The sequence below is a fragment of the Peribacillus sp. V2I11 genome (assembly GCF_030817135.1).
Lineage (GTDB): Bacteria > Bacillota > Bacilli > Bacillales > DSM-1321 > Peribacillus > Peribacillus simplex.
Genome location: NZ_JAUSYW010000001.1, coordinates 4,619,108 through 4,734,450, shown reverse-complemented (window position 1 = coordinate 4,734,450; position 115,343 = coordinate 4,619,108). Strand labels below are relative to the sequence as shown.

100 protein-coding genes, 17 pseudogenes and 3 riboswitches (2 of these 120 running past the window's edge) are annotated in these 115,343 nt (G+C 39.3%); of the genes and pseudogenes, 31 read left to right on the top strand and 86 right to left on the bottom strand.

Features of this window, described 5'->3' with window-relative positions; genetic code table 11:
* A protein-coding gene (locus QFZ73_RS23170) for an ABC-F family ATP-binding cassette domain-containing protein (protein ID WP_251437680.1) crosses the window boundary here: on the top strand, nt 1-1,180 show its 3' portion. Its footprint begins 440 nt before the window's first position; 1,180 of the gene's 1,620 nt are visible here — the last part of the coding sequence; its start codon lies off the left edge, out of view; the stop codon is at nt 1,178-1,180.
* Nucleotides 1,181-2,074: 894 nt separating this feature from the next.
* Nucleotides 2,075-3,229 (top strand): annotated as a pseudogene (locus tag QFZ73_RS23165) (IS1182 family transposase); the annotation flags it as partial.
* A gap of 160 nt (nt 3,230-3,389) precedes the next feature.
* Here QFZ73_RS23165 and QFZ73_RS23160 read toward each other — a convergent pair.
* From QFZ73_RS23160 to QFZ73_RS23140, 6 genes and pseudogenes are all read right to left on the bottom strand, one after another.
* A pseudogene (locus QFZ73_RS23160) lies at nt 3,390-3,824 on the bottom strand (flotillin domain-containing protein); the annotation flags it as partial.
* Entirely contained in the window at nt 3,817-3,966 is a 150-nt protein-coding gene (locus QFZ73_RS29020; RefSeq protein ID WP_373459028.1) for a DEAD/DEAH box helicase family protein, read from the bottom strand. The pseudogene QFZ73_RS23160 and the gene QFZ73_RS29020, both read right to left, overlap by 8 nt.
* 205 nt (nt 3,967-4,171) lie before the next feature.
* Nucleotides 4,172-4,624: a PhzF family phenazine biosynthesis protein gene (locus tag QFZ73_RS23155; RefSeq protein ID WP_307271160.1), complete on the bottom strand. Its 453-nt coding sequence runs from the start codon at nt 4,622-4,624 to the stop codon at nt 4,172-4,174.
* A 16-nt stretch (nt 4,625-4,640) separates the two neighbouring features.
* Nucleotides 4,641-5,366, bottom strand: a pseudogene (locus tag QFZ73_RS23150) (B3/B4 domain-containing protein).
* An 87-nt stretch (nt 5,367-5,453) separates the two neighbouring features.
* Nucleotides 5,454-6,087 (bottom strand): annotated as a pseudogene (locus tag QFZ73_RS23145) (LysE family translocator).
* Nucleotides 6,088-6,353: 266 nt separating this feature from the next.
* Nucleotides 6,354-6,986, bottom strand: coding sequence for an FMN-binding negative transcriptional regulator (locus tag QFZ73_RS23140; RefSeq protein ID WP_373458967.1), 633 nt, complete (start codon nt 6,984-6,986; stop codon nt 6,354-6,356).
* A 134-nt stretch (nt 6,987-7,120) separates the two neighbouring features.
* On the opposite strand from QFZ73_RS23140, the gene pdxR reads away from it, so the two are divergent.
* Both pdxR and QFZ73_RS23130 read left to right on the top strand, forming a co-directional pair.
* Nucleotides 7,121-8,506 carry a MocR-like pyridoxine biosynthesis transcription factor PdxR gene (pdxR, locus tag QFZ73_RS23135; protein WP_307271154.1) on the top strand — a complete coding sequence of 462 codons (1,386 nt, stop codon included), beginning with the start codon at nt 7,121-7,123 and terminating at the stop codon, nt 8,504-8,506.
* 44 nt (nt 8,507-8,550) lie between these two features.
* Complete coding sequence (locus tag QFZ73_RS23130; protein WP_307271151.1) at nt 8,551-8,751, top strand: DMT family transporter; 201 nt, start codon at nt 8,551-8,553, stop codon at nt 8,749-8,751.
* Nucleotides 8,752-8,915: 164 nt separating this feature from the next.
* Here the strand turns inward: QFZ73_RS23130 and QFZ73_RS23125 are convergent, their stop codons facing one another.
* On the bottom strand, nt 8,916-9,527 hold the full coding sequence (locus QFZ73_RS23125) for an FMN-binding negative transcriptional regulator (protein WP_307271148.1): 612 nt from the start codon (nt 9,525-9,527) through the stop codon (nt 8,916-8,918).
* Nucleotides 9,528-10,118: 591 nt separating this feature from the next.
* Here QFZ73_RS23125 and QFZ73_RS23120 point away from each other — a divergent pair.
* The 3 genes and pseudogenes from QFZ73_RS23120 to QFZ73_RS23110 form a co-directional block, all read left to right on the top strand.
* Nucleotides 10,119-11,042 (top strand): LysR family transcriptional regulator, encoded by a 924-nt coding sequence (locus QFZ73_RS23120; protein ID WP_307272999.1) that lies wholly within the window; start codon nt 10,119-10,121, stop codon nt 11,040-11,042.
* Nucleotides 11,043-11,158: 116 nt separating this feature from the next.
* A pseudogene (locus QFZ73_RS23115) lies at nt 11,159-11,793 on the top strand (HD domain-containing protein).
* 100 nt (nt 11,794-11,893) lie between these two features.
* A pseudogene (locus QFZ73_RS23110) lies at nt 11,894-12,079 on the top strand (hypothetical protein); the annotation flags it as partial.
* Between the two features lie 592 nt (nt 12,080-12,671).
* Here QFZ73_RS23110 and QFZ73_RS23105 read toward each other — a convergent pair.
* The 5 genes and pseudogenes from QFZ73_RS23105 to QFZ73_RS23085 all read right to left on the bottom strand — a co-directional run bounded on the left by QFZ73_RS23105 (nt 12,672) and on the right by QFZ73_RS23085 (nt 19,518).
* Nucleotides 12,672-13,715 (bottom strand): aldose epimerase family protein, encoded by a 1,044-nt coding sequence (locus QFZ73_RS23105; RefSeq protein ID WP_307271145.1) that lies wholly within the window; start codon nt 13,713-13,715, stop codon nt 12,672-12,674.
* Nucleotides 13,716-14,001: 286 nt separating this feature from the next.
* On the bottom strand, nt 14,002-15,396 hold the full coding sequence (locus QFZ73_RS23100; RefSeq protein WP_307271143.1) for a sugar porter family MFS transporter: 1,395 nt from the start codon (nt 15,394-15,396) through the stop codon (nt 14,002-14,004).
* A gap of 316 nt (nt 15,397-15,712) precedes the next feature.
* On the bottom strand, nt 15,713-17,137 hold the full coding sequence (gene araA, locus QFZ73_RS23095; protein WP_307271139.1) for an L-arabinose isomerase: 1,425 nt from the start codon (nt 17,135-17,137) through the stop codon (nt 15,713-15,715).
* Between the two features lie 52 nt (nt 17,138-17,189).
* Entirely contained in the window at nt 17,190-17,885 is a 696-nt protein-coding gene (locus tag QFZ73_RS23090) for an L-ribulose-5-phosphate 4-epimerase (RefSeq protein ID WP_307271136.1), read from the bottom strand.
* A gap of 21 nt (nt 17,886-17,906) precedes the next feature.
* Nucleotides 17,907-19,518, bottom strand: a pseudogene (locus QFZ73_RS23085) (xylulokinase).
* A gap of 348 nt (nt 19,519-19,866) precedes the next feature.
* Between QFZ73_RS23085 and QFZ73_RS23080 the strand changes: the two are divergent.
* Together QFZ73_RS23080 and QFZ73_RS23075 are read left to right on the top strand one after the other, a co-directional pair.
* Complete coding sequence (locus QFZ73_RS23080; protein ID WP_251428682.1) at nt 19,867-20,958, top strand: GntR family transcriptional regulator; 1,092 nt, start codon at nt 19,867-19,869, stop codon at nt 20,956-20,958.
* 514 nt (nt 20,959-21,472) lie between these two features.
* A pseudogene (locus QFZ73_RS23075) lies at nt 21,473-21,648 on the top strand (small acid-soluble spore protein H).
* Between the two features lie 116 nt (nt 21,649-21,764).
* On the opposite strand, the gene QFZ73_RS23070 reads toward QFZ73_RS23075, so the two are convergent.
* Nucleotides 21,765-22,025 (bottom strand): hypothetical protein, encoded by a 261-nt coding sequence (locus QFZ73_RS23070; RefSeq protein ID WP_307271134.1) that lies wholly within the window; start codon nt 22,023-22,025, stop codon nt 21,765-21,767.
* Nucleotides 22,026-22,114: 89 nt separating this feature from the next.
* A complete protein-coding gene (locus tag QFZ73_RS23065; RefSeq protein WP_307271131.1) occupies nt 22,115-22,558 on the bottom strand; it encodes an Lrp/AsnC family transcriptional regulator in 444 nt (147 codons plus the stop codon).
* Nucleotides 22,559-22,678: 120 nt separating this feature from the next.
* Here QFZ73_RS23065 and QFZ73_RS23060 point away from each other — a divergent pair, with 120 nt between their 5' ends.
* The gene (locus QFZ73_RS23060) at nt 22,679-23,245 is read left to right on the top strand and encodes a cysteine hydrolase family protein (protein WP_251428674.1); all 567 of its coding nucleotides are present in this window, start codon (nt 22,679-22,681) and stop codon (nt 23,243-23,245) included.
* A 356-nt stretch (nt 23,246-23,601) separates the two neighbouring features.
* Here the strand turns inward: QFZ73_RS23060 and QFZ73_RS29015 are convergent, their stop codons facing one another.
* From QFZ73_RS29015 to QFZ73_RS23030, 8 genes and pseudogenes are all read right to left on the bottom strand, one after another.
* Nucleotides 23,602-23,883, bottom strand: a complete 282-nt coding sequence (locus QFZ73_RS29015; RefSeq protein WP_373459027.1) for a hypothetical protein — start codon at nt 23,881-23,883, stop codon at nt 23,602-23,604.
* Between the two features lie 343 nt (nt 23,884-24,226).
* Nucleotides 24,227-24,673, bottom strand: a complete 447-nt coding sequence (locus QFZ73_RS29010) for a flotillin domain-containing protein (protein WP_373458966.1) — start codon at nt 24,671-24,673, stop codon at nt 24,227-24,229.
* A 158-nt stretch (nt 24,674-24,831) separates the two neighbouring features.
* Complete coding sequence (locus QFZ73_RS29005; protein ID WP_373458965.1) at nt 24,832-25,029, bottom strand: hypothetical protein; 198 nt, start codon at nt 25,027-25,029, stop codon at nt 24,832-24,834.
* A 27-nt stretch (nt 25,030-25,056) separates the two neighbouring features.
* Nucleotides 25,057-26,100, bottom strand: coding sequence for a glycosyltransferase (locus tag QFZ73_RS23050; protein WP_307271126.1), 1,044 nt, complete (start codon nt 26,098-26,100; stop codon nt 25,057-25,059).
* Between the two features lie 3 nt (nt 26,101-26,103).
* The gene (locus QFZ73_RS23045; RefSeq protein WP_307271123.1) at nt 26,104-26,730 is read right to left on the bottom strand and encodes a class I SAM-dependent methyltransferase; all 627 of its coding nucleotides are present in this window, start codon (nt 26,728-26,730) and stop codon (nt 26,104-26,106) included.
* Between the two features lie 154 nt (nt 26,731-26,884).
* Nucleotides 26,885-27,595, bottom strand: coding sequence for a hypothetical protein (locus tag QFZ73_RS23040; RefSeq protein WP_251428665.1), 711 nt, complete (start codon nt 27,593-27,595; stop codon nt 26,885-26,887).
* Between the two features lie 770 nt (nt 27,596-28,365).
* Nucleotides 28,366-29,088 carry a sulfotransferase family 2 domain-containing protein gene (locus tag QFZ73_RS23035; protein ID WP_251428662.1) on the bottom strand — a complete coding sequence of 241 codons (723 nt, stop codon included), beginning with the start codon at nt 29,086-29,088 and terminating at the stop codon, nt 28,366-28,368.
* Between the two features lie 844 nt (nt 29,089-29,932).
* A pseudogene (locus QFZ73_RS23030) lies at nt 29,933-30,142 on the bottom strand (IS110 family RNA-guided transposase); the annotation flags it as partial.
* On the opposite strand from QFZ73_RS23030, the pseudogene QFZ73_RS23025 reads away from it, so the two are divergent.
* Nucleotides 30,128-30,274, top strand: a pseudogene (locus QFZ73_RS23025) (IS110 family transposase); the annotation flags it as partial. The pseudogenes QFZ73_RS23030 and QFZ73_RS23025 overlap by 15 nt on opposite strands.
* A gap of 5 nt (nt 30,275-30,279) precedes the next feature.
* Here QFZ73_RS23025 and QFZ73_RS23020 read toward each other — a convergent pair.
* The 3 genes and pseudogenes from QFZ73_RS23020 to QFZ73_RS23010 form a co-directional block, all read right to left on the bottom strand.
* A pseudogene (locus QFZ73_RS23020) lies at nt 30,280-30,492 on the bottom strand (IS110 family transposase); the annotation flags it as partial.
* 218 nt (nt 30,493-30,710) lie between these two features.
* Nucleotides 30,711-32,009 carry an MFS transporter gene (locus QFZ73_RS23015; protein ID WP_251429105.1) on the bottom strand — a complete coding sequence of 433 codons (1,299 nt, stop codon included), beginning with the start codon at nt 32,007-32,009 and terminating at the stop codon, nt 30,711-30,713.
* Between the two features lie 115 nt (nt 32,010-32,124).
* A complete protein-coding gene (locus QFZ73_RS23010) occupies nt 32,125-33,513 on the bottom strand; it encodes an aminotransferase-like domain-containing protein (protein ID WP_251428659.1) in 1,389 nt (462 codons plus the stop codon).
* Nucleotides 33,514-33,847: 334 nt separating this feature from the next.
* Here QFZ73_RS23010 and QFZ73_RS23005 point away from each other — a divergent pair.
* A pseudogene (locus tag QFZ73_RS23005) lies at nt 33,848-34,184 on the top strand (hypothetical protein); the annotation flags it as partial.
* 347 nt (nt 34,185-34,531) lie between these two features.
* On the opposite strand, the gene QFZ73_RS23000 reads toward QFZ73_RS23005, so the two are convergent.
* Both QFZ73_RS23000 and QFZ73_RS22995 read right to left on the bottom strand, forming a co-directional pair.
* Nucleotides 34,532-35,344, bottom strand: a complete 813-nt coding sequence (locus tag QFZ73_RS23000) for an FkbM family methyltransferase (RefSeq protein ID WP_307271112.1) — start codon at nt 35,342-35,344, stop codon at nt 34,532-34,534.
* Nucleotides 35,345-35,833: 489 nt separating this feature from the next.
* On the bottom strand, nt 35,834-36,142 hold the full coding sequence (locus tag QFZ73_RS22995) for a hypothetical protein (protein WP_307271108.1): 309 nt from the start codon (nt 36,140-36,142) through the stop codon (nt 35,834-35,836).
* 373 nt (nt 36,143-36,515) lie between these two features.
* Between QFZ73_RS22995 and QFZ73_RS22990 the strand changes: the two genes are divergently transcribed.
* Entirely contained in the window at nt 36,516-37,436 is a 921-nt protein-coding gene (locus QFZ73_RS22990) for an IS110 family RNA-guided transposase (protein WP_307271105.1), read from the top strand.
* Nucleotides 37,414-37,746, top strand: a complete 333-nt coding sequence (locus QFZ73_RS22985; protein WP_307271101.1) for a hypothetical protein — start codon at nt 37,414-37,416, stop codon at nt 37,744-37,746. Before QFZ73_RS22990 ends, QFZ73_RS22985 begins: the two co-directional genes overlap by 23 nt.
* Before the next feature lie 230 nt (nt 37,747-37,976).
* Here QFZ73_RS22985 and QFZ73_RS22980 read toward each other — a convergent pair whose 3' ends face one another.
* On the bottom strand, nt 37,977-38,426 hold the full coding sequence (locus QFZ73_RS22980) for a CBO0543 family protein (RefSeq protein ID WP_307271099.1): 450 nt from the start codon (nt 38,424-38,426) through the stop codon (nt 37,977-37,979).
* A gap of 595 nt (nt 38,427-39,021) precedes the next feature.
* On the opposite strand from QFZ73_RS22980, the pseudogene QFZ73_RS22975 reads away from it, so the two are divergent.
* A pseudogene (locus tag QFZ73_RS22975) lies at nt 39,022-39,233 on the top strand (site-specific integrase); the annotation flags it as partial.
* Between the two features lie 13 nt (nt 39,234-39,246).
* On the opposite strand, the gene QFZ73_RS22970 reads toward QFZ73_RS22975, so the two are convergent.
* Complete coding sequence (locus QFZ73_RS22970; protein WP_307271096.1) at nt 39,247-39,579, bottom strand: hypothetical protein; 333 nt, start codon at nt 39,577-39,579, stop codon at nt 39,247-39,249.
* Nucleotides 39,580-39,931: 352 nt separating this feature from the next.
* On the opposite strand from QFZ73_RS22970, the gene QFZ73_RS22965 reads away from it, so the two are divergent.
* Nucleotides 39,932-40,504, top strand: coding sequence for a biotin transporter BioY (locus QFZ73_RS22965; RefSeq protein ID WP_251428637.1), 573 nt, complete (start codon nt 39,932-39,934; stop codon nt 40,502-40,504).
* A gap of 302 nt (nt 40,505-40,806) precedes the next feature.
* On the opposite strand, the gene QFZ73_RS22960 is transcribed toward QFZ73_RS22965, so the two are convergent.
* On the bottom strand, nt 40,807-41,292 hold the full coding sequence (locus QFZ73_RS22960; protein ID WP_251428634.1) for a YusW family protein: 486 nt from the start codon (nt 41,290-41,292) through the stop codon (nt 40,807-40,809).
* Nucleotides 41,293-41,390: 98 nt separating this feature from the next.
* Entirely contained in the window at nt 41,391-42,035 is a 645-nt protein-coding gene (gene trhA, locus QFZ73_RS22955; RefSeq protein ID WP_307271088.1) for a PAQR family membrane homeostasis protein TrhA, read from the bottom strand.
* Nucleotides 42,036-42,191: 156 nt separating this feature from the next.
* Between trhA and QFZ73_RS22950 the strand changes: the two are divergent.
* Nucleotides 42,192-42,779 (top strand): annotated as a pseudogene (locus QFZ73_RS22950) (DUF2087 domain-containing protein).
* Nucleotides 42,780-42,842: 63 nt separating this feature from the next.
* Here the strand turns inward: QFZ73_RS22950 and QFZ73_RS22945 are convergent.
* From QFZ73_RS22945 to ku, 14 genes are all read right to left on the bottom strand, one after another.
* Nucleotides 42,843-43,442 carry a cell wall hydrolase gene (locus QFZ73_RS22945; RefSeq protein WP_307271085.1) on the bottom strand — a complete coding sequence of 200 codons (600 nt, stop codon included), beginning with the start codon at nt 43,440-43,442 and terminating at the stop codon, nt 42,843-42,845.
* Between the two features lie 105 nt (nt 43,443-43,547).
* Nucleotides 43,548-44,123: a GNAT family N-acetyltransferase gene (locus QFZ73_RS22940; RefSeq protein ID WP_307271082.1), complete on the bottom strand. Its 576-nt coding sequence runs from the start codon at nt 44,121-44,123 to the stop codon at nt 43,548-43,550.
* 39 nt (nt 44,124-44,162) lie between these two features.
* The gene (locus QFZ73_RS22935) at nt 44,163-44,567 is read right to left on the bottom strand and encodes a secondary thiamine-phosphate synthase enzyme YjbQ (RefSeq protein WP_307271079.1); all 405 of its coding nucleotides are present in this window, start codon (nt 44,565-44,567) and stop codon (nt 44,163-44,165) included.
* A 595-nt stretch (nt 44,568-45,162) separates the two neighbouring features.
* The gene (locus QFZ73_RS22930; protein ID WP_307271076.1) at nt 45,163-47,064 is read right to left on the bottom strand and encodes a PTS fructose transporter subunit IIABC; all 1,902 of its coding nucleotides are present in this window, start codon (nt 47,062-47,064) and stop codon (nt 45,163-45,165) included.
* Nucleotides 47,065-47,068: 4 nt separating this feature from the next.
* Nucleotides 47,069-47,989 (bottom strand): 1-phosphofructokinase, encoded by a 921-nt coding sequence (gene pfkB / locus QFZ73_RS22925; RefSeq protein WP_251428617.1) that lies wholly within the window; start codon nt 47,987-47,989, stop codon nt 47,069-47,071.
* Nucleotides 47,989-48,741: a DeoR/GlpR family DNA-binding transcription regulator gene (locus QFZ73_RS22920; protein ID WP_251428614.1), complete on the bottom strand. Its 753-nt coding sequence runs from the start codon at nt 48,739-48,741 to the stop codon at nt 47,989-47,991. The genes pfkB and QFZ73_RS22920 overlap by 1 nt, the downstream gene beginning before the upstream one ends.
* A gap of 198 nt (nt 48,742-48,939) precedes the next feature.
* Nucleotides 48,940-50,208, bottom strand: a complete 1,269-nt coding sequence (odhB, locus tag QFZ73_RS22915) for a 2-oxoglutarate dehydrogenase complex dihydrolipoyllysine-residue succinyltransferase (RefSeq protein ID WP_307271072.1) — start codon at nt 50,206-50,208, stop codon at nt 48,940-48,942.
* A gap of 1 nt (nt 50,209) precedes the next feature.
* Complete coding sequence (locus tag QFZ73_RS22910; RefSeq protein ID WP_307271069.1) at nt 50,210-53,062, bottom strand: 2-oxoglutarate dehydrogenase E1 component; 2,853 nt, start codon at nt 53,060-53,062, stop codon at nt 50,210-50,212.
* A 376-nt stretch (nt 53,063-53,438) separates the two neighbouring features.
* Nucleotides 53,439-54,209, bottom strand: coding sequence for a dioxygenase family protein (locus QFZ73_RS22905; RefSeq protein ID WP_307271066.1), 771 nt, complete (start codon nt 54,207-54,209; stop codon nt 53,439-53,441).
* A gap of 75 nt (nt 54,210-54,284) precedes the next feature.
* Complete coding sequence (locus tag QFZ73_RS22900; RefSeq protein ID WP_307271062.1) at nt 54,285-55,052, bottom strand: polysaccharide deacetylase family protein; 768 nt, start codon at nt 55,050-55,052, stop codon at nt 54,285-54,287.
* A gap of 104 nt (nt 55,053-55,156) precedes the next feature.
* A complete protein-coding gene (gene metH, locus QFZ73_RS22895; RefSeq protein ID WP_307271059.1) occupies nt 55,157-58,606 on the bottom strand; it encodes a methionine synthase in 3,450 nt (1,149 codons plus the stop codon).
* Entirely contained in the window at nt 58,603-60,447 is a 1,845-nt protein-coding gene (locus QFZ73_RS22890; protein ID WP_251428597.1) for a bifunctional homocysteine S-methyltransferase/methylenetetrahydrofolate reductase, read from the bottom strand. The genes metH and QFZ73_RS22890 overlap by 4 nt, the downstream gene beginning before the upstream one ends.
* Before the next feature lie 106 nt (nt 60,448-60,553).
* Nucleotides 60,554-60,652, bottom strand: a riboswitch (SAM riboswitch).
* A gap of 110 nt (nt 60,653-60,762) precedes the next feature.
* The gene (locus tag QFZ73_RS22885) at nt 60,763-61,413 is read right to left on the bottom strand and encodes an MOSC domain-containing protein (RefSeq protein WP_307271055.1); all 651 of its coding nucleotides are present in this window, start codon (nt 61,411-61,413) and stop codon (nt 60,763-60,765) included.
* A 517-nt stretch (nt 61,414-61,930) separates the two neighbouring features.
* Entirely contained in the window at nt 61,931-62,773 is an 843-nt protein-coding gene (gene ku / locus QFZ73_RS22880; protein ID WP_251428591.1) for a non-homologous end joining protein Ku, read from the bottom strand.
* A 151-nt stretch (nt 62,774-62,924) separates the two neighbouring features.
* Between ku and ligD the strand changes: the two genes are divergently transcribed.
* Nucleotides 62,925-64,772, top strand: coding sequence for a DNA ligase D (gene ligD / locus QFZ73_RS22875; RefSeq protein WP_307271050.1), 1,848 nt, complete (start codon nt 62,925-62,927; stop codon nt 64,770-64,772).
* A gap of 503 nt (nt 64,773-65,275) precedes the next feature.
* On the opposite strand, the gene dapF is transcribed toward ligD, so the two are convergent.
* The 5 genes from dapF to QFZ73_RS22850 all read right to left on the bottom strand — a co-directional run bounded on the left by dapF (nt 65,276) and on the right by QFZ73_RS22850 (nt 69,905).
* Nucleotides 65,276-66,262 (bottom strand): diaminopimelate epimerase, encoded by a 987-nt coding sequence (gene dapF, locus QFZ73_RS22870; RefSeq protein WP_307271047.1) that lies wholly within the window; start codon nt 66,260-66,262, stop codon nt 65,276-65,278.
* A gap of 181 nt (nt 66,263-66,443) precedes the next feature.
* Complete coding sequence (locus tag QFZ73_RS22865; RefSeq protein WP_251428582.1) at nt 66,444-67,745, bottom strand: NCS2 family permease; 1,302 nt, start codon at nt 67,743-67,745, stop codon at nt 66,444-66,446.
* 156 nt (nt 67,746-67,901) lie between these two features.
* A complete protein-coding gene (locus QFZ73_RS22860) occupies nt 67,902-68,474 on the bottom strand; it encodes a beta-class carbonic anhydrase (protein WP_307271043.1) in 573 nt (190 codons plus the stop codon).
* 89 nt (nt 68,475-68,563) lie between these two features.
* Nucleotides 68,564-69,358 carry a hypothetical protein gene (locus QFZ73_RS22855; RefSeq protein ID WP_307271040.1) on the bottom strand — a complete coding sequence of 265 codons (795 nt, stop codon included), beginning with the start codon at nt 69,356-69,358 and terminating at the stop codon, nt 68,564-68,566.
* 226 nt (nt 69,359-69,584) lie between these two features.
* Entirely contained in the window at nt 69,585-69,905 is a 321-nt protein-coding gene (locus QFZ73_RS22850) for a DUF4870 domain-containing protein (RefSeq protein ID WP_034311189.1), read from the bottom strand.
* 225 nt (nt 69,906-70,130) lie between these two features.
* Here QFZ73_RS22850 and QFZ73_RS22845 point away from each other — a divergent pair, with 225 nt between their 5' ends.
* The 4 genes from QFZ73_RS22845 to QFZ73_RS22830 all read left to right on the top strand — a co-directional run bounded on the left by QFZ73_RS22845 (nt 70,131) and on the right by QFZ73_RS22830 (nt 73,053).
* Nucleotides 70,131-70,910, top strand: coding sequence for an undecaprenyl-diphosphate phosphatase (locus QFZ73_RS22845; protein WP_307272995.1), 780 nt, complete (start codon nt 70,131-70,133; stop codon nt 70,908-70,910).
* A 332-nt stretch (nt 70,911-71,242) separates the two neighbouring features.
* The gene (locus QFZ73_RS22840; protein WP_034307447.1) at nt 71,243-71,797 is read left to right on the top strand and encodes a GNAT family N-acetyltransferase; all 555 of its coding nucleotides are present in this window, start codon (nt 71,243-71,245) and stop codon (nt 71,795-71,797) included.
* A 205-nt stretch (nt 71,798-72,002) separates the two neighbouring features.
* Entirely contained in the window at nt 72,003-72,395 is a 393-nt protein-coding gene (locus tag QFZ73_RS22835) for a CidA/LrgA family protein (RefSeq protein WP_251428574.1), read from the top strand.
* A complete protein-coding gene (locus tag QFZ73_RS22830; RefSeq protein ID WP_307271031.1) occupies nt 72,370-73,053 on the top strand; it encodes an LrgB family protein in 684 nt (227 codons plus the stop codon). The genes QFZ73_RS22835 and QFZ73_RS22830 overlap by 26 nt, the downstream gene beginning before the upstream one ends.
* Nucleotides 73,054-73,108: 55 nt before the next feature.
* Here the strand turns inward: QFZ73_RS22830 and QFZ73_RS22825 are convergent.
* The 3 genes and pseudogenes from QFZ73_RS22825 to QFZ73_RS22815 all read right to left on the bottom strand — a co-directional run bounded on the left by QFZ73_RS22825 (nt 73,109) and on the right by QFZ73_RS22815 (nt 75,817).
* Nucleotides 73,109-74,446 (bottom strand): annotated as a pseudogene (locus QFZ73_RS22825) (IS3 family transposase).
* A gap of 77 nt (nt 74,447-74,523) precedes the next feature.
* The gene (locus QFZ73_RS22820) at nt 74,524-74,676 is read right to left on the bottom strand and encodes a DUF2639 domain-containing protein (protein ID WP_307271028.1); all 153 of its coding nucleotides are present in this window, start codon (nt 74,674-74,676) and stop codon (nt 74,524-74,526) included.
* A 52-nt stretch (nt 74,677-74,728) separates the two neighbouring features.
* Entirely contained in the window at nt 74,729-75,817 is a 1,089-nt protein-coding gene (locus QFZ73_RS22815) for an undecaprenyldiphospho-muramoylpentapeptide beta-N-acetylglucosaminyltransferase (RefSeq protein WP_307271025.1), read from the bottom strand.
* A 193-nt stretch (nt 75,818-76,010) separates the two neighbouring features.
* On the opposite strand from QFZ73_RS22815, the gene QFZ73_RS22810 reads away from it, so the two are divergent.
* The 3 genes from QFZ73_RS22810 (at nt 76,011) to QFZ73_RS22800 (ending at nt 79,444) form a co-directional block, all read left to right on the top strand.
* Nucleotides 76,011-77,123: a mechanosensitive ion channel family protein gene (locus QFZ73_RS22810; protein ID WP_307271022.1), complete on the top strand. Its 1,113-nt coding sequence runs from the start codon at nt 76,011-76,013 to the stop codon at nt 77,121-77,123.
* A 311-nt stretch (nt 77,124-77,434) separates the two neighbouring features.
* On the top strand, nt 77,435-77,557 hold the full coding sequence (locus QFZ73_RS22805; protein WP_307271019.1) for a hypothetical protein: 123 nt from the start codon (nt 77,435-77,437) through the stop codon (nt 77,555-77,557).
* Nucleotides 77,558-78,088: 531 nt separating this feature from the next.
* Nucleotides 78,089-79,444 (top strand): MATE family efflux transporter, encoded by a 1,356-nt coding sequence (locus tag QFZ73_RS22800; protein ID WP_307271016.1) that lies wholly within the window; start codon nt 78,089-78,091, stop codon nt 79,442-79,444.
* A 59-nt stretch (nt 79,445-79,503) separates the two neighbouring features.
* On the opposite strand, the gene QFZ73_RS22795 is transcribed toward QFZ73_RS22800, so the two are convergent.
* Nucleotides 79,504-80,277, bottom strand: a complete 774-nt coding sequence (locus tag QFZ73_RS22795) for an SDR family oxidoreductase (protein WP_307271013.1) — start codon at nt 80,275-80,277, stop codon at nt 79,504-79,506.
* A gap of 159 nt (nt 80,278-80,436) precedes the next feature.
* Between QFZ73_RS22795 and QFZ73_RS22790 the strand changes: the two genes are divergently transcribed.
* A complete protein-coding gene (locus QFZ73_RS22790; protein WP_307271010.1) occupies nt 80,437-80,904 on the top strand; it encodes an Hsp20/alpha crystallin family protein in 468 nt (155 codons plus the stop codon).
* A gap of 188 nt (nt 80,905-81,092) precedes the next feature.
* Here QFZ73_RS22790 and QFZ73_RS22785 read toward each other — a convergent pair whose 3' ends face one another.
* From QFZ73_RS22785 to QFZ73_RS22755, 7 genes are all read right to left on the bottom strand, one after another.
* On the bottom strand, nt 81,093-81,842 hold the full coding sequence (locus tag QFZ73_RS22785) for a CAP domain-containing protein (RefSeq protein ID WP_307271007.1): 750 nt from the start codon (nt 81,840-81,842) through the stop codon (nt 81,093-81,095).
* Nucleotides 81,843-82,297: 455 nt separating this feature from the next.
* On the bottom strand, nt 82,298-82,735 hold the full coding sequence (locus QFZ73_RS22780) for a FixH family protein (protein ID WP_307271005.1): 438 nt from the start codon (nt 82,733-82,735) through the stop codon (nt 82,298-82,300).
* Between the two features lie 19 nt (nt 82,736-82,754).
* A complete protein-coding gene (locus tag QFZ73_RS22775) occupies nt 82,755-84,170 on the bottom strand; it encodes a sensor histidine kinase (RefSeq protein ID WP_307271003.1) in 1,416 nt (471 codons plus the stop codon).
* Complete coding sequence (locus QFZ73_RS22770; protein ID WP_251428532.1) at nt 84,167-84,853, bottom strand: response regulator transcription factor; 687 nt, start codon at nt 84,851-84,853, stop codon at nt 84,167-84,169. Before QFZ73_RS22770 ends, QFZ73_RS22775 begins: the two co-directional genes overlap by 4 nt.
* A gap of 5 nt (nt 84,854-84,858) precedes the next feature.
* Complete coding sequence (locus tag QFZ73_RS22765; protein ID WP_307270998.1) at nt 84,859-85,125, bottom strand: hypothetical protein; 267 nt, start codon at nt 85,123-85,125, stop codon at nt 84,859-84,861.
* Entirely contained in the window at nt 85,097-85,822 is a 726-nt protein-coding gene (locus QFZ73_RS22760) for a YncE family protein (protein WP_307270995.1), read from the bottom strand. The genes QFZ73_RS22765 and QFZ73_RS22760 overlap by 29 nt, the downstream gene beginning before the upstream one ends.
* A 118-nt stretch (nt 85,823-85,940) precedes the next feature.
* Complete coding sequence (locus tag QFZ73_RS22755; RefSeq protein ID WP_251428526.1) at nt 85,941-86,207, bottom strand: hypothetical protein; 267 nt, start codon at nt 86,205-86,207, stop codon at nt 85,941-85,943.
* Between the two features lie 98 nt (nt 86,208-86,305).
* Between QFZ73_RS22755 and QFZ73_RS22750 the strand changes: the two genes are divergently transcribed.
* Nucleotides 86,306-86,548 carry a DNA alkylation repair protein gene (locus QFZ73_RS22750; protein WP_307270990.1) on the top strand — a complete coding sequence of 81 codons (243 nt, stop codon included), beginning with the start codon at nt 86,306-86,308 and terminating at the stop codon, nt 86,546-86,548.
* Between the two features lie 439 nt (nt 86,549-86,987).
* On the opposite strand, the pseudogene QFZ73_RS22745 reads toward QFZ73_RS22750, so the two are convergent.
* From QFZ73_RS22745 to QFZ73_RS22715, 7 genes and pseudogenes are all read right to left on the bottom strand, one after another.
* Nucleotides 86,988-87,134 (bottom strand): annotated as a pseudogene (locus QFZ73_RS22745) (DUF2188 domain-containing protein); the annotation flags it as partial.
* Nucleotides 87,135-87,199: 65 nt separating this feature from the next.
* Nucleotides 87,200-88,126, bottom strand: coding sequence for a CobW family GTP-binding protein (locus QFZ73_RS22740; protein WP_307270988.1), 927 nt, complete (start codon nt 88,124-88,126; stop codon nt 87,200-87,202).
* Nucleotides 88,127-88,251: 125 nt separating this feature from the next.
* Nucleotides 88,252-88,785: a cupin domain-containing protein gene (locus tag QFZ73_RS22735; protein WP_307270986.1), complete on the bottom strand. Its 534-nt coding sequence runs from the start codon at nt 88,783-88,785 to the stop codon at nt 88,252-88,254.
* Between the two features lie 29 nt (nt 88,786-88,814).
* On the bottom strand, nt 88,815-89,438 hold the full coding sequence (locus QFZ73_RS22730) for a methylthioribulose 1-phosphate dehydratase (RefSeq protein ID WP_307270983.1): 624 nt from the start codon (nt 89,436-89,438) through the stop codon (nt 88,815-88,817).
* On the bottom strand, nt 89,435-90,097 hold the full coding sequence (locus tag QFZ73_RS22725) for a 2-hydroxy-3-keto-5-methylthiopentenyl-1-phosphate phosphatase (protein WP_307270980.1): 663 nt from the start codon (nt 90,095-90,097) through the stop codon (nt 89,435-89,437). The genes QFZ73_RS22730 and QFZ73_RS22725 overlap by 4 nt, the downstream gene beginning before the upstream one ends.
* Before the next feature lie 3 nt (nt 90,098-90,100).
* Nucleotides 90,101-91,333, bottom strand: a complete 1,233-nt coding sequence (gene mtnW / locus QFZ73_RS22720) for a 2,3-diketo-5-methylthiopentyl-1-phosphate enolase (protein WP_307270978.1) — start codon at nt 91,331-91,333, stop codon at nt 90,101-90,103.
* Nucleotides 91,334-91,437: 104 nt separating this feature from the next.
* A riboswitch (SAM riboswitch) is annotated at nt 91,438-91,590 on the bottom strand.
* Between the two features lie 132 nt (nt 91,591-91,722).
* Nucleotides 91,723-92,895, bottom strand: a complete 1,173-nt coding sequence (locus QFZ73_RS22715; RefSeq protein WP_307270975.1) for a pyridoxal phosphate-dependent aminotransferase — start codon at nt 92,893-92,895, stop codon at nt 91,723-91,725.
* A gap of 99 nt (nt 92,896-92,994) precedes the next feature.
* On the opposite strand from QFZ73_RS22715, the pseudogene QFZ73_RS22710 reads away from it, so the two are divergent.
* The 3 genes and pseudogenes from QFZ73_RS22710 (at nt 92,995) to mtnA (ending at nt 96,343) form a co-directional block, all read left to right on the top strand.
* A pseudogene (locus QFZ73_RS22710) lies at nt 92,995-93,776 on the top strand (carbon-nitrogen family hydrolase).
* Nucleotides 93,777-93,847: 71 nt separating this feature from the next.
* Nucleotides 93,848-94,001, top strand: a riboswitch (SAM riboswitch).
* Nucleotides 94,002-94,079: 78 nt separating this feature from the next.
* Nucleotides 94,080-95,282, top strand: coding sequence for an S-methyl-5-thioribose kinase (mtnK, locus tag QFZ73_RS22705; protein WP_307270974.1), 1,203 nt, complete (start codon nt 94,080-94,082; stop codon nt 95,280-95,282).
* 14 nt (nt 95,283-95,296) lie between these two features.
* Nucleotides 95,297-96,343 (top strand): S-methyl-5-thioribose-1-phosphate isomerase, encoded by a 1,047-nt coding sequence (mtnA, locus tag QFZ73_RS22700; RefSeq protein ID WP_251428504.1) that lies wholly within the window; start codon nt 95,297-95,299, stop codon nt 96,341-96,343.
* Nucleotides 96,344-96,521: 178 nt separating this feature from the next.
* Here the strand turns inward: mtnA and QFZ73_RS22695 are convergent, their stop codons facing one another.
* From QFZ73_RS22695 to QFZ73_RS22610, 18 genes are all read right to left on the bottom strand, one after another.
* Complete coding sequence (locus QFZ73_RS22695; protein WP_307270973.1) at nt 96,522-97,409, bottom strand: LCP family protein; 888 nt, start codon at nt 97,407-97,409, stop codon at nt 96,522-96,524.
* 117 nt (nt 97,410-97,526) lie between these two features.
* Complete coding sequence (locus tag QFZ73_RS22690) at nt 97,527-98,984, bottom strand: lmo1851 family serine protease (protein ID WP_446030818.1); 1,458 nt, start codon at nt 98,982-98,984, stop codon at nt 97,527-97,529.
* Nucleotides 98,985-99,275: 291 nt separating this feature from the next.
* Nucleotides 99,276-99,980, bottom strand: coding sequence for a purine-nucleoside phosphorylase (deoD, locus tag QFZ73_RS22685; RefSeq protein ID WP_207440173.1), 705 nt, complete (start codon nt 99,978-99,980; stop codon nt 99,276-99,278).
* Between the two features lie 234 nt (nt 99,981-100,214).
* The gene (locus tag QFZ73_RS22680; RefSeq protein ID WP_064505166.1) at nt 100,215-100,385 is read right to left on the bottom strand and encodes a YozD family protein; all 171 of its coding nucleotides are present in this window, start codon (nt 100,383-100,385) and stop codon (nt 100,215-100,217) included.
* Between the two features lie 179 nt (nt 100,386-100,564).
* Nucleotides 100,565-101,272 (bottom strand): hypothetical protein, encoded by a 708-nt coding sequence (locus QFZ73_RS22675; protein WP_307270965.1) that lies wholly within the window; start codon nt 101,270-101,272, stop codon nt 100,565-100,567.
* Between the two features lie 150 nt (nt 101,273-101,422).
* Nucleotides 101,423-103,189: an ATP-binding protein gene (locus tag QFZ73_RS22670; RefSeq protein ID WP_307270962.1), complete on the bottom strand. Its 1,767-nt coding sequence runs from the start codon at nt 103,187-103,189 to the stop codon at nt 101,423-101,425.
* A gap of 14 nt (nt 103,190-103,203) precedes the next feature.
* Nucleotides 103,204-103,446 (bottom strand): YozE family protein, encoded by a 243-nt coding sequence (locus QFZ73_RS22665; protein ID WP_307270959.1) that lies wholly within the window; start codon nt 103,444-103,446, stop codon nt 103,204-103,206.
* A gap of 502 nt (nt 103,447-103,948) precedes the next feature.
* The gene (locus QFZ73_RS22660) at nt 103,949-104,224 is read right to left on the bottom strand and encodes a YokU family protein (protein WP_307270956.1); all 276 of its coding nucleotides are present in this window, start codon (nt 104,222-104,224) and stop codon (nt 103,949-103,951) included.
* Between the two features lies 1 nt (nt 104,225).
* On the bottom strand, nt 104,226-105,629 hold the full coding sequence (kamA, locus tag QFZ73_RS22655) for a lysine 2,3-aminomutase (RefSeq protein ID WP_251428432.1): 1,404 nt from the start codon (nt 105,627-105,629) through the stop codon (nt 104,226-104,228).
* A gap of 119 nt (nt 105,630-105,748) precedes the next feature.
* Nucleotides 105,749-107,134, bottom strand: a complete 1,386-nt coding sequence (locus tag QFZ73_RS22650; protein ID WP_307270953.1) for a sigma-54 interaction domain-containing protein — start codon at nt 107,132-107,134, stop codon at nt 105,749-105,751.
* A gap of 82 nt (nt 107,135-107,216) precedes the next feature.
* Nucleotides 107,217-108,065, bottom strand: coding sequence for a putative beta-lysine N-acetyltransferase (ablB, locus tag QFZ73_RS22645; RefSeq protein WP_307270950.1), 849 nt, complete (start codon nt 108,063-108,065; stop codon nt 107,217-107,219).
* A gap of 79 nt (nt 108,066-108,144) precedes the next feature.
* Nucleotides 108,145-109,416, bottom strand: a complete 1,272-nt coding sequence (locus tag QFZ73_RS22640) for a peptidase (RefSeq protein WP_307270948.1) — start codon at nt 109,414-109,416, stop codon at nt 108,145-108,147.
* Nucleotides 109,417-109,425: 9 nt separating this feature from the next.
* Nucleotides 109,426-110,091, bottom strand: a complete 666-nt coding sequence (locus QFZ73_RS22635; protein WP_251428419.1) for a 3-oxoacid CoA-transferase subunit B — start codon at nt 110,089-110,091, stop codon at nt 109,426-109,428.
* Nucleotides 110,058-110,747 carry a 3-oxoacid CoA-transferase subunit A gene (locus QFZ73_RS22630; protein ID WP_251429096.1) on the bottom strand — a complete coding sequence of 230 codons (690 nt, stop codon included), beginning with the start codon at nt 110,745-110,747 and terminating at the stop codon, nt 110,058-110,060. Before QFZ73_RS22630 ends, QFZ73_RS22635 begins: the two co-directional genes overlap by 34 nt.
* A gap of 23 nt (nt 110,748-110,770) precedes the next feature.
* A complete protein-coding gene (locus tag QFZ73_RS22625) occupies nt 110,771-112,135 on the bottom strand; it encodes an aspartate aminotransferase family protein (protein ID WP_251428416.1) in 1,365 nt (454 codons plus the stop codon).
* Between the two features lie 181 nt (nt 112,136-112,316).
* Nucleotides 112,317-112,646: a hypothetical protein gene (locus QFZ73_RS22620; protein ID WP_076366028.1), complete on the bottom strand. Its 330-nt coding sequence runs from the start codon at nt 112,644-112,646 to the stop codon at nt 112,317-112,319.
* 229 nt (nt 112,647-112,875) lie between these two features.
* Nucleotides 112,876-113,850: a S66 peptidase family protein gene (locus QFZ73_RS22615; RefSeq protein WP_251428413.1), complete on the bottom strand. Its 975-nt coding sequence runs from the start codon at nt 113,848-113,850 to the stop codon at nt 112,876-112,878.
* Between the two features lie 336 nt (nt 113,851-114,186).
* Nucleotides 114,187-114,339 (bottom strand): YjcZ family sporulation protein, encoded by a 153-nt coding sequence (locus QFZ73_RS22610; RefSeq protein WP_307270936.1) that lies wholly within the window; start codon nt 114,337-114,339, stop codon nt 114,187-114,189.
* Between the two features lie 305 nt (nt 114,340-114,644).
* Here QFZ73_RS22610 and QFZ73_RS22605 point away from each other — a divergent pair, with 305 nt between their 5' ends.
* Nucleotides 114,645-115,343: the 5' portion of an SGNH/GDSL hydrolase family protein gene (locus tag QFZ73_RS22605; protein WP_307270933.1), read on the top strand. The gene runs 390 nt beyond the window's last position; 699 of the gene's 1,089 nt are visible here — the first part of the coding sequence; the start codon lies at nt 114,645-114,647; the stop codon falls past the right edge of the window.

Genomic DNA, 115,343 nt, shown 5'->3' with positions numbered 1-115,343 from the left:
CCTGCATACAAAGAAAATGGCTGAATTGAACGGTGGCGACAAAGTTAAAGTATTGCTTGCCCAGGCACTATTCGGTAAACCGGATGTTCTATTACTGGATGAGCCTACCAACCACTTGGACTTAAAAGCGATCAAATGGCTGGAAGAATTCTTGATCAACTTTGAAAACACAGTTATCGTAGTTTCCCATGACCGTTACTTCCTTAACAAAGTTTGTACACATATTGCGGATCTCGATTTCGGTAAAATCAAAGTTTATATCGGTAACTATGACTTCTGGTATGAATCAAGCCAGCTTGCCCTTAAATTGACTCAAGATGCCAACAAGAAAAAAGAAGAAAAAATCAAAGAGCTTCAAAATTTCATCGCTCGATTCAGTGCCAATGCATCCAAATCAAGCCAGGCGACATCCCGTAAGAAATTATTGGACAAAATCAGCTTGGATGACATACAGCCTTCTTCTCGGCGCTATCCATATGTCGGCTTTTCACCTGAGCGTGAAATCGGGAACGACCTGCTTCGTGTAGATGGAATCTCGAAAACGATCGATGGCATAAAAATATTGGATAATGTCAGCTTCACGATGAATAAGGGTGACAAGATTGCTTTTGTCGGTAAAGATGAGATTGCCAAAACAACAATGTTCAAAATCTTGGCAGGTGAAATTGAACCGGATAGCGGCTCATTCAAATGGGGCGTTACGACCTCTCAGGCATACTTCCCTAAAGATAATGCCGAGTTCTTTGAAGGTGTCGATTTAAGTCTTGTCGATTGGCTCCGTCAATATTCTCCTAATGACCAGAGCGAAAGCTTCCTGCGCGGTTTCTTGGGCAGAATGTTATTCTCTGGCGATGAAGTCACGAAAAAGGCAAGTGTTCTTTCAGGGGGCGAAAAAGTCCGCTGTATGCTTTCTAAAATGATGTTAAGCGGTTCGAACGTGCTAATGCTTGATGAACCTACTAACCATCTAGACTTAGAGTCAATTACGGCATTGAACAACGGTTTGATCAGCTTTAAAGGATCAATGATCTTCTCTTCTCATGATCATCAGTTCATCCAAACTATAGCGAACCGAATCATTGAACTTACACCAAAAGGTACAGTCGATAAGCAAATTAGCTATGATGAATACCTTGAAAATAGCCAATTACAAAAACAAGTGGCTGAAATGTACAAATAATACTTTTATGAAAGCACATCCTGATTGGATGTGCTTTCTTTCGTTCCCGATACTTGCTACCTGCATTTATTTCATACCTTTAATGCATGGAAGGAATAAATAACACGTTGCAGTAAATATAATAATATTCCCCGAAAGATGAGCGCTGAATAATTTCATCGATAAAAAGGTATATTGGTAAGGAAGGAGTGAGTTAGAATTGGATGGTCATACAGTGAAAAATATTTTTGATGATGCAGGATACCTTTTTTTATATGATAAATTCAGTTATCATTTTTATGTATCCGGATTGTTCGACTTAGTGGATCAAGAAAAAATAATCTCGGATTTTTTAAATTCTTATGGATTCGATGATAAAAATCCTCTCTTTTTTGACGACTTTTCCTTTTATTTTAATTGCTTTCATTATTCCCACCAAAAACAAAAGATGATAAATTACTTGAAAACCGAGTATGACGAACATATATGTTAAATACAAAAGGCCAGATAAACTGATCCGGCCTTTTTAAACGAGCACGATTCAAAAAAAGGTAAGAGCAAATAAGTGCTCTTACCTCAGACTGTAGACAAACTCGATGAAAATCGAGTTTGTCTATTTTTATGGCTTGTACAATTTGGACGTTGATTTCCACTCCAGGCACTCGCTTTCCGCGGGCGGTCGGGGAGCCTCCTCGGCCTTCGCCTGCGGGGTCTCCCCTAGACGCGCTTTTCCCGCAGGAGTCTCGTACCTTCCGTTCCAATCAACTTTGTCTTACCTTTTAGATAGAACACTTTTGCCTGGAGTCATTTTTGTTTTAAAATAGAAGTATTAAAACTTGAGGTGATGAGGATGCTTTCTAAACATGATTTATTCAGCGAGATCAACTTGAAATGATTACTTTAGATCAACTGGTATATACCTTCGGTATTCGTTCCATGCGTAAAACGATTGAAGAAGTTGAAACCAATATGGCTTACCGTTGGTTCTTAGGCTATGGTTTCCATGATAAAGTACCTCATTTCTCTACGTTCGGGAAAAATTATGAGCGACGCTTTAAAGATACAGACCTATTTGAACAGATTTTCTATCGCATTTTAATGACAGCTGCTAATAAAAAGTTAATAAGTGCTGAACACGTTTTCGTGGATTCCACACATGTGAAAGCCAGTGCGAATAAACGGAAATTTGAAAAGAAAATCGTTCGTAAAGAAACACGAGCGTATCAAGGACGTCTTCAAGAAGAAATCAATCAAGATCGTGAAAACCATGGAAAAAAGCCTTTTCCACCAGATAAATTTGATAAAGAAGAGACCAAAGAGATTAAAGAAAGTACAACGGATTCTGAGAGTGGCTACTATGTGAAAGATGAACGAACAAAACAGTTTGCCTATTCATTCCACGCGGCCGCAGACCGCAACGGTTTTGTATTGGGAACGATTGTAACACCTGGAAATACACATGACAGTCAGATCTTAGAGCCACTAGTTGAACAAGTGATTGAGAAAGTTGGAAAACCGGAAGCCGTTGCCGCAGATGCAGCTTATAAAACACCAGCGATTACAAGCTACCTATTTAACAAAGAAATCATACCGGCTTTAGCTTATACACGTCCTCGCACCAAAGAAGGATTTTTCCGCAAACAGGACTATGTATACGATGAACATTTTGATTGTTACCTTTGCCCTTCGGGCGAAACTTTAAAGTACTCAACAACAAATAAAGAGGGATATCGCGAGTACAAATCGCCAAAACAAATTTGTACAACATGCTCATTTTTATCTCGGTGTACAGAAAGCAAAGACTGTCAAAAAGTGGTGACACGGCATATCTGGCAAACACATGTGGAAGAAGCAGATCATCTGCGTCATCATCAAGATGTAAAACCTATATATGCAAAACGTAAAGAAACGATTGAGCGTGCATTCGCAGATGCAAAAGAAAAGCATGGTATGCGTTGGACTACTTTAAGGGGACTTAAAAAATTGTCGATGCAGGCGATGCTTACTTTCGCTGCCATTAATTTAAAGAAGATGGCCAATTGGACATGGCGAGGTCCAAAAATGGCCTAACATAGTGGGCTCGTAGAGCCCCAATCTCTTAACTTTAGGCGAAAATTCAAAGGGAATTTCAAAAGGGGTTCAGAATTTTTTAATTCCGAACCCCTTTTGTCTACAAACTGAGGTAAGAGCAAATAAGTGCTCTTACCTTTCTTCATTATATTTTTCACTGTTACTCTTCCTTGCCTGTTGCCATATTCATGTTCGCTTCGACATTTTCCTGGTTGATGGTGGAAAATGGTAAATTCCGCTTTCCTGGGAAATTCTCAAGCAAGTCTTTGACATCAATTCCCGAAGATGCCTTTAATGACTCCTTCAATGTTGCCATTAAATCCGTTGCATATCCAGTCACTTTATTAGCCCCGCCATTCACACCGCTTCCACTTGTATCCACTACAGTAATCTTGTCGATATTACTAAGTGGGCTTGCCACTTGTTTTGCATACTCCGGCAGCATTTTCAAAATCATGTCCAATACAGCCGCTTGTCCAGACTGTTCAAAAGCTTCACCGATCTTCTGCTTGGCTTCTGCCTCTGCTACCCCTTTTAACCGGATAATTTCCGCTTCTGTCGTACCTTATGCCCTTTGTGCGTCCGCTTTAGCAAGATTCTAAGGCCGGCTCTCTATGTCCCTCATCAAACATAATGAAATTAATCTGATTCTTTAATTTTTCAAAGTGCTCAGGATTTTTCTTTTTTATACTAACAAGTTTTTGAATTGTAATTATCAAGACTTTGTTATTTTTAATTATTTAATACATTATCTAAATAATCCGAACGTATCTCCATATTTTCATTAGGTAGTTCTCCATTATATTTTAAATTAATCCACGTCTTTTTAGAAATAACTTCTTTTATTGAGAAGAGCCCTGCAGAAATCCCTCACCACAGGCAAAATCAAATCTTTCAAATGTAAATATACGGTAGAACGAGAGACCCGTCCCCTTGTCCCTCTCAGTCACTCGATAACCAGTCTCCCTTTGCGACCAGTTGCACCTTCCCGCCAATCCGGATATCATATATTCCATCTTTTAATTTGGCGGCCATATTCACATTTGAGGGACGCCCCATCTCGTAACCCTGATTGACACGAACATCGATCTTTTCTTTATCGAAGAACCGATATTTCAGAAGGTAGCCCGCCAAATTGCCATTTGCGCTACCTGTCGCAGGATCCTCATAAAAGCCTGTGTCGCTCATGAATACCCGTACACGAAGGCAGTTTGGGTCCCTGCTTTCCTCCTCAGAAAAAACAAGCAGGTTACATTTATAATAAGTTTCCAGAAAGCGTTTGAACTGTACAGGGTCGATGCTGCATCGTTGTATCACGTCGACCGATTTCAGTGGGACAATGATGCAGGGCAGCCCTGTGGAGACCAGCTGGATTGGAAAATCTGTCCGTATCATTTTTTACGCTATTTGACTAATCAAAGATTGTAATTTCCCTATTATTAATATCTAATACTTCAATCTTCACAATACCACCAAGTTTATGTGACACTAAATCAGACAATTCTTTTAGCGCCATATGAAACTCATCACTTCTTGTTTCATCTATTAATTCAATACAGAGGAATGCATTTTTCGTATTTTCTGTTAGTATCGTCCTCAGAGTTTCACGCCAATTCCAGCATCTGCATATTGCTCCGTCATCATCTTTATAAACGATTTCACCTTCATATGGTGAAGCATTTTCATCATTTCCCAATAAGGTAAACGGTTCGTTTCCATTTGCCTGCGTTAGCCGAATATCGCCTACGAAAGTGTCGATATTCGGCTAACGCATGGAAGCCCATAACGCATGGAAGCCCATAACGCAATGAAATTGAATTGTAGATGTCAACAAGCGGATTTATTGTTCCGATATGATTGCCATTTTTCACTCTTTTTAATAAAGCTTCAATGGAACACCTTGCCCCTTTCTTTGTTTTGAATTTCTGAAAAGCTTCCCGCCAAACGAATATGACTGGATTACTACTGAATTCCTCCAGACGGAGAAATTTATGTGCTTCTTTCTCTGCCTCCTGCAGTAGCTTCTCGTAGAATTCAACGTCCTTTATAGAATTATCAATCCCCTGGCAAATAACGGTGCCTATTTTTGCATGAGGAATAACGACCAAAAATCATCTTCAATGATGAAGCTAGACATAAAATATCTCTCCATTTCATTTTACTTATTGTCTTAGTGGAATCGATATTTGTTATGTAACAACTCGATGAATTTCATCAAACACTCTTATGTTTTGGAGGGGCTCGCAATGGCAGAGAATACCCCTAGAACAATATATAAATAACCAGTTATCCGATTCTGTAACTTAGAATTCACTTCACTGCCCAGAATCCGCTTTCTAATACTTGCTGCAAGAACTGCATACAGACCATCACTAATAAAAGCTAGGATAATAAATATAATTCCGAAAAGTAAAAATGTATTGTGACCGATCCAGCAGAAGGTGATATGAATTGCGGAAAGAAGGCTAAAAAAAGAGTGCTGTCTTAGGATTCATTACTTCTACGAGCGCTGATTCGTAACATATCTTTAATAACTTTTTGCGAGGGGCTTTTGGAATTTCTGAAGTCGTTCCATCGGATGTAGAAAATAAAGTCTTACACCCCAGATGGATAAGATAAGCTGCACCCAAGTATTTAACGATATTAAAGGCTGTTGCTGATGTCATAAGGATCGCAGAAACTCCAATTGCTCCAGCTAAAACGTGAATAGAACCACCAAGAGATACACCTACTGATTCTATGCCCGCTTTCTTCCCTTGATCTATACTTCTTGCCATAATATACAACACAGCTGGTCCAGGTATTATTAACAATGTAGCAGCAGTAATTACAAATATCCAAATATTTGAAAACTCCATAAAAAGCAACTCCTTGTTGTATTTTGCACATGATTTATTAGGCTCCTCCTTGAATGGTGAACGCCAGGTTACACTTTTTTTAAGGTTCGCTTTCATCAAGGAGGCGATTTGTTGCTCATTTAGAAAAGGAATCTGTTCCAACTGTTTTATAATGAGCTCTTGTCTGTGTAAGGAATGGTTTTGACTTACCTTTGCTTTCCCTTAAAAAGTGATAAACACCATTTTTACTTTTAGGGGTGCCACCACAAACCCTAGTAATATGCCAATCATTCAATTAACCCTTTCCGTTGCCCACGCATCCATTGCGCAACCTGAATTTCCCCTTGTTCATTTGATTTTTCAAGCTCTGTAATAATCGCTTTGTAATCAGTGTCATTACGATTTTGACTCATTTTGGCTGCAGCTTGAATAGATGTGATTTCAATTTCAAAGCCAACTATTCCTTTCATTTCACTCTTAAGCAACTCTGGATCAAACGTTTCCCAGGTCCGACCATTTTCTCGGTGAGACTCATAGTGATTAAGCATAGTATCCAAGGAGGAAATCAGCTCGTCTTCAGTAATTACACGTGCTGATCCATACGCATGTACAGCTAGATAGTCCCATGTAGGAACCTCTTCGCACTGATACCAACTTGATGAAATGTAAGCGTGCTGCCCTTGAAAAATCAGTAACACATCACTATTATTGTCTAAAGTTTTTTTCTGCATGTTTCCGTATGCAATGTGCCCAGTCGTATAGATTTTCCCTCCATCTTCCCGAATTTCCAAAGGAATATGCGTAGCCAAGGGACGATGTTCATCAACAGTAATCAATAAGGCAAACGGGTTAGACTTCATAATTTGAACTGCCTCTTCATTTTTCATACGATATTGCTTAGGAATGTACACAATAATCATCCTTTCAACTTGTATTTGAGTTTTTAAAAATATAAGGGATTAAAAATAAATATCCGATAGAAAAATAATATGATACAAGTTGACATGAAAAAAGGTACAATAATAAAAAAATATACATGTCAGAGGGAATGCAAATGAATAATACCATTTTTACTTTTAATGATAACTCCCCAAAATACAAACAAATTTACAAGAAATTTAAATCATATATTGAACAAGGAGACATTTTGGCGAATGAGCAATTACCGTCCATTCGTCAACTTGCAGATTCCTTACATGTAAGCCGTAATACAACTTTACTGGCATATGAACAACTTGTTGCTGAAGGGTATATTCGTGGAGAGGGCAGAAAAGGTTATTTTGCAAATGAGTTAGAACCCCTCATATTTCAGGAGCCATTAACCTCTTATAATAAAAAGCAGACTGAGTCCAAGAAACCTCCGGTTGTTAATTTCAGGGCAGATGCCGTTGATCAAACACATTTCCCACTGAAAATTTGGAGGAGAATTGCTAATCAAGTATTAACATTACAGGATAGCTTTCGATACGGGGAACCATTTGGGGAAGAATGCCTGCGCGATCAAATCTCCACATATTTATTCCAATCACGCGGAGTGAAAACAAATGCAAATGCAATTATTATCGGAAGCAGTACCCAACAAATGCTTGTATACCTTGGACATATACTGAAGGATGAATTCCAGAGTATTATAGTTGAAGACCCTGGTTACGACGGTGCTAGGGAAGCTTTTCAATTCCATCGTTTTATGATTGAAACTTTGCCGGTTTATGAAACAGGTGCAGAGCTTTCACAATTAGAACAAATGAAATCACAATTAATCTATGTAACCCCTTCCCATCAAAGTCCAATTGGAGTAAGCATGTCTATTCAACAACGGCAAATGCTTATTCATTGGGTTAACAAGATGCGTGGATATATTATCGAAGACGATTATGATAGTGAATTTCGCTATACACAAAAACCATTTCCTGCTCTTGCCTCCATTGATTCAGCAAGAGTCATTTATTTAGGGAATTTCTCGAAGTCCTTTCTTCCAGGAATTCGTTTAAGTTATATGGTCTTGCCACAGCCATTATTAAATCGTTTTAAAAATCAGTTTCTTAATTTTGAAGCTACCACCTCCCTGCTTAGTCAGCTTACAATGGCTAAACTTATGGAAGAGGGAGAATGGAGTCGACATATTAAACGAATGCGCCTTGTTTATAAAAGAAAAATGCAGCACTTAGTATCCGCATTAAAAGAGCAATTCGCTCAAAATATATCCATTATTGGTGAACAATCTGGTTTGTACGTATTAGTCAAAGTACATCTGAAGCATTCAGAAGAATGGTTAATTCAACAAGCTTCCTTTCATGGCGTTACGGTGTATCCTACGTCCATCTACTTCATTAAAAATAACACCGATGGACCAATGGTTAAACTAGGTTTCAGTAATCTTTCTGCCGATGAAATTGATGTGGGTGTGAAACTCTTAAAGAAGGCATGGTTAAAAGAATAACTCCACAATTATTTGGACAAACGAATTGTAGCTCTTTTATTTGAATGTTTAGTGTTGCAATGATGAATAATCTTCATAGGGCCCTTAATTGGAAATCTCTAGCCTTATTTGTTATTGGATTTGGAACGAGCTTCACATTTTTATCCTATGCAATGGAAACACTTCCTATGGGGACAGCTTATGGAATATGGACGGGAACTGGTGCGTCAGGTGGAGCATTATTTGGAATGATCTTATACGAATAATCCAAAGATTGGAAGAGGTAGTTTTTATTTGAGCTGTAGGTCTAAAACTTGTTTCTTAATAAATAAATTGAAGGATAATTTTAAGCCTAATTTCCATCTGAAATTAGGCTTAATTATTTAACAAATCTACCACATCAGTTGAACAAGCCAAGGTCGGATAACTTTTATTTTTGTAGATTTTTCTTCATAAGAGATGCTACTTGTATATTATCTTGTTGAGAAGTGTTTTCTAGATGCTTAATAATTAATTCTTGACGTTCCACAGGGTGATTTTGACTTAATTTAGCTTTTGCTTCAATTTTTGTGATTTTTATTTTAAATGCTACAATCCCTTTACTCATTCCTTCGATAAATCTGGAATCTACATCCTTTAAATTGTATGGGCTATCTGGACTTTCATATTTGTTTACCATATCATTTAGAGAATCGAATATGACTTTTTGATCTTCGACAATCTCCATCTTTCCATATAAATGGATAGACACATAATTCCAAGTAGGAACTGCCATGGTTGTTTCATACCAGGACGGAGATATATAACAGTGAGGACCTTGGAAGATTGCAAGAACTTGTTGGTATTCCATATCCTTCCATTGTTCGTTTGGGCGGGCAAAATGACCATATAAAGCACTTTCACCTTTATTTAATGTGAATGGAAGGTGGGTAGCGTACGGTTCTCCATTGTGTTGAGAAAATAAAGTGGCAAAGCTGTACTTTTCGATAAAATCATAAATTATTTCTTCATCCTTGAGTTGAAAATGTTTAGGTATATACATAATTTAGCTCCTCCTTGATAAAGCCTTCGTAATTTTCGGCTTTCTCCAATTTTTAAAAACTAAGTATTATATGAGATATTTTATTATGTGAATTGACATCTAAAAAGGTACAATTATTAATAATTGAACATGTCAACGATGATTACAATTTTTTGAATTTTATTTTTGGATTTAAAGACCCTTTTGGATCTTCTCCGCGGATATAGCCTGTATAAGAAAGTAATAATGAAAGTTCATTGATTGCACCTTTTATTTTGACGTATATAAACCTACATTTTAGTGAATTAATTACGTTTAATAAAATAACTTCAAACCGTATAAAATAAGGTATTTATGAGGAGCTCTACTTCAATTTGAAGCAGTAATTAGACGTGATTTCTGTTTAACCGGGCCAGACAGGTCATCCAACATCATAGTGAGTTATTTATGAACCAAAATAACAGATAGCTAATGGTGTTTTATAATTTTATCCAGCAATCAGGCCAAATTATGGAATAATTCCTTCAAATAAAGTAATTTAATAGCTAGATTATTATATTGGAAGCATACAGATAGCCAATAATTATTTTCATTAGAAAGGATTGAAATAGTATCGAATTAAGACATTTAGAATATTTTTTAATGGTCAGTAAAGAACTACATTTTACAAAAGCAGCTGAGAAATTAGGAATTTCACAACCAACTTTAAGCCATCAAATTAAAATGCTTGAACAAGATGTAGGCTATGCACTTTTTAATCGTATTGGTAAGAAGATTGAACTTACTAAGGTGGGAGAAATCGTACAACAAGAAGCATTGAATATTCAAAATTCCTTACAAAGTATATCTTCTCAAATTAGAGCACTTACAAAAGTAGAAATCGGGGAATTGAAAATTGCTGTGTTACCAGGAGAAATAACTGATTTGGTAACTACTTTGTGTATTAAATTCAACCAATTATATCCGAACATAAGAGTGTTTGTTCAAAGTACGGATCAAGTGGAAAAGGCTGTTTTAGAGAATCAAGCTGATTTTGGTATTGCTTTTGAATTCAATCGTTATGATATGTTGCTGGTGACGAAGTTGTATGATGAAGAATTTTACCTGATTAGTAATCAAAGTAATGGAGAGCAGAAGGTTTCATTTTCCGATGTTTTAGACAGTTCTCTTATTTTATTTCCAAATATCCATCAATGCAGAAAAATACTTGATAAAACAAGTCTTGAGGTTGGCAGGCAGATAGAACCTATTGTCGAAACGTCTAGCATTGAATCTATCTTGAAGCTCGTTCGAAATGGGGTTGGCCGCAGTTTTGTTTCGCGTACATTATATGAATTTTATGATACAGAGGATTTATATTTCCAACGTATTGAAAAACCAACTTTGACTAGATCTGTTTATCTCGTGATGAAAAAGAACCGTTTTATCAATTATGCAGCACGTAAGTATATTAAGTTATTATTATGTGAAATCGAAAGGTTGCGTTTTCATACAGAAAAAGATGAGATAGCTTCTTTGAAAAGTTCTATATTATAGTTTTTATCTATTATTATCATAGAAATGAATGAATAGATAAATAATAAATTACTCTTTACAATGAATACAAGTTCATGAGGATGAGAACTATCAAATTGTAAAGGGGATTTTCAATTATGTTTCAAGAAGTAGCAGGTATTAAAATTCCAGATTCTCGATTGGCTAAAGAAGCAGCAGATCTTTTACGCGAGCATGGGGACGACTTGTTGTGGAATCATTCAAATCGTGTGTTTTTATTTGGTGCAGTCAACGGAAAAAAAACGAAGCATAATTATGATTTAGAGTTGCTATATGTTAGTGCATTATTCCATGATTTAGGCTTAACAAAAAAATTCAGTAGTCCAGATTTACGATTTGAAGTAGACGGTGCAAATGCAGCGAGAAGCTTTTTCAGTATCAAATTCCAGATGAGTCGATTCGTCTTGTATGGGATGCTATTGCGTTACATACGACACCTGGAGTTGCAGAACATAAAGAGTCTGAAGTGGCACTACTCTTTTCAGGTGTTGGTTTAGATGTGATGGGAGATGGCTTTGAACAATTCCCTGACGACTTGCGTCAAGAAATTATAAAAGCCTTCCCACGTAACAATTTCAAAAAGGACATTATTCCAGCGTTTTATGAGGGCTTTAAGCATAAGCCAGAAACTACTTTTGGCAATATGAAAGAAGATATTATTGAATATTTTAGACCTGAATATAAAAATAAAAATTTCTGTGATTGTATTTTGCATTCACCATGGACAGAATAGGGAACAAAAATGACAACGGAACAACGAATCGTGGTAGAAAGTTTCTAACTTGATTAAAGATGGTGTGTACTTTAAAAAAAGATTGATTATTTTGCTTAATCCAAATCCTGGCTGCCTATTACAGATGAAACTTGGTATTGAACGTGAAGGACTCACACAATCAATGCGTGCCCTTCATCTAATTGAACTTTTAGCTGAAGCTGCCCGGATTGGGTTATTAAATTCCTTCATATATTTGTTTTCTATTGGGCAAGGACTCCAGCCCAATAGAATTTTTAGTAAATAAGGTCTTATCATTTTTAAAACGCATTCTACACTTTTTTTTTGAACATTGTATAACCGTATTTCACAGATGTTTCAACTCCCTCATAATGTTTTGAATAGCGCGCTCATCTACACCGCCATGGAAGGATATTTCAGCGTTTGCCGTTTTGATTTTGCAAATGCTAGTTAAAGGATCTTCTGAAGAGTAGATCGTAAAGATTTTTTATTTTCGGCATGTAATGTAACGGGGACAATCGTTAATTTTTGTTGCGGCATAGGAAAAGCACCTCCTTTGATTGATACAAGTATCGTACCAGGAGGTGCTACGTATTTAATATGAGCTGTTTAAATGGGGGCTTACCTTTAGACGTAGTTTACGACCCGCTATCTAACTGTTTACGCTTAAAGATATAAGTTATCCTCTATCCTCCAAAACTCAGTTCGAGTGAGTGGCTAACTCTTATTCGGCGGGAATCCCACCCGATATATGTCACGACCTATGCTCGATCGCTCTGACAGGCACCGGATGCTGATTCTAACTAGCAGCCGAATCTATGTGAAATTATCGAAACCAAATCCACCTATTCAACACTTTAACACACTAACTGGAAACTTCAGCTGATTGGGGCTCTGACCTCAATTTTGTATTTTGTTTGGGAAGTATAATTTTCTCCTGCTAAAAGAAGAATATCTCCAAAATCTTCAAACTCAATCGCTCCTGGAGCAGCTTGGGTTTCAAACGTTATTCCGCCGTGTTGAATTAATTTCTCTCCGTGCATATGTGGCACACCTTTCACAAAGTTTGCAGTGTAAATGACAACCGCAGGCTCTTCTGTGTATACCTCGACTGTTATTTTCTGGTCAGGACTAATTAATTTGGCTGCAGTTTGATGAAGTCCTGAGCACGCAAGGAAGAATGGATGATCGATTCCTTGAACCTTTTTAACTTCTGCGTCAATTGCTTCAAAGGTTGATTTTAATTTCTTTTGGGTCCGAAAATCATAAGGCGTGCCAATTGTGCTTCGCTTTTCCCCAGTTACCGTGGTATCGTCATTTACTGGTGCAAATTCTTCAGAAAAGACTTGTAAGAAATGATCATCGATTGGATTGCTGGGATGTCCTGTTAAGTTAAAATAGACGTGATTGGTCGGATTAAAAATTGTATCTTTATCACTATTTGCTTGATAGCTGACTGACCAAATATTTAAGTTGTCTAATGTATAAGTCACACTTACTTTCAAATTCCCCGGAAAACCATTCTCGCCATCAGGTGAGTGGGTTGAAAAGATGATCGATGCACTTTCATCCGTCTCCTTCACTTCATAATCCCAGATTTTTTCATCGAATCCAGGGTTGCCACCGTGTAATGTATTCCCTAATTGATTTACAGATGTTTTGTAACGTGATTCACCAATTGAAAATTGGCCATTTTTTATTCTTCCAGCGACTCTTCCTATTGTTGCTCCATAATATGTTTCTTTTTTGTAATCCTCAATCGAGTCAAATCCCAATACGATATTATTACGACCCGTTTCCGTTAGGACGAACAGATTGACGATTCTTGCACCAAAGTTTGTAACTTCTATTCTTACTCCATGATCATTTTCAATAGTAAACAGCAAGGCTTCATTTCCAAACGAGCTTTGTGATGCTTTCATTTTTTTCGGCTCCTTCCCTATTAAATTCCTTCATATAAATAAAAGCTAAAACACCATGAATTGCACAAAAAGTTCAGCAACATTTTAATAGTTGAAAAGCTGAAGTAGCAACTTCGGCCTTAAGAAAGGGAATCATATGAGTAAATCAACATGTTCATAATGTGTATGTGTAGATCATAATTACAGAAGTATTTTCCCTTATGACCCCCTGATTTAAAATGCATGCTTAGCTCTCCAATTTGCGTATAGCTTCTTTGAATTCCGCTCCAAATCTCAAAGGTCTAATTTAAGCACTTTTTCCCTTAGCTTGTCTGCTTTCTCCAATTTTTTCAATTTCCTCCAAAGTATGACCTCGAGTTTCAGGAACGCATGTCCGGATAAATAAAACACCAAGTAAACAAATAGCACCAAAGATTGCAAAAACAGCTTCTTGAGACATCGAAGCGGTCATGATTGGAAATAGCAATCCAACCAAGAAAGAACCAATCCAGTTAAATGATGAAGCTAATCCTGACGCACGCCCGCGAATTACCAGCGGGAAAATTTCTCCAACTATGACCCAAGTTAAAGGAGCCCACGTGAATGAATAAAGTGCTACATAGATACTTAAAAAAACAACCATCATCATCGGATTTGCATTAGGAATTAATAAATTCAATATTGCCGGCAAAATAAAGGATAGCCCCATAATAGTTCCGCCTATTGTTAATAAAGTACGGCGATTAAATTTATCAGCAATCATAAGGAATATTAATGAACCTAGTACGAGAATAACCCCTTGAATAATTGGCCACATCAATACTGAGCTGGCTTCATGCCCTGTTGCTTTTTCCACAATCATAGGAATATAATAAAAAATTGCGTTTGCGCCCTGGAATTGTTGAAACGCAGCAACACCCACACCAGCAATTACTAAATAACGGTATTTGTTACTTAAAAGTGTACCCCATGATGCTTTTTGATTTACCTTTGCTTCCTCTTTAACAGTTTCTTGAATTTGTTTAATTTCAGAATCAATTTGTTCTTTGTTAGAACGAATATAGCCCAACACCTTACGAGCTTCATCAATTTTATTGTTCTTAATTAAAAAACGTGGTGATTCGGGTAACCTTGACACTCCAATAAATAAGATCAAAGCAGGTACGGCAGCCAAACTAAGCATCAACCGCCATGCCATTGTTCCTGGTAAGTCTTTCAATAAATAAGCGACAATGTACGAAAGCAACATTCCAGAGACAATCATTGTTTGATTAATTCCTGACAGACGTCCACGTAAACGTGCAGGCGCCATTTCCGACATATAGGCTGGGACCAATGCAGAAGCAGCACCAACTGCCAACCCTAATAAAATCCGGGCAACAATCATAAAAAGGATTCCATTATGAGGGGATATTCCTGCCAAAATGGATCCAACAGCAAAAATGATAGAAGATATTAAAATCATTTTGCGCCGTCCTAAACGATCAGAAAGTTGTCCGGCCAGGGCACCTCCAAAAATAGCTCCAAACATCAACGATGAGGTAATCCAGCCAATAGCACCGGGGTTGTTTTGAAGGTTCCAATCATGTTGCAGAAAAGGCAAAGCACCCGTCATAACGCCGATATCATAACCGAAGAGAATGCCTCCAAAAGCCCCAAAAAAATAAATGAATCCACTTGAGATTTTCTTTTCATTAACCATTAAAATTCCCTCCTCAAGGTTTTAAAATTATATTTTTAAAATCCCACTACTAAAAATATTGATTGCTTTTTAAGAAAATAATAATAGTGTTTTCAAACTACAAATATATGCTAGTAGATTCATCCTAAAAATTATTTATTAGGATGAATTCTGTGTCGTTATTGTGCTATTAAAACGCTTTCATCTTTTTCCTGAAAACCACGAACACGCTTACGAATTAAGGGATTATACTAATGGTTACTATTCCATTCTTCAACTTCTGGAGTACCTATTTCTTCCCTCCTAGGAAGCACAGCCTCCTTGGAGGGGAGAGACATTACTTAATAACTACGTATTCCAAGCCAACAAGTTTTGCATAGGTTATGATTTGGTCTGTTGTTAAGTTCAATGAAACAACTGTATGGTGACCGCCACCATTCTCAAGCCAAGCTTTCACTCCATCTTGGAAGTTTGGCTTCACTTCCCAAAGTACACGGGCCACTGGAAGGTTTGGTGCTGGAACAGTTGGCTCAAATGCAGAAACTTCATTAATCAAAAGTTTATAGTTTGTACCAAAGTCAGCCATGGAAACAACGACACCGTCTCCTGCTTTGCCGTCGAATACTAAACGTGCTGGATCTTCACGATCACCTATACCTAATGGAGATACGACAATTTTTGGTTTGTTACTTGCTAAAGATGGGTCCACTTCAAGCATATGTGATTGAAGGATTGATTCCTGTCCAGCAGCTAATTCATATGTGTAATCTTCCATAAAGCCAGTTGATTGGTTATGGCTCATCACTTTCAGTAAGCGATCAAGTGCTGCCGTCTTCCAATCTCCTTCACCCGCAAAGCCATATCCTTGTGCCATCAATCGTTGGACGGCAAGACCAGGAAGTTGTTTCATCCCATATAAATCTTCGAAGTTCGTTGTGAAGGCCGTGTAACCACCATCATCAAGGAAACGTTTAATCGCAATTTCATAGCTTACCTGTACCTTTACGCTTTTCTCCCAATCTTCCCTACTATATGTACCATAATCAAATTCATAAAGGCCTTCGTATTCTGCAAATAAAGCATCAATTTCTTCATCAGTAACCGCATTTACATATTGAACAAGGTCTCCGATTCCAAAATAGTCAACTGTCCACCCAAATTGGATTTGCGCTTCAACCTTATCCCCTTCGGTTACTCCAACGTTACGCATGTTGTCTCCAAAGCGAGCGACCTTAATGTTGAAGCTTTCGTTATAAGCAACCGCTACGTCCATCCATTGTGCAATATGCTGTCGCACTTCAGGGCGCTCCCAATAACCTACAACAACTTTATTATGTTTTTTCAAACGGGCATTGATAAAACCATATTCACGGTCACCATGAGCGGATTGGTTTAGGTTCATAAAGTCCATATCAATCGTTGCCCAAGGAATGCTTTCATTGAATTGTGTAGCTAAATGAAGCAATGGTTTTTGTAATAATTTTGTTCCACGAATCCACATTTTTGCAGGTGAGAAAGTATGCATCCAAGTGATGACACCGGCAACTTCGTTACGATAGTTGACTTCTTTCATGATGCTTGTGATTTTATCTGCACTAACAGCTAAATCTTGCAATACAACTGGATAAGGTAAAATACCGCTTTCATTTAATGCATCGGTTATCGTTTGTGCATGCGCCTTGACCTCTGCTAACGCTTCTTCCCCATATAGATGTTGTGATCCAACGACAAACCAAAATTCCCTTTTTTCTGTTGTTAACATAATAATCCTCTTTTCTTAATTCTAATGGTTTGATAATTTGATAGAGTTGATCTTACTTTTGTCCGTAATAAGCATATTTTCCATGTTTTCGTAAATAGTGTTTATCCAAAATATTTTGTGGTAATTCTTTTGAAAAATGATTTAATTCCCGTGTAAATAAATTCATTTTCGAAACTTCATCCAACACCACACTATTCATTACGGCGGATTTTGCATCTTTGCCCCAAGTAAACGGACCATGACCATGAAGTAAGACACCAGGAACGGCTAAAATGCCTAACCCACGCTCTTCAAATGTTTCGATGATTAACTTCCCAGTCTCCACTTCGTACCCACGATCAATCTCCTCTTGTGTTAGGTAGCGGGCACATGGGACGGATCCGTAAAATGTGTCTGCATGAGTGGTCCCCATCGCTGGAACATCAAGGCCTGCTTGAGCCCAGATTGTCGCCCAAGTTGAATGAGTATGCACAATGCCCCCGATTTCTTGGTAATACTTATAAAGTATTGCGTGAGTCGCTGTATCTGATGAAGGCCTCAACTCTCCTTCAACAATATTGCCATCTAAATCAACAACAACCATATCACTGGCTTTCATCGTTTCGTAATCAACACCACTAGGTTTGATAACAAATAAACCACTTTCACGATCAATGGCACTTGCATTTCCCCATGTATATTTCACGAGTCCATATTTAGGCAAGTCCAAATTTGCTTGAAATACCTCTTCTTTCAGTTGTTCTAACACGTCAATCCCTCCAGTTTCCACTCATAACATCAAATTGTCTACAGCGGCCTGCTCAATCACTAAACCCTTCATGTATCTTTCAATAAATGCTTCAAATCCTTTAACATCTACTTGATCAGGATAAATTTCTTGCCCATCAACCTCTTTGAATACTTTTTTGTCGAGGAAGTCTTCTAAACTTTCTTTTTGATCTTTATTCATCATGTAAGATGCAAGAATCGCCATTCCCCATGCGCCGCCTTCTCCTGCTGTTGACATAACTGATACTGGAGTATTCATTGCAGCGGCAACAATTTTTTGTCCAACAAGAGGGGTTTTAAATAAACCACCGTGAGCCAAAATACGATCAATTGCAACATTTTCTTCCTTTGTCAAAATACCCATTCCGATTTTCAAAGCACCGAAAGCAGTAAAAAGGTGAGTCCGCATGAAGTTTGCTAAATTGAAATGACTTTCAGGCGAGCGAACAAATAATGGTCGCCCTTTTTCTAATCCTGTGATATTTTCACCTGAGAAATAACCGTAGCTAAGCAAACCGCCACCATCTGGATCCGCTTCCAAAGCCTTATTCAACATTACTTCAAATAATTTATTTGTATCAATTTTTTGTCCCATTGCCTCAGAAAATTCACGGAACAATCCCAGCCAAGCATTGAGATCACTTGAACAGTTATTCGCGTGAACCATTCCAACTGGACTTCCGTTTGGTGTAGTTACCAAATCAATTTCTGGATATACTTTTGAAAGTTCTTTCTCTAGTACAATCATGGCAAAAAACGGAAGTTCCTACTGAGATGTTTCCGGTACGTTTCCTCACACTATTCGTAGCAACCATTCCAGTTCCAGCATCGCCTTCCGGTGGGCAAATTGGAGTGCCTGGTTGTAAATTTCTTGATCTATCCAGGATTTTAGCTCCAATTTCGGTTAATTCACCCGCTTGCTCGCCTGAAATGTTGACTTTAGGAAGAATCTCCTTTAGCTTCCAAGGATAACCTTTCGTCGAAATTAAATCGTCAAACTGCTTGACCATTGATTCATTGTAATCTTGCGTTGATTCATCAATGGGGAACATGCCTGAAGCATCTCCAATGCCAATTGCTTTATTACCAGTCAATAACCAGTGAATGTATCCAGCCAAAGTAGTAATACAATCAATGCGATGCAAATGTTTCTCTTCATTTAATATTGCTTGATAAAGGTGAGCAATACTCCATCGTTCAGGGATATTGAATTGAAATTGATTAGTTAATTCTTTTGCTGCAACACCAGTTGTTGAGTTACGCCAAGTTCGAAACGGAACCAGCAGCTCCCCTGTACTGTCAAAAGCCATATATCCGTGCATCATTGCAGAAAATCCAATAGAACCTATTTTTCGAATGGTAATTCCGTAATTCCGTTCAACTTCTTGCTTCATTTCACTATAAGCTGTTTGCAGGCCAGTGATAATATCCACTAAGTTGTACGTCCAAATTCCATCTTCCAAGAGGTTTTCCCACTCATAACTTCCAGAAGCGATAGTTTCATAACGATTATCAATCAACACCGCTTTAATACGTGTCGATCCAAATTCGATTCCAAGTGAAGTTTCTCCCTCGGTAATCGCATGTTTAATTTTCACTCGATTCGTTTGCACGTTAATCCCCTCCTGACAGCGCTTTCAATAAAAGGAGGCGCTTAAATATATGAACAACCATATTATATTTTCTGTACGTACATTTGTCAACGATATATATTATTTATACTTACAACTTCCAAGCGCAATACTCCATCCTCACCTTAAAGTTAGTAAATTGGTACTAAAGGAATTTATATGACATGAAACCAAAAGGTAAATAGGGGGAATTTATAACTTTTCTATAATTTATACAAAAAACTAAGGTGATTTGTTTTAATTTATTCAAAATTATGTTAAAATATGTCCGCACAAATATTTTAAGCAAATAAATTAGAATGCAAACAACTATGAAAGAAGTGAGGTTTAATGAAACCAAAGTATCAGGTAATCATTGATGATTTAAAAAATAAAATCCTTACAGGTGAATATAGTGTAGGGGAACAAATTCCTACTGAATCCGTCATGCAAGAAATGTACAACGTTAGCCGACACACTGTACGAAAGTCCATTTTAGAATTATCAAACGAGGGATTCTTAAGAAGTGAAAAAGGATCTGGCACATATGTTAGTAACCAATATCAATCAAAATCTGGTGGCAATTCCAAAAATAAAACGATAGGTGTAATCACCACCTACATTTCTGATTACATTTTCCCTTCTATTATCCGCGGAATTGAAAGAAGATTGAATGAAGATAATTATTCGTTACTATTAGCCAGTACAAATAATGATGTCGAACAAGAAAAAAAAGCCTTGGAAATGATGTTGTCATTTGGCGTGGATGGTTTAATCATTGAACCTACAAAAAGCAATCTATACAATCCCAACATCGGTTACTACCTATCGTTTAAGGAACAAGAGGTTCCATTCATCATGATCAACGCTTTTTATGAAGAATTAGAGGTTCCTTTCTTTTGCCTAGATGATGTGCAGTCAAGCTATCTCGCAACAAAAGAATTGATTTCGAAAGGACACACCCAAATTGGACTCATTTCGAAAATGGATGATTTACAAGGAAAGTATCGAATGAAGGGATATATAAAAGCACTTGGAGAAGCCAAATTACGCTTTCAACCAGAGCAATTGCTTTCGTATACTACAGAAACGAAGCTAGACCTATACACGAACTTGAAAGGGTTCCTAAATGAAAATAGAGACGTGTTGACTGCCATTGTTTGCTATAACGACGAGGTAGGGTTGGAAGTAGCAAATGTATGCAGACAACTTGATATTTCTATTCCCGAACAATTATCAATTATTGGCCAGGATAATTCTTATATTGCGAAAAATGCTAATATCAAACTAACGACATTGACACACCCACAAGAACAAATGGGACATGATGCAGCTGATTGGGTCATTAAGAAATTACAAGGAAAGAAGGATTTACCAAACGAAACCTATTATCAACCAGCGTTAATTGAAGGCGAAACTGTCAAAGAGTTAGAAATACAATAATCTTAGTGTGTGATCAATCACTATATAAATGGAATTAAAGGTTTTTCGAAATGTTTGTGTTTGTCTAATTCTTATAGGTAACCAATCATACCTATGTGGAGGTAGTCAAATGATGAAAACCTTTCAAAAGGAAACCCTTAACCCAGAAATCCAAGAAATGAAAAAATGCTTGCACGGTTTAAAAGATTTACGGATGTTTTAACGCTACCAATTTATCTTGATGTAATTTAAAGGGTCGAAACTATGCGGAAATCGCCGATATGATAGGATGTACCAAGCAAACGCTGTACAATTAAATACTGGCTATCGAGCTAACCGATTAAATGGCCTAGTTCCCGTACAATCTTTGCCCCGTTTTGTTCCATGAGAAAAAGGCTGCCTCAGCAACCTCCCTTTTTGAAGTATGCACCTATTAGTTCAGTAAGGGTGTAAGGGTTCTTGGAAGTATTTTAATAAAACAAGTATCATCTAAGGAAATTGGAACAAATATTATAACTGTTCCAAACCAAATGAGGTGGCTAAACGAACAGAAGAAATTGCTTCTTCGCCAATTATGGCTAATGTAACCTACAACGAGGAAAGTATCTGCATTGAGCACGTAGATGAACAAAATGAACAGCTACAATCCATTCCCTTGATGAACCAAATAAAAAACAAAGCGTTTCTGTAACCAGCTTAAAAGAACAGTAATTTGTCAATATTTCCTCGATACATTAATAAACTTCCACCTTCGGGTGGTGGTTTCATGTTAGATTAAGTTCATTGACCATCTTCTTAAACAATCTATCCCCTTGTTTAAGTCTACACTATATCTCTTTGCCACCTCTTTGATGGCGGATTCCTGGTTTTACCCACATTCCTCGCGATTTTGTGAATAATAAGATAGCAGATCCTGCTACTACGGTAACTAACGTAAACAACCAATGTTGGCCCGTCATCATCAATACAGGAGCTAGACTAACAATTACTATATCAACCATTGCAACACCAACATAAGCAAGCGCATAATCATCTAGTGTTTTACTTTTCCCTTCTGGATCTACGATACGTAAAAAGACTATTCCCATTGCTACTGTTCCAGTCGCCCATCCCCATACTTGGAACGATTCAAGACGATTGGGAATACATTATCCTCCTAAGAATAAAAATATATTTATTATATTGTGGCAGTCAACGGATTATGTTGCTTAATCTCTTGTATTGATAGATATAAAGAATAGTTCCCATAATCAAGAATTTTATTAAGAAAAAGATTCAATAGTTCTTGAGAGTTAACTTTTATTTTTAAATGGTAACAGCCTTCTCCCGATACTCGGTGAGCTTCAACTATCTCATTTCTATCATTAATAAAACGTATAAACGAATCATGGTTTGCTGTTTTCATATAAATAATGACAAATGCTGTATAAGAAAGTCCTAATTTCATTTCATCGACTAATAGAGAGTAGGTTTTAATTACACCATTTTCCTCAAGTTTTTTAATACGATTTCCTACTGCTTGTCCCGTCATATGAATTTGTTCACCTAAGTCTTTCCATTGAATACGTGAATTTTCGGATAATAACCGAAGGATCTGAAAATCAATGTTATCAAGTTCCATAATTAATTCCTTTCACCATGAAATGCTTTGATATAAAAGTGTTTCATCAAAGTATCGATGGAAATCAATATATCATTTATCATTATATTGCACTAAAATTTTTTTAAAGAGGTGGAAAAAATGAGTACAGCTTTAATCATTGTCGATATTCAAAATGACTATTTTCCAAATGGAAAGATGGAATTAAGCAACCCTGAAAAAGCAGCCGCTAATGCCGCTAAAGTTCTTGAATGGTTTAGACAGAATAACAAAGATAATATTTTTCATGTCCAGCATATCGCAAGTGATCCAGGGTTAGGCTTCTTTCTTACGAATACGGAGGGAGTTAAACTAAATGAGGCTGTTCTACCATTAGAACACGAAAGCATTATCATAAAACATTTCCCTAACAGTTTTTTAAAGACTGAATTAGAAATCAAATTAAAAGAAAAAGGAGTAACAAAGCTAGTGATTTTAGGGATGATGACGCATATGTGTATTGATGCCACAGTCAGAGCTGCAGTGGATCTAGGCTTTGAAACTACACTTATTGAAGATGCATGTGCGACAAGAGACTTATCTTATCAAGATAAGGTCGTTCCAGCTGAACAGGTTCATTATGCGTTTGTCAGTGCACTTAACGGTATGTATGCCAATGTAATTTCGACCGAGGATTTCCTGCAAAAAAAAACTAACACAACCTTGTAGAACCAATAATTTATTATAAGTGGGAGTTTGTTTTAAAACAAGCTCCCTTTTTTACTGATGTTAGACTTGTTATCCAAGTTATATCTTGCAGTTTCCTGCAAATGTGCAACTACCGGTCGCACAAAAAAACTCATACCAAAAAAAGAGAAATGATGGTAAAGGTATACCGTCACATGCCCATCAAGCTAGGGCATGTAACAGTACCTCAATACTAAAATACCTGTATCAAATAAACACTCTTCTCACGACCAGAATAAGAATAGACAATCAACTTTTGAAAGCTTTATGCAAAGCACTAGAAGCTTTGGTGAAGTAGGTATTATCAAATCCGAACCCAATAAAGTTCCGATTTACATTTATAGCAGGCTGTTCTGTTGATCCCGCACCCATAAACAATCCAATTTAGTTTCACCTTTATTAGTATGGGTTGCAATGATTTTTTCAAGAACAATAACTGGCTTTTGACAAGGGTGAACTCTCACTTTTCCACTAACTATACGTGCATCATAAGAAGCCCTATCATAATAAGAATTAAACGTTCTTTTTGTTCCTTTAGTATAGGAAATAAAATATTCTCTTGAGTTTGACAAATAATTTACTTTGGCATTAATTGGGACCGGATTGGTTTTTTCCCAAATTCAACTTCAGATTTTCCGCAGCTATTGATATATCATTCATTTTAAAAATATCGTAAAAAATAACCATTGTTCCACCTGGAATTAGTACTCTTTTAAATTCTTATGGCTTCGATGAAAAAAATCCACTCTTTTTTTAAAACTTTTCTTTTTACTTTAATTGCTTCATTAATCCCATCTAAAAACAATGGATGATGAATTACTTGAAAACTGAGTATGACGAACATATTTATTAAGTATAAAAGGCTAGATAAGCGAAAACTATTCAAAAAAAGGTAAGAGCATACAAGTAGCTCTTACCTCCCTTAAGTTTTTCACTGTTACTCTTCCTTGCCTGCTGGCATATTCATGTTCGCTTCGACATTCCCCTGGTTGATGGTGGAAAATGGTAAATTTCGCTTTCCTGAGAAATTCTCAAGCAAACTTTGACATCAATTCCCAAAGATGCCTTTAATGACTCCTGCAATGTTGCCATTAAATCCGTTGCATATCCAGTCACTTTATTAGCCCCGCCATTCACACCGCTTCCACCTGTATCCACTACAGTAATCTTTTCGATATTACTGAGTGGGCTTGCCACTTGTTTTGCATACTCCGGCAGCATGTTCAAAGTCATGTCCATTGCAGCCGCTTGTCCAAACTGTTCAAAAGCTTCAGCGATCTTCTGCTTGGCCTCTGCCTCTGATACCCCTTTCAACCGGATAATTTCCGCTTCTGTCGTACCTTGTGCCCTTTGTGCGTCCGCTTTAGCAAGACCGTCCATACGAACACGTTCCGCTTCCGCCTTCGCCATGGCTTCAATTTTATACTTATCGGCATCCGCTTCTGTAATCTGGTTTCATCTTGTTGGCAGAGGCTACCTGCTCTACCGCATAACGGTTGGCATCAGCCTTTTTCTTCACTTCTGAATCATATTGCTTTTCACGGCGAAGGATTTCTTTTTCCTCCAGCTCAATTCTGCCGTTCGATTATCCTGATTTGCATTTCCTGTTCTGTTACATCCTGCTTAGATCTGGCCGTTTCAAGATCCGTAAGCTTGGTAGCTCGTGCTTTGGCAATATCCTGCTCACGCCGGAATTCCGCCACCTTTAGCTTGACCGATAATGAAAAAAAAAAGCATCTTTGCTCGACTTTTCGGAAAGCGAACACAGAAGCTATATCCTATAAATTTGAGCCCTAAAGTTCATTATTCAAAAAGTCATTCCAAGCCCTCAAAGCTACATTTTTTCCAAATATAGAGATCGCTTTTTTTCTTGCTTCACTACTAATTTGTTGAGACAAAGCTGTTGATTGGAATAGATTACGAATATACTCTTGTAACTCTAATGGATTATCTGAAAAAAATCCTGTCCTTCCATGTTCAATCAATGATGGAATTTCATAGAGATTATAATTACTACCGTGGTGTTTAAGATTACCTAAAGATGGACCGATAGCGACAATTGGAATGCCAGTCATCCAAGCTTCTATAAAGTTGAGAGTATAGCTAGCTGGCCATGTTCCTGTGTAGAAATAAACACGGTTATCACACAGTTCTTGTTTAAGCTGCTCAAAAGGAACCATTCCTTTTCCCCATGAACCTACTTTTTCACTGTCTAGTCCGAACAAGGCACGTTGAAACGGTCTCGTCGTTTCCTCGAAAAAAGTATAATGACGATATTTATCCGCATACATCATAATCCTCGAAAATGTAATAACCTGAGATTTTTGACCATTCCAATTACCATATTGATTTTCGTCTTTATAAAATCGAATCAGTCCATCTTCTCCAATGAAACCTGGAATATCACGTTCTTTTGGTGAATAACGAATAATTTTCATTCCTTGAGCTCTATACGGTGCCATAAAATTTTCTGTCGTTTCTAAGCTCTGTCCAATTGTCCTCCAAATAACTGTTTTATGCTTCATTACATCCCAATTTGTTTCAATAAATGTGGGACTATGCATGACTATAATAACATCAAAATTATCAACAAAATCTTTAGTTAATTTCACATAATGATAAAAGCCCGGACTATATGAAGCAGGATTAATCTGCAATTCTTCCCATTTTTTAGATATATTCGAATCATTTTGATGATTAAATAAATTGGGTCTATATGCTCGACCCTCTTCAGTTGAACTAAAACCAAGAGAGAAAACTTCATGTCCTAATTCTTTTAAAAGAAGTATCTCTTCATCTTCAAGGACTTCATGCATAGATACATATAAAATTTTCAATTATTATATCTCCTTTATCCAAATACTCTGGTGAAAATCTAACAAACAGATATATCCTTTTTGTTCAAGATAATCTTTTGTTAGTGTAGGCTTTCCACCTCCTGGAAGGAAATTATCATCTAATAAAATAATAGTTGAGGGACTTAATTGTTTTTCAATAGCCTTAAACTCTTTAAGGTTGTGCTCTTGACTTTCTAATCTTCTTTCTTGGAGATTAGGGCCATCATCCATGGAATAGTGAAAGCTATCAAGGTAGATAAGATCAACTGGCCCCTGATATTTTTCTAGATAAGCGACAGAATCCGAGGCAATGAACTCTTTGTCAGCCTGATAACCAGATGTCCATTCTTTAACGGTTTTAATAGTATTAGGATTAATATCAATTGAAATTAGTTTACCGCCGTATCTCGAAATATACTCACAGAAGATAGTAGTAGAACTCCCATCACCTTTTTCAAGCCATTGACTTCCAGTTTCTATAATAACTGGATTTTCTTTTCTTTGGCTGAGTAAATTAAACACAATTTGAAAAGTGAAGTAACGAGGATTGGTACCATTTTCATAATATTGATTAAAGAACCAGTTAAAGGGCCAGTCAGGTCGTGTGTAGATAAGCCACCTATTCATCATTAAGATACACCTCTTTTTCATAATAAATAATATTTCACGATATAACACTGTTAATTAAAATCTTGCTTTACAAGAATGTTACTCTTTGCTTTATAAGGTACAATATATATTTATATTATAATGTTCATCTTTATACTTAATGTCTAAATCATTTTTATATCTCTAGAAATGGACCAGATCCTGGTGGATGTCCATTGTTCCCATGTTTTAATGAATTGTATGCGTCTTCAGGTGTTTTTTCCGCAAATCCTGATTGTTGAATAAGGTCTTTTCTTAAAAAAAAGGCATTCACACCTTTTGAATCTGTACCAAGAAGCCCATACCCCATTTGTTTTCCTAATGCGGTTAAAGAGGTAAGACTTGCTCCATAATAATCTGTTCCATTCCAATAATGTGTAGGGTTATATTGCATCACCCACTTTTTTGGTGGTGGAAAAGCAGCATTATACTCTATTACAACAACTCGCGGTTTATAATCACCAAGTTCTTTCCATACCCAATAATCGTTTCCATCTATATCAATGGACAATAGATCTAATTCAGTTGGTACATTATTTGTTTTAAACAACGTATCTATGTTTTCTTTTGTAATAAAATCTTGGACTAAAACAACTTGATGTAGTCCTTTACTTTTATAGTTGTTTACTAATCTAGTATAAGATTCAGTACTTCCTTCAATTAATAATCCACTCCACTGTTTATACATGGAAAGATAAGAAGTGTTACATTCAATTCCCTCTTCTACTCCAAATTCCACAAAAAATTTATTTGTAGTACCTATCCGATTAAATAGTTCCTCAAGTACTCCGTCTTCTCCATTTTGAGATTGGATTTTTTTTTCATATGCATTTATATTATCCACCACTTATTTTCTTCACACCCTTTTCATGTTTTGTTATAGCTTTAATTCCGTCTATTCGGTTAATCTTTTCTACACATGTTTATATACATTATTATGCTTCCTTATAAAAAGTTCTTATTTTCCACATAATTAGTCAATAGTCTACTCTAGCTAAGTAGTGTTATTGTGGAGATAGTGATCATCTTTATTGAGCCGTTACATCCCCTGTCTTTGCAATGGGATGTATATGTATAATAGGCGAACTGTGTACTAATAATTCTAAATGACTACGAACATCGAACTATTTTAAGTGTAAATATGCCAATATGGAGTTAGTATAGTTTCATGGACACATGATACCTTTAATGTGTACATAAAAGAACAAAAGAAGGAAGACATAAATAAACAGGCTGAATTAGAGGAAAAAAGAAGTTAATTGAGGCTCAACTGAGCAGTCAAAAGAATGAGAAAAAAGGATTTCTATCAAGGATTTCCGAATAAACTAGACCATTATTCTTTAAAAGGATCTTGGTGTTGCTAGAGGGTTTAAAACGCGCGAACCATAAATGTAATGTGCAGATAAAACCCATTATGTGAACTAGAATTTGAAATGCTTGTCTTATTGTCTATAAAGAAAAAAATTGCTATATCCTCACTAGTTAATGTGTTGACTATTGATAATCCCATAAAGAAATTTCTCCATAAAAAAAACGAACTTTTTACAAATTCAGCTTTAACAAATGAAACGTTCAACCAAATCTAGGGGAATACATTAGGAGTGTTATAACTCAAGCTTAATGTTGTCTTACTTGATTTATAAACTTATTAAATTCTATTGTTTGGTCAGAATTTAATTGTTGAATTTTTGTTTCTAATAGATTCTTTGCAAACTGATACAATTCTAAATCCAACTCATTTTTACTTTTTACAAGTTCGAGCACACCTTTTGAAAATGGTATTTCCGCGGGACGAGTCTTCCCCTTATTAGCCAATTGGTAATGATTAATATTCCAGCCACATTCATTTTTTATGAAAAAGAGAGATTCGTTAAACATTTCCATAATCCCTGGAACTGCAAAATGATTGATAAGGTTTTCTTTCGCCTTCTCCAAATCTGGTGTCAGACCTCCCGCCAAATATAAAGTTTGCCCATTTGAAACATTAGCATCATAAATGGGAGAATCGATAAATTCTTCAAAACTTACATTTTGAACATTCCCAAAAGCCTGTTCGGACCAAAAATAATAAAGTGAAATGAGACGTTCAACCGGATCGCGAAGCATGGTTAAATAAGTGTATGGCCTTTTAATATGCTGATGAACTCCAAAAGGAAAATGTCCGATTACACATTTCATCTTGTTAGCTTTTTCTATTAGTACTTGATAATCATAGCTATATTTCCAAAACTCATTACCTTTATATTGATCTTCTATTATACGTGATAGGGTTGTCCCCGCTGTTTTGGGGATATGAACGAAAATAAACAATTTATCTACAGGATCATTTGATAGACTCATAATTGTACTTCCTCCATTCATTAATCAAAATTTTTGTTTTTCTCTATATCTTATTAAAATTACAAATGGAGTGCTTGTACATGCAACTAAGAACGATGAGTGTCACTGAAAAAAAAAGGTAACATAAAAAAACTGCTAAACATATCTCTTTCCGTAATAGTGTCCCAAAAATACAGGAACGAACGAACGTAAAGTAAAAGATTTTTATTGTATATTTAAAGCATTTAGTGAAGGGATATAATTTAAAGAAATCCAAAAGAAAAACCTGTTAGTGCAACAACACTTTTTTCTAATGCATATAATGTTCGTACTGCGTAATAAAATAAATAGTCTTACGCCCCATTATTTTAAAAAACTAAAAACTATTGTTGATCAAAATGGATTCTTTTCTAGTAATTAAGTTTACAATTTTCAAAAAATAGTTTGATTATTTTTTAGTGATCCTTAATGAACTCCCTCAGTTTAATAGATAATGCTCACGAATACTCGCTTATTCGCAGGATTTCAAAACACATGGTATAGTTTGCTTTAGATAAACGAAAGAGATAGGACCGTTTTGATAAGATGAGGGCAGATTGAAATAGGGGATCTATTTAAAATCCCATATTATTACATATGCTGCACGCATTTACCACGCTGCCCCTGGAGGCTTTCCCTCCCATGTCTCAACGGGTCATAATCCTATGCCCTTTCATTCCTTCGTCATGCCTATCCAAGGGGTGGAGGCCGGTTTTGCTAACGGAACGGGTCATTGCCCTTTTGTTCATTACATCCAGTACTTCGTGCTTTCTTTGAAATCCTATGAATAAGCCAACTTTCGTTAAATAACAATGTAAATGTAAATTTACGCTACTAGTTGTTCAAGAGGGAAGACCATTTCCGGTTTATAGGCAGAGCCATTACGAGCAATCCCCACTAGGACACGGGCAAGTTTTCCACAAAGGTTCATATTGGATTTCATTTTCTTTATCTTCTTCACTTTAACATTATTCGAGTGTAGGGCTTTAAACTCGGGGTTATTCATCACCAAACTCATGGTCGCAAGGAAGAGGTAAAAACATTCTATGATAAGAAAAAATCAGATGGAAAACCTGCCAAAGTGTCAATCGTTGCCTGTATGAATAAGTTGCTTCATTGGATTTATGCTTTATTAAAGAGAAAAGAAACGTTCCTAGATTTAGCCTAAATTAGCTTTTTGTTCCTTGAACTCCTTATGCCGCATAGTACGGCAAGATACAGAGAATGACGCAGTCTGCTCGAACCCCTTTTGGTCATACGATTAATGGTTGCCGTAAACTTACCCGATGAGTGAACACTTGGATCCACTCCAGCGAAGGCAATCAGTTTTTTCGGATGATTAAACCGATCGATTTCACCAATTTCAGAGATAATCGTGGCTGCAATTCATCTAAACCAGAGGCAACTTTTATCAATTTAATGTCCCCACCCCTAATAATTTTCAAACTCTTTTTTTATTTCTATGTTCCTTACCAGTTATTGATGTCTTACTGTGTTTTACCTGCCCAGTTAGTAAAAAAGCGACTGCTCATATTGAACAATCGCCCCCATTTAGTTCCACAAATATTTCCCCAAAAAATACTGTTTTCGTAAAACAATCTTACTTATTTTTTGCCTCCACGAGACCATATCACCACTGGAACTAGTAATAAAGATAAAATTCCTCCAGTAAATGATAATGTTAGATAACTTGAACCTGCCACAATCATTCCAGACAATGCTCCCCCAGCAGCCCCTGACAACGCAATCAAAACATCCACTGTACCTTGAGTTTTAGCCCTTGTGGAAGTTTTAGTTGAATCAACAATAAGTGCAGTCCCACTTATCAAACCAAAATTCCATCCTAATCCAAGTAAAGAAAGAGCAATTACTAGAAGAACCATAGAATCTCCTGGTGCAAATGCTGATATTAAACCTGCCAGAAGCAACGTAGTTCCTGAAGCAATAGCCATCGCAGTACGCCCCAACTTATCAACAAGGAAACCTGTAACCAGTGAAGGGAGATACATGGCACCTATATGAAAACCAATAACAAGACCTACTGCACCCAAGCTATGTCCATGATGTCTCATATGAACTGGTGTCATTGTCATAATAGCCACCATTACAATTTGAGTAAGAACCATAATCGTTGCACCAACGATTATGCCCCTTTTGTTTTCTGTATGTTCAGCTGTTGCCAAATGTCCTTTATCACTAGGTTCTTGGTTGGTCGCTTCTATCATTCTTGCTATAACTAATGGATCTGGACGAAGCATTATGAAAAGGACAACACCTGCTAAGATATATGCTGCTGCTGCTAAAATAAAAGGACCAGCAAGAGATGGAACACCAATAGAAAGAGCGAAATTCCCCATCACATTGACTAAATTTGGACCTGCAACTGCACCAAATGTTGTAAAAACCATAGTAATACTAATAGCAGTGGCTCGCTGTTTACTATTCGCTAAGTCCGTACCTGCATAACGAGCTTGTAAATTTGTTGCTGTCCCTGCACCATAAACAAGCAAGGAAGGAAATAAAAGGTAAACACTATTTATTATTGCTGCAATTATGACTCCTATTGCTCCAAGTCCACCGATGATAAAACCCGCTGTCAGACCTGTACGACGCCCATAACGTTGAGAAAGTCTCCCAACAAATAAAGCTGCTCCTGCTGACCCTAAAGTAAGTATAGCTGAAGGAAGTCCAGCAAACGCATCTGTACCGAGCATTTGCTGTGCAAGTAGTGCCCCCACAGTTACTCCTGCGGCTAACCCTGCACCACCAAAAATTTGTGAAATACTTACAACAAATAATGTACGCTTGTATAACGATTTTTGTTTTTCTGAAGAACGAATGTAGCTTTGTAACGAAGCTGTTTGGACGTCTAACGCTTTTACACTTTCTTTCTGTAACATTATCTAACCTACCTTTCTAGAAACCCAATTCTGTTTCTTATTAACCTCCAACTAGATTTGAATCATCATAACACGCACAAAAAAACCATACAATATTATAATTGTATGGCAAACAATATTAGCTAAGATCGTTTAGCAAACGTTTAAGGATAATCAATCCTTGCTCAAGCTCTTCGAGCGTTTTTGGTGCACATACAGAAACCCTTACAGCCCTTTCTGGACAACTATTTCCAACTACGAAACGTTCAGCCGCATACACTTGTACTCCCTGTTGTGCAGCTAACGTTTCAAACTCAGCACCTGTAATCTTACCTGGTAATAGCAACCAGCGAAAGATGCCTGTTTCAACACCTAAACATGTATAGTCTGCAAAATATCGATTTACGATTTGGTTTCTGCGAATGGTTTGTTCCAGATGACCCTCAATTAAGACTTCAAATTGATTCGAGACAATCGTACGTGCTGTAAGTTCTGCTAATAGCGGGGAAACTGTTATATTTAAATTATAAAGTGCCTTTGAAATTGGCTCCTTAAATTGACTCGGCACTGCAACATAGGCTAGTCGTAACCCTGGTGCTAATGATTTAGATAAACTTGCAATATAGATGACCTGTTCTGGGGCAAATGATGCGACTGCTGGAAGAGGTTTTTTGTTGAGAAGATGGTACGATGCATCTTCAATAACGAACTGTTTATTCTTTTTGGCAATTGCTGCAATCATTTTTCGATTCTCAACAGACATAAAGGAAGCTGTCGGATTATGATAATCTGGGATCAAGTAAATGCCCTTAATATTATCATTTTTACACGCATATTCAAAGGACGTTGGACTCATTTCATAGTTCTCTGATTTTATTGGTACTATTTGCACACTAAGCATTGCTGCAACAGTTTTTAAGCCAGGGTATGTATGATGGTCAACACCAATGCGATCTCCAGGCTTACAAAGACTTGCCAATGTAGCAGCAATCGCATTTTGACCCCCATTTGCAAATAAAATGTGATCAACGGTTGTTTCAAACCCACCTCTCCGGATTAGCTTTATAGCTGCATCCTTTTGCCAAAGGCTTTCGCCTGCCCGACCATAACCAAACCACTTTTCATAATCTGTCTCTTGCAGCATACTTTTTAGTTGGAGTAGCAGTGGCTCGTAAGAAGCATTATCTGGTAGTGTTGCCCCCATTTCAATTAAATGCTTCGGCTTTGTATCTTCAAGTAAATACGCATTCGATAACGCGTCATACGATACAAATGTGCCGCTTCCAACAGATGCACTTAGCAAGCCCTTTAACTCACAAACTTTAAAAGCTTTTGAAATGGTACTTAGATTCAAATCCAAATAATCAGCCAGTTCTCTCTGTGGAGGAAGTTTTGTTCCAGGTAATAAAACTCCGTTTAATATATTCTGTTCCAATTGCCGTGCCAGTGCTTGATAAATAGGCTTTTCAGTTTTATCAATCGATGGCTTCCAGCTCATCGGATAGTTTTCAAAAGAATTAATCGGCATGATACGCATCCTTTTTCTCACAATTATATGATTGTGCCATTTATAAAACAATTATAATTTTCTTTAATATTATGCCTTTTAGTGAATATCCGAGTAGCGATTCTTTTTACTTAATTTTTGGGAATAACAAAAGCAGAATAAGGCTGAATCCTTAATTATAACGCTTGGACCCTTTATTAGACTAACCTGCCCTTTACTTCAATAACATGGTATTATTTCTTCTTTAAAAGGAGTTCGTTTATAACTTTTGTAATTTCTTCATACCCAACTATATGGGATACCTCTTGTATTAAGATTCTTTTTCCAATCCATAAGCAATTGGGGTACGCCTCTGGTGAGTGGGTTCGCTCACGGGAATGCGCACCTTCGTCATGCAGGATTACACCTCGCCGAGGCAAGCTCTGGGAAATGGAAAAGCCAAATTGTTCTTTCCAAACGTGGAAGATCATGAGTCTGATAATGAATAACCCTGAGTTAAAGCCCTACACTCGAACAATGTTAAAGTGAAGAAGATTAAGAAAATGAAATCCATCATCGAAACTATGTGGAAAACCGCCCATGTCCTATTAGGGATTACTCGTAATGCCTCTGCCTATAAACCGGAAATGTACTATGGCTCTTTTTCTTTCAAGACCTCGAACATCCTTCTAACAGGAATGCTGCCCCTTTAGTTCCATTAAAAAGAGTTTCCGCAGCAACTCCCTTATTGAGGTAAAGCATCCGTAAAAAGCTGCCTTAAAAACAGCTCTGATCTTCAACTAAACCAGCTAATAGGATGTCAATATCTTTCTCTAAAATTTTCATTTCCCTTATGATATACTATTTTTGGCCATGCCAAATAATCCTCCAAAACCCTTTTGGAAGGATTTTTCTCTGTTACACAAAAACGTTAATTAGGCTAAATCTGGGAACGTTTCTTTTCTCTTTAATAAAGCATAAATCCAATGAAGCAACTTATTCATACAGGCAATAAGCATTATTTATTTAAATAAAAAAATCTAGTAAGCTTTTGTTCAACTCATTTCTTACCTTGAAGTGAAATATCATAGAAATCTATCTTTGGCGAGAGGATATCAAAATCAGCCATAATTTTTCCTTTATCTTCAAATGTAACTTCTCCTTGCTGATTTAGATTGGAAATCCCAATAGTTGTAAAATAATCTAGTATTCTGCTTATTTGTTCTTTTGTCGTTCCATTTCTTAATAAGAGATACGGACAATATTCCATTAAGACTGTTGAATGTCCATTAATCAATGGAATACAGGAATCAAGAATATCAATATCTGCCCCTTGTGTATCTATTTTTAGTACATCGAAATAATTAGGTGCTTGATCTCCTAAACATTGTTTCAAAAAGTCAACGATATTTACCATTTGAACATGAATTGGCAAAGAATTAAAATAACCCGAATCTACATCGCCATATAATGGTATCGAAGTACGATGATCCCCATAATTTGTGCTATTTTTATAGAAAGTTACAAATTTATGTTCTTTACCCAAAGCATAATTAAAAGCATGAATATTTGTTATTCCATTTATTACAATATTGAGATTGAGGAGTGCAAAATTTAATGGATCAGGTTCAAAACAATATATAGTGGCTGATGGTTCCAATTTTGCCAGAGGAATTGACATGACACCTATATTGGCACCTGCATCAAGGACTTTACTTCCAGGCATAACAAGAGATTTCAGAAATTTTAATTCTTTTTCCTGAAAAACGATTCCTTGTCTTAAACATCCACCAATGATAAAATCATCTTTATGTGTGTAAAACTGAAATGGGGTATCATTAAATACAACATTTGTTAATAAAAAAGGATTCACTTAATTACATCTCCTTATATTTATAATGATGAACCTACTGATGAATGATAATAACTTTCAAGTTCAGAGGTGTAATATAGCAGGAAAATAATTCTTTATATTGGGGAATAAGAGGAGGTAAGTTAAATATTTATTGGCCTTTTGATATTTGCAAATAAAACTAGTTAAAGCTATTGCTGTTTGTCCACCTAGTCCAACCTTTCTAAATTATCTTACTCAGAAATTAATATTTTGTTCCTTTTTAAATAGTGATTGGTGGTAAAATCCACTTTATTACTATAAAAGAAGTGCTTTGTGGAGGAATAATAATGTAATAGATACAGGAAAAACATAATTTTAAAAAGTCTCTTCACCAAATTCTGTGGTTTCCACCCAATTCCAGAAATAAGTTAGCTTGATTGGTGCCTAATCTAGAGTAGCTCCTTCATCAGCTACAGAAAAATCCATCAAAAGCACTTCTTACTTCATATTCCCCTTCTCTATATGCCTTTATATATCGACCATCAAATTCTTCAATAGTATTGCTTCATCTGTACTAATCCCTTTGATTGAATAATACTTAGTACCTTTTTTAAAGGTATTGGAGAAATTACCAGAATAAGATTCCATATCTGAGTATTTAGTGACTTGACCAATCTCGCTATCAATTTCGGTTACATACTCATTGCTAACTACATAAATATATCCTTGCCATACTACAAATTGAAAAGCCCAAGAAGTTGCAAGTGCCTTACTTGGAAAAAAAGAAGTGAATAAAACAAATAATACTGCAATCGAAAGTAAATGCTTATTTCTCATACAAATCCCCCTTTTTTGATTTGACGTTTATATTTTATATAAGTTTCAATAGCTGTCTTGTTAAACTATTCTGCCCCGATAGTTCCATAAGAAACTTCTATGGCGGCGATCCTCGCCGCCCACCATCTACCACGAAACCCTGCTCATTACCCCAAAATAAAGTCTAACCCATTAAACCGTTTACAATAATGGTGATAACAATACAACCAGGCTGAACCTTTTTTGGTGGATCTTAAGGAAGATACCCTGTATAAGAAACTGGTTGTGACAGTATGGAAGAACCATTTAGTGTACTGCTAGTACGTATACAAAAATTTTTGCAACGAAACTCCTGTCATATGTATGGTTAATCTTTTTTTGAGGTGATTCTCCTATGGAAGCAATGATTGAACGGTGTGCTGGCCTAGATGTACACCAAGAAACAGTAGTAGCCTGTGTATTATTTGGTCCATTAGATAAAAAGCCAAAAACCTCTATTAAAACGTTTTCGACTACAACAACGGGACTCTTGGCTTTAAGTGATTGGCTCGCTACCCTTCAGGTATCCGATGTTGTGATGGAGAGTACCGGAGTTTACTGGAAACCAATATGGAATATACTTGAAGGTTCTTTTCACCTTGTGCTGGCCAATGCCAGACATGTCAAAAATGTTCCAGGGCGTAAGACTGATGTGAAAGATGCCGAATGGCTTGCCAAGCTTCTAAGATGCGGACTTATTGAAAGCAATTTTGTCCCACCAGATGATATTCGTGATTTACGGGATCTTACTCGATATCGAAAAAAATTGATTCATCACAGCACCTCAGAACAGAATCGCATTCACAAAATTCTTCAAGATGCTAATATCCAGCTAACATCCGTTCTATCAGACATTTTTGGTGTATCGGGACGCCGTATCCTAGAAGCGATTCTAAACGGTGAAAAAATAGAGACCGATGGTCTTCGAAAAATGGTGGATGGGCGAACAAAAGCAAGTATTACTGACATTGCCAATGCAATTAATGGCCGTATTCGCCGTCATCATCGTGATAGGTTGCGTTACCATTGGGAGCATATGGTTTATTTAGAACAAACCATAGAAGAATTGGAAAAACAAATCGATCAACTCCTGTCCCCTTATCGTAAGGAAGTAGAATTATTGGATGGTATACCTGGTGTGAACAAAGCTGTGGCAGCCACTTTTATTGCGGAGATGGGTGTTGATATGTCCGTATTTAAGTCAGCTAAACATCTTGCCTCTTGGGCTGGTGTGAGTCCTGGAAATTACGAAAGTGCTGATAAAAAAAACGAGTAAAACCACACAAGGAAATAAAGCTTTAAAAACGATGGCCGTAGAATGTGTATTAGCGACATCAAGGCAAAATAATCGAATGGCTTCACATCGAAAAAGGATTACCAAACGGCAAGGAAAAATGAAGGGACGAATTGCTTCTGCCCATTTACTATTAACGATTACTTACAACATCTTAAAAACAGGAGAACCTTATCATGAACTAGGCTCAAATTACCTTGAAGAAAAACAAAATAACAAAGAATTAAAAATGATCGAATACCTAAAAAAGAAGGGCTATACAATCGCTCCATCTGAACAAAAAACTGCATAACCAGTTAAATAACGGCATAGTACATTTACCCCCATCAAAAAAAAGCGAATATGGAGGGTTTATTTTAGCATGGACTTTTACTATTGTGTTTTCATAGAAAACTTCCTTAAAGACAGCTCCGATCCTCGGCTAACGCACCCGTTCGTAATATTAGGTTAGCCAGATTTAGCTGAACAAGGGTATTTTTTTCTAAAGTATGATAATGCTTTTCTGTAGAATTAAAGGACCCTTTATTTAAATAAAATAAATTTACGGACTAATTTATAATAACCATAAATTATTAAATATACCATCAGATAACTGACCGCCGACCAATATATATTCCATTCATTCCGGTATTCTAATTTACCTAATAATACAATTAAACTTTCAAAAAAGCTTGTAACTAAGGAAAAGACTAAAAAAGTAATTAGAGTAGACATTTTTTTATAATGAATACTACAAATAAATAAACAGCACAGTATTGGATAAAGACCTAGATTATAGGGAATTGAGGGTAATGATAAATCTTTAAAATTTTTATCCATCTCCCAAAAATAGTTAAATCCAATATCATTTATTAAAGTGGCTACAGCCACACCAATCGGAAAAAAAGTAATAAAAAGCCTTGTCTGATTTCTAAACAAATAAATCCCTAGGATCCAAGGAAGTATAAAACCTACAATAATATGAAAAAGCATATTTTACCCCTTTTTTGGTTTTTAAAACTTTATATAATTATCCTGTCCATTTAGTTGAAGAAGAAAACAACACAATCTCACGATTGCTATAGAATTCTTAGGATTTCATAGTCATATCATTAACCGTTATCTATGTAAGCTCGGCATTACTCCTCTAGGATAGGGATTTATCGAAAAAAGTGTATGCTAAACTAGCCAATAATAGGAAAAAATTAGTTTAAGCACTGTTATGATCGCACTTTAGGATATCCACATGTCTCATGGAGGTCAACCCTCCCCATGTCTCACAGAGTCGATGCTCCTACATTCCTTCGTTCAACCTTTCCATGAGGTGGATGTCGGTCATGCTGCCCCACAGGATCTAAGTCCTCCGACTAATCCGTGCTTCACTTTTAAATAAGTGTTAATTAAATGACCGTATAACCTTAAAATTCAATGATCTATGCGACTTTTTGATGCACTACAAATGTTATTATCGTACATTCAAACCCTTGATTTCATTGACTTTTTTCTTTTTTTCTCTTTATACTAATAAAAGAGAAAAAATCGCACATTCAAATCGTTGGTACATAAGGGTTTAAATAGGGAAAGGCCGATGAAGTTGACGCAACCAAAAGATGTGCAGCCGATCCTAAACAGCAGCCGTTAGAAGATATGAAATGGGCGTTAAAGCGCCATTGTTCGGAGCGTGATTACATCCTGTTTGTTGTAGGCTGCGAGACCGGCCTACGTGTCGGGGACCTACTTAAGTTCACCACGAAGCAGGTCCTAGACCTTAAAGGCAAACAAAACAAGATTCTTCGGGTACTCTAACAGCTTCTTAAAAACCAAAAGCAAAAACAGTAATAAATAATTGATTAAAATGAAAACTGGAAGGAGGGGCAAACTCCCCTCCTTCCAGTTTTTTTAGATTTTTAACCATCGCCATAGCCTTGGCAATACTATCTTCACTAAAAGATTTATTGCCGTTGCCGTTACCTTCACTAAAAATGAGGAAGATAATGACAAACGGAATATCAAGATCGACATTGACATTAACTGATTGGATAGCATTATTTTTAACCTTGTTATTTACTGTGTCAGTATCAGTCACTGACTGAGCTTGAGCTTGTGCTTGAGCCTGCTCTTGTTGCTGTTCTTGGAGAAAAATCAAAAGCTCAGCTGCCTTTTTTTACATTTTTTTATTATCATCCTTGTCATAATAACCACTCATCTGGTTCCCTCCTTTCATCAAAGACTACTTTGTATAGCATGCATGTCCACTGATGATTGAGAGGGTCCTTGTCCTATTTAAGTAGCCCCATTATTCAAGTGAGATTAGCAATTCGGCCACGAATTAGTAACCCTCGTTTTGAATTGATCCTTGTTTTTTTACAAAGCTTGTCATCTATAAAACCATTATTGAAATAAGATTCATAATATCATTGACAGTGTTTAGTTAACATATTAAAATTCATTATATGTTAACTCGTTATATAACTAGGTTTACATTAGGAGGAACCACAATGAAGGAACGTCATGAGAAGTTAAGAATGATGATGGTTACAGCTTTATTTGCAGCACTTATAGGAATATTTGCCCAAATTACAATTCCACTGCCCTTAGTACCGATTACCGGACAGACACTAGCTGTTGGACTGGCAGCAACGATACTAGGTTCACGCTATGGAACCTCCTCCGTTTTATTATACTTGTTCATAGGAGCAGCGGGAGTACCAGTATTCGCTGAAATGTCTGGAGGACTAGCTAAGATATTCGGTCCGACTGGCGGTTATTTATTATCCTATATCCCGACAGCATATATAACAGGTCTGATATTGGAAAAAACGCGTTTCTCAGTTGCAATGGCTTTCCTTGCAAATATAATCGGGATGATACTTACTTTGGTCATCGGTACGGTTTGGTTAAAATATATGAGTTCATTATCATGGCCAGTGGCATTTGCCAGCGGGTTTGCCCCATTTATAATCGTAGGCGTTTTAAAGGCATTCCTAGCATCTTGGCTTGGCATTACAATCCGTTCAAGATTAGCATCGGCTAATATGCTGCCAAAGAAAAATGCACCACTTTCCCAATGATGGGTAAATGAAGTAGAGGGTACCGCTTGTGGTACCCTCTACTTCATTTATTCACTTTTTCCTCATAATTACAAATTTCCCGGACACTTACACAAAAAAAAGACTCTTAAAAAAGAATCTTTTTTGCAAGTATTTATTGCGGTCCTATCCCCATAAGTCCGAATATGAATAGCAAATGTATATGATCCCCTTTGCTAACCGTAATCATTTTACTATAGGAACAGTAATTTGACAACTATTGAGGACACACATGAACATGTTACCATTTTATTTCTTAAGGATGAATATAGTACCGGATTTAGTTACTTATTATTCACTTTATATTCTTTTTTCGTACCATCATCGAAAACAACCTCTAAATCAAATTCTTGATAGTCATCCTTCAAATCAAAAGCTTTTGTCACTTCTTGAATGACTTCCTCCTCTGTTGAATCTTTGGTGAAAGTCAATTTTTCTAGGATCGGGGTCAATTCTTTCATTGCTTCATCACCGTGAACTTCATGTTTGTTAAGTTTGTCCTCGATCGAAGCCTCTGTTTGAGCCCCCATGGTATCATATTCAGCTTCGTATTCGTTATCATTGCCTGCATAATCCACTTCTAATTGAAAATCCTTATAAGTGAAAGGCAGTTTTTCATCATTATCCGTTCCTGTTTCAGGATTATTTTCCGCTTGATTTTCATTTTCCTGAACCGGCGGGTTTTTCACTTCATCGTTTTCTTCGCCGCATCCAGCCAAAACAAGCATAGCGGCAAACGGCACTGATAATATTTTGATTGATCTTCTCATTAGTTTTTCCTCCGTTAGTCTATATTTCTTATTTATTTCCTAATAGGGGTCATTCAAAACCAAAAGAATCTCTCCGATTCATCAAATCGACCAGGTGATCATAGTGGAAGGATGTAAAACAATACTGCAAAAAAGTGTGTGACAGATCCCCCCAGCACGAATACATGCCAAACCGCGTGATGGAACGGAAAACCTCGCCAAACATAAAAGATGGCTCCAAACGTATAAAGCAATCCCCCTGCAATCAGTAACTGGATACCAGCTGAAGGCATCGTTGCTGTAAGTGGTCCCCAAACGATAACGATCATCCACCCCATTGCAATATAGAGAATCGTCGAAAGGAAGAGGAATTTTTTCACATAGAAAGCTTTGAAGACTACGCCAATGATAGCAACTACCCAAATTATACCTAGCAGTGTCCAGCCTATTGATCCTTGGATCACAAGAAGCATGATGGGCGTGTATGTTCCTGCAATGAATATATATATGGCTGAATGATCGAAGATTTCAAATATATCCTTTGTTTTTCCCTCTGGAAAACTATGCACTAAAGTGGAAGAGACGTATAAAAGAAGCATGGAAACACCATAAATGACTGAAATGACTATATGCCATGGCGATCCTGTTTGGGCTGAGAATATGATTAAAAACACAAGTGCGGCAATACTCAACAAAACGCCGACACCGTGGGTTATCGCATTGACCACTTCTTCTTTTTTTGTATAAACATGTGTATTAGCCATGTTACAGCTCCTTAATTCCTGATTAATTTTTAGTATTCACATAAAGTATACATCAGTTCTTCCAAGCAATATAGAAATGTGAATATTAACTTGATTAACCTCCCTAATTAGATAATCATCTAATTAGATGACAATCTAATTATAAGGGGGATAAAAGTGCAATTAGAAAAATTGGTCGCTTTCCACAAAACGATTGGTGATGTGACCAGGATTAGGATTATATCCATCCTGGCAAACGGTCCAAAACACGGACAGGCACTTGCGGTAATATTAAAATGGACGGCCCCGACCATTCACACCATTTAACGAAATTGAAGGACATCAATTTAGTGGAGGATCGGAGGGGAAAAAATACGGTGTATTGACTTTTTGAATGAAGATATCCGGCAGCATTATTCTTCAGCCTTACCTAAAATGGTTTCAACTGAGGGGGACTCCAATAAAATGGATAATCAAAAGCTGATTTTAGAGCATAAAAAAATCCTTGAAAATTTCTTTACACCTGATGGTCGACTAAAAACCATACCAGCACAGAGAAAAAAGAAAATGATCGTTCTTCATCATATTGCCAGCCTTTTGGAAAAGGGACGTAAATATCCAAAAAAAGAACTGAATGAATTCATCAAGTCATTCCATGATGATTATGCAACGATTAGGCATGAACTCATTATCGGAAGCATCATGTACCATGAAAACAACATTTATGAACTGAACCCCCGCGAGATGTGGGCCGATATCGATTAACGGATGGTTTCATAAGTAAAAAAACCGGCCTCCCATTTGGTAAGCCGGTTCTTGAGATGTAATTTATATGGCAAAATGATGGCCACCGATGATTTTTATGACTTCTAATTGTTTCATCCATTCGCTGTCCGAAATACTGGGATTCCAAAAATACAAGGCATCATTTGTGTAGCCATGAATCGCCAATGCTTCATTGACAGCTCTCTTGGCATCTTTTCCGGCTGCTTTGTTAATACTGCCATCACCAACGGGAGAGAATTGGTTTTTTTGATAGATCACTTCCCGCACCGTATCAGGGAATTCATTGCTATCAAGGCGATTCAAAACTACTCCTGCCACTTCGACCTTTCCTCTGTAGGGCTCCCCTTTGGCTTCTGCATGCACAAGCCTTGCTAATAATTCTTTATCTTTTTCTTTCATTACATGTGGAATAATCAATGTTTTACCAGGTTCGGCAACATTATTTACATTATTATTGACTTCTTTTAACTTTTTGATCGGGACACCGTACTGCTTCGCAATATCCCATATCGATTCACCTTGTTTAATGACATGTTTGGTTGCTCCATCAGAAGCTATACTGGTCGTTCCCTTAGGAAAAGCTATCCCAAGTACGATGACACTTAGAGTCATTATCACGGTTATTAATACTGATAATTTCATCTTGTAACCTCCTCGTTAAGCATCTTCCTAGGATAACAGACCATATAGGAGAAAACAGTGCTAAATTTTTTCCAAGGAAATAAAGGAAAAATTTTCACTTGCCAATTAACTTCGTAATTTTAATGTTTCCCATTCTTCCCGTAGCATTCCCATTCTGATTGAATCATAATAATGACCATCATAATAACGGCATTTTCTCATTCTTCCCTCTACTTGCATGCCTAGCTTTTCCCCAACAGCCATCATACGTTCATTACCTGACCATGTCGTCAGCCCAACCCGCTCAATCTCCATTTTTTCGAATAAATAGCCTATGAACAACATTAACGCTTCTGTTCCATAACCGCCATTCCAATACTTGGGCTCAAAAATCGTAATTCCGATTTCAAGCCAACGTGAAGGTTCATGCTCCCAGTAATATACAACAGAGCCTATTATTTGATCATTTTTTTCCATTATTAGTTCAGAGTAAACCCCCATTTTCTCATCATAGGTTCTATGCTTCGTTTCTTTATCGATATACGTATGGAAATCATTGAGTTCAAGAGGATGATAAGGTGCATCCCACTTTTTCCATTCTGGATCGGCTTCTCCATATTTCAGGCTCCATAAACGTTTTAAATCGGCTTGTTTAACATTCCTCAATATTACTTTGCTTCCTTCAATCCAAACATCGTCCAATCCGCTTCCTCCCACTTCATCCTTGCCGTACCGTACACTTTACCGGTCGACACTTAATTTAATAAAATATTGCCTTTCTCTGGGACCATCGAATTCACAAAAATATATACCCTGCCAAGTACCAAGGAATAAGCTTCCTTTATGGATGATCACCTGTTGTGAAGAACCAACCGTACTTGATTTCAAATGGGCTGCCGTATTTCCCTCCATATGTAAATCCAATGTATGATTCCATGGGTATTGCTCATCAAGTCTTCTTAGCATATCCTTTTTGACATCGGGATCAGCATTTTCATTAATCGTTATTCCTCCTGTCGTATGTGTACAATATATAAGAGCTATCCCCTCTTGAATCCCATTTTCCTTGATGAATGCCTGTACTTCTGCCGTAACATCAATCATATCATCCCTTTTCGTCGTTTTTAAGGTGTTTTTCTTCAGCATGTACGTTCACTCCTTTTGTTCATTTTAATACTTCTTTACCCATAAACATTACATTCATGCTTTCATAAACAATTCAAGATTAAAAATACAAGAAAATCTTATCGATTTCATTTTAAAAAATAACCAGTTCTTATTGATCTTTTTATTTTAAAATTGGAAATATAAGGAAATTTAGGAGGGGTGGCAAGATGAACTTCATTTTTAAGTCAATCGACCATTACCAATTAGCATCTCCCAAAAATACTGAGGACCAACAAGGAACTGAGATATTAAATTCCAGGAAGTGAATAAGCCTCCATCTTTAAAGGTCCAATGGCGGGTTATGGTTCCAATCGGGATCGATCAAAATTCATGTCGGAACGGAGGATAATTTCATTCCCGCGAGAAAAGCCCATCCAGCACCTGAAGATGAAAATCTTAATGACTTTAAACAACATTTAATTACTAAGCATATTTCTTTTACAGAAGACGAGAGGCTGCCCGGTGCGAACCGCATATATTTATCCGATCTCCGATTCCTTCGGCAATCGGATCTAAATTTTGAAATGGATATAATAAAAAGCGGGTCCATTTATCGGACCCGCTTTTAGGTGAATTATTTTTGTTTCTTTTTCCAGAATCCCAATATTAAAGCGGTAATGAGGGATCCTATTAAAATCGCCAGCAAATAGCGGAAAGGATGGTTGACTAGGGGGATGACAAATATTCCCCCATGTGGCGCTGGCAAAGTTACACTAAAAGCCATTGACAAGGCTCCTGCCGTCGCTGCCCCAACAACACTGCTGACGATAACGCGCAATGGATCCGCCGCCGCAAAAGGAATGGCTCCCTCTGTAATGAACGAAGCACCCATGAAGTAATTAGTGAATCCGGATTTCCTTTCCATTTCACTGAATTTACTTTTAAAGAATGTAGTTGCAAATGCGATACCTAGAGGAGGAACCATTCCGCCAGCCATTACTGCAGCATGCGGTCCGAAACTTGATGCCTCAATGGCTGCAATCCCAAAAGTGAATGCGGCTTTATTTAAGGGGCCGCCCATATCCACAGCCATCATACCCCCAAGAATCAAGCCAAGGAATATTGCGTTCGTGCCGGATAAGCCCTGCAGCCAATCGGTCAGGCCCGTGTTAATTGCGGTTACTGGTTCATTTACGATAAATATCATGATAAACCCTGTAATTAACATCCCGAATACAGGATAGAGTAATACCGGTTTAATCCCATCGAGTGTTTGTGGTAACCTGGAAAACAATTTTCTTAAAAGTAAGACGACATAACCTGCAAGGAAACCGGCGATCAGTCCGCCAAGAAAACCGGCATTAGCCTGTGCTGCCAATAATCCCCCCACCATACCAGGGGCAAAACCTGGACGGTCGGCTATACTTGAAGCAATGAATCCTGCAAGTACAGGGACAAGCAAGAAGAAGGCACCATTTCCCCCGCCAATATCACTTAATGCTTTGGCAATGGGATTATAATCAGGATTGGCCGGATCGGCTGCCTCGATTCCGAAAAAGAAAGAAAGCGCAATCAAGATACCGCCCCCGACAACAAATGGAAGCATATTACTTACGCCATTCATTAAGTGCTTGTAAATCCCCAATCCTCCTTTTGCTGAATCACCTTCATCCCTTTTATCATTTCCTGTTCCATTGTAAACAGGGGCATCCTGATTCAAGGCTCTTGTTAACAGCTCCTCGGTCTTTCGGATCCCATGGGCAACAGGGACAATAATGACATGTTTTCCATTAAAACGATCCATTTCCACCTGCTTATCAGCTGCAACGATAATCGCATCCGCCTCATCAATTTCTGCGGCGGTTAAACCATTTTTGATTCCTGTGGAACCATTTGTTTCCACTTTGAAATCGATACCCATTTCCTTCGCTTTGGCCTTTAACGCATCAGCAGCCATATAAGTATGGGCGATTCCTGTTGGACAAGCTGTAACGGCAAGGATTTTACCTTTACTGTTACCACTGGCACTGGCACTGGCAGCATTACTTGTTTGCTCCTCTTCTCTTACTTCTTCATAAGCCTCCATTTCTTTTTGATTGATTATCTCCAACACTTCCTCACCAGAAGAAGCAGAAATCAAACGGGCTCTGAATTTATCATCCATCAGTAACGAAGAAAGCCGGGAAAGGGTTTCCAAGTGATCTGCATTAGCTCCTTCACTTGCTGCAATCATAAAGAACAAATGAGCTGGCTGCCCATCAAGCGATTCATAATCCACACCACTGACCGATTTGCCGAAGCAGATGGCAGGTATCCTTACAGCATTTGTTTTTGCGTGCGGTATGGCTATCCCTTCACCAATCCCTGTTGTGCTTTGCTCTTCACGTTTTAAGATGGCAGCTTTGAAACTCTCCACATCGTTTAACCTGTCTGCCTCGGCTAACTTTCCTGATAGTTCATCAATGACTGCTTGCTTTGTAACACTTTGTAAATCTATTATGATTGTATCCAATTTTAACAAGTCTGTAATTTTCATAGAGTTAGCCTCCTGTTAGTTGATTGATGGCAATTTGCGGTAATAACTCTTCAATTTTATCCAGTGTACCGAGATCGGATGAAAAGGCTGTAGCACTTCCTGCGGCAAGACTGAAGCGAAAAGCGGATAAAATATCCCCTGTCCTTTCATATGTCCCGATGAAACCTGCAACCATGGAATCACCGGCACCTACTGAGTTGATGACGTTCCCTTTCGGAACATTTGCGGAATATGACTCTCCACCGGTGCAAAGCACGGCCCCCTGTCCCGCCATTGAAACAATAACGTTTTGTGCTCCTGCTTCTACCAATTTAGCGCCATATTCTCTAGCATCATCAACCGTTCTGATTTCGGTAGAAAAAAGCTCACCCAGTTCATGGTGATTAGGCTTTATCAAAAATGGCTGGTGTGGAAGGACATTCATTAATCCCTTACCACTCGTATCCACCACCACTTTAATGCCGTTATGGAAACAAGACCTTGCCATGGCTTCGTATACATCCGAAGGAACGCTTGAAGGGATACTTCCTGACAAAATCAGGATATCATTATTATTCAACTGTTCAATCTGACTAAATAATTGTTGATAATTCCCTTTTGAAATGACTGGTCCTTGGCTATTTATTTCGGTCTCCAGCCCTGTTTTCAATTTAATGTTTATTCTTGTATCTCCAGCTATCTCTGTAAAGTCCGTAATAATCTCTTCCTGTCTTAAAAACCTTTTTACAAATTCACCTGTTTGTCCACCGATGAACCCTAAAGCTGTCGTACTATTTCCCAGCCTTTTAAGCACTCGGGAAACATTGATCCCTTTCCCTCCAGGGAATTTTGCATCATAACTGGTTCGATTCACCTTGCCCATTTGAAAACTCTCCACCTCGACCAGATAATCGATGGATGGGTTGAGTGTCACTGTATAAATCATTAAATGGTCACGACCTTTATCTTTGGATTTTTATGGAGTTGAGCAACAGCCTCTTCATCATTGCTGTCAGTAAGGATAATGGCATCGCTTACATCTGCCACCTTAGCGAAAGTAGCTTCATTTAGTTTGGAACTGTCTGCAAGAACGTAAGTTTCATTAGAGAGGCGTAATGCCATCTTCTTCAGTAGAGCTTCTTCCGGGTCGGGTGTTGTGAAACCCAGATCTTGATGAATGCCGTTCATCCCCAAGAAACATTTATCAAAACAGTATTCATTCAAAAACTGTACAGCATTACTTCCTATAACCGCATTTGTCGAGAATTTTATCGTTCCGCCCACTAACACTGTTTTGATTTCCAATTCGATAAGTTTTGGAATATGCATAAGACCATTTGTCAGCACCGTTATATTTTTATCCTTTAAATAAGGAATCATTTCCGCAGTTGTCGTGCCTGCATCAAGATATATACAATCATTTTTCTCTATGAATGAAGCCGCAAGCTTTGCTATAAGTTGTTTTTCAGCTCTTGCTTTGTTTTGCTTTTCCATAGTTGTCGGTTCAAGGCCTTTTCTTTGAAGTAAAGACGCCCCGCCATGCACGCGTTTCAAGAGCTTCATTTCTTCGAGTTGCACTAAATCTCTCCGAATGGTCGACTCCGAGGCTTGTAACTGATCTACAAGCTCCTGCAGCTTTACCGTTCCTTGTTCTTTAAGGATCGATAAGATGAACTGGTGCCTTTCAGTTGTCAACAATTCGCCCACCTCACTTTAATATCATCATCATATATGAAAACGAAGAAATAATCAATCACAAACGTTTAGAAATACTCAAATTCATTCAAAAATACCTCCAAAAACATTCATCTTAATTAGATTCTATGAAAATATTCTTTCAGTTCTCCATACAAAAAACCCCCATGTCATGATGACAGGGGGGTTCGTATTATTTTATTAGCCTTGAAGTAAAAGTTGTTCTGGATCTTCCAGCATATCTTTGATAGCCACTAAGAAACCAACAGCTTCTTTTCCGTCTACGATACGGTGATCATAAGATAATGCAAGATACATCATTGGTCTGTTTTCGATTTGATCTCCAACAGCAATTGGACGAGTCTTGATTGTATGCATGCCCAAGATCCCAACTTGAGGGGCATTCAAGATTGGTGTAGATAATAGGGAACCGAAAGTCCCTCCGTTTGTGATGGTAAAAGTACCACCTGATAAATCTGAAAGTCCCAGTTTGTTGTTACGCGCTTTAACAGCTAAATCCGAAATGTTCTTCTCGATTTCAGCAAAGCTTTTGCGGTCAGCATCCCTTACTACCGGAACTACAAGACCTTCATCAGTGGATACAGCTACACCGATATCATAAAAGTTCTTTTTCAGGATATGGTCGCCTTGGATTTCAGCATTCAATAACGGATATTTTTTCAATGCGCCAATGACCGCTTTAGTGAAGAATGACATGAAACCAAGTTTAACATCATTTGTTTTCACGAAAGAATCCTTATGGCGGTTACGCAATTCCATGACTGCAGAAAGATCGACTTCGTTAAAAGTAGTAAGCATGGCTGCTTCGGATTGTACTTGAACTAGACGTTTGGCAATGGTTTGACGACGGCGTGTCATCTTAACCACTTCAATGCGGTCATCATTCACTTCAACAGGAGCGGCTGCTTTTTTAGCTGCAGGAGCTTGTTTTGGAGCTGCCACAGGTGCTGCAGGTGCATTATTTGCTGCTTCTACGTCTTGTACACGTACACGACCTAGCGGATCGGCTACAGGCACTTGAGTCAAGTCAATTCCTTTTTCACGAGCCAACTTCCTTGCAGCTGGTGAAGCAATAACTTGTTGAGTGGATGATGCTTCTTTCGCTTCTGCTTTAGGAGCCTCTTTAGCAGGAGCCGCTGGTTCAGCCTTAGCCGGTTCTGCTTTAGCTTCTTCAACCTTAGGAGCTTCCGCTTTTGGAGCTGCTGCTGCTGATCCATTTTCATCAACGATGGCGATAGCCTGTCCAACTTGGACAGTATCGCCTTCTTCTGCTAAATGTTCCGAAAGTGTACCCGTATAATCTGAAATGATTTCTACGTTCACTTTATCCGTTTCAAGTTCAAGGACATATTCTCCTTTTTCAACGTGATCACCAGGTTGTTTTAACCATTGCGCAATAGATCCTTCAGAAATTGATTCTGCTAATTCAGGTACTTTTACTTCAGCCATTTTATTTCTCCCCCTCATTATTGCGTGTAATTGCTTGAGTCATAATCCGTTGTTGTTCATTTTTATGGACAAGTGGATCTCCCTCAGCCGGGCTTGATCTGCGCTTCCTTCCTATATATGTTACTGAAAGATTGCCAGGAGCCGCTGCATTTAGTCGAGGTTCAACAAATGTCCAAGCACCCATGTTTTTAGGTTCTTCTTGAGCCCAGAAGATTTCTTTAAGATTTGTATATTTTTTCAGAGCTTCTTGAACTCCAGTGAATGGGAATGGATAAATTTCTTCGATACTGATAATTTGCAACCAATCCGTATTTTTTTCAGTTGCCGCTTTTTCACGAAGTTCAACCGCCAATTTACCTGAAGCAAAAACAATGCGTTCAACCGATTTAGGTTTTTTGCCCAAAGCTTTAGTTTCTACGAATGATTCAAAAGAGCCTTCACTGAATTCTTCTGCTGTAGAAGCCATCACTTGATTACGAAGCATACTCTTCGGTGTCATGATGACAAGCGGACGTACTTGCTCTTGATCCAAAATCTTAGCTTGTCTTCTAAGGATATGGAAGTATTGAGCTGCCGAACTTAAGTTGGCAACTGTCCAGTTGTTTTCAGCCGCTAATTGAAGGAAACGTTCAAGGCGTGCACTTGAATGCTCTGGTCCTTGTCCTTCATAACCGTGTGGAAGCAGCATGACAAGACCTGATTTTTGACCCCATTTTGCACGGCCTGCCGCGATGAATTGGTCAAAGATCACTTGTGCTGTATTAGCGAAGTCACCGAATTGGCCTTCCCATAATACAAGTGTCTCAGGTGCAAATACATTATAACCATATTCATAAGCCAGAACTGCCGTTTCAGTAAGCGGGCTGTTATGAACAGCGAATGATGCTTTGGCAGTTTCAAGTGTGTGAAGTGGTGAATATGTTTTTCCATTAACACTGTCATGTAACATGATATTACGTTGTGCGAATGTTCCACGCTCTGAATCTTGTCCTGTCAAACGGATTGGAGTGCCGTCACTTATTATGGATGCAAATGCCAATGTCTCAGCATGAGCCCAATCAATTTTTCCGTCAGCACCAAAGGAATCCAAGCGACGTGATAAAATCTTTCCTAATTTTTTATTAGGAGTAAACCCTTCCGGCCACTTAACAAGTTCTTCGTTAATTGTAACAAGTTCTTGTTTGGGAACTGCCGTTTCAATGGCTGGAAGTCCTTTTTCAATAATCCCAGGAGGATTACACTCTTTAGAAGCTTCCGGTTTATTTCCGGAAATTTTCGCATATGCATCTGCAAGCCTTGTATCCACTTGCTCAGCAATCGCTTTAACTTCAGCTTCAGTGAACTCTCCAGATTGAATGAGTTTTTTTCCATAAAGCTCTTTAACGGTTGGGTGCTTATGAATTAATGCATACATTTCAGGTTGAGTCACCAATGGCTCATCCATTTCGTTATGGCCGAAACGTCTGTAACCGATCAGGTCGATCAAGAAATCCTTGTTGTATTTTTCACGATATAGGTTAGCAAGGTTCACAGCAGCCATACATGCTTCTGGGTCATCTGCATTCACATGCACGATCGGCACTTCAAAGCCTTTTGCCAAATCACTAGCATATAAGGTTGAACGTGAATCTTCGCTTTCCGTTGTAAAACCGATCATGTTATTGGCGATGATATGGATAGCGCCGCCAACTTGATAACCGCGTAAACGGCTTAAGTTAAACGTTTCAGGTACAATTCCTTCACCTGGGAATGCTGCATCACCATGAATCAGGATTGCAAGAGATTTGGAAATGTCTTGAACCGGGAATCCTTTTTCTGAACGGTCTTCTTGAGCCGCACGAGAATACCCTTCCACGATTGGACCGACTACTTCCAAGTGACTTGGGTTATTGGCAAGTGTTATCCTTGCTTTCTGTATATTAGCTTTAGTAATCTGTTTATCCAGACCTAAATGGTATTTTACGTCACCAGTCCATCCATTGTTAATGCCTGTTGAACCTTCGGAAGGAACCAAATCTTTATTCGGTGAGTGTTGGAATTCAGAGAAAATGACCTCATAAGGCTTTCCTAATACATGTGCAAGCACATTCAAACGTCCTCGGTGTGCCATGGCAATATTCACATTCCCCGTACCGTTTTGAACAGTTTGTGAAATCATTTCATCTAAAATCGGAACCAATGTATCCAGTCCTTCAATAGAGAAACGTTTTTGCCCTACATATGTGCGATGAAGGAATTTCTCGAAACCTTCTACTTCATTCAATCGTTTAAGTAATAGTTCTTTTTTCTCTTTTGCCGCTTCCGGGAACATGTTTCCGGATTCGACCATATCAGTAAGCCATTGCTTTTCTTCCAAGTCATTAACATGGTGAAATTCAAAGGCTATCGTTTTTGTATAGAGTTGTTTTAGGTATTGTACGGCTTCGTATCCGTCTTTCACGTCTTCAGGTGATTCAGGACAAATAAAGTCAGCCGGTATTTTCCTTAAATCATCTGCAGTCAAGCCATATTTTTCAAAGTGAATTTGTTCAGTGTCTAGAGCTTCTTCTTTTAAAGGATAAATATTTGCAGCAAGATGTCCGTATGCACGGATATTTTCAGCTAGCTTTACTGCAGACATAATTTTCTTCATTGGAAGAACTTCTCCAGTTTGTACAGTAGGTGCACTTCCAATCGTTGTTTCTACCGATACATCGAATGAAGGAGGACCTGATACTTCAAAAAAGTTTTTCAGTTCCGGATCTACTTCTTCCGGATTGGCTAGATATAGATCGTATTGCTCCATGACATATCCAAGGTTTGGACCTGAAAAAGCTTTCCATTGGTCGTATGCCTTAGCATCATTGATGGTCATTTTGTAAACCCCCAAATTTTTCTCATAATTTTTTTCATTCCGTTTTATCCATCCCCAAATTTCTTTCTTCTAATTTTCCCCAAATATATGATATATATAAGATATATAATAAATAACTTTGGTCATTGAATAATAAAATTTTTAAAGGATAAAACGTTTTCAGATGTTATATTAACATGTTTTTGTCGAAATATCCAAAGGTTAAAACACTTTATGCAACCTTTTTTAAACTATATTTCTGTTTAATTCGTCAAAATACGCTTTTAATTGACTTTTTTGCTCATTTAAGCCTTTTTTTCGCTAAAAAAAGATTTTTGTATTTTTGTATAATGATTATTTTTCAGGTAAATTTAACTAGTTTGAAAACCCTTTCAGCTCAATCAAACTTCCAAGCTGTTAAACTCAGATTGCCATATTGAAAGCTCCTGTGCAGGAGAGCTGCTTTTTTTTTGTCATCCCCTGTCCCCATTGCGATGACCAATGGAATGAAATGCTCTTTGGAAGGCACAGCCTCTATACTATAAGGGGCGATTTTTTCATAATTAAACAAGGATTGCAAATCCCATTTCATGATTTTCTCTTCGATCCAGTTCTCAAACTCGATTGCCCATCCTTCTGCAACATGCATATCCTCCTGAATTTGGGTGAAATTATGGACAATTCCACCGCTCCCTATGATCAGGACATTACATTCCTTTAATTCCCTCAATGTTTTCCCGATTTCATACTGCTTGTCCAACGGCAGGGCAGGACTAATGGACATAGATACGGTCGGGATGTCAGCTTCGGGATACATGATATGCAAAAGCCCCCATGATCCATGATCCAGGGGGCGCCTTTCATCAAGTTCCCCCAATACACCTATCTTGGACAATAAGGTTAAAATTCGATCGGACATCTCAAGGCATCCCGCAGCAGGATAAGTTATTTGAAATATTTCTTCAGGATACCCTGCAAAATCATAGATGACTTCATGCTTCTTTACTGCAGAAATCATTTGGTCTTCACTTTCCCAATGTGCTGACAATATAACGATCGCAGCAGGTTTCTTCATAGTTTGCATATAATCCTTCAAAAAAGAAGTGTAGCTATTCTTTTCCAAAGCTAATAGCGGTGTTCCATGTGATAAAAACAATGATGGCATCATAGAAACGATAAATCCTTTCGCATTGTAATCTCTTATCCCTATACCTTAATTTACTATAGATAAACAATGTGTTCATCAATTAAATTGCATTTTTGGAGTTGTCTCATCAATAGTATCAAAGGTATAGCCTTCTTTCTTAAGAAATTCAATTATATCAGGCAATGCTTTCACAGTATGTTTCATACTATTGATATCATGCAATAAGATATTAACATGCTTTTGATTTTTCGTCCCTTTTTGTACAGCAGTAATGATTTGTTGTTCACTTATTGACGGACTGAAGCCATCTGTCGAGTCAATGGACCAATCAATGTAAATATACCCTTTTTCCTTTAGTTGTTGAAGGATACCATTGATGATGGGTTTCGTTGCAGCCTGATGCCGCAGACGATTATTCGAGCCGCCAGGAAGGCGCACAATACGGCTTTTTATCCCATACTCCTTTTGCAGCATGGTTTCAAGCCTATTCAAATCTTGAAAGAAACTCTCAGTCGATCGATAAACGATGGAATAATCATGTGTATAAGAATGAAGGGCAACCGCATGACCGCGCGAAATCATTTCCTGATAACATTCCTTTGCGTATGGTTCTTCGTTACCTTTTACGAAAAATGTGGCCTTAACATGATAGCGTTCCAAAATATCCAATATCTCCATGGTATTCAAAGATGGTCCGTCATCGAAAGTCAAATAAGCGATTTTCTGATTTTCCCTACTTTTTAGGAGCGGTGTCATCTCTTCAGGAACCATTGCATCTACTTGAATGTTCTGCACATCCACACCAAACAAAATAATAATGAAAGAACCGGCCACGGAAAGAAATAATTTCAGCATATTCTTCATAGGTGTTGCATCCCCTTCCTTTTTGTCCATTAAGATGTACCAATTAAGGGGTTTCATGCGCAATAAGGCAGCGGTAAAAAATACCGCTGCCTTTATTAAATGAGTTATCGATCGACATTAAAGTAACGAGCTTCAGGATGTGCAAATACAATGGCTGAAACGGAAGCCTCTGGTTCCATCATGAATCCTTCAGTCAATTCCACGCCAATATCTTGAGGTTGTAACAGGCGGAATAGCTTCTCCTGGTCTTCCAGATTAGGACAAGCAGGATAACCAAATGAAAACCTTTGCCCGGTGTATTTAGCGGCAAATCGCTCTTTCATGGACATTTCAATCGGATCGCTTATACCTAAATCATCCCTCATTAATTGATGAATTCTTTCCGCGAACCCTTCAGCTGTTTCGAGAGCAAGTGATTGAAGGGCGTGATTTTTCAAGAAATCACCTTCAAGCTTTAATTTTTCTGCCCATTTTCTGATCCCTTTTCCGGCAGTGACCAGGAAGAAACCAACATAATCCATTTGCCCGGAGGAGATCGGTTTCGCGAAGTCCGCTAAACAAAGATGCGGATTCGTGTCTTGCCGGGGAAAGTCGAAAGTTTCCAAAACCTCATGATGATTGTCCGGGTTGTATACCAATAGCTTATCCCCTTCGCTTTGGGCAGGGAAAAATTGATAAACGGCATTCAAGCCATAATCCGGTTCCGTCTTTAGGAACTCAATCAATTCATCAACGAGATCATTGAGCTGCACTGCTTTTTCATTCCCTTGCTTAAGCAATTCGGTAACTTTACCTTTTAACCCCAAATGATGACCAATCAGCATTTGCCTATTTATATAGGGCTGGATGACATCCATTGGATAGTTTTTCAGGACGTGACGCTTGATGTCACGCGGTTTTTGAACAGGAACATCACTTATAGGGGCAGCTGTGGACTGCTTACGAACAGGTTTTTCCATCTTGGCAGCAATGGCGGCATTCGCTTTCGATCTTTCTCGTTTCTCGACTAACTCTTCCAAGTACACCACTTTTTTGTCAGAATCATGTAAAATATTCGTTACAGCCAAACCATCCATCGCATCTTTGGAATATAAAACCGGTCCTCCATATTCAGGTGATATTTTAAAATCGGTAAATTTACGTGATAATGCTGCCCCTCCCACTAAAATTGGGGTATCTATTCCCGCTTGCCTTAAATCCTGTGCAGTTAAAACCATTTGCTGTGCAGATTTGACAAGTAACCCAGATAGACCAATGATGGTAGGCTCATGTTTTCGAACCTCTTCAATGATTTGTTGCGGTGCGACCTTTATTCCCAAATCAATGACTTCATAGCCATTATTCGATAGGATGATATCCACTAGGTTTTTCCCGATATCATGCACATCTCCCTTGACAGTCGCCAACAGGATTTTTCCTTTCTTAGCGCTATCTTCAGAGTTTTCCATTAGTGGTTCAAGGTGAGATACAGCCGCCTTCATCGCTTCAGCACTCTGAAGCACCTCTGCGACAATAAGTTGGTTGTCATTAAATAACCGACCCACCTCACTCATGCCATCCATCAATGGTCCATTGATGATTTCCAAAGGGCTATCACCGCGCTCAATTGCTTTATTTAAATCATCAATCAATCCTTCTTTCGTTCCTTCGATAATATAGTTGCCTAAACGTTCGTCCAATGGCAGGATCACACCATTATCCTTCTTCTCCGCTTTTTTTCCACGATAAAATTCAGTAAAGATCGCTAAAGTTTCTGTAGATGTCTCAAACAGGAGTGCCTCAGCCAATTTCACTTCCTCTTCAGGTATCAGAGCGAAACGTTCAAGTTTTTCTGTATTCACGATAGCATAATCGAGACCCGCTTTTGTACAATGGTAAAGGAAAACTGCATTTAATATTTCCCTTCCCCTCGCTGGCAGACCGAAAGAAACGTTCGAAATGCCAAGTATCGTTAGGCATTCCGGAAACTTTTCTTTAATCGCCTTTATTCCATTCACCGTTTCCAATGCAGATCCAATATATTGTTCATCCCCTGTGCCTACAGGGAAAACCAGCGGATCAAAAATGATGTCATTTTTGTTTAGACCGTACTTATTAACGAGCAAATCCACAGACCTTGTAGCCACTTCCAATTTCCGTTCAGCATCGACGGCCATCCCAATTTCATCAATGGTTCCTACGACAACGGCAGCACCATATTGATGGACGAAGGGTACTATTTTTTCAAATCGCTCCTCACCATCTTCAAGGTTTATGGAATTAATGATCGATTTTCCTTGTGAATGTTTTAATGCTTGTTCAAGTACGGCTTCATCCGTAGTGTCGATGACCAATGGGACTTTCACTTTTTTGACGACCTCTTCTACGAATTCCTTCATATCGCCAAGCTCATCCCCATCAGGATCAGCAAGACAGATATCAATGACATGGGCGCCTTTTTTTACCTGGGAACGTGCAATTTCGGCAGCTGGCTCGTAATGCTTTCCACGAATCAGCTCCTTGAATTTTCGGGAACCGATAACATTCGTTCTTTCACCTACGAATAAAGGACGCATTGAATCATCATAAATGAGCGGCTCTATGCCTGATACGGCATGACCATGGGCTGTTTCCGTAATTGCACGGGGCTTCATGCCTTCGAGGACCCTGGAAAGTTCTTTAATATGCTCTGGTGTCGTACCACAACATCCGCCAATGATATTGACCCATCCCTTTTCGGCAAATTGCTTCATTTTCTCTGCCAGGGAAGTAGGTGACTCATGATAGTGGCCTTCTTCATCAGGGAGCCCGGCATTTGGATAACAACTGATGGCGCTATTTGATATATCTGCAAGTGTCCTGATATGGTCTATCATGAATTCCGGCCCTGTTGCACAATTAAGGCCGACAGCAACGGGCTTCATATGTTCAACCGATAAATAAAAAGCTTCTATGGACTGGCCAGCAAGTGTCGTGCCCATCGGTTCGATTGTTCCTGATATGATGACTGGCACATCTTTTCCTATTTTAGCGAATGCTGCTTTGATTCCGGAAAAGGCAGCCTTGACATTAAGCATATCCTGACAGGTTTCCACCAATAGCAAGTCCACCCCGCCATCCAAGAGACCCCGTGCCTGTTCTTCGTAAGAATCGGTTAAAATATCAAAAGTCGTTCCCCCTGTTACGGAAAGCGTTTTTGTAGTGGGACCCATCGAGCCAGCTACATACCTTGGCCATTCATCATTGGAATACTTTTCACATGCTTTAACGGCAAGCTCAGCTGAAATTTTATTAAGCTTGTAGGCGATCGTGCTTATTTGGTATTCCTCAAGAACGATGCTCGTCGCTCCGAAGGTATTTGTTTCAATGATATCTGCACCCGCCGCTAAATATTTTTCATGGATGGATTGGATGATTTCCGGTTGCGTCAGTGATAAATATTCATTGCAGCCCTCGAATTGTTCCCCGCCAAAATCCTCTGCCGTCAAATTCTCCGCTTGAAGCATGGTTCCCATCGCCCCATCAAGAAGGAGAATCTTAGAATTTAACTGATCTTGAATCGCTTTTTTATTCATGTACTTTCCACCTCTGATGTCTGTTTACTATCGACTTTTCTAATATATTTCGTAAGTTCAGCCGTCATTTCATAGCGAAGGAACGGAGTGATTAAATATATGCCCTTGAATTTTTCCCTTGCCGCGTCCACTAGCTCTCGCGCGATATTGACCCCTTCAATCCTTGACTTTACAGGGTCATCCCCCGCTAAAGCCATGGCCCTTCTAACATTATCAGGCAATTTGATGCCTGGGATCTCATTATGGATGAATTCGGCGTTCCGTGTGCTTGTCAAGGGCATGATACCGATGAAAATCGGGGTATCTAAATGTTTTGTAGCCTCATATACTTCCTCGATCTGCTCCACCGAATAAATTGGCTGTGTCAAAAAGGATTGAGCACCGCAGGCAATCTTCTTTTCCATCCTCAGTACGGCTTTATCCAGATATTTCACATTGGGATTAAAAGCTGCCGCAATTTTAAAATTTGCCCGTTGACCCAAACTTTGACCGGAATAGGAAAGACCTTCATTAAATTGTTTGACCATACTTATTAGATCAAACGAAGATAAATCATAAACAGAAGTGGCACCCGGGAAATCCCCTATTTTTGAAGGATCTCCAGTGATGATCAATAATTCGTTCAGCCCCACTGTCTGCAGACCCATTAAATGTGACTGCAGGCCAATCAAATTTCGATCACGGCATGTTATATGCACCATCGGCTTTATATTCAATTGGTTCTTCAGTAAATTAGCCAGTGCATCATTCGATATCCTTGGTGAGGCAAGTGAATTATCCGCTAATGTAATGGAATCGACCCCTGCTTTTTTCAAAACCTCAGCACCAATCATAAAGCTCTCTATTCCCAACTTTTTCGGTGGATCAAGTTCAACAAGAATCGTCCTTTCTGTTTTGGCCTTTTCGTACAGGGGAAGTTCCAATTCTCTATCGCTCACTTCAATTTTTTCTATTTCGCGGAATTTCGTAACTTTATCTTTCACGGGAGCCAAACTTCTAATCGCATTCTTTACAGCTTGAATATGCAGGGGAGTCGTTCCACAGCACCCTCCTATGATTGCAGCACCTTGCTCACGAAGTTCTAGGGCACTTGAACCGAAATATTCCGGTACAGCTTTATAGACGAGCCTTCCATCCACATAATCCGGGAGGCTGGCATTAGGGTATATGGCAATCGATGCTTGCTTTGGCAAACTCACTTCTTCCAAGGCCCGAATCATATGATGTGGACCGAGACGGCAATTCACACCGACAACATCGGCACCCAATTGCTCGAGTTTTTGAAAGGCTTCATTTAAATGGATTCCATTTTGAAGATTACCCAGTTCATGCATCGAAACATTTGCGATGATCGGCAGTCCAGTTTCATTTTTGACGATTTGCAGGACGGTTTCCAGTTCTTCCAAATCATAAAATGTTTCCAAGAGAATCCCATCAGGGTTTTCCATCAACAGACTGTATAGCTGTTCACGAAAACCCCGTTTTATCTCTTCCATGCTTAAATCCGATTTCCTGATACTCCGCTGTGACCCTATGGTACCAAAGACGTATGCCTTACCTTTTGCCGCTTTTTTAGCAAGAATGACTCCCTGGCGATTGATTTTGCTTACTTCATCCTCAAGTCCATACCGTTTCAATTTGTTGAAATTGGCACCGTATGTATTCGATTGAAGGATATCTGCACCAGCTTCCAAATAATCACGGTGGATGGACTCTATTTGATCTGGGTTCGTACAGTTTAATTCCTCATAACATTGATCGATGCCATTTGAGTACAATAAGGTCCCCATTGCCCCTTCCCCAACCAGCATTCTTTCTTTCACTTCTTTACGAAAATTCATCATTACACCCTCTCTCAAAAACAATCATGTTTTTGTCGTATTCTAAGAGTATGAGAGAAAAGGAAAAAAAAAACCTTCTCAAAGAAGAAGGTTTTTTGAAACATTCTCCTCATCTATCAAGCTCTGCTTGCTGGATTTAGCACCTTTGCCTAAGCTGGTTGCTGAGGTTTCTTCGGGCCAGTCCCTCCACCTCTCTCGATAAGATCATTTATATAATTTTCATAAGATTTCAAAATTTGATTATATTTAATTTACATTAATAATCTGTCAATTTCAATACCTGATCAACATTTTTTTCACTTTTGCAAAAATCATTCAATCTTTTACAGCTTGAACCCTCTTCAAGATCCTTTGTTTCCAGTCTTCCGCTAACGAGTCTAGTGTAAGTAAAGCGTTTGCGCCTTCAAGCCCATCTCGTTTATGAAGGATTACCTCTGCTGCATAATGAACTGAAATTTTTTCTTGCAAACGATCTATTAGCACGATCTCGTTTTGTTTATTTATCGTTCCTTCTTGAAGTACTCTTGCAAAATAACCAGTGAAACTCTTTTTCAGCACGAGTTCCAAAAACTTAGGTTCTTGATTGAAGTGGGAAATGGTCGAACAAGGAATCCTCCCCTGGTTAATTTGAACAATCACATCGCCTATTTGATAAATATCGCCGATATAAGTTGTTTCTTCCCTCATCCCCGCTATGGTTAAATTTTCACCGAATGCAGGGAGATCCAGCTTTTTAGAGAATTTTTCATTCCATAATGAATAATGCTCAAAGGGGTAAAAACACAAAGCCCGATCAGGACCTCCATGGAACTTTACATTACCTACCCCATCACCAATTATGCCTGATTTAGTCACTGTCACATTATCCTGTGCTTGTTTATCCATGGCTGAAAAGATATCGATATTCGAAAAAATTTCATGTTTCGGCTTCCCGGCATGAAGTGATTTGATTTTTCCATTTTCCATTTTGCATCTTCCATTCATATTTAATTTATATCAACTCATATTGTATAAATTATACTAAAAATCCATTTTATTCTGTAGTTTTTATAAGAATATAGCAAATCTGAATATGCAAAAGCCACATGCGCGGTTAAGTGGGCAAAATATCATTGATTTCCAGAAAAATTCATAGGTTAGTTTCAGTAATTTTGTTGCTATTTCAGAATTAAATATGGTAGAATATGAACACAATATATAGTCGAAAACTACAACCGTTCGCCTATATGTTGATTTTCACGATTGAATTCCTCATTGTCGCTCTTTAGGGAGCGAATTTTTTTGCCTTCATTTCAATCCATCATTTTCTTTTAATTCCATTCAGTCCCTTGCATCGTGATCCACCTACCTATTTGTACTTTTCCTTCCCTATGTAATTCTCTCCCTGTTAAGTCACTTTCATTACCTTATCAGAAGGCAAAACCCCTTGCTAAAACAAGCAGAAAGCCGAGCGACATCATGCGTCTTCCGCTCAGCTTCCTGTTTAAGCTTGTTTCTTTTTTTTCGGTGCCGCTTTCTTTCGGGTCGTCTTTTTCTTTTCCGGTTCATCATGTTTCGTACGGTCAATGGATGCCTGTAATGCCTCCATTAAATCGGTTACATTGTTGGAAACTGGTTCTTTTGTTTTGGCTGCAATCGCCGTCTGTCCCGTTTTCTTTGATTCAATCAATTCAAGTAACGCGGTTCGATAGTCATCGGTGTATTTTGACGGATCGAAAGTAGTCGTTAATTGATCTATCAATAATACGGCGGTATCGATTTCTTTTTTTACAATGGTATCATTGGCAGGGATATTCGGAACATCCGCTGTGGAGCGGACTTCATCCGGATAATGGATCGTTTCCATCACCAAGGTATTATCAACGACTCGTATTACCGCCATTTGTTCTTTAGAGCGAATGATGATTTTCGCTAACCCTACTTTATTCGACTCCTTGAGGGCCTGCCTCAAAAGGGAATAAGCTTTTATCCCTCCGTCATTAGGGGACATGTAATAACTCCGGTTAAAATAAATGGGATCTATTTCTTCAATTTTAACGAAATCCACGATTTCCACGGCTTTTTCTTCGTTTTGTTTTTTCAGTTGTTCTAGTTCATTGTCTTCCAATACAACAAACTTTCCCTTTGTATACTCAAAAGCGCGGACTATATCATCCTTCCCCACTTCTTTCTGGCATACCGGACAAACCTTTTCGTATTTAATCGGTGAATGGCATTCCTTATGCAACGTCCTCAAAGAAATATCCTTATCCTCCGTTGCAGCATGAAGTTTGATCGGAATGTTCACCAAACCGAATGATATGCTCCCCTTCCACATCGTATGCATATTCGTCACCTCATAACTTATTTTTAAAGAGAAGAACAATTTTATTATTCCACTTTGTTCAAAAAAAACCGAAAAAACAATTGCCAACTCTAACACTTCGTTTTTTTGGCAAAATAATGTTAATCAATTATTTGCGGAGGTAAATACAAAAATGAAACCGATGCTGCCAACCTATTACCCCGAAGCCCCCAACTCCAAGGATTGGCGTTATGAAGTCAAATATGACGGCTTTAGGGCTATTTTATCGATAGACTCCGATACCATAAACATTTCGAGTCGGAACGAGAAGGAATTATCACCACAATTCCCAGAAATCATTGCTTACATCAAAGATCTGGACCTGGAAGATTATCTCCCGCTTCAGATAGATGGAGAATTGGTCTGGCTTACCAATCAGGCGAAAGCGGACTTTTTTCAAATACAGTGGCGAGGACGCCTTGGGAAACAATCCTTAATTTCAGAAAAAGCCCGCTTTTCCCCATGCCGGTTTATAGCGTTTGACCTGCTTCGCATCAGCGGAAAAGACGTAGCAGCTAAACCTATGGAAGAAAGAAGGGAATTGATGTTGAATATGGGGGCAAAACTTGGCTTTTCTATGCCGCCTGATCCCAGCGATAAGGCTTTGATACAATTAATAGAGAGTTTTGACGTTTTGGATAATGCCTTGAATAAGGTCACCCTATTAGATGGTGAAGGGGTTGTCGCCAAGGAAATTCGAGGTACTTGGCAAGAAGGAAAACGTACTTCATCTTGGATTAAGGTGAAAAATTGGAAGACCGTTTCTTGTTTCATTACAGCATTGCACAAAGAAAATGGTTACGTCTCCCTCGCAGTTTTCAAAGAAGGTGCCGTAACGAAAATCGGAAGTGTTAAAAATGGACTGAGTGCTCAAGATAAAAGAATATTGCATGAACTGATCAAGCAAAATGCATCAGACGAAGACGCACAATTTTATTTTATCCATCCATCCATTTGCATCGAAGTTCAATTCTTACACGTATATGAGGAAAATGAATTGCGTGAGCCTCAGTTTTCGCAATGGCTTTTACAAACGTCTCCCGACGAATGCACCTGGGAGAAATTCGTGCTAGGCCAATACACATTTCCAGATACTGTACAAATAACTTCCAGAGATAAACCGCTTTGGATAACAGGAGGTAAACAGGTGATAAAAGTTGAATACCTGCATTATTTACGGGAGGTTTCAGCTTTCTTCTTACCCTTCTTGAAGGATAAGCTGCTTACGACGATCCGCTATCCTCATGGCACTTTGGATAAAGAAAGATTTTTCCAGAAAAACAAACCTGATTATGCGCCTGTGTTTATTAAAACGTTCATGGATGAGGATATCGAATATATGCTGTGTAACGATATTGAAACGCTTCTTTGGTTTGGTAATCAACTTGCATTGGAATTCCATGCCCCATTTCAGAAAGCGGGTAAAACACGACCCGACGAAATCGTCCTGGACTTGGATCCTCCTTCCATCGAATTTTTCTTTTTAGCGATAAAGGCCGCACAGGAAATAAAAAAGGTGATGGAATCATTAAGGATAAAAGCTTTTGTAAAAACTTCAGGTAACAAGGGACTGCAAATTCACATCCCTCTGCCTGAAGACAGATTTACTTATCAGGAGACACGCATATTCACCGACTTTCTTGGTAACTACTTAACAAGTTCTAACCCAAATGATTTTACAACGGAAAGAATGAAAATAAATCGGCATAATCGACTTTACTTGGACTTTGTGCAGCATAGTGAAGGAAAAACCATCATTCTTCCTTATTCCCCACGGGGAAATTCTTTCGCTGGTGTGGCCACACCTTTGTTTTGGGAGGAAGTGGACGAAAGTCTCCAGTTAAAGGACTATACGATTGAAACCATACCAAACAGAATAAAAAGGGAAGGGTGTGCATTTATGGATTACAGACTCGTCGATAATGGACCAGCCTTTTTGGAAGTATTGTCGTTCTTAAAACAAAAAAAGACCAACAACTAGCTGGTCTTAGGGAGTGTAAAATGGAACGTTGCTTGGAACGTATGGCACTCGCATTCCGAGGACGGTCTTTCCGCCTGTAGGGTCTACCTTCGACGCGCTTTTCCCGCAGGAGTTTCATACCTTCCATTCCAATCAACTTTGTTTTAAAAAATTCAGATAGAACCCCTTTTGTCGGCCTAATGGGGTTCGACATGGTCTCATCCCGAAACCTTTCTCAATTTTATAAATAGAATTATTACCATCATTTTTATAACAACACTTGGTTAAACTACTTGATTTTTTACTGTTTTATATGAGATGAAAATCATTGGATTGAAGAAATTTGCGACACTCCTGCCGAATAACTGGCTGGCCTAGACCCAACAGACGCTTGCTTTGATGCGGCTTGGCAGACAGCCGGCGGAAAGGGAGCGGATTTCTGAAATCAACTGCAACGTTTTTTAAATAAAAAACTGCAGGCAAATTCGCTTTTCTTCGAGTTTGCCTGCAGTCTGAAAATTTCTTTATAATTTTGTTTTCAAATAACTTTGCACTTCATCCTGCAGCTTGGCATATAAGCTTGTTTCCAATTCAAAATCCTCTTTTTCAAGCATTTCAAATTTTTCAGGCTGATCTAAGTCTATTTCAATCGACACCTTGAATTCATAGGTTGCGTTCCCGATTAAATCAATTGAATACTTTTGGCTTTCTTCATCATGGTGGACCACGCATTTAACTTTCCCGCCGTTATTGTAGACAGATATTTCATTTTCCAATGCGTTTAAACCAACAGAGCATGTTACTAGGCTTGAAGCCGACATCGCCGTTCCGCATGCATTCGTAAAGCCTACTCCCCGTTCGAATGTCCGCACATAAATGCTCCCCGGTTCCAGCTCTTTCACAAAGCTGACATTGACACCATCAGGGAAAAGCTCATTCGGTTGATTGACCTTTGTTGAAAGTTCTTCCTGCAAATCACTTTGTAAAACATCACTATCGACGAGCGTAATCAGATGTGGATTAGGAACCGCCAATGCCGAAAATAATAGGGTATCATGAAGTTCCGGCAATGATTCGTTTTGCAACTGTTCTTTAACCAAAACAAGAGGCAGATCCTTCACATTAAAACTTACAGGGGAAATTTCCACCTTGAAAGTCGGAATGCCCTCATAAATATCTTCCGTTTTTTCCACGAGTAGATTTGCCTTCATTGTCTCCACGATCATTTTATCGAGACCAAGAACGTCATTCGCGTAACGTGCAACACAGCGAAGTCCATTGCCGCACATCGAGGCTTCCGATCCATCCGCATTAAAGACACGCATCCGGCAATCAGCATGTTCACTTTTCATTACGAACAAAATACCATCCGCTCCAAGCCTCTCCCTATTGCATAGTGCCTTCGCGAAACTTTTCCGCTCTTCTTCAGTAAACGTCAGGGTCGTAGTCAATTCATCAATGATTAAGAAATCATTTCCTGAACCATGGCTTTTTAAACCTTCAATAATCATCCTGTCACATCCTCTAATATGCTGCTTATCATTTATCATTTTTTAATATTCTATATCATAGCATTTTCAAGATGGATGTGTCATCGCGTAAATCACAATAAATCCATTTTTTCCGACGAAAAAACCAAAAAAAGAGCGGTTGGAATAAGAATTGACTCATTCGAACCGCTCTTTTGAATGATTAACCGATCATACCAATGATGAAATAGACGATAAACATTCCGGCACTCACATACATCGGGGCTGACACTTCTCTCGCTTTTCCGGTTACAAGCTTCAAGAACGGGTACAGGATGAAACCGAATGCCATTCCATCGGCAATACTGTAAGTGAAAGGAATGATCGTGATGATCATGATTGCAGGTATACTCTCGGTTAAATCGCTGAAATCCAGCTTTTTTATATTTCCGAGCATCAAAATGCCAATGATAATTAAGATGGGGGCAATGGCGCTATCAGGGATTACTTTAATCACCGGTATAAATAGCAGTGATAGAATGAATAACACGCCCGTCACCACTGAAGTAAAACCAGTTCTGCCTCCTGATGCGATTCCAGCTGCCGTTTCAACTGTAGCAACGGTTGGACTCGAACCGAATAAGCCTGAAAACAGAACGGACACACTTGTAGCCTGCAGAGACTTTTTATAAGCATCCTGGCGGTTTATACTGTCTACATGCCCGTGTACAAGACCAATATTTTCAAAAACAAGAACCATCGTCATCGCAAATACACTTATCCAGAATTCAATCCGGTTCACTTCCAAGAACGATAATGAAAAGAAGAGATCACCGTAGGAAGCTGTGTCTATGCCTGAAAAATGGATTTTTGACAGTTGAACCGTCCCGAACCAATAGGCTATGAGGCTACCTGCCAGGATGGTAATCATGAAATTACCGGGGACATTCTTGATGAACAGCGTAATTGCCAGTAAAAAGGTCAACACCGTTGCACACACTGCTGGATCACTTAAATCTCCCAGTGCGACGATAGATGATGAACCTCCCGTGATTATCCCGCCTTTCTCGAGCCCGATTAGCATCAAGAATAAGCCAAGACCGACAGATATGGCTTCTTTTATTGAACTTGGAATCGAATCACTGATTACCTTAGAGTATTTTGTAAAAGCAATGACTACAAAAATAACCCCTGAGATAAACACAGCACCAAGAGCAGATTGCCAAGATAGGCCCATTCCTTGAACCATGGTATAAGCAAATAGGGCATTTACGCCCATTCCTGGAACGAGGAGGATTGGGACATTCGCCCAAAGTCCTATCATGACACAGCTTAAAGCAGATAAAAGAATCGTCGCAATCACTGCACCATTAATCGGAATGCCCGCTTCCGATAAAATCAGGGAATTCACGATGAGAATATAGACTATTGTAAAATAGCCGACCACTCCAGCAAGGATTTCACGTTTTCCATTCGTTCCATAGTCGGAAAAATGAAAAAACGTTTCCAAGTTTAATTTCTTCATGTTGTATCCTTATTAAATTTGTCCCTCGCCCACCCGTTTGTATTAGTGACAAACTACACTTGGCGATTCTAACAAAAAAAAGGATAAAAATAAAGAGTAATGATAAAAATTTGAAAAAAACTGCCGGAAATAATCCCGACAGCCTCGATGAATTTATTATTTTTGTTGTTCCGCATACCCGTCGACTACCAATTCCAGCTTCCCTGTATCGGGCGAAATGATAAGACCATGTACAGGAATATTTTTAGGGATCAAAGGGTGTCCTTTAATCACTTCCACACTTTTCTTAACACTTTCATATACATCATCAAATCCGCGAAGCCAACTGCGGATATCGATTCCTGCAGCTCCCAGTGTATCGATGGTGCTCTTTGGTATATCACGTTCGATCATCTTCTCTACTACAGAATCGGCATCGACTGATGCCATCCCGCAGTCATGGTGAGGTATGACCAATACTTCATCTGCCTTTAGCTCATAAACGGCAACAAGGATACTCCGCATGACACTTCCGAATGGATGTGAGACGATTGCCCCGGCAGTCTTCAGGATTTTGACATCGCCATTTTTGACATTCAAGGATTTTGGCAATAGTTCAACAAGCCGAGTGTCCATACAGCTTATGATGACCATACGTTTCTCAGGGTACTTATCAGTCCTATACTTAACATATTCACCTTTTTCTACAAACTGTTCATTAAAATCAAGAATCTCATTAAGTAAACTCATATTTACCACCTTTTTATTATGTATTTAATCTAAGTATACCACTATGATTATATCAAATATTTAAAAGATTTGCTAAAGGGTAACCCTAGTCAATTTGAACGATGATTTAAAGTGGCTGCACAGAACCCAAAGACAATGATTTTAGGAATTTCATCAACATTTGATGAAAAAGAAAGTATGGGTGTATTTGTCTTGAATCGTTTCCCCCACTCCAAAGGCATCCAGCCTTCTTGATATGAAACGATCTTTTCCCCTTCTTTTGTGGCAATCTCAAAAGAATTCATACTTCCCGGTGTTTCAATGGGCATCCATTCCGTACCATCTTCCTTATATATCATTCCATTAATCTTCACGAATGACCGATTTTCTTGATACGATCCAATAATGCCGCCCTGATCATCCATGATCGTCATTTTATTGAAAAGTCCCCTTTTAATATGGTACTTAGCCAGCAAACGCCCCTCATGGTCAACCAGTTCATATCGCTTGGCCAGGAGCATCGACAGGAAATTGGGAATCATCCACATGAACCACTTCATATTCAAATCCCGTATTTCGCCCATTAGAGACCCATCCGACGCAAAGAGAAGCAGGCGCAATGTCGGTGCTGGCATAAAAGTCAATAAAACATGTTCATTTTTAAATAACCCGGCATTCGTCCCGATGTGTTCATCAGGCAATTCCTTCATTCTATTTTCATATATACGATGACTGACAAATTGGGCAATGCTAAAGAAAATAAAAGGAGACGTTATCAATAATATATTGCCCGGTATCATCGCAAAAATATGGCAAATGAAAAATACAATGGCCAAAAGAAGAGAACACCAAGATGCATGAAAATTTGAATTGCTCGTTTTCTGATAATATTCACGTATATTCATACCCTGCTCTGCTCCTCACTCCTTACAAGAAAGATTGCCGCCTTAAGCGAACATTGATTAGCTGTACCACAAGCCGCCCGGCATCCACTTACTAAAAGTGCATTGAAGTAGTTATCATAATACTTTATTCGCTTTAATCTGATCTATTCCCTTTTAATGAAGGGCAATTCCCACATGGTTCATATAAAAAAGGACTCCCAAATGAATGGAATCCTTTTACATCATTCTATAATATCCTGAAAATCAACGGGAACCTATAATCCGTTCCTTCATAAGCCCTAACAGCAGCAATGATGGTGAATACGACTAAAGCTATCCCGATAACTGGCAATAGCAAGAATCCAACCAATACTATAGTGAGTATCCCTGCAACTATCGAATATACGGTGTAGGAAATGAAAAAATTCAGGTATTCCCTTCCGTGATAATCCACAAATTGTGACGAGTCCTTCTTCAATAACCAAATCACCAAAGGACCGATAAATGCTGTAAAAAAGCTGATCACATAAATAAGGGCAGCAAACACTCTTTCATCTTTAGTAGGCATAGTGTCTTCTCCTCCTTTCTCATATGAATAATTACGAATCAAATGAAAAATAGTTTCATTTTTCCTCTCATTAAATTCGAAAAAGGTAAAATTAGACTGCCTTTTCTTTTAAAACCCAATTGGCAATACATATGACAAAAAAACCGAATATGTTCATCCTTCTTGTGCATACAGTTTAAATAATGGATTGTCCTATACGTTATAGAAAGGAGTGATGTTTTTTTGCTGAACGAATTTCAAGCCTTCATCCTTGGGATCATTCAAGGCTTGACTGAGTTTTTACCCATTTCAAGCACTGGACATTTATATTTAGGACGGCATATTTTCCACCTTGACGAGGCCGGCATCTTTCTGGATACCATGCTCCATATCGGAACCTTGCTGGCGTTATTGGTCGTCTATAAGAATGACATTATTGCCATTTTGAAAAACCCTTTCTCCAAAATGACTCTGCTTCTCATTGCTGGGACAATCCCTGCAGTGATTGCCGGCATTTTACTCGGGGATTGGTTTGATGGCCTTTCAAAAACAGGCGTGACCATAGGCTGGGAATTTTTAGCGACCGGACTGATTTTATGGATAGCGGACGGAGTAAGAAAAGGCGGCAAATCCCTTAATGAAATTTCGATTAAAGATGCCGTGATCATCGGTACCTTCCAAGCTGCTGCCATCATGCCTGCTCTTTCGCGTTCCGGCCTAACGATAGCCGCTGGCCTATTCTGCAGGCTGGATAGGGCCACTGCAGCCTATTTTTCCTTTTTGCTTTCAATTCCTGCCATTACCGGGGGCATTGTATTTCAGATGAAACCGATTTTTACAGGAGAAGTTGAACGGCTTCCACTCACTGCGCTTTTCGTCGGAACCCTGGCAGCAGCAATCTTTGGTTATATTGCCGTAGTATGGATGATTGATTTCTTAAAAAAGCGTTCACTGAAAATATTCTCCATTTATGTATGGGCCCTCGGCGCAATCATTTTATTCATGCAATTCACAGGTGCATTTTAAAGAAAAAAGCAGGCGAAAAAATCAGTTTTCAATGGAATGATGCAGGCGTTTGCCTTCCAATTTCACCCTTCATGAAAAAGTTGAAATTTGACGAAAAAAAAAGGCAAAAAACCTATTCCCAAACCGTTTTTTTTTTAGTATTATACCTTCGTAAGGTTCTTTAGATTTGCATAATTTCTGACATAAAAATAGGGAAGGCAAATGGTGCGCCACCGGTTTCCGGTTCTAGTGGGTTCGATTCCCACCCCGAAATTTTTTGATGAACGACTTAAAAAATTTCGAGGGTGGGCAGCGACTACGCATAAGAACTGCCCTCAAACGGAGGGACGGAAATGTTAAAAAAGAGAGATTTCACAGATTGTTTTTCTCTTTATGAACAAATGACGCATCCAGATGTCTTCCCTTTCGTGCGCCATAAGGTAGATTCATATGAAGAATATGTTTTCATTACTAAGCAAACGATCGAAGCCGAAGATGCTGGGCAACTCATTTCACGAACAATCTTGGATGAATGGGAAAATCCCATCGGTTGTATTTCTTTATACGATATTGAAAATGGTGCAGGTTTCTTAGGCACATGGCTTGGCAAGCCTTATCATGGAAAAGGGTATAATGCCATTGCAAAAGACGCTTTCTTTAAAGAGCTTTTTTTCGAGCTCGGTTTGGAAACGGTCTTCATGCGTATTCGCAAAAAAAATATCCGCTCTATAAAAGCCGCAGAAAAGCTTCCATATGCCGTCAATGCCAACGAAACAAGAAAATCCCTTTATGACCAGATCAATCATGAAGGAGATATCTACGATTTGTATGAAATCCCTAAAGATTTATACACCTTTCATATCCTTAGACAGCATGATGATGACGAACAGCAGTTACTTGAAGCATAAAGCGAAGAACATTTCAACATGGCTTTGTTTATCTTTTCATATAATGGCCGGAGCTTCCAAACCTGGAAAGCTCTTTTTTCCATTTTCACAGGATGTTTAGGATAGATTGCTGCAAATCCCTATTCTTTTTAGGGATATTTTTTTATAATGAATACAATTGACCAATTCAACAATATATTCAAAGCGTCATTGAAAGGACTTAATCATGAAAAAAACATTTGCTTTTATCGTGCAGCTTATCTTCCTGCTCATCATTTGCAAGCTCGGCTATTATTTAGCCCATTTACTTCATTTACCTATACCAGGCAACGTCATCGGCATGATTCTGTTATTCGGTTTATTACAGACGAAGGTTATAAAAGTCGAATGGATTGAACTTACTTCAGGATTTTTGGTTAAGCACCTAGCCTTTTTCTTCATTCCCATTTCAATCAGTTTAATGACAATGGGATGGCTTTTCATTGAATTCGGTTTGCCATTGGCACTTACATTGGGAGTCAGCCTTATATTTGGATTCATTGTTTCAGCTTGGACCGTTCAGAAGCTATCCCATAGAGGAGAGGTTAAGCAGCATGACAGCGTTCATCACAACTTATAGCATCTTTATAACCATCCTTGCCTATTTCATTGGAAGGATAATATATGCTAAACATCCATCACCTTTTACTACGCCTGTATTTTTCAGTACGGTTACAATTATTCTCGTACTGCTGATCAGCGGTTTGGACTTCGAAGATTATTCACCAGGAAAAGACATCATCACCTATTTCCTGGGACCAGCTACCGTTGCTTTGGCCGTACCACTTTATAAAAATAGAAAAATAATCGTTAAATATGCAATGCCGGCAATTAGCGGCATGGTTTTTGGTCTTCTGGTCACATTGATCATTGCATTCGCCATCGCTAAAGCATTTTCACTTCCGCAATTCATACTCCAAGGATTGGCGGTTAAATCCATTACAGTGCCCATCGCTGTTGAAATCACGGAACTTTATGGCGGAAATTCCAATATATCAGCAGCCTTCGTCATTTTGACTGGGGTGCTGGGTACGATGATCGCTCCAAAAATGATGGATAAACTAAACATTACTATGCCCTTCGCACGTGGTATCGCTTATGGTACGATCGCTCATGGTCTCGGAACGGCTCAAGCTGCCCAGGAAAGTGAGTTTACCGGGGCTGTCGCAGGTGCGGCAATGGCTATCGCAGGTATCCTTATTTCCTGTTTCTTTCCTTTTATAAGTAATTTCCTATAAAAAAGAACCGCAAACAAAGACGTTTGAAGGGAACCCAAAAAGTTAGACACTTTATTTACTTAGGCAGCCTTGAGGGCATGAACCCGGTAATCGGGCTCATGCCTTTTAATTTTACCTTGATTCGTTGATAATTGTAGTAATGGATATATTCTTCTAGTTCTTGTTTGAAATGCTCCATGCTTTCAAATTCTTGAAGATAGAGTAATTCGATTTTAATTAGCCAAAGAAGTTTTCAATGACCGCATTATCGAGACAATTTCCTTTGCGGGACATGCTTTGTGTAAGTTATGTTTTTTCAAATCATGCGAGTATTGTTTCATCTGATAATGCCAGCCCTGATCTGAATGGAGAATGGATGAATCTTTCGATTCCAAGCGATCAAAGGCTTTATCCAGCATTTTGGAAACGAGCGGATAAACAGGACGAGATTCGATATTATAGGCGATGATTTCTCCATTAAATAGGTCTAGAATTGCCGATAAGTATAGTTTCTCCCCAGCTAGATGGAATTCTGTGACGTCTGTCACCCATTTTTCATTGGACTTTGCCGCCTTGAAATCACGTACTGGAATGTTGGGCGCAATCTTGCCGATGTTCCCTTTGTACGAACGGTATTTCTTCATGCGAACCAATGACTTCAATCCTAGTTCATTCATCAATCGGAGAACTGTTTTATGATTGATGCGAGCACCTCGGTTACGTAATTCTAGGGTGATACGCCGATACCCATAACGCCCTTTATGCGTATGGAAAATCTCTTTGATAAGGGATTTAATTTCTGTGTATTTATCCTCACGCCCGAAGGCGTTTACCCAATAATAGTACGTACTCCGTGCCATTTTAGAAATGGATAGAAGCAGATTTAAATCAAATTGTTTCCTTAGTTCATGGACTACTTTCGCTTTTTCTTTCTTTGTAAGGCTTCCTTTTCTTGAACTAAGGCATTCAACTTTTTTAGATAGGCATTCTCTGCACGTAAGTATTCTAATTCGGCAAGAAGTGCTTCTTGAGAGCCATTAGCTGGCGATTTTTTCTTAGTTTCTTTTTTCATGGATAGACGTCCCTTTTTCTTTGGTTTAAGGGCGTCTATACCTCCTTCCTGAAACTGATTTGCCCAATTCAAAAGTGTAGAATCGGAAGGAAGGTTATAGTGTACAGCCATCTCGTTGATCGATGCCCCATATTCGTTCATATATTTAAGTACCTCTAGTTTAAGAGGCAGAGTGTAATTTATATAGGATGAAACAAGTCCTTCCATCCCATGTTTTAGATAGCGAGCGACCCATCTTTTCAGAGGGGATAAACCTACATTTCTTTCTTAAGCAATGGATTTATAGGATTTTTTCCCTGCTAGTACTCTAAAACTGCTTTTGATTTTTCGTCTATCGTATATTTAGTCAAAAAAACTGCACCTCCAATTGTTAGATGTTGTCTAACAATTGGAGGTGCAGTTCACGTTGCGGTTCTTTTTTATGATTTATCTCTTTTTTGCAAATCGTCGTATAAACGCCTTAGAATATAAGTTTTATACAGCTCCAGCTTTTTTTTCTCAATTGGATGATAGCTAATCCCTGCGGCTTTTAGCCGCTGAATGAACCATCCTTTGGAATATTCATAAGCCATTCTACCCCCTCCTCTGTTCGAAAAAGATATGCTAAATAGAGGGGAATGATACTTATTTTTTTGCGGCCATTACTCTCAGTAATAATTCATACATTTCAGCCGCCGTTTTGAATGGGCGTTTTTGACGCATTTTCTCCTGATATTCATCCGATTGTTTCAATAAATCCGCTAATGTAGCATTAAAAATCCGGTCATTTAGCTCTTCCTCTTGAATGACTTTACAAAAACCCTGTTTTTCAAAGCTTGACGCATTCAGGATTTGATCTCCACGGGATGCATTGGCACTAAGAGGGATAAGCAACATGGGCTTTTGCAAACCAAGGAATTCAAAAATTGAATTTGAACCTGCCCTTGACACAACGACATCAGCAGCCGCCAAAAGATCGAATAATTCTTCGTGTACGAATTCAAAAGGAGCATATCCCCTTTGTTTCAATTCCGTTTTCACATTTCCCTTGCCGCAAATGTGAATAATCTGATAATCCTTTAATAAGGCATCAAGGTTATCTGTAATCAAATTATTGATTTTAACGGCCCCAAGGCTTCCGCCCATAACGAGTAACACCGGTTTGTTATTCGTGAATCCACAAAATGCCTTTCCAGCAGAAGCGTTTCCCGTAAAAATCCCATCGCGCAATACAGCGCCAAGATACATGGCCTTCTCTTTCGGAAGATCTTTTTCCGTTTCCTGGAAGGTAGTGAAAATTTTCGATGCAAGTGGCATGGCAATCTTATTAGCCAGACCAGGCGTATAATCCGATTCATGTATCGCAATCGGTATTCTCAGCATCTTGCCGGCCAAGACGACTGGAACCGAAACGAATCCACCTTTAGAAAAAATGAAATCCGGCTTGGTCTTTTTTAATATTTTTCGTGCATCAAAAATCCCTTTTATGACCCGGAAAGGGTCTTTCATATTTTCAACAGATAGATAACGTCGGAATTTCCCAACGGAAATCGTTTCATAACGGACCTCGGGAAATTCCGTTTCGATGATATTTTTTTCAATGCCTTTTTTTGAACCAATATAAGTAACATCCCAATCATGCTTTAAAAATTCCGGGATGATTGCTGCATTAACAGATACATGACCGGCAGAACCGCCTCCGGTAAATACTATTTTCTTAGTCAATATTTCCACCTTCCAAACTTAAAAAATCACTTTGCATCCATATTACCATATATCCTTGCCATTAATAACTTGAAAAAGTATTCAGTGAACCGTAAAATCCCAATGATGAATGTAATCATCGATTATTTTTCCTTTTTCAGCATGAATATATTATAATCTTAGTATTCTACAATACTACAAGATACATTGGAGGAGTAATACATTGCAAGAAGTTTCTGATTCTCTCCATCAATTTGATGGAATCGAAGCCTGGACCAAATTAGGAATTTCCATAGGAATTTTTCTAATCTTCCTTTTGCTTCGGAAAGTATTTACTACATATATATTCAAATTCTTTCTTCGAATTGCAGAAAAACGTAAAGTTGAATTTGCCGCCAACTTAATGCTCGCTATAGAACAGCCGGTAAGATGGCTTATCGTTTTGATTGGTGTTATCATTTCACTGCACTATTTTCCGATTGACTCACCTTCGGTTGAATTAAGATCAAAAATATACAGATCATTTTTTGTCTTCTTAATAATTTGGACAATATTCAATATCAGTTCGATCTTAACTATTTTATTTCCGAAATTAGTAAGTAAATTCGGGCTAGAAGTCGATCAAATCGTCATGCCGTTCTTTACGAAAATCATTAAACTGATCATCATTGCTTTTGGTGCCTCCATCATTGCGGAGGAATGGGGATTTAATGTCGATGGATTTGTTGCAGGGCTTGGATTGGGTGGATTGGCTTTCGCCCTTGCCGCTAAAGATACGGTCAGCAATTTCTTCGGGGGTATCGTCATCGTTACCGAAAAACCTTTTACCATAGGAGATTGGGTCAAAACTCCAAGTGTGGAGGGAACCATTGAAGACATCACATTCCGAAGCACTAAAGTTCGGACTTTTGCCCAAGCTTTAGTTACCGTCCCAAATGCGACCCTTTCGAATGAACCGATCATCAACTGGTCCAAGATGGGCAAAAGACAGATTGCCTTCCATTTGGGTGTGAATGTCACGACACCAAAAGAAAAATTGGAAAATGTCATTAAAGACATTGATAAAATGCTGATTGATCATCCAGAGGTACATCCGGAAACGATTTTGGTTAAATTTGATGAGTTCAGTCATTCCGGTTTCAACCTTTACCTTTATTTCTTCACGAAAGCGACGGACTTTGGAGGATATCTATCAATCAAAGAAGATGTGAACTTTAAAATAATGGAGATATTGGAACAGGAAGATGTACAAATCGCCATCCCTTCCCAGGCTTTCATTCTTCAAAAAGAATCAAATATGGAAGCCATGAATGATTTTGAATCCATGCGCGACTGACAAAAAGACTTGCCTAAAACGGCAAGTCTCAGACTGTAGACAACCTCGATGAAAATCGAGGTTGTCTACATTTTTTTATGGCTTGTACAAATTTTGACGTTGATTTCCACTCCAGGCACTCGCTTTCCGCGGGCGGTCCGGGAGCCTCCTCGGCGCCCTTGCGCCTGTGGGGTCTCCCCTGGACGCGCTTTTCCCGCAGGAGTCTCGCACCTTCCATTCCAATCAACTTTGTTTTAACTTTTAGATAGAACCCTTTTGCCTAAAGTCTTTATTGTTTTAAAATAGACTAATTAAAACTTGAGGTGATGAGGATGCTTTCTAAACATGATTCTATTCAGCGAGATCAACTTGAAATGATTACTTTAGATCAACTGGTGCCAGCAAACCATTTGGTTCGTAAAATGGAAGCTGCCATTGACTTCTCTTTCATTTAGATTTAGTGAAGATATGTATTCAGAGGTAGGAAGCCCAAGTATTGATCCAGCTAAATAAGTTAAACTGACCTTCATTCAATATACCTTCAGTATTCATTCATGCGTAAAACAATTGAAAGAAGGTTGAAACAAATATGACTTACAGTTGGTTCTTTTGCTCAGCAGCTGTCATTAAGATACGATAGAAATCTGTTCAAACAAGTCTGTATTTTAAAGCGTCGTTTAATTTTCCCCGAACATTGAGATATGAGGCACTTTATCATGGAAACCATATCGCACTGGCTTTCACATGTGTGGAATCCACGTATACTTGCTCTGCCTTATTAACTTAAATAAGCGAAAATTCAAAGGGAATTTCAAAAGGGGTTCAGAATTTTTTAATTCCGAACCCCTTTTGTCTACAAACTGAGACTTGCCTAAAACGGCAAGTCTTTTTTAGCTTCAAATAAAAACTCTTAAAACATCACATGCTTATGTGATATAATTCTTTCATTGTGTCGAAAATTCCAAATATTGATATGAGGTACTTTGATGAATCAGACTTATACTAAAACACAAAAGATCCGCTTGTTATTTTATATTTTGATACCTATCCTGATCACCCAAATCAGCATGTATGCCATGACTTTTTTTGATGTGATGATGTCGGGACAATACAGCACTCAAGACGTTGCTGGCGTCTCCATCGGCAGTTCGCTATGGACACCCGTGTACACGGGGCTGAGCGGGATATTGATTGCCTTAACGCCGGTGGTTTCACAGCTGGTAGGTTCCAGGCAGTCTAAATCCGTTTCCTATTCCGTGATGCAGGCCATTTATTTAGCTGTAGCTTTATCTTTGTTCATTTTAATCATTGGGGCGTTTTCTTTGAACCCCGTTTTGAATGCCATGGACCTTGAAAATAGTGTCCACATGGTGGCTCATGATTATTTGATTGCCCTTTCATTCGGTATCATTCCTTTATTCGTTTATAATGCATTGAGGGCTTTCATTGATGCTCTGGGGCAGACTAGGATTTCCATGATCATCACCTTATGTGCACTCCCGGTGAACGTCCTTTTTAATTACCTGTTAATATACGGGAAGTTTGGATTCCCTGAACTTGGTGGTGTCGGTTCCGGATACGCCACCGCCATTACGTATTGGTTAATTGCCCTGGTGGCCATCTTTGTTGTGATAAAAATCAACCCATTTTCGACATATAAGGTTTTCAGTGAATTTTTCCGGGTTTCCTGGAAAGAATGGAGGGCTTTATTATTGATTGGGGTACCAATCGGGCTGGCTATCTTTTTTGAAACAAGCATTTTCTCGGCCGTCACCCTTTTGATGAGTAAGTATGATACCGTGACAATTGCATCGCATCAGATTGCCATGAATTTTGCGTCACTGCTTTATATGATACCGCTAAGTATATCCATGGCATTGACGATCGTCATTGGATTTGAAATTGGGGCAGCCCGTTATAAAGATGCCAAAGAGTATAGCTGGATTGGCATTTCGATGGCATTGACGATGTCGCTCGTTTTGTCGACCATCCTTTTCCTCTTCCGCGAACCTGTGGCCTCTTTATACACTAAAGATCATGAGGTAATGATGCTGACATCACATTTTTTGATATATGCCATCTTCTTTCAGATATCGGATGCCCTCCAGGCACCTATTCAGGGTATTTTGCGTGGATATAAAGATGTAAATGTCACATTTGCGATGTCACTGGTCTCCTACTGGATTCTCGGGCTTCCCATTGGCTATTTCTTTGCAAAGTATACGGATATGGGAGCCTTTGGGTATTGGATCGGCTTAATTTCCGGCTTGGCTATCGGGGCTATAGGATTGGCGGCCCGCTTACGGTTCATACAGCAAGTGAAATATAAAAAAATGGCGTAAAATGGGGCTGGATTACACCGGCCTCACCCTTTTTCATTCTGAATTCAAACCCTAAACCACTAGGCTTTATATATTTTCCCAAGAACATCCTTACCGCCTGTTACCGGAATGATGCTACCTGTAATGAAATCTGATTTTTCATCACAAAGGAACGTGATGACCCTCGCTATATCTTCCCCTGTACCCGGTCTGCCGACTGGAACCGTATCATCCCTTTCTGCTCTGGCGACCCTAATTCCCTCCTCTTTCCAATCACCTACGATATCACCAGGACAAACCATATTCACGGTGATGCCATGTGTAGCTTCTTCGGCAGCTAAAGTTCTTGTCAAGGAGGTCAAGCCGCTCTTTGCAGCGGCAAAAGCAGAACGATAGATCCAACCTGGTGCAGTTTCACACCGTTCAAACCCTAATGTAATGACTCTACCCCAATTTCTACTGCGCATTTGTGGAATAAGTTCCTTCGCAAAATAGAAAAAACCATTTAAATTTCCGTCCAAGATGTACGTCCATTCATCACTGCCATATTCAGTCATGGATTTACGATCATGCATATATGGACCTGCGTTATGAATGAAAATATCAACATGGCCAAATGTCTCCGAAATCTTTTGCAAAATATTCCGGCAATCTTCCTCACTTGATGAGTCACCTTGAATTGCAATTGCCTTAACATGGTACTTTTCCTGTAATTCATCCACTAATGCTAAAGCTGCCTGTTTACTTTTTCGATAAGTAATGATAATGGACATTCCATTATCCGCAAGTGAAAACGCCATCCTTTTGCCGATTCCCGTTGCCCCGCCAGTAATAAATGCTACTTTTTCATCCACAGGCTTACCCTCTTTATCTAATGGATTTTACTTAATTATACATAAGTTTATTCCATTTTCTATAATTTAGTAATGATAAAAAAGAACCTATGGGCTTTAGCTGCATAAAATATAACAAATTTAACCTGTCAGACCATAAGCAGGAGAGAGGAATTCAAAATGTTTCCCTGGAATTCACTTTTTTCTTTTAAGAATAACCCGAATCAAAAGGACTTCATAAAAAATATGCAGCAAAGTGATGTACAATCATTCATTGAAAAAGTATTTTCACAAGTCATCCCTGACAATATGCAAGGTATGATGAACCAAAATGATGGCGGCTCGCAAAAAGAAAATGCCAGATCTGAACATCCTTTACATGCCGATGTATTTGAAACCCACTTATATGTCTTTGTAAGAATTCCCATAGCAGATGAATCTTGGCTAAAGAAAATGAAACTTTACCATACTTCTAACCAATCCATCATCGAGGGGATTCCCGAAGAGTCAGATCGGCATGTCATAACACTGCCCACACTAGTTAAGAAAAAAGGAGCATCAGCCCAATATAAAGAATCAACATTGGAAATACGTCTTCAGAAAAGTTTCCATACACAGTATTCAGAAATCGATGTATCCGAGATTTAAGTTGCTTAACTGGGACCTCACTGATGTTAAGGTGCGGTTCCAGTTATTTCTTGGTCCATTCTTTTTTAAATTTGGGTATATTATAAAAAAACAATCGATGTCACAATTGATTTTATTACATCGAATGATCCATTTTCGCAAAAAAAAGCGCACCCCATGTTAATGGGATGCACTTTTCTATTAATCTATTATTTTCCGATGAATTGTTGAGTCCAGTAGTTACCAGATTCTACGTAACCTACTCCAATATGAGTAAAGCTAGAATTCATGATGTTTTCACGGTGTCCTGGGCTATCCATCCAAGCTTGTACCACTTCTTCAGGTGTTTGTTGCCCTTGTGCGATGTTTTCGCCAGCTGTTTTATAGCTGATTCCGAATTGTTTCATCATATCGAAAGGTGAGCCGTATGTTGGGCTATTGTGGTCAAAGTAGTTTTTATCTTTCATGTCTTGAGACTTGATACGTGCAACTTTGCTCAACTCAGTGTCGATTTTAAGAGCTGCCAAACCTTGTTTTTCACGTTCTGCATTAGTTAATTGAACAACTTCTTGTTCAAAAGCACTTAATTCAGAGCTTGTCTCTGGTTTTTTATCAGTTGATTTATCAGGTGTTACTTCTGGTGCAGCAGGCTTTGCTGCAGGTTTTGCTTGGTTATTTGTTCCAGTTTCTTGCTGAACTGGTTTTTGAACTGGTGTTTGAACCGGTTGTTGAACCGGTTTTTGAACTGGTTTTTGTTGTGCCTGCGCTGCAGGTAAAGTGATATTGTATTTAGCTAGATATTGGTTAAGGACTTTTTGCATATCCTCTTTATTCGTAGATTTATAAGTTACTTGTTTCACTGTAGTATCACAGTTGGCTGCTTCAGCTTGGTTAGCTCCTACTCCTGTGAATATAATAGCTGCAGCCGCTGCTGCTGACATAATCATTTTCTTTTTCATTCGTATTTCCTCCTGTGATGTTCATTTTTTGTTGTGCTTTGCTTCTGGAATTATCATAACATGCATTTTTTGTAATAAAGGCTCCATCAATTTCCATCAAATTCACAGGATGCGAATGAAAATATATTTATGATCCAAGTTTCAGAGAAAGCGTGCAAAAATGCTTTACCTATCTATGTTTCTGCCAGTAGTATAAATACTTATATTTTTCCAGATATTCCTTGTCAATGGTAGTTACATAGAACTATTTCCATGGAATACTAATAAATTTTAATTGACATATCGTTTTTAACCAACTTATTATGACTTTCTTTACTGTTATGTTACAAATTTTTCGGTTTAACTTCGACATTTCGTCATTTTTATCATTTCTCCCTATTGTCTTGAACATTTTTCCAAATAAAAAAACAATCCGGATTTAAACCCGGATTGTTTTGATTTGGATGGTACCTTCATCATTTCATTACTTCATCATTTATCTCGTCCATTTCCGTTTTTCCGCCATTTTGTTCGGGAGTGCTTGGTTTGCCTATGACGAATTCTTTCTTAGGCATGTTGTGCATATCCCTTGCCGTTACATGTGCATATACATAATAGGTTCCTTCTTCATCAAAAGTCTTTTCCAATTCATATATGCCGTTCCCTTTATGTTTTACCGCGATCTTGTCATGGTCATCGCTATTCGCAAGCCAAATTTCAAAACTGACATCATCCGCATCTGTCACGACTTCATCCCCATAGGTCACTTTTGCCTGAAATTTCACAGGCTCATTCACTTTACCCTGAATTGGATCAACAGCTAAATCGACATTTAACATTTTCGGAATTTCCTCTTCCTTGCCGCATCCAGCCAAGAAAATTAACGCCATGCAAAATAACATGATTTTTTTCATTTTTGAACGTATCCCCTTTTTATGAATTCCATTCTTCTTTTATAATCGGTAGGATGACCCTGACTTTCGTTCCCCTTTTTTCCTTGCTTTCTATTTCGATTTTACCATTTTGTAATTCCACCAATTTTTTGACAATGGACAGTCCAAGCCCTGACCCGCCATCAAAACGGCTGCGTGCTTTGTTCACTCGGTAAAAACGATTCATGATATATGGCAGATCCGCTTCCGGAATCCCGTTACCCGTGTCAGTAACCAGCAGTTCGCAATCTTCTTTATTCTGAATCAGGGCAATATGGATTGTTCCTCCAGAATCCGTATACTGAATGGCATTATCAAAAATATTATGTAGGATCTGTTCCATCCTTCCTTCATCCCCAAATATAATCGGGTCTGGATCGAGCTCTAGCTGCAAGTCCAATTGCTTTTCTTTTATTATCGGTTCATATTTCACAAGTACATCTTCAATGAATTGCGCATAAGCAATCGGGATTTTATTTAACAAGAATGGATCACTATCCATTTTTGATAAGTCCATCAGATCTCCCACAAGCTGCTGCAGCCTAAGAGCCTCCCTTGAAATGAGTTGAAGGTATTTCCTTTGCTCTTCATCATTTTTCACGACACCATCCAATATGGCCTGCGTGTAGCCCTTTACGTAACTAAGCGGGGTTCTGAGCTCATGTGCAACATTTTCCAGAAATTCTTTCTTTCTTTCTTCTTCCAAATGGATGGAATTTGCCATATCATTAAAGGCTATTGCCAGTTTACCTATTTCATCATGACTCCTTACCTCGACCTGTATATCATAATTCCCCTCTGAGACACGATGGGCTGCAGTCTCGATTTCCTTAATTGGACTGACTAGCTTTTTCAACCATTTCGTAGTAAACAAAATCGCGACAATCAAGAATAATAGAACCGCCGCCATCCATTTTGCGGCAAATTCCTTTAGTAAGACCGTAATGGAATCTACAGGAATATATGTATAGATGATGCCTTCGAGGCGATCTTCGTCAATCAGGGGTATGATCGCCGCTACGATGTTCTTTTCAAACCTTTTCTCATATCCCTCTTTTTCAACGGCTTTCCCATCTAAAAGCATTTGCCGTTCTTCTTCAGAAATAAGGGTGTCATAATTGATTTCAAAAGGCAGACAGGCACTCAATTCCCTGGGATTGTTGACGACAAAGACCTCGCTGTCATTCTTACTGTTAAACCATTCGACTTTTTCCTTGAAGTCTTCGCTGATTTCACCGCCGGAATAATCCGCCCCTAGCAATGACGCTTCATTGACTAAATCTGTTTTAAGCTTCTCCACATATAGATTTTTATAATAATATTGAGAAAGGGAGTAAGCGAACACCACGGATAGGATGATGGCGGTGATGATGGTAAGCCATAATTTAAAAGAGAGGGTTCGCCATTTATTGATCATTTCTTTTCCTCTATCTTATAACCGATTCCCCAGACGGTTTGAATGTAATCGGCCGCTCTTAATTTCATTCGTAACGTTTTGATATGGGTATCCACGGTACGTAAAGATCCTCCATACTCCCCGCTCCATACATGTTCAAGCAGTTGTTCACGGCTGAGTGCCTGGCTTTTATGACGCATGAGGAATAAGAGCAATTCGAATTCTTTCAAGGTTAAATTGATTGGCTTCCCTTCCACCAAAACCGTTCTGGATTGTAAGTTCAAGCTAATTTTACCGAATCGGACATGGTTTTGATTCTCTTCATTCAATGATGATTTCCCTGTCCTTCGCAATACCGCTTCGACCCTTGCGACCAATTCTCCTGGATTGAACGGTTTGACGATATAATCGTCGCCGCCAAGCTTCAGCCCTTTCACCTTATCCCATTCTTCACCTTTCGCACTGACAAAAATCACAGGGATCTCCCAATTTTCACGAATTTCTTCACAAACGGAGAAACCGTCCATACCTGGCATCATGATATCCAATAGGATTAAATCCACTTCCTCTGTTTCAACCATACTAATAGCTTCTTTTCCATTCGCAGCTTGAAGGCATCGATAACCTGAGTTCAGCAAATACATTTCAACTAGATTTCGCATATCTTCTTCATCATCCACGACTAAAATGGTGTAAACATGCATGTCATCTACTCCCTCAACATCAATTGGAACGGACCTTCGCCGACTTTGATCGTTTTTTTAACATCGACTGTTTCAGCATCCATTACATACACTTCATCACTATCATATCCCGCCACGACCACATCTTCGTTAAAGTTCGCCATTTCAAAGGGGTTGACGCCGACCACTTTGTTTTTCACTACCTCATATCGTTCATTCAATTTATATAAGGAGCTTGTACCGTGACTAAGGACAAATATGCCTTCAGCATTCTCCAGGAACTTTATCGGCATGGTGGGGGCCTTCAGCTTTTTCTTCAACTCTCCCGTTTTTTGCCGAATAAATATATAGATCTTCTTCGACTTGGTCCCCATCCCCGTGTCCCCCGATCCATATTTCATCCTTTTCTTCCCTTAATAATGAGCCTGTGCTCGAACTATGTACGGGAAATTCGAAATCGACCTTTTTCGTTTCAAGATTTATCACTGAACATTTGGTATCACCAAAATTAATAACATACAAACGATTGGCTTCCTCTCCTTGAAGGACGGTCAAGGGGCTTTTACCAACCTTTACAATATCTTGTTCCTCCCCATCAGCATTTAAAAAATGAATGGAGTGATTCGATTGATTGACCGCCACGATGCTTTTTCCATCACGCAACAACTGCATATTGACGATCCCTTTCCCAATTTTCCAACTGTTTATCAGTTTTCCTGCTGATAAAGAGTACACTTGGACTTTCTCCATCTCTTTTCCATAAAGCAGGATAGTATCTTTATCTGCAAGGAGCAGGGCTCCGGTAAATGGTTCTGAAATATCCCATTTTGCAAACGGATGATAGTTTTCATCTATGAAAGTCAAAGAGGTATCCTTGATATTCACAGTCGCCAGGAAAGATTCACTTTTATTGATTTTAGTAAATGCATTACCGCTATTACACCCAGTAAGCAGTAAGATGGCAAGAAAAAGCCCAATGCCCCACTTCATATTTTAAGCTCCTTATTCATTAAATATCTATTTTTTAAAAATTTTAACAATGATTTGTGAAAAAAGTATGAAGCAGAAAAGAATATTTGCTAACAAGCATCCGTATCACAACCGGAAATCATAATCTTTCCAATTCAGTGATATAGACCAGGACGATCGAATTTTTCATTTCTTCCGATAGCGTAGATTCCATCACGCGTTTAATACAGAGGTAAAATTTTTCCAATACTGGTTTTCGGGCACGGGGATGGGCATTTTCATCCAAAAGCTCACGACGGATGAGTTCCGATAACACTTCCTTACCACCTCCATCGGTCACCTTACGATTGTTCCATATACTTAAATAAGCCTCCAGTAATTCTTCTTGCCTGACATTTTCCTTCATAGTATCCCTTCCATCCATTACTAATTTATACATATTAATGATCAAGTTTGTAAAGACTACCTTAATAATACGAAAAATACAAAAAAGGAGTGAGTACAATGTCTCAAGTATACCGCTGTCCGAATTGCCGGACAAATAAATCTCGCTTCAATCTCATTCAGCAAGTATCAACACCCGTTAAAAAGGATCCTCAATCAGGTGAGATTGTCGAACAATATTCGAACGATTCTCTTCAGCCGTTCCATCTAGCATATAATGGTCCTGAAGTTCGGGTCCAATGTGCCGCTTGCGGATTAATTGAAGACGAAAGGACATTTGCCGCCTTTGGATTGCAACAATAAAAATGGGGCTGTCTGATAAGTTCCTAATATAAAACAGGTGAAGAAAAACAATTCGTTCTTCTTCACCTGTTTTTCTATTTTTATAATTCTCCCCTGAAGGTAGTTGGCAAAAGCCGGCTACCTTCAGGGGATTATGGGCCATGGCTACGATGCCAAACTCCGTTTGAACTTTCGTTAAGCCCCGAAGCGAAAGCGACGGAACGACCGATTGCCCTTGAGATGACCAAAAAGCACTCTCTACCTCGATTTTTCATCGAGCGTAAATTTGTGCATTTGATTCAGACCAAAGGTTTACTTTCGCTTTTAGTTCTTCGTAATTAGATTAAAATGCACCTGGTGATTTTTTGAGCATAAATTTTATAAAAGGGGGATTGCTTCTAAAAGTCATTTTACTGACTTTTAGGACAGCCCCATTTTTTCAATCTTTTCCCACTGACATCTTAGCCCGGTCTATGGCAATTGGAATGGCTTTTCCATCCTCATATCCTTCATCTAATAATGCATTCGCGATCTCTATAGCCTTTTCCCTTACATCTTCATCTAAATTCTTCATCGAATTTGGGTAATCGTTCTTATTCCATGGCACTAATACCGCCTCCTTGATAAGAAAGTCTCTTTTTATGTTTCCCTTCTTTAATGGGCGGTAAACGTTTATCGAGCCGCTTTCGCTTCCAAAGCCTTCAATTGACCGATCAACATCTCCTTATCCAACTTTTCCCCGATCATGACGATATTCAATGGCATTTTCATCATTTCATTCATATACATCGGCATTCCGTAGGAGTATTGGAATAAATGGGGGTATTGTGAATGTGTAAAGGAAATGTATCCTTTCATTCGGTAGACCGTTTCCGGTAAAGCCCTAAGCCACTCTTCAAAGTCGGTTTGTGCCACGGCACCTTCAAATGTATGAACGACTGCAGTTAAATGCAAATGGTCATGTACATCAAGCTTTTGATGGCCGTTATGCCGTTTTCTTTGCATCTGCTGCAATGATATCAAGGATACGGCTGCATACTCCGTCAATAAACATACAGCATCCGTATTCAGCGCCTGTATCGTATATATCAGCTGTGCGGCCTCCATCTCACTTACTAAATCCGCTTTATTCAATAATATGAAATCGGCATGGTGGATTTGCTCGGCAAGCAACTGTCGAAGCTGCGGGGACAGTTCCTCCCGATCGCGCCACCTTAATAAATCGACGACCGTGATAATCCCTTTATACTCCAGCCTTTTGGCGAAAAGCGGCGACATGATGCCATCCAATACTTCAACTGGATGAGCTGCGCCCGTCGTTTCAATATAAACTGCATCCAGTTCATTTTCGGTTAGCAATTCATGAAGCTGAACCTCCAGTTTATCTTGAATTGTACAGCAGATGCACCCGTCAAACAACTCCTTCAGAGGCACTCCATCACCAATGAGTCCGCTGTCAACCGATACACTGCCGAGCTCATTTAAAAGCACGGCCACTTTTCTACCCGCTTCACTTTCCTGTTTTAAAATATTTCGAAGAAGCGTCGTTTTCCCGCTGCCGAGAAAGCCGCCCAATACGTACACTTCGGTTGTTTTCATTCTTATCTGCTCCTATGATACGGTTAAATTCGATTCAGTTAAATTTTATCATACTTATCTTACTAAAGCACTTGCCGGATCCACATAAAAAAAACCAGCCCGTAAGCTGGTTTTTCAACAATGATTCATGCTTGAACTTCGTCTTTTTCGTAAATCGGAACCCATCCTGCCGCTGAAACGAAGATACGGACAGCAACAGTTTTCCTATCTTCTGCCAGCGTGAAATAATGTCTTGTTGATTCTGGTACACTAATAAGATCTCCTGGATAAAGACGTACATCAAACCACTGTTTATCATTGCCTTCAATGGCAAAGATACTTGTTCCGCCTGCTATGAAACGCACTTCATCATCTTCATGGTGGTGTTCCTGCTTAAAATTTTCAAGCATTTGATCCAAGTTCGGATTCGCATCGGATAATGTGATGATATCATGCGCTTTATAGCCTCTTCTTTTGGAGATTTCCGCTATCTCCGTTTGGAATGTTGCAAGGATTTCCTCCTTGTCAGCATCTGTTAGATCGTATTTTTCCACAAGATGGGCCGGTAATTTAGAAATGTCCCATTGCTCATAAATAACCCCTTGTGTTTCTAAAAATCCTTTTACCTGTTCACCGTTTTCAATAACCTCGTTTGTTTCATGGAATCTGATCGTCGCCATCATTCATTCCTCCTCAATGAGTGTTTATCTTAAAGAACCTGCAAACGCCTTTGTTGATTAAGCAACAGTTGATATTGAAATAAAAATTCGCAAGCTTCAAGTATTCTTTTTGCTTCTAGTCCGCTTTTGCCCCAAACCGTAATACCATGATTGCGGATCAGCACGGCGCCAGAGTCATCTTCGACATGCGGCCTAAACTTATCGGATAACAGCGGAATGTCAGCGTGATTATATATGATTGGAATCCGAAGCTCCGAATCCTCTTCCCACCGACCGGTCGCTTTAATGATTTCATGATTACGAAAGGAAACTTGGCCCTCATCTCCGTACAATTCTGATATCACATTATTTTCAATTGTATGGACATGGAGTACACAGTTCGCATTGGTTTGCCGGTAAATGACTGTATGAAGTAAAGTTTCGGCCGATGGTCTTAGGTTCGTTTCTTCAACCGGGTTTCCTTTTAAGTCCACCAGTAAAAAGTCCGAATCCGATTGCTTCCTTTTATCCTTTCCGCTTGCCGTAATATAAAAGAAAGGGCTTTTGGGCTCGCGGATGGACAAGTTCCCGCTAGTTCCCATAAACCAATCCCTTTCGGCCAATTCAGCCTTAATATCTGCCAACTCCCGCCATTCTTTAGTATGAATGTTCACGCTTTAACCACCTCCTGCTGCTTTAAAATGTCGATTACATCAAAAAATGTTTCAAATCCTTGATGTGGAATCTCTTCCCTACTGCATTTTTCAAGCAATATGTCACGGGCTATGACAAAATCGGCCTGTTTTGCCGCTTCAAAATCCGTTACTGAATCTCCAATAACGAGTTTAAAATCTTCCGCACCCGCAATTTCCCTCATAATGGATGGCTTGCAGCAACCGCAATCATTATTACATTGATCATCACAAGCATGTGGCCATTCAATATAAATCTTTTCCTTATCAAAAAATGCATGGTTACAATAAACGGACTCTGTTGGCAAGATATCATTTAAAAGGGGTGCAATGAAAAAATCCATGCCCCCGCTTACAATATATAAAGGGATGTTGGCTTGTTTCGTATACTCAACGAACTCATAAAACCCTGGACGAATGCCGGCCGTCCTTCTTACATATTGGATGATGTCATCCTTCAAGCCACTATCAAGCAGGGAAAACATATCCCCAACTCCTGAAGATATACTGATTTTTTGCTGAAGGACACCGTCTTTCAACGCTTCCCATTCCGGAGGCGCAAACTTTTTCATGATTGAAATGATATTATCTGTGTTGGTGATCGTTCCGTCAAAATCACAAAAGATGATCGGTTTCATCATTTCTTATAGGCCTCCCCATAATACAAGAGCTTTTTTTAGTGTTTCTTCCTCAGCCGCCGCTTCAGATAGGTCCTTTCCTGCTAGAACGGCTTCCACAGCAGAACGGAAAGCCTTGGCCCCGCCCTCTGCTCCGTCAGGGTGTCCGTGAATTCCACCTCCGGCATTTATCACACTATCGAGTCCAAAATCCTTGATTAAGTCCGGAACCATGCCCGGATGAATGCCTGCAGAAGGAACAGGGAAGGCTTTTTTCCATGAATGTTCATCTTTTGTCAGAGCTTCAGCAATTGCCAAGGTCTCCTTTTTTTCAAGTGCGACATTTCCATAAGGGGATGGGAACAAGGATAAATCCGCACCTGATAACCTTACTAATTTACCAAGCAGTAATGGATAGCCGATCCCATAAAATGATGAAGATGCCAATGCCCCGCTATATGCGGGGTGCGCCATGATCGGCAGCTTGATACGGTCATGTTCACTCAATGCCTGCATTACATCCAAACCATATGTATGAACGTTGAACAATAAAGCATCTGCCCCTGCTTCAGCCGCTTGCTCTGCCTTATCCAATAATTCAAATGTTTTCCCTGATAGATTGACAGCATATAAAGTTCGGTGGCCAGTGGTTTCATAGACTTCATTCAATATTCTTTTTCCCGTTTTTATTCTATCGAAAAATGGAGTCAGTTCCTGGTCGAAGAGGATCTCATCATCTTTAACTAGGTCGACACCTCCTAATGCTTGTTGCCTCAGTTGATCATTATGGAATGTCAGGTCCCTTCCTAATACACCTTTAAAGATGCTCATCACCAAGGGCCGGTTAAATACGCCAACCTTTTCCCTTATGCCTTCAATGCCAAATTGCGGCCCGGGAAAAGCTGTTTGAATATCACCGACAAAATCCAAGTCGATAAGTTTTATTTCTCCATCCAATGAAAGTTTGCCGAAGACCGTCGTGAGGATTGCAGGCATATCATTGGAGAAATTCCCAGCCGGATAGGCAATTTTAAGAAGTGAACGGTATACTTTACGATTAAAATAGCTGTTTGCCCTACCTTCTTCAGATAGTGGTGTCACCGATACGACGCGTCCCTTATGTTTTTCCAATTGTTTCTGGACCAAATGAGGCAGGTCCGTCCATGTCCCGACAGTCAAACCTAAGGCAATGCTCTCTGCTTTTTTCTCATGATTTCCATTGAAGTCATGAACTAAATAAGTAGCGACTATCTCGCTCATCTGATCACTCCTATATCACGTTAGTAAACTCTCGATGCATTAACCTGAAATGGTCTCAAAATGGCAAAAGCCCCTTCATAAAGAAGAGGCTTTAAAAAGCCATCTTCTTATCTCCCAGCCATTGGCTGCAAGAATTAGCACCGTGCCTTGTGGATTTCAAGAAAATCCGGCGAAGAATTCCGCCCCATTTTACAATGGAATTACGGTCGGTTGCTGGGCTTCATAGGGCTAGTCCCTCCACCTGCTCAAAATAAGAAAACGCTGATATATAAATTGCATTCAAGTATCGAAAGATTAAGAATTTATTTTGTATTCTGACAGGTAATCCCTACTTTGTCAATAAGTTTTAACTATTTAAGGGTGAATAAATCGGATACGTCATTGCATCGTTAAAATAAGTTTAATGTACGTATCCGTTCCACAGCCTCTTTCAGCCGTTCTTCCGAAGTCAGTAGCCCTATCCTGACGTAACCTTCGCCAAATTCACCGAATCCATTCCCTGCGGCAACAGCTACGTGGGCATGCGTTAATAAATGGTCTGCAAAACTCTCGGACGTAAAACCTTTAGGTACTTTGAGCCAGGCAAAAAACGATGCCGCAGGAGCTTTGACATCCCAGCCGATTGCCCTTAATCCCTCAATGAAAACATTCCTTCGACCCTCGTACATCTGCACTAACTGCTCTACACAGCTCTGCGAGTCAAGCAAAGCGCTTGCCGCAGCTTCTTGTATCGCCGGGAAGAGACTCACATAAAGATGGTCTTGTAATAGTTCAAGAGCTTCTATTACACTCTTATTCCCCACTGCGAAGCCGACTCTCCACCCTGCCATATTGTATGTTTTCGATAGTGTGTATATTTCTATTCCTACATCCTTCGCTCCTTCCGCCTGGAGAAAGCTTATCGGTTTTTTTCCGTTGAATCCTATCGCCCCATAGGCGAAATCGTGGACCACGCAAATTGAATGCTCTTTTGCAAAGGAGACGGTTTCATCAAAGAAACTTTCAGTTGCAGAAGCACCTGTAGGATTATTGGGATAGTTCAAGAACATCATTTTGGCTTTATCAAGAACCTCTTTATGTATGTCTTTGTATTTCGGAAGAAAATCATTTTCTTCTGTCAAGGGCATCAGTTCGGTCTTTGCCTGGGCTAAAACAACACCGGAAAGATAATCCGGATAGCCTGGATCTGGAACAAGGATCGTATCACCTGGATTCAATAAACACTGCGGCAGTTCGACAAGACCTGCCTTTCCCCCGAAGAGAATCGCCACTTCACTATTCGGATCCAGCTTGACACCGTATTCACGTTCATAAAAGACGGCAGCAGCATCTTTTAAATATTGATGTCCCCGGAATGGTGAATATTTATGATTAATCGTTTTTTCAGCGGCAGACTGCAAACTTTTCACGATATGTTCTGGCGTCGGCTGATCAGGGTTTCCCTGGCCTAAATTAATGACATCATGTCCTTGCGCCGTGATCGCATTGACTTTTGCGACTAGTGAAGCAAAAAACTGCTTGGGCAGGGCCTGAAGCTGTCTGGATTTTTCAAATTGCACCATTTATACACCTTCTCTGAAATTTCTTGAAATTCTAGTCACAAATGATATATGTTTATCATAGTCTTGTAAAGCATTTTTTACATGTGGGGGTTTTAAAAGATGAAGTGGAAAATAGCTTGTATTCAAATGGATATAGCCTTCGGGCAACCAGATATCAATTTTCAGGTTGCAGAACAATGGATGGAAAAAGCAGCACGGTCAGACCCGATATCGTCATTTTACCAGAGCTTTGGACGACCGGATACGACTTGACCAGGTTAAATGAGATTGCTGATCAAGAGGCAGAAAAAACGATTGAATTTTTTTAAACACAGGCAAAGAAACACCAGATTCACATAATAGGCGGTTCCATTGCGAAAAAGACAAGCAAAGGGATCTATAATACCATGATCATCATCGATAAACATGGAAATCTCATTAAAGAATATGATAAGCTTCACTTATTTCAGTTAATGGATGAACATCTTTTCCTGCAGCCAGGAGAAAAAGATGGTTTATTTACTCTTGATGAAAAAATATGTGCTGGATTCGTTTGTTATGACATCCGTTTCCCCGAATGGCAGCGAGCACATACCGTTCAAGGCGCGGAAGTTCTATTCGTTACGGCTGAATGGCCAAAGCCGAGACTGGATCACTGGAGGGCCTTATTGATTAGCCGTGCCATCGAGAACCAAGCCTATGTTGTAGCCGTTAATCGTTCAGGTTCGGATGTCAATAATATATTTGCGGGTCATTCCTTGATTATTGATCCATGGGGGAATATCATTAGTGAAGCCGGAGAAGGAAACGAACTCCTGACAGGCACTTTGGACTTCAATAAAGTTACGGAAGCCCGTAATAAAATACCTGTATTCGAAGATCGCCGCCCTGATTTTTATTAATTTACCCATTGACAAACTATTTAAAATGTTGATATTATTTTCCCGAAGATTAAAATTTCAGAAAACATTTACTCTTATCAAGAGCAGGCTGAGGGATAAAGGCCCTATGAAGCCCAGCAACCGACTGTAATACCATTGTGAAATGGGGCGGATTCACCGCCGGATTATAAAATCCACAGAGCACGGTGCTAATTCCACCAGAATTCATTTTCTGGAAGATAAGAGGTCCGAAGCCAAAACTTCTGCCTCTTTCTATATGAAAGAGGCTTTTTTATTCTTATTTTGAATCTGGAGGGGAAAAGAATGACTCAAAACCGTTCAAATTTTAAGAGATTGACAAACGAAACAGCTATAACCCTTGCAAAAAAACTTGGGTTGGTCAATGCGGATGCAAGTTTAACATGTAAAGAAATCGGCGATGGAAACTTAAATTATGTTTTTCATATTACAGACACAGTCACAAATAAAGGGATAATCATCAAACAAGCGGTCCCTTATGCCAAGGTACTTGGTGAAAGCTGGCCGCTGACATTGAAAAGGGCGGCCATTGAAGCGAATGCGCTGATTCATTTCAGAAGTTATTGCCCCGAATTCGTACCGCAAGTCTATTATTCGGATGAACAGCTTGCCATCACAGTCATGGAGGATTTATCTCACTTGAAAATCGTTAGAACAGGATTGATCGATGGCGATTCATATCCATTTCTTTCACAGCATATTGGTGAGTATGTTGCGAAGACGGCATTTTATACATCCGATTATCATTTAGAACCATCTGCGAAAAAGGAAGTGGCCCGACATTTCACGAATCCGGAACTCTGCAAAATCACTGAGGTCTTTATTTTCACGGATCCATTTTTTGAGGAACTCCCGGGAGATTTCGAGGTGGAATTGACCGATGCCGCCAAAAATATATGGAATGATCAAGAAGTGATACTTGAGGTCGCTAAGCTGAAACAAAGCTTTGAAACAGAGCAGGAAGCCTTGCTTCATGGAGATTTACATACTGGAAGTATATTTGCAAGTGAAACTGAAACAAAGGTTATTGATCCGGAATTCGCTTTTTATGGGCCAGTTGGTTTTGACCTTGGTCAATACACCGCCAACCTTCTCTTCCAGGCAATTATACGAAATGGCGCAGGAAAGGAAGAGATTTTCTCACACCTTCATGAATTTTGGAATGCCTTTGAAGAAACCTATACCGAATTATGGGAAGGCCAAAATAAAAGCCCATTCCGCCATGTTAAGGGTTATCTGCCTTATTTACTGACAAAATTCAAAAAAGATGCATTCGGTTTTGCCGGCTGTGAACTGATTCGGAGAACCATCGGCCTTTCCCATGTTGCCGATTTAAACATCATTGAAGATAAAGAAACAAGGATCGCTGCCAAAACGGAAACATTGGAAATTGGTGCATTTTTAATTAAAAAACGGGAAGAATTGGATGTTCCAGCTGTCATTGAAGCGTTGAAGCAACGTACACTGCCATCTTATTCAACCATTTAAAAGGAGACCTGCACATGACTACACTAGCACCCTTACCATATTCGGTACAATGGGATGATACCCATATTACATTATTAAATCAACAAGCCCTTCCTTCCCTAACTGAATTTATAGAACTTCATTCTGTTGATGATGTATATGACAGCATTTTGTCTTTAAAAGTTCGCGGTGCCCCAGCTATTGGACTGACGGCAGCATTTGGTGTTGCACTTGGTGCCAAACAGGAAACAACCGCTGAATTAGGGGAATTCAAGAAAAATGTAACGGGGCATATCGAAAAACTCGCCTCTTCTCGGCCAACTGCAGTCAACCTTTTTTGGGCTTTAAGGAGGATGGAGAACACCTTGCAAGCTGCGCAAAGCATTTCAACTGCCAAGGAAGCACTTGTATCGGAGGCTAAAGCAATCTTTGCTGAAGATGAAGAAATGTGCAGGAAAATAGGGGAACATGGTTTATCCTTATTCACTAGAGGAGATTCCATTCTAACGCATTGCAACGCTGGGGGAATTGCCACAGCTCGGTATGGCACAGCCTTGGCTCCCTTCCACCTGGCTAAGGAAAGGGACTTTCCGCTAAAAGTGTACGCCTGTGAAACCAGGCCTGTCCTGCAAGGGGCGCGTTTGACTGCTTGGGAATTGATGCAAGCCGGGGTTGATGTCACCTTAATTTCTGATAATATGGCTGCCCATACGATTCACCAGAAACGAATAAATGGAATTATCGTCGGGGCCGACAGGATTGCGGCTAATGGTGATACAGCCAATAAAATCGGGACATTGGGATTGGCCATATTAGCCAAGCACTTTGGTATCCCTTTTTATGTGGCCGCACCATCAAGCACATTCGACCTATCTATCGAATCCGGCACATCCATCCCGATCGAAGAACGGAATGAAGCGGAAATCACCTTCATTCAAGGTGTAAGGGTCGCTCCGGAAAACGTGAAGACTTTCAATCCAGCCTTTGACGTTACACCGAATCATCTAATTACAAGCATCATTACCGAAAATGGCATCATAACACCGGATTTCATCAAAAACATTCCGCATTTTGTTAATTGATCCAGGCTCCTTTATTGGAGATAAAAAACGAGAAGGATTTCGTATCCCTCTCGTTTTTTAAAAATGATCGATTATGATTATTCTTGCGAGGTATATACTACAATAATTTAAGTGAATTCGAACATATTCACTTAATATAAGGATGTTTTCGATAACAAATGAGAATTGGAAATTCTTATTATTTTGAAAAGAACTCCTGAAGTGCCTTCTTATTTTTAGTGTAGTCCATTTCCAAAACAGCTCCGGACTGGGGATATATTTCATCTTTAAAGCTTCCCCCCACTGGAACCCTTAAGGTTTCGACGGTGTCCGGTGTATGGAAGACTATTTTTGGACCCATTTCCATTATTGTTTTCAGTCCAATATCTGTATCCAAGTACGAGAGTCCTTGTTCGATGATACTAGGAAGGGCTGCCATCCCTTCGAAGGATGAGATTTGATTTATAAACGCTGTTTTTAATTGAACCATTACTTCTTGTTGACGCTCTACCCTTCCAAAATCACTTTCATCGTCATGTCTAAAACGGACATATTTCAATAGTTCCTCACCATGTAAAACATTTTTACCTACGCTTGCCTGAATGCTCATATCATCAATGATTTCCTGATCCACATTCAGCTCTACACCATCAGGTGCAAGTAAATCGACCATCTTCACAAAACCCTGGAAGTCAATTACCGCTACATGATCGACCTTGACATCGAAATTTTCCTGTATCGTTTTCTTGAGCAGTTCCCGTCCACCATAATAATAAGCTGCATTTATTTTGTTGTATACTGATTTATTCCCGGGGATTTTCACATAACTATCACGCATAATGGAAGCGAGCTTCAGTTTCTCCTGCTCAGGAAAGTATTTTGCAAGGATAATCGCATCTGATCGAGATTTTTGCTCTCCCCTTGTATCAACACCAATTAACAGAAATGTTTTTACGTTTTCCTGGTTCTCTTCTTTGGTTAGTTTTTTTTCCGTACCTGCATTTCCATTTTGTTTGGGTAAAGGGGCATAGGTGCAGCCTGCCAGAATCAAGATCAATAGATATATGAACAATACCTTTTCTTTCATTAGTTCACCTCATTGGAAAATTACCCCTATTCTCTGCCTAATATTGGAATACTATGCATTAAACGACAAAAAAGCCTGCAACGATAATCGTTGGGCAGGCTTTTCGACCAAAATCATTTATTTGATTTCTTTCTTTAATACTTCTACCGCTTTTTTCACTTGTGTGTCGTTCTTAAGGATTTTCTCACGGATGACCTGCATCAATTTCACGGTAGTATCACCTTTAATGGTGCCAGTTTCTTTAATTTTTTGTTCCCTTTGGAATGCTATGACCGCATTCGTGGTTGCTTGATCAAAGAATCCATCTATCTTACCTGGATCATGGCCTGCTTCCTTCAGCATCTCTTCAGCTGCTTTCACTTCACTCGAAGAATCGGATGCTTTCAATTCCTTATCAGGCGAAATGTACGGAAGGCTGGCATAATCAGGAAGCTTCACATTAATATCCGGCTTAATCCCTTTTTTATGAATCCAATTGCCTTCAGGAGTCAACCATTTAGCTGCCGTATATTTGAAGTTAGATCCATCTTCAAAGTCTTGGGCAGTCTGCACTGTCCCCTTCCCAAATGACTTGACACCAATCAATGGAATGTCCGCAGACTCACTGACAGCCGCTGCAACGATTTCAGAAGCACTGGCACTTCCATCATCAATCAACACGACTACCGGGATTTTCAGTTCTCCATCATTCTTCGATTTATAGACATCTTTTTTCCCGCTGCGCTCCTCAACTTGAAGGACCACTTTCCCATTAGGTACGAACAGGCTTGCCATTTCTATAGCTTGGTCAAGAAGTCCCCCTGGGTTTCCCCGCAAATCCAATACGAGACCCTTCATATCCTTCTTCGACATTTCTTCAAGCGCCGTTTTCAGCTCTTGGACTGTATGTTCGGAAAAACTGGTCACTTGAATTTTTGCAACTCCATCATCCAGCATTTCCGCATATACCGTTTCAATCGGAATTGTATCCCGTTTAATGGTGAGCTCAATCGGTTCCGACTCACCAGCTCTTGAGATGGATAAATCCACTTTCGTTCCCTTTTCGCCCCTGATCTTCAAGACAGCTTCAGAAGAGCTTAGTCCTTCAACGCTTTTACCGTCCACACTTAAAATGATATCATTCGGTTTTACCCCTGCTTTTTCTGCTGGGGACCCTTTTATCGGTGAGACGACCATGATTTGATCATCCTGCTCCTGAATCTCAGCACCGATTCCTTCAAAAGATGAAGAGATGCTCTCATGGAAACTCGATGCTTCCTTTTTATCCATATAAGCAGAGTAGGGATCATCCAATGATTTGATCATTCCATTAATTGCCCCGTCAACCAGCTTATCTTGATCAATCTCTTCATAATAGTTATCTTTTATCGTATCGTATGTAGAATACAGCTTTTCAAATTCCGAATGTTTATCCGGTGCTAATGACTCTACTTTTTTATCTCCAAAGGTCAAGGCTATTGTAGTAATCCCTGCAGTTAGAAATATGACTAAGAAAATCCCCATAATGAACGTAAACTTCTTTATTTTGATGAATTTCCCTGCCTCTTTTGGCTGTTTTTGATTTTCTTCTTCCACTGAAGCCTCACCACTTTCATTCTTCATGACGATAGATATAAACGATTTCTTTCTATTTTATCAGCTTTCATGCCAATCGAAAAATAATAGTTATCAAAAATAACAACTTATGTCCATATGTATTTTTTTTACCCCTCCGTAAACGTTAAATATAGAGAAAGCTCTAAGGGCAACAGGCATCTCCTGACATTACAAAAATACGGATACCAAGGAATAAATGAACCTGTATCCCGACTGTCATTATACAGCATCACTCTTCCTGGTCACCCGTCTGTCATTTACATCCAATTATCAGTCCTGGATAGCTGCTTCCAATGCCACTTCAACCATTTCGTTAAAAGTTGACTGGCGCTCATCCGACGTCGTTTCCTCACCGGTTAAAATGTGATCGGAAATGGTTAATACAGATAAAGCTTGGCGGCCAAATTTAGCAGCAAGCGTGTATAGGGCTGCTGATTCCATTTCTATCGCAAGTATTTGGTATTTTGCCCATTTTTCCAATTCACTATTATCGTTATAAAACTGATCGGCCGTAAATACATTACCGACCTTCAATTGCAAGCCTTTAGCCGTGCCGGCGTCATAAGCTTTTCTTAGTAATTCGAAATCTGCGGTTGGGGCAAAGTCCACCCCGCCGAAAGTCATGCGGTTCATTTGGGAATCGGTGGAAGCACTCATGGCAAGGATCACATCCCTGACTTTTACATCTTTTTGAATCGCTCCTGCAGTTCCCACACGAATCAGCTTCTGGACATTATAGCTATTCATCAATTCATTCACGTAAATCGAAATGGATGGGACACCCATGCCTGTACCTTGTACAGAAATTCGTTTCCCTTTATATGTCCCTGTATATCCAAACATGTTACGAACTTCATTATAAAGTTTAGCATCCTCTAAAAACGTTTCAGCAATATATTTTGCACGCAACGGGTCCCCAGGAAGTAAGACCGTTTCCGCAATTTCATTTTCTTTTGCACCAATATGTACGCTCATACGACTATGTCCTCCTTAACTTGTGGTTGAAATGATATTCAAAAACTACTATACCATATCAACCACAAGTTAGGAAAATTGAACCTTATCCTAGAACTTGAAAAACTGGAAATCACGAAAAGACTTTTGGCACCCTTCCTCTAAACCGCAAACAAAACGGCGGAGGTCCGCCGTCTTTTTTTTAATGGTTAATAAAATTAAGGGAAAGGAAGCTGATAACCGTCTTATGACAGGTTACTCATCGACTTCTTCATCAATTATGCATTTTTCAAGAAGATATTCGAATGTGATGTCAGCAAGATCTTCAACTTCAGCTTCTGTTGGAAGATAGCCCCGTCTTATCAATTCTTGAAAAAAGAATTCCGCTATCTCTTCTGTGTCAATAAAAACCTCAATTTCTCGCAAATCATCGCCCCCTTATTTAAAGGTCTATGAATGTGTAGAGACAAATATACCAGTAAGGCATCCCATAATGGAAAATCATATGAAGGGCCTATAAATATCATGGTCCATTCGTGTTCAATTTGAATGGAAGCTTTTATAGGAAATTTGGAAAATTCCCTTTAAAAAGTTTGGGATACCTTTCACTTCGTTTGTTTCTTTTTATGATCCGGATAAATTTCCTCTGCCGCTTTTTCAATTTTAGCAAGGGCAATCTTCATGATATGACGATATTCATCATCGCCAAAATGTTCGTAGAGCTTACAATAATCATTATATAAATCCAACAGTCCATCAATCATTTCCTTTTTTTCATTTTTTGTCATTGTCATATCTCGCTCACCTTTACCAGGGTTGTTTTGTTTAGCAATGATAGCAAGCTCATTTTTCTTGTTAGGAAGGAGCAGACCCAGCTTTTTAATGATTCCATCTGCACGTTTAGCATCGGCTATCAAAGTCAGTTCTTCTTCATGCGCTTCAAGCCATTCACCATCCGAGAGTCTTGATAACTCATAGATTACATCCTCCCAGGCATTTTCCTTATAGCGCCAAATTTCCGTTCGATAGCCGATAATCTTGAAATAATCCTGTTCATATCCATCCACCTGGACCAAGTCACCTAATAAATATTTATATTCAATATCAATTTGCTCTTTTTGATAAAGGATTTCACCTTCATATTCATTTATCGATTGCAATGTTTTTTCGATATAAAGACCTTCACTATAGTTCACTTCATACACATAAGCACCATCGAGAAATTTCACATCGGTTATATTCCCGACTGTCCCATACATTGTTATTACGACTGTATCGCCTAATTTAAATTTCGGCTGTTTTTTTTTGCCCATAAGAGACATCCCCCAATATGGTCCTTATCGTTTGATTAGTAAATTATATGCACAAACAAACATGGAGGTTAATGGAAATGAGAGGGCATTTTGCTCATTTAGCTAAGTAACCGGCCCATTTATTAAAGGGCACTACAACCAAAAACCGCCTCATTTAACGAGACGGTTCGTAGTGGGGATGGTGAGCGTCACTTTCGTTCCTTCGTCGCAAACGCTCTCAATTTGGAATTTCCCTTTTAATTCCTCCATTATCTGAATGCAAGTCGCCACACCTAATCCGTTTCCATCCAGTTTGGTGGTATAAAAGGGCATACCGATATTTTTTATATTCTCGGGACTGATGCCTTTTCCATCATCGCTGATCACTAATCTTATATATTGGGACACGGAATTCTGATGCAGTTCAATCTGCCCCCTTGCTTCGATGGCTTCACAGGAATTATTCAAGACATTCAAAAGAACCTGCCTTAACCGGTTTCTGTCTGAATAAACAACGACGGATTGTGTCACCCTATTAATTAGTCTTACATGAGAACTCGGGATTGAGGAAGTATAGGTATCTATAATTTCTTCAAGGAAATCCTTTAAATCGATTTTCCCCCATTCCAGTTGATGCGGTTTTGCCAAATCAAGAAGTTGTGTCACGAATACATTGACCCGATTCACTTCATGAAGCATGACATCACTATATTTTTCTATTAATGATTTATCATGATCCTGGCTCTTCAATAATTGGAAAAAACCCTTTATTGTCGTCAACGGGTTCCTGATTTCATGGGCGACACCGGCAGCAAGCTGGCCAACATATTTCAATTTTTCCGTTCGGACGATTTCCTTCTCACGATCTTCTATCGTTTCCATCATTCTTAGAAAGGCAAGGTTCAATTTTTCCATTTCCTCGAAGCTTCTTTTGTCGGAAATGATGAATTCCTTTCCTCCAATGAAATCCTCTGTCGCTTCGACAAGCTCTTGAACTGGCCGCACGAGGGTCTTTGTCAGTAAATAGACTGCCAGAATGATAGAAACAAAAACGATGCTGTAGACGGTCAGGTACCGTGTTAAAAGGTCATTCAAAGGCTGAAACACCTGTTTCTTATCAGCACCCACAACAATAAACCATTTATTCTCCGTTTCTGCTATCGTATGGACAGGCTGGATGGAATATATTTTTTCCCCATTCTCTGCACTGTACAATTCATCCGATAACGAGGCTTCCATCAGCTTATCTTTCGTTAATCCCATTTCTTTCAAGGCAGAATCCTGCATGACGCCATTCGGGTCTTTTTTCGAAATCATGATGCCTTCTTGATTGATCATGAAAAAGTTCACTGGGTATTTATCGCTAATTTCATTAGCCTTTTTCTCCATCATCTCCCAAAGTCCTTCCAATCGGAAAGCTGGAGATACGACACCGATCATTTCCCCTGCATTATCATATACCGGTGCACTCAGAGCTATTATGGGTTCTGAGTAAGCCCGGGTTTTATAAACGTCAGAAAGGAATACATGTCCCTCTAAGGCCTCTTTGAACCATATTTTCTTCGCTAGGTTGGCCCCGATCATTTTATTGGATGTATCTGCAATGACATTGCCTTTCATATCCAAATGCAAGACACCGTAATAATTTCCTTTTAAATCGATAAACTTTTTTAGTTCATCTGACTTCTCTTCTTTTGAATAGCCAGGATTGATGATTACCGAATTTGCACTTATTAACTTCACATCACTGATCCGTTCGTTCAAATAGCTATATGTTTCATTTACTATATACAGTGAACCTGCGTTCAGGGCATTTTTTGCTTCCTTTTCCAGCAGGGACCTTTGTGATCCATAGGATATGATCCCCAATATCAGAAGCGGAACACTTGCTATAAGTAAAGAATAAAGCAAAATTCGGGTTTGAAGGCTTTTAAGCATCCTTCCGATCCTCCCTATTCCTGTTCTCCCAATAGGAGTCCTTCTTCTATTTGGACATACTGTTCCCACGCTTGATCGAATACTGACATACTTTCGAGATAGTCTCCATTCAATTCTAAATAACTGCTCAGTTCATTATAATCAGTCGATTGTTTTGGGAAGCCATGATCCTCATAGGCATGATTGGCAAATTTAGTGATTGCATCAATTTCCTTTGGTTGTCGAAATTTCATTAAATATAAATAAAATGGTCTCATGATGTCGAGCCCCCCCTAAAATAACTATGATTTCTGCTTTAATATATCGGAAACTTTCGCTTCCGTCCACTTTTTTAAAAATCAATTTGGTTTTTTCTTCCTCATTTTATATAAATCCACGATTTTTCAACATAAAATGCATTCGTAATATTACGGAATTACAATTAAATATCGTACTCATTCCATATTGATTACATCCTTTTAAGAAACTTTTTTCTATTAACGACTTAGTTCTTCATGATTCTAAAGGAAACGAAGTGCTTCAATCTTGTTTACCCACTTCTTCAATCAAATGCCCAAGTCCCATAAAAACACGCGGAGCATGTTCTGTCATGCAGCATGAAGGATGGCGGAATTACTTCAAAACCTTATTATACAATTCGCCCGCAGGCTTCATTTTGTAAAAGGGAAATCCCCTTCATCTAAGATAGAAATAGTGGTTTACACTGTTCTGTCTAAAATGAGGGGATTTATTCTTTTATGGAAAAAGTACACCTTGCCACTAAAAGTCAAAGTAATTACGTTTCAACAGCCTTTTCATGTTCATTAGCTCACTGTACTTCGTTTGTTTTTCAAGCTGTTTCGAATCAATTAAAAATAGTTGATTTTCAATTTCCTTCACTATTTCATCACTTTGAAAAAAAGCATCGCAACTCTCACAATGAGATGAAGGGGTTTCCGTAATTTCAACCGCCCTCGTACCATCCGGCAGTTCCCAATACACAGTCCCCTTTACTGATGCAAGCTTCCCTTTCTCACACCACGGACATATCTCCATGCTATTCATCCCCCTTTGGGGTGCTCTTTTTTTGCTGTGCCTGGAATTTCTTTTCTTTTAACAGATCTCGCTTTTCACGTTGGTTTTTCAATGAAGCGTGCTCGGGGTTGGTCACGTAATTTTCCCGTCGATTCATTCGCTTCAGCCCTTCAGGCACTAAATTGAATTGCTTGTCGTTCATTAAACCGGATACACCTATATCTGACTGTTTTTCTTCCATATCAGGATATACCCCTTTGAAATAATCATCTGCAAGTCCTGGTGTATATTGCTCAGGTTCAGGATATGTGGTAATCACCCCTTCAAAATTGCGCAGCACCGTTTTTGTCGGAGATTGTGAAAGGATATAATTCGGCTGCAGTGTAATTTTCCCTCCCCCTCCTGGAGCATCGACGACGAAGGTAGGTACAGCATACCCGGATGTATGGCCTCGGAGCCCCTCGATGATTTCAATCCCTTTTGAAATGGGAGCCCTGAAATGACCAATGCCTTCCGATAGATCGCACTGATAAATATAGTAAGGGCGGACACGGATCTTAACAAGATCATGCATCAGTTTTTTCATGATTGCGACACTGTCATTTATCCCCGCTAAAATAACTGCCTGGTTGCCCACAGGTACACCTGCATCGGCAAGCATCTCACATGCTTTCTTTGACTCCTCGGTAATTTCTATCGAGGTATTGAAATGAGTATTCAGCCAAACCGGATGATATTTTTTTAAGATGGCACATAAATTTCCAGTGATTCTTTGAGGGAAAACAACCGGAGCCCGCGTACCTATCCTGATTATTTCAACATGAGGAATATCCCTTAAGTTTTTGAGGATATATTCAAGGATCGTGTCATTGATCAATAATCCGTCCCCGCCGGAAATAAGAACATCCCGAACTGCCGGTGTGTCACGTATATAACCGATTGCAGCGTCCAATTGTTTTTTTGGCACGCCCATGCCAATTTGGCCTGAAAAGCGTCTTCGCGTACAGTAACGGCAGTACATGGAGCACTGATTCGTCACCAAAAAAAGTACGCGATCCGGATATCTATGGGTCAGTCCCGGTACAGGTGAGTCCTCATCCTCATGAAGGGGGTCTTCCATGTCATATTTCGTTTTATGCATTTCTTCCGAGATTGGGACCGATTGCATTCTGATTGGACACCTTGGGTCATCTTTATTCATTAACGAAGCATAGTATGGGGTGATATTCAATGGAATGGTTTTTGTGGAAATCCTCACACCTTCCTCTTCATCCAAAGTCAGGTTTATCACTTTTTTCAAATCATCAACAGTTCGGATCGTATTCGTAAGCTGCCACAGCCAGTTGTTCCATTGTTCTTCGGTAACATCTTTCCATAGCTCTATATCTTTCCAATTGCGATCTGGCTTATATAAGTCAAATAACATGGTTATACCTCCTGAGTTATGATAGTAGTATTAAATGCAAGAAGGGTGCCAAAATGACCCAAAAATTCGAAGGCCCATAAAAAAAACCGGACTGCTGGCTGCATCCGGATTTTTTCCATTCAAATATGTTTTTTTATTTTATATTGCAAGGTCTGTCTTGGAATTTGCAATAGTTTCGATGCCTGGAAAACGTTACCGTTCGTTTGAAGAAGGGCCTCGGTAATCAATTTCGTTTCCATCTCAATCATTGCCTCACGAAGCGGAAGTATTTTTTCCGATGAGGAAGTGATGCGCTTTTTTAAAAACTGGGGCAAATCTTCAAGGTTCAAAACATCATTCTCCGTATGGTTCATCATGAATTCTATCGTATGTTTAAGCTCCCTTACGTTTCCAGGCCAATGATATTTCCGAAAAAAAACCTTTGCGTTCTCATCCATGCCTTTTATGGACAATCCTAATTTACTGTTAAATATTGATATGAAATGTTCAGTAAGAAGCTCTATATCATCAATCCGATCCCTTAGCGGAGGGAGCTCGTAGCTCAAAACGTTTAATCGGTAAAATAAATCCGGCCTTAGCCTGTTTTCCGATACGGCCTTTTTAGGATCTATATTCATCGCTGCCATGATCCTGACATCCACCTGTACACTCTTTGTACCGCCTATCCTCCTGATGAACCCATCTTCAAGCACACGCAGAAGCTTTGCCTGCAAGTCAATCGGCATCGATTGCAATTCATCCAAAAACAAGGTTCCGCCATTGGCTAATTCAAACAATCCCTGGCGTTCCATAGCACCAGTGTAGCTTCCTTTAGCCGTACCGAATAGAAGCGATTCCAATAAATTTTCTGGTAAGGCCGCACAATTTTGCGCGATGAATGGTTCTTTACTGCGGCACGAATCCTGGTGGATGCTTTGAACAAAAAGCTCTTTCCCTACACCGCTTTCCCCATAAACCAATACCGATGAGGAGGAGCGGGCCGCCTTTTTCCCTTGTGATATCAAACCTTTAAACCCAGTATCACTTGTCAAGATTTCAGTGAAAGAATACAATCTGCCATTCCCAGGCGTTTTCCTTTCAGGACTTTTGATCGTCTTGAGCGAGCTTTCCAGGTCAGCTAACCTTTCAGATAATTGCTTCAAGCTTGAATAATCCTTGGCAATTTCTATTGCACCTATCATAAACCCATCAACATATATGGGGAGCGTCGTATTTAACGTCTCAATGATTCGCCCATGTGCATTTACGTACGATTGACTATAGTTGTAGATTGGTTTTTCAGATTTAATGACCCGGAGTAAGGTCGATGATTTGTGATTCAAAGAAGGGAAGGCTTCAAGCAACGGTTTCCCAAGCACCTCACTTCTTTTCATCCCATCATGATTGGCCGCCACTCCATTATAAAAGATGGTCTGTCCTTTTGGATCTATCACATGAATGCCTTCATCAATGGTTTCTAATATCGCTTCCAACACTTCACTTGTATTAAAAAATTCGCTTGGCAAGATACCCCTCCTTAAGAACTTCTTGCTAGATGTATATGAGGGAATGCCAAAAACTTGTCATCAACCGCCTAAAATTGAGCATTCAAGTAAAATTTTTCACCCAAAGGTTCATGTCTTCCAGTTTATCGAAAATAAAACAATTATTGGCCAAACGTCCGCGGTACGAGTATCCATGCTGATGCAATGCAGCATTCATGCCGAATGAGAGCGACCGGGCAATCGAATAGATACAATAAACCCCATGTGAAATAAGATAGTCTTCAAGCGCGGAAATCAAGTGTTTCATCAAGCCGTACTGCCGATGTTCCGGCAATGTCGCACAGTCAGTGATTTCTGCATTATGGTAAAAGGAATCAATTTCTGCGGAAGCAGCACTGACAATCCTCTCTTCATGGACATAAATATAAAAAACCGTTCCCATTTCCATGCACTTCTTCACATATACCGGATCATTCATCGGTGTGGGATACACTTCGAAAACCTTCCCATACAATTGGGCCAGCTGAAGTGCATCGGTAACTTCCGCTTTACGACCTTGATAGGCTGACGGCGGATCATCTATTCCGGATTTTATCGGCAGACTCTGAACATCGGTAAGGATTTGATCTTCCTTTTCCCATTGTGCACTGTTGCGCCTTTCATTCCGGGTATATTTAACAAGGAAGAAACAATCGCTTCCCAAAAAGAATTTATCGATGCTTCCTTCATATAGAAAGCCCTGAGCAAGCAATGCCATAACGTTTTCCTTGCGTGACTTGAAGATGATTTTTTCTGCTGATATGCTCTTAGCCACCTTCAAAGATTCCTCCACGCATTCTTGAAAATGACCTAGATAATCATCAACCCTGATTCGCTTATTAAAATGGTCGATCGTAATATGTATGGTGCACCTTGGCTTTTGAATTCTTTTTTCAATGATTCCAGCCTCCATTTGTCCCGCTCCTTTCACATCTTCGAAAATTGTTGTGAAAGGCCTGACCCTTCCTGGAATCAGACCTTGGGAAAAATGATTATTCCTGTTCCACCCCACACCATTCAATAATGGTCAATGCGATGATTTCCGCAACCTCCATCATTTTATCCACCTCTATATATTCGTTCGAATCATGTGCCATCTTCGTTTCCCCTGGTCCAAACACAACTACGGGGGTAGAGCCAACCAATGAAAGATACCCTCCATCCGTCGCCCAAGGGGACGCTTCGACAAGCGGTTCTTCCCCTACCACTTTTTCAAAGTATGTGCCAATTGTCTTCATAAGCGGGTGATTTATTTCGAGATTGCCAGGAAGCCATCTGGCCCCAAACCATTCTAATTCAATAGGTTTTTCTTTGAACCATGCATCACTTAGGTTTAAAGCATCTATTCGCTCCTTCAGCGATTTTTGTGCCTCTTCCATGGTTTCTGTCGGGGCGATGCCGAATCTACCTTCCAGAACGGCTGTATCCGGCACGGAGGAAGGCCAATTCCCGCTTTGAATGCTTCCTATGTTGATTGGAATGGGGATAGGGACATTTTTATAGAGTGAATGGCGGAGTGACTCATTCCGTTCTTGTTCAAGTATCTTGATTTCTTTCATTACACCAACCGCTTTATCTATTGCACTGACTCCTTCATACCTCGTGCCTCCATGTGCAGACTTGCCTTTTATTCTCAGTCGAAACCACATCGAACCTTGCTGTAAAGGGAATAGTTTCATATTTGTGGGCTCCGGAATGATTGCACCATCAGCTTTGTACCCCCGTAAGACTGCCGCAAGTGTACCTGCACCACCGCTTTCCTCTTCAATCACACTCTGGAATATCACATCTCCCTTCAATTGGATTCCAGATTCGACGATCGCTTCAATGGCCAGCAATAAAGATACATTGCCGCCTTTCATATCTGTAGTCCCCCGGCCGAACACTTTCCCGTCTATTAACTTGCCGCTATAGGGTTCATCGTGCCATGCTGCATGATCTCCTTCAGGAACTACATCAATATGTCCGTTTAATATAAGGGATTTCCCCTTGCCTGTTCCTCTTTTAATAGCCACAAGGTTCGGATTTCCTTTAAAATCCCTGCGGTCGCAATAAAAATGGGGATGTTTTCTTAATTGTTCATCCCCGATTTCCCAAAGATCTATTTCTAGACCAAGTTGTCTGCACTTCTCGACCACAATGGCTTGTGCACTTCCTTCTTGCCCCCTTTTGCTCGGTTCCTGAACCAGTTTTTGCAAAAGCTGAACCCCATTCATCCGGTGTTCATTCAACCATGTTCTTATCTTTTCCTCATACATATCCATTCTCCTCTCTCATTCTTTTAAAATATGGATGTTATCAGAGACGGTAAACGAGGCTTCGGTCCGATTCCTGATTTCCTGAATGCTGGACGTATCAAATACATCAGTTAATAGGAGGCCCTCCGAAGTTACGGAAAACACGCCTAATTCGGTGATGATCATATGTACGCATTTCTTGGCAGTTAACGGCAACGTACATTTTTGGACTAATTTAGACATGCCCGTTTTATCGTTATGTTCCATCAAGACAATGACCTTTTTTGCCTTTGCAGCCAGTTCCATGGCACCGCCCATGCCTGGCACCCGCTTTCCCGGGACAATCCAATTAGCGAGATCCCCCGCTTGACTTACTTGAAGGGCTCCTAGAATCGTGATATCCACCCTGCCCCGCCGTATCATCCCAAATGCAACAGTACTGTCGCAGTAAGAAGCCCCGGTTCTAATGGTGATCGGCAGTCCTCCGGCATTGCAAAGATGCGCATCTTCCTTCCCCCTTTCAGGAGTACTGCCAATACCCACAAGGCCATTTTCGGCATGAAACATAACTTTATGGTCATTCAAAAGATGATTCGGTACAAGTGATGGAATGCCAATGCCCAAATTGACCAGCATCCCATCGCTTATTTCTGCTGCTGCCCGTTTCGCTATTCTATTTCTATCTTCGGTTCCCAAACCCATTTCCAATCGACTCCTTTTGATGGAATGATATAATCCACAAAGGCACCCGGTACAATGATGTCCTCTGGATCCAAAGAGCCAAGCGGAACGATTTGCATAGCTTCGACTATAGTGATTTGTCCAGCCGCAGCAACGATTGGATTCGTGTTCCTGGCGCTTTTATCAAATATAAGATTTCCATAAGGATCTGCCATTTCTGCGTAAACAATGGCGATATCTGCAGTTAATGCCGTTTCCACCAGATAATTTTTCTTACCTAGCTTTACGGTTTGCTTGCCGTCCCGGACGATATCGACCTCAATGCCAATATCGGTCAATATCCCGCCTAGTCCCATCCCTCCGGCCCGGATGCGTTCGACAAGAGTTCCTTGCGGAGAGAACTCCACTTCGAGTTCTCCATTGTTCATTAATAGTCCTGCATTTGGATTGGATCCGATATGGGAAACGATGATTTTTTTCGCACGGCGTTGGGTGACCAGTTTTCCGATTCCGATATCGGGGAAACCTGTATCGTTCCCAATCAAGGTTAAATCCTTTATGCCTGATTCCAAAATCAGATTGATCAATCCCGGAGGCGTCCCTATGCCGCCGAACCCACCAAACAGGATGGACTGATCATCTTTAAAGTGATGGCGGACATCCTCCAAACGACAAATCTTCTGGAATGTATTTTCCACCACTATGACTCACTTCCTTGTTGTGATGGCCGTTTACCTATCGATTCATTAAATTGCCTAAAAGTTATATCGACTCTCATTAACAATTCAGCACACTCCTCTTCCGATATCGATAACGGAGGGGAGATGATGATGGCTGCCCCGGTTACACCGTCAAGGCCTGCTGCTGCGGGATAAAGAAGTATTCCATTCCTCATTCCCAATTCAATGATTTCATTAGTCACGTCTGCCTCCTTCGGAAATGGGGCCTTCGTTTCTTTTTCCTGGACAAATTCAATGCCAATCAATAAACCTCTCCCGCGTATATCACCGATAAAGGAATACTTCCCTGCCAACTTTTTCAGGCCCCTAATCAGGTAATTCCCTCTGTCGGCTGATTTTTCGACAAGTTCATTCCTTTCGACAAATTCTAAAACGGCCAAAGATACCGCACACGATAACGGATTTGCACTAAGCGTATGGCCGCCTATAATTGACTTCGACCCTTTCATTATTGGCTCCATCACGTTTTTGGTCATTACTGCGGCCGCAATCGGGGTATACCCCCCACTCATACCTTTTCCAAATGTTACGATATCAGGTTCCACATCCCAATATTCGGAAGCAAGCATCTTACCGGTACGTCCAAATCCGGTCATTACTTCATCGGCAATGAATAAAATATCATTGTCTTCGCAGATTTTCTTGAGTTTTCGAAAATAACCATCAGGAGGAACAATGGCTCCTCCGGCTGCGCCGATAACAGGTTCTGCAATGAACGCCGCTATATTTTCACTGCCAATTCGCCGGATTGACGCTTCCAATTCCGAAGCACAGGCCATTCCGCACGTATGTGGATCAAGTTGAAGTGGACATCGGTAACAATATGGAGGCGATACAGAGGGATATGATTCAAGCAAAGAAGTAAATCGTTCCCGTCGAATCGGATGGCCAGACATGGAAAGAGCTCCCATCGTGATGCCATGGTAGCTCATCCACCTCGATATGATTTTCTGTTTCTTGGGCTTCCCTTTTTCCTGCCAATGCTGTATGGCAATTTTCAATGCCGTTTCAGTCGCTTCGGAGCCGCTGTTTACAAAAAAGCTGTATGTCAGTTCCCCTTTGGTCAATTCTGCAATTTTTCCAGCAAGTTGCTCTGCAGCATCGCTGGTGAATTGAGAACGATACACAAATGAAACCTGTTTTGCCTGTTTTACCATCGCCTCTATGATTTCCTGGACTCCATGGCCAATATTGGCTGTAACAGCTCCGGAAGAAGCATCTAGGTAATCCTTTCCTTCTTTATCGTATAAAAACACTCCCTGACCATGACTGATAGTCGGATAGGCTCCTCCCAGGACCGGTTTGATCAATGAAGACTGCTCCATAAGCCCACACACTCCTTCTCTTAAAAAACAAATGCAATATAGTAAAGTGTATGTCCAGATGTAGTCAATCTTGCTAAGGAAATTGACCTAAGCATGTAAATGGATAAATTTCTTGGTTTCATGGGGGCTGTCCAAAAAATGGCGACAAAAAAAGTGTATCCGCGAGAGATACACTTTTTTCTTACAATGCGCTATTTAGTTTTTCTTCACGAATTGACTCCAAAAAACTTTCATCCTTTAAAACAGCCAGCACATTTTTATAAAAAGCAGTTTTATCGATAACTGAAGTATGTACATATTCATACTCTTTTAAAGACGGATGACGCAAAACATTTTTCATGCAGGAATGACAAACTTTTTTAGTTCCTAACTTATAGTAGTTCAAGTTACTTGCATCCCCATTAGAAGTGTCTTCGTTACAAACGAAGCATGTATGGCTCACACGGCCTTTTTTATTATACTCGGCCAAAGCCCCTTCTAAACGAATGGATGCGGGAATTGTTAATAACACATAATCACCTTTTCTATTTTAAATCTCTTAGTATTATATCAGAAAAATATAGAATTTGAACTATTAGACTCATATTCCCTAATAATGCTTGTAAAATAGGACATTTTCCAGGGCTGCAAGAGGAAAGACTCCTAAAATACACCAAAACGCAAAATATATTCATACAAATCAAAATCCCGAACAGATTAAAACACCGTCCACTTTTTGAACGGCGTCTTCAAACTGTGTGTCATGAATCAATCTGGATCGTCGCTTTTCCGTTCTTCACTTTCATTACCGCTTTTGAACCAACCGGCACCGTTACGAATGGATGAACATGTCCAAAGTTGGCATTAGCGATCACGGGTATGCCATTTATCTCCCTTTTGGCAGCGATGATTTCCTGCAAAGCATATTCAGTCATTCCTGAATCCTTTTGGAAACGGCCGATGACAATTCCTTTAATCCCGCTTGCACCTGGCTGATGGAGCAAAGATTGTAAATCCCGATCAAAACTGAAAGGATGGCTTTCTTCATCATCTTCTATGAAAAGGATGCTGTCCTTTAATGAAGGCATGTACTCTGTACCTTGTAATAGATTGAGTGTACAAAGATTCCCCCCAATGATTGTCCCAGCCGCTTCACCTTCCTGAATGACCATATATCCAGCATTCGGGTGGAAAGTTCGGTCATCCTGTTCCAAATGCCAAGAATCATCACTCCACGTTTCACTTGGATTAAGATAAAAGTCTTCACTTTCAATTACAGCCTTTTTAAAATATTCCATCGTATATTCCAGACCAGCCTTCATCCCGAACGTCGAGAAATGAGGACCTGAATATGTAGTTAAGCCTGTTTTATTATAAATGGCCAATAAAATTGCGGTTATATCACTATACCCGATCAACACTTTTGGATTTTCCTTAATCAAGTCATAGTCGATATACCGTAACAATTGGTTAGCGTTATACCCCCCGATGGCTGTAAAAATCCCCTTCACATTCGGATCCCTGAACGCCTCATGCAAATCCTCGATCCGGTCTTCAATCGAATTCGAGAAAAAGTCATCATGGAACAAAGCCGTTTTACCATATGTCACTTTAAAACCAAGCTCAGTCAATCTTTCTTCTGCCAATCTGCGTTGTTCCCCTTTGACAATCGCCAAGCTTCTTGAAGGAGCAATTACGCGAATTTCATCCCCTGCTTGTAAACGGGAAGGTTTCATATCTTTATCCCCCTAAATTAATTACATTCTGTCGTTATTTTAGCAGAAATGGTGAACAAAGAAAAACCAAGACCCTTATGGTGGTATGTCATTCACACAACTTATTTTCCTTGCAGAACCTTTAGGGACATCAATGGCATTTTTTCGTCATTCCCGTTATGCCGGTATCGGGATTGGAAAAAGGAATGGTTATGTATCGCCTGTCCCATGATTTCCTGGATTTATCCATGCCTTTTCAGTCAACTGCCATGGAATCAGAAAGGTCCACCGTCAAACCTCCATTTTCCTTACATAAAGAAAAGACCAGCTTTATCAACTGGTCTTTGGGTTATTCAATTAGCAGCAGAATGAAGCACCGATGATAATCAATAGAATGAACAAGACAACGATTATTGCGAAGCCTGATCCAAATCCGCAGCAACCGCCGCCGTATCCACCTCCACCATAACCGTACCCTGGTCCTGCAACATTTCCACCATATCCGTACATTAAGTTTCACTCCTTTTAGAATTCTGATTTCTCTTTACACCTTACCATATGTCAATACGCCCGCCTTGGTCTGTGCATTTGCCTATTTTTCTGGATTTTAAAAAAACTTCAATCAACACCTTCATCACCGTTCATCATTCAATGGCTGAAATACCAAGAGTAACCATGAAAAATGTCAAAAAAACGTTTCATATTTATTGTGTTACTTTAAAATTGGGATATAATAAGGAAAAAACAATTCTTAGCCTCTTTAAGCTATCTCATACCCAGTTAGATACATAAAAGGTTAATACGGGGGAACATAATTGAAAACGAACGCAAAATCCTTCATCCCTTTCGCTGCAATCGCCACGATCCTTCTAATCAGCTATATCCTTCAAAAAGTTCCTAAAACATATGGATCAGATGATTCGATAACTGTTTATCAAAAATTCCAAGCAGGCCAGCCCATTCAGTATCTCGTTATTGGTGACAGTATCGGAAGAGGGTCGGGGGCTGAAAAGCCTAATCTAACATGGTTCAAACAGCTAGAAAATAAGATGAATGGAACCAATGATATTCCTTTACACGGAGACTACGTGGTCCAAAGCGGAGCCACTGCTTTTGAAGGTTTATTCAAGCTTTCCCAAAGAAGGGAGCATGATCATAAAGATCTGATTTTCTTCGTTTTTGGTGAAAATGATCGCAAATATATGAATGTCGATGATTTTACCATGACATATGAAGCGTTAATGAGAAAGGCAAAACGTCTTCACCCTAATGCTGAATTATTCACAATAACAGAGAGTTCCTTGAAATATGGGGAATTTGCGTCTGCAATTGGAATTTTATCCAAACATTACGGTGCAACTAATGTGGATATGCCACCGGTATTCAAAGATTCAGGATATACGGAAAAACAGCTGACCAGAGATTTGATTCATCCAAATGGGCTTGGTTATAAATTATATGCTGATGCAATTTATGAACGGTTCCTGGATAACATCAAACAGGAGAAGGCTGTA

Coding starts and splice junctions, on each gene's coding strand:
- QFZ73_RS23125 (WP_307271148.1), bottom strand. CDS start 9,527: ATGTATATACCTAAACATTTTCAACTCAAGGATGAAGAAATAATTTAT.
- mtnW (WP_307270978.1), bottom strand. CDS start 91,333: ATGAGCGAGATAGTCGCTACTTATTTAGTTCATGACTTCAATGGAAAT.
- QFZ73_RS23105 (WP_307271145.1), bottom strand. CDS start 13,715: ATGAAAGCATCACAAAGCTCGTTTGGAAATGAAGCCTTGCTGTTTACT.
- ablB (WP_307270950.1), bottom strand. CDS start 108,065: ATGGAGGCTGGAATCATTGAAAAAAGAATTCAAAAGCCAAGGTGCACC.
- QFZ73_RS22900 (WP_307271062.1), bottom strand. CDS start 55,052: ATGAAGAATATGCTGAAATTATTTCTTTCCGTGGCCGGTTCTTTCATT.
- QFZ73_RS22695 (WP_307270973.1), bottom strand. CDS start 97,409: ATGAAAGAAAAGGTATTGTTCATATATCTATTGATCTTGATTCTGGCA.
- QFZ73_RS22755 (WP_251428526.1), bottom strand. CDS start 86,207: ATGAAGGAAAATGTCAGGCAAGAAGAATTACTGGAGGCTTATTTAAGT.
- QFZ73_RS22775 (WP_307271003.1), bottom strand. CDS start 84,170: ATGATCAATAAATGGCGAACCCTCTCTTTTAAATTATGGCTTACCATC.
- QFZ73_RS23070 (WP_307271134.1), bottom strand. CDS start 22,025: ATGGGAATAGTCTTTTTACGTATCGTAGATCCAGAAGGGAAAAGTAAA.
- QFZ73_RS22890 (WP_251428597.1), bottom strand. CDS start 60,447: ATGAATTTTCGTAAAGAAGTGAAAGAAAGAATGCTGGTTGGGGAAGGG.
- pfkB (WP_251428617.1), bottom strand. CDS start 47,989: ATGATTTATACAGTGACACTCAACCCATCCATCGATTATCTGGTCGAG.
- QFZ73_RS22995 (WP_307271108.1), bottom strand. CDS start 36,142: ATGAGAAATAAGCATTTACTTTCGATTGCAGTATTATTTGTTTTATTC.
- QFZ73_RS23010 (WP_251428659.1), bottom strand. CDS start 33,513: ATGCCGATTAATTCTTTTGAAAACTATCCGATGAGCTGGAAGCCATCG.
- QFZ73_RS22905 (WP_307271066.1), bottom strand. CDS start 54,209: ATGATGCCATCATTGTTTTTATCACATGGAACACCGCTATTAGCTTTG.
- QFZ73_RS22725 (WP_307270980.1), bottom strand. CDS start 90,097: ATGATGAAACCGATCATCTTTTGTGATTTTGACGGAACGATCACCAAC.
- QFZ73_RS22805 (WP_307271019.1), top strand. CDS start 77,435: ATGCTTTCTAAACATGATTCTATTCAGCGAGATCAACTTGAAATGATT.
- QFZ73_RS23155 (WP_307271160.1), bottom strand. CDS start 4,624: ATGATACGGACAGATTTTCCAATCCAGCTGGTCTCCACAGGGCTGCCC.
- QFZ73_RS22945 (WP_307271085.1), bottom strand. CDS start 43,442: ATGAAATTATCAGTATTAATAACCGTGATAATGACTCTAAGTGTCATC.
- QFZ73_RS22615 (WP_251428413.1), bottom strand. CDS start 113,850: ATGAAACCTTCCCGTTTACAAGCAGGGGATGAAATTCGCGTAATTGCT.
- QFZ73_RS22830 (WP_307271031.1), top strand. CDS start 72,370: ATGACAGCGTTCATCACAACTTATAGCATCTTTATAACCATCCTTGCC.
- QFZ73_RS23130 (WP_307271151.1), top strand. CDS start 8,551: ATGTTTAGTGTTGCAATGATGAATAATCTTCATAGGGCCCTTAATTGG.
- QFZ73_RS22930 (WP_307271076.1), bottom strand. CDS start 47,064: ATGAAAATTACAGACTTGTTAAAATTGGATACAATCATAATAGATTTA.
- QFZ73_RS22660 (WP_307270956.1), bottom strand. CDS start 104,224: ATGGAGATATGTCCGTGGTGTGAGAAAGGGAAGCTTGCATCAGTAAAG.
- QFZ73_RS22835 (WP_251428574.1), top strand. CDS start 72,003: ATGAAAAAAACATTTGCTTTTATCGTGCAGCTTATCTTCCTGCTCATC.
- QFZ73_RS22740 (WP_307270988.1), bottom strand. CDS start 88,126: ATGAAAACAACCGAAGTGTACGTATTGGGCGGCTTTCTCGGCAGCGGG.
- QFZ73_RS23080 (WP_251428682.1), top strand. CDS start 19,867: ATGAAACCAAAGTATCAGGTAATCATTGATGATTTAAAAAATAAAATC.
- metH (WP_307271059.1), bottom strand. CDS start 58,606: ATGAATAAAAAAGCGATTCAAGATCAGTTAAATTCTAAGATTCTCCTT.
- kamA (WP_251428432.1), bottom strand. CDS start 105,629: ATGTTATTTGACTTATATAAGCCAGATCGCAATTGGAAAGATATAGAG.
- QFZ73_RS22665 (WP_307270959.1), bottom strand. CDS start 103,446: ATGAGACCATTTTATTTATATTTAATGAAATTTCGACAACCAAAGGAA.
- QFZ73_RS22980 (WP_307271099.1), bottom strand. CDS start 38,426: ATGCTTTTTCATATTATTGTAGGTTTTATACTTCCTTGGATCCTAGGG.
- QFZ73_RS22820 (WP_307271028.1), bottom strand. CDS start 74,676: ATGGCTTATGAATATTCCAAAGGATGGTTCATTCAGCGGCTAAAAGCC.
- QFZ73_RS22760 (WP_307270995.1), bottom strand. CDS start 85,822: ATGAAGTGGGGCATTGGGCTTTTTCTTGCCATCTTACTGCTTACTGGG.
- araA (WP_307271139.1), bottom strand. CDS start 17,137: ATGTTAACAACAGAAAAAAGGGAATTTTGGTTTGTCGTTGGATCACAA.
- QFZ73_RS22960 (WP_251428634.1), bottom strand. CDS start 41,292: ATGAGAAGATCAATCAAAATATTATCAGTGCCGTTTGCCGCTATGCTT.
- QFZ73_RS23140 (WP_373458967.1), bottom strand. CDS start 6,986: ATGATTATTGTGTACATTCCTAAGCAATATCGTATGAAAAATGAAGAG.
- QFZ73_RS22785 (WP_307271007.1), bottom strand. CDS start 81,842: ATGAAAAAGAAAATGATTATGTCAGCAGCAGCGGCTGCAGCTATTATA.
- QFZ73_RS22610 (WP_307270936.1), bottom strand. CDS start 114,339: ATGTACGGATATGGTGGAAATGTTGCAGGACCAGGGTACGGTTATGGT.
- mtnK (WP_307270974.1), top strand. CDS start 94,080: ATGACTCAAAACCGTTCAAATTTTAAGAGATTGACAAACGAAACAGCT.
- QFZ73_RS22635 (WP_251428419.1), bottom strand. CDS start 110,091: ATGGGTTTGGGAACCGAAGATAGAAATAGAATAGCGAAACGGGCAGCA.
- QFZ73_RS23045 (WP_307271123.1), bottom strand. CDS start 26,730: ATGATGAATAGGTGGCTTATCTACACACGACCTGACTGGCCCTTTAAC.
- ligD (WP_307271050.1), top strand. CDS start 62,925: ATGAAACCGATGCTGCCAACCTATTACCCCGAAGCCCCCAACTCCAAG.
- trhA (WP_307271088.1), bottom strand. CDS start 42,035: ATGGCTAATACACATGTTTATACAAAAAAAGAAGAAGTGGTCAATGCG.
- QFZ73_RS22735 (WP_307270986.1), bottom strand. CDS start 88,785: ATGGCGACGATCAGATTCCATGAAACAAACGAGGTTATTGAAAACGGT.
- QFZ73_RS22885 (WP_307271055.1), bottom strand. CDS start 61,413: ATGGAAAATGGAAAAATCAAATCACTTCATGCCGGGAAGCCGAAACAT.
- QFZ73_RS22935 (WP_307271079.1), bottom strand. CDS start 44,567: ATGCTGAAGAAAAACACCTTAAAAACGACGAAAAGGGATGATATGATT.
- pdxR (WP_307271154.1), top strand. CDS start 7,121: ATGAATAATACCATTTTTACTTTTAATGATAACTCCCCAAAATACAAA.
- QFZ73_RS22860 (WP_307271043.1), bottom strand. CDS start 68,474: ATGAGTTTACTTAATGAGATTCTTGATTTTAATGAACAGTTTGTAGAA.
- QFZ73_RS22865 (WP_251428582.1), bottom strand. CDS start 67,745: ATGAAGAAATTAAACTTGGAAACGTTTTTTCATTTTTCCGACTATGGA.
- QFZ73_RS22765 (WP_307270998.1), bottom strand. CDS start 85,125: ATGCCGATAAAGTTCCTGGAGAATGCTGAAGGCATATTTGTCCTTAGT.
- QFZ73_RS23060 (WP_251428674.1), top strand. CDS start 22,679: ATGAGTACAGCTTTAATCATTGTCGATATTCAAAATGACTATTTTCCA.
- QFZ73_RS29010 (WP_373458966.1), bottom strand. CDS start 24,673: ATGGCGAAGGCGGAAGCGGAACGTGTTCGTATGGACGGTCTTGCTAAA.
- QFZ73_RS22640 (WP_307270948.1), bottom strand. CDS start 109,416: ATGGATATGTATGAGGAAAAGATAAGAACATGGTTGAATGAACACCGG.
- deoD (WP_207440173.1), bottom strand. CDS start 99,980: ATGAGCGTACATATTGGTGCAAAAGAAAATGAAATTGCGGAAACGGTC.
- QFZ73_RS22770 (WP_251428532.1), bottom strand. CDS start 84,853: ATGCATGTTTACACCATTTTAGTCGTGGATGATGAAGAAGATATGCGA.
- QFZ73_RS23100 (WP_307271143.1), bottom strand. CDS start 15,396: ATGGTTAATGAAAAGAAAATCTCAAGTGGATTCATTTATTTTTTTGGG.
- QFZ73_RS22625 (WP_251428416.1), bottom strand. CDS start 112,135: ATGGAGCAGTCTTCATTGATCAAACCGGTCCTGGGAGGAGCCTATCCG.
- odhB (WP_307271072.1), bottom strand. CDS start 50,208: ATGGCTGAAGTAAAAGTACCTGAATTAGCAGAATCAATTTCTGAAGGA.
- QFZ73_RS22790 (WP_307271010.1), top strand. CDS start 80,437: ATGTTTCCCTGGAATTCACTTTTTTCTTTTAAGAATAACCCGAATCAA.
- QFZ73_RS22800 (WP_307271016.1), top strand. CDS start 78,089: ATGAATCAGACTTATACTAAAACACAAAAGATCCGCTTGTTATTTTAT.
- QFZ73_RS22675 (WP_307270965.1), bottom strand. CDS start 101,272: ATGGGCAAAAAAAAACAGCCGAAATTTAAATTAGGCGATACAGTCGTA.
- QFZ73_RS22855 (WP_307271040.1), bottom strand. CDS start 69,358: ATGAATATACGTGAATATTATCAGAAAACGAGCAATTCAAATTTTCAT.
- QFZ73_RS22715 (WP_307270975.1), bottom strand. CDS start 92,895: ATGGTGCAATTTGAAAAATCCAGACAGCTTCAGGCCCTGCCCAAGCAG.
- QFZ73_RS22750 (WP_307270990.1), top strand. CDS start 86,306: ATGTCTCAAGTATACCGCTGTCCGAATTGCCGGACAAATAAATCTCGC.
- mtnA (WP_251428504.1), top strand. CDS start 95,297: ATGACTACACTAGCACCCTTACCATATTCGGTACAATGGGATGATACC.
- QFZ73_RS23035 (WP_251428662.1), bottom strand. CDS start 29,088: ATGAGTCTATCAAATGATCCTGTAGATAAATTGTTTATTTTCGTTCAT.
- QFZ73_RS22670 (WP_307270962.1), bottom strand. CDS start 103,189: ATGCTTAAAAGCCTTCAAACCCGAATTTTGCTTTATTCTTTACTTATA.
- QFZ73_RS22910 (WP_307271069.1), bottom strand. CDS start 53,062: ATGACCATCAATGATGCTAAGGCATACGACCAATGGAAAGCTTTTTCA.
- QFZ73_RS23065 (WP_307271131.1), bottom strand. CDS start 22,558: ATGGAACTTGATAACATTGATTTTCAGATCCTTCGGTTATTATCCGAA.
- QFZ73_RS22840 (WP_034307447.1), top strand. CDS start 71,243: ATGTTAAAAAAGAGAGATTTCACAGATTGTTTTTCTCTTTATGAACAA.
- QFZ73_RS22780 (WP_307271005.1), bottom strand. CDS start 82,735: ATGAAAAAAATCATGTTATTTTGCATGGCGTTAATTTTCTTGGCTGGA.
- QFZ73_RS22965 (WP_251428637.1), top strand. CDS start 39,932: ATGAAGGAACGTCATGAGAAGTTAAGAATGATGATGGTTACAGCTTTA.
- ku (WP_251428591.1), bottom strand. CDS start 62,773: ATGCATACGATGTGGAAGGGGAGCATATCATTCGGTTTGGTGAACATT.
- dapF (WP_307271047.1), bottom strand. CDS start 66,262: ATGATTATTGAAGGTTTAAAAAGCCATGGTTCAGGAAATGATTTCTTA.
- QFZ73_RS22990 (WP_307271105.1), top strand. CDS start 36,516: ATGGAAGCAATGATTGAACGGTGTGCTGGCCTAGATGTACACCAAGAA.
- QFZ73_RS22850 (WP_034311189.1), bottom strand. CDS start 69,905: ATGCCTACTAAAGATGAAAGAGTGTTTGCTGCCCTTATTTATGTGATC.